Here is a 113,953-nt window from a genome sequence, read left to right on the forward strand (position 1 = left end):
GGAAGGCGGCCGAGAGGCTCGGCGCCGTCGTGGTGATGAAGGGAGCAGAGACCTGGATCGTCGATCCGGCCGGCGACACCTGGCACTATTCCGGCGGCGGCGCCGGCCTCGCCACCTCGGGCTCGGGCGACGTGCTCGCCGGGATCATCGTCGGGCTGCTCGCCCGCGGCACGAGGCCCGCCGAGGCCGCGGCCTGGGGCGTCTTTCTCCACGGCGAGGCGGGGCGGCGGCTGGCGCGGACCTGCGGGCCGATCGGTTTCCTCGCCCGCGAGTTGCCCGGCGAGGTGCCGGGCTTGATGCGGGACGTGGCGGAGGGCGCGATCTGACCCTGCGGCAGGAGCGCTCCACCGCCGTCATCGGATCGCCGCGGTCAGGCGGCCCGTACCGTGGCGAGGAAGCGGCGCACCTCGGATGACAGGTGCTCGGATTGCCGCGACAGCTCGGACGACGAGGCGAGGACCTGGCTCGCGGCCGCGCCCGTCTCCTCGGAGGCCTGGGCCACGCCCGCGATGGTGTGGGTCACCGCGCTCGCGCCGGTCGCGGCCTCGGCGACGTTGCGCACGATCTCCCGCGTCGCTCCGCCCTGCTGCTCGACCGCGCTCGCGATGCCCGCCGTCACCGCGTCGATTTCCCGGATGCGCGCGGTGATCGCGCCGATCGCCGCGACGGCCTGATCGGTCACGCCCTGGATCTCGCCGATCTGTCCGGAGATCTCCTCGGTGGCCCGGCTGGTCTGGTTGGCGAGTTCCTTGACCTCGGCGGCGACGACCGCGAAGCCGCGGCCCGCCTCGCCGGCCCGCGCCGCCTCGATGGTGGCGTTGAGCGCCAGAAGGTTGGTCTGGCTGGCAATGGTCGAGATCATGCCGACCATCTCGCCGATCCGCCCCGACGCGGTCTTCATCACCTGGACGAGATGCGCGGTCTGGTCGGCCTCGGCGACGGCGTGCCGGGCGAGCCCGGCCGAGTCCTGGACCTGCCGGCCGATCTCGCCGACCGATGCGCCGAGTTCCTCGGTCGCCGCCGCCACCGTGTTCACGTTCGCCGCCGCCTCCTCCGCCGCCGCGGCGACCGTGCCCGAGCGCGCGGCGGTGTCGGCCGCGGTCGCGGTCATCTGCTCGGCCGTGGCCTGCAGTTCCGTCGCCGCCGACGACACCAGGGTGACGATGCCGCCGACCGCCGATTCGAACCCCTCGGCCATCTGGCGCATGCCGGCCTTGCGCTGCTCCTCGGCGGAGGCCCGCGCGAGAGCGGTCTCCTCCTCGAGCTGACGGGTCCGGATCACGTTCTCCCGGGAGGCATCGACCGCGGCCGCGATCGCGCCGATCTCGTCGGTGCGGCCGAGATAGGGCACCGGGGCGACGACGTCGCCGGAGGCCAGGCCGTGCATCCGCCGGACCAGGCGCTCGATCGGCCGCGCTACGGCGGCCACGACGTAGACGATGCCGGCCAAGCCGACGGCCAACGCGACGGCGCAGAGCAGTCCGGTCAGCCAGAGCGCGTTGGAATAGGTGCCGATCGCCGTCGATCGCGCCTGATCGCTGCCAGCAACGTTCAACGCCGTGTCGCGGTCGAGCACTTCCATCGCCGCATCGAATGGACGGCGGGAGGCCTGGAACAGGTCGTTGACGGCGGCGGCATTCTTCTCCTGCGCCGCGATCATGATCTTGCCGTGCAGGGCCAGGTACTCCGCCCAATGCCCCTGGAACGCGGTCCAGAGCGCCTGCTCCTCAGGGCTCGTGATCACCGTCTCGTAGCGCCGCGCCACCGTCTCCGTATCCTTGAGGCGGCGGTCCGAGAGGGTGTCGAGCTCGGTCACGGGCTCCGTCGCCATGACGTATCGGGCATCGACGAGGCGCAGGCGCGTCACCTTGTACTTGAACTCGCCGAGTTCACGCACGCTCGGCAACCAGTTGTCGGAGATATCGAGCGCATTGGCGTTGACGCTGCGCAGCTGCGTCACGCTCAGGGTTCCTTGCATGAGAAGGCCGACTGCGAGCAGGGCGATCAGTCCGCCCAGCACGTGAGATAAATTGATCTTCATGTGTCGGCCCCACCAGATGGGCTCGAATGTGCCAATCCTTGATGAATTACTAGTTAAGATGGATATGATCTGAATGAAATACAAGATCTAACGAAAGGGAATGTTTTCTTACGGGGGGCGAGGCCGATCGGCGATGGGGGGCGGTGACGCGACGGCTCGCGCGTCCGCCCGCCCGGTACCCCGACGCTCGAACGCGCCTCCTGCTCGGATTCGTCGTCGGTCGGCCCCGGACTCCACGTGGTGCCGCGCGCCCGGGCGAAGAGATAGTGCCTCCAGTCGGTTGCGGTCGGCCGAACCCGGGCGGGCTTCGGATGTTGACGGCCGACAGATTCCGCCAGGACAGTCCGATGACCAGACTTCCCCTTGCCCTCGCCCTCACGCTGGCCGTCGCGGGCGCCGCCGAGGCCCAGACCGCCCGGGTCCCCCCGCCGAGCGACGCCGTCGGCGCGCCGGGACCCGGCACCGGCATGAAGCCGCCCGCATCCCACCCGACCACCAACCTGCCGGGCAATCCGAGCAGCACGTCCGTGCCCGGTACCAATCCGGGCGTATGGATCGGCGGCAGCCCGACCGCGGGCCCGCCCGGGAGCGGCGGCACCGCGGGTGGGCCGGCAGCGGGGAACCGCTGAGCGTCTCGCCTCGACGCGACGAGTTCGTCAAGGCCATGCCGACCTGACGCCTCACGCGTCCAGCCACTCCCGTAGCAGCGCGCTCGTCTCGTCCGGCCGTTCCAGCGGCGGCAGGTGTCCGCAGGCGGGCAGGACGTGCAGGCGCGAGCCGGCGATGCCGTCATGGATCTCCCGGGCTGAGGCCGGCGGGGTCAGCGTGTCGTCCTCGCCCACCGCCACCAGGGTCGGCACCCGGATCGTCGCCAGAAGCGGGCGGCTGTCGGGCCGGTCGAGGATCGCCCGCTGCTGGCGCAGGAAGGCCGCGCCGCCGACCCGCTCGGCCATCGCCTTCACGGCCTCGCCCACCGGCCCGTGCACGTGCGCGGCGTGGACGAGCTTCGGCAGCAGCCGCGTCGTGACCCCGGCGAAGCGCCCGACCTTGAGCTGGTCCATGCCCTGGCGCCGCGCGGCGGCGCGCGCGTCGGTCTCCGGGGCCGCGGCGGTGTCGAACAAGGCGAGCCGCGTCACCCGCTCGGGCGCCTGGCGCAGGATCTCGAAGGCGACGTAGCCGCCCATCGACAGGGCGACGAGGCCGAAGCGTGGCGGCGCCACCGCGAGCGCCCGCCGCGCCATCGCCTGCACATTGTCGTCGAGGGTCAGGTCCGCCACCGAGGCGGCGGCCCGGTCGGCGAGCGCGTCGATCGGAGCGCGCCACAGGACGGCATCGTTGAGGAGCCCGGGCAGGAACAGGAGCGGGACGAGATCGGCGGTCATGACCGCCCCTATGGCCGGATCGGCTCACCGGCACCAGGGGCGGCCTCGATCCGTCAGTAGGAGCGCGGCATGCCGAGCACGTGCTCGGCGATGTAGGACAGGATCAGGTTGGTGGAGATCGGCGCCACCTGGTAGAGCCGCGTCTCGCGGAACTTGCGCTCGACGTCGTATTCCTCGGCAAAGCCGAAGCCGCCGAAGGTCTGGATGCAGGCATTGGCCGCCTCGAACGAGGCGTCGGCGGCGAGCATCTTGGCCATGTTGGCCTCGGCGCCCGGATTGGCCCCGGCCTCGTAGAGGCGCAAGCCCTCCTGCACCATCAGCTCGGCGGCGCGCATGTTGGCGTAGGCCTTGGCGATCGGGAACTGGATGCCCTGGTTCTGGCCGATCGGCCGGCCGAAGACCTGGCGCTCGCGGGCGTAAGCGGAAGCCTTGGCGATGAACCACTTGGCGTCGCCGACGCATTCGGCGGCGATCAGGAGCCGCTCGGCATTCATGCCCGACAGGATGTAGCGAAAGCCCTTGCCCTCCTCGCCGACCAGGTTCTCGGCCGGCACCTCCATGTTGTCGAAGAAGACCTCGCAGGAATTGTGGTTCATCATCGTGCGGATCGGCCGGATGGTCAGGCCGCGGCCGAGTACGCTGCGCATGTCGACGATGAAGGTGGAGAGCCCGTCGGTCTTCTTCGCCACCTGGTCGCGGGGCGTGGTGCGGGCGAGGAGCAGCATCAGGTCGGAATGCTCGGCCCGGCTGGTCCAGATCTTCTGGCCGTTGACGATGAACTTGTCGCCCTCGCGGCGCGCGGTGGTGCGCAAAGCCGTGGTGTCGGTACCGCTCGTCGGCTCGGTGACGCCGAAGGCCTGGAGCCGCAGGCGGCCTGCGGCGATCTCCGGCAGGTAGCGCTCCTTCTGGGCCTGCGTGCCGTGCCGCAGCACCGTGCCCATCGTGTACATCTGGGCGTGGCAGGCCGCGCCGTTGCAGCCCGAGCGCTGCACTTCTTCCAGGATCGCCGCGGCCGCCGAGAGCGGCAGGCCCGAGCCGCCGTACTCTTCCGGGATCAGCACCGAGAGGTAGCCGGATTCGGTGAGCGCGTTCACGAAGTCGGTCGGATAGGCGCGGTCGGTATCGAGGCGGCGCCAGTACTCGTCGGGGAAGCGGGCGCAGAGCTTGGCGACCTCCTCGCGGATCTCCGGGTGCCGCAGGGCGTCGGTCTCGGTCATTCGGGCGTCTCCTCTGACGGCGGCGATGCGGGCACCGCGGCTCGGTTCGTTTCCGGCACGCTACAGCGTTCGCGCCCTCCGAGGCCAGGGCACGGGATCGTCATGCGGGGGGGGCGTCATGCCGGCGATCGTCATGGGTGTCATGCCGTCCGGGCCTTCCTGCCACCACAGGTTCGCACCGTCGGCCTTGCCTTCGCGTTGCGCATGGCTTGTATGTTCCGCGACCGTCTCGTGTCGTCGCGAATTTGCCACCCCGGATCGTCCACAGCGGATCGCGGGCTTGAGAACCGAGGCGCCATGCGTGCGGCCGACCTGTCCTTCGCTCCCGCCGATTTCCTCCGGCTGACCGAGACTGCCGGGCTGACGGGCAACTGGGCCTGGGTCTTCGCCTCCGACCGGCAGACATGGTCACCCGGCCTGCATCGCCTGCTCGGGCTCGATCCGCTCCAGGTGCCGCCGAGCTACGCCCTGCTCGTCGACCTCGTCCATCCCGACGACCGGCTCCATCTGGCCAGCGCCGCCGACCTGATGCAGGGCTACGCCCTGCCCGAGCGCGAGGTCCGGGTGGTGCGGCCGGACGGGACCTTGCGCCTGCTCACGATGCGTACCGAACTGCACATGTCCCCGGAGGGCCGGCCGCTCGCCGCGGCCGGCCTCGTCCTCGACGTGACCGATTCGGCCGCCCTGCTGCGGCTGCGCCGGGCCGACCTGCGCCGGCAGAGCGCCTGGTTCGCGGCGGCCCGCATGCTGTTCGTTCCCGTCGGCCTGGACGGACGCTTCCGCTTTCCGCCCGAGACGGCGCGCTTCGCCGGACGCCCGATCGAGGAGATCAATGCCGATCCCTTCGCCGACGTGGTGCCGTGGGAACGTGCGGCGTTCCGCGACAGCATCGCGCGGCGTGATGTCGGCGGTGTGTTCCAGGCGGCTCCGCTGATCCATCACCGGAACCGGGACCCCGAGCGTTACCGGGTACTGTCGGTTCCGGTCCGTGACGAGCGCGGGTGCCTGGTCGAGCGCAACGGCCTCGTCTATCCGGCCGCGCTCGCCGTCCCCGTGGCGGTGGCCGGCTTGCGGGCGGGCCTGGAGCAGGCGGTGGAGGGGCACCACCTGCGCGCCGCCCGGGCATTGCTCGACTGGTCGATGACCAATCTGGCGGAGGCCAGCGGATTGTCGCTCTCGACGGTGCGGCGCCTCGAGGAGAATGCCGAGGGGCAGGGCGCCCGCTCCCGCCACAAGGCGATCGCGGCCCTGCGCCAGGCCGGCATCCGCTTCGTCCTGCTCGACGATGGCGAGGTCGCCGTCGCCCGCGCCTGACCATGGTGGTCAGGGGATCGCCGCGGCGGATCGGGGTCTTGGTCCATCGCAGACTCCTGTCGCGAAACCGGCGACCGCTTTTGCGAAATCCGCTTCGGGGCGAACAGGCCGGCTTCGAGGACGCGCTCCACCGCCAGCGCCCTGCCGGCCGAGGAGAAGCGGCCGGCATCGGCGTCGAGGAAGGTCTCGCCGCGGGTGAAGGGGCAGGTCTCGCCCGCGCACAGGGCGGCGGCGGGATCGAAGAAGGGCGCGCCCGCCGGCAAGGCCGCCCGCAGGGCGTCCGCGCTGCGCCCCCAGCGGGCCGCCAGCACACGTCGCGGATCCCGAGCCGGCGGATCGGCGCCGGGGCGTCGTCGTTGAAGGCCCCGCCATGCGCCAGGACGGGCGAGGCTTTGCCCGGCACCGGCCGGCAGCCCGCCGCCGTGTCCTGGACGAGGCGGCCGGGCAGCCCGTCGGCATGCCGGATCAGGCCGGGCACGTCATGCGCCGCGACGCTGTCGCCCCGGAGCAGGACGAGCCCGTCCTTGGTCCGGGTGCGGATGCAGCGCTCCGGATCCCGGGCCTGCCGGCTCTGGTCGGCGAACAGGAAGCCGGTGCGGTGGTTCCAGGTCTCGCTGCCGGAGACCGGCCGCAGGCGGAAGTCGGGGAAGCGTCCGGGCAGGCCGCCGCTCGTGACGCCGGCCCAGCCGAGGCCCGCCATCGCCAGCGTGGCGATGAGGCCGCCGGCGAAGACGGGGCGCATCCCCCGCGAGGCCGGGGCCGGATACCGGAACGGACGCGGCGCCGACCCGGCGATCCGCGTGGCCCGTCACACGCTTTCCGATTGATCGCTTCGCGATGCGGAAAGCGGTTTGGCTCAGGCGCCGCGCGGGCTGGCGAGACGAGATCCGGAAGTGATCGTCCGGCGACTGTATTGCCGGTCAAGGGCCAATCGGCAGTGCCGCGCTTGGTTTTAGCCGTATGGGGGTCAGATCGTTCACCGGCGCGAGCGCGTCAAGGCGGGCGCTGCGCGCCCTCGCGCTTCGCGCGACAAGGCCTTGACCCGCTCCCACCGGCGAACGCCAAGCTCGGCGAGAGGAGCGATGAAGACATCGCTCCTCTCGCTCGTCACGGATCGGATCCCGCAGGGGACGCGGCGTTCTCCTCCCCCCGACCGGCCTCTCCCTGCTGCAACTTGCTCGCCTCGAACGTCGTGTCGTCGCGCACCAGGGCGTTGGCCAGCACCACCAGGCGTCGGCCCGACGCCACGATCGCCACCTTGGCCGGCTTACCCGCCGTTCGCATCGCCCGGTACGGCTCGCGGAAGGCCGGACAGCTGCGCGCCGCCACCATCCCGGCCATGTAGAAGGCCGTGCGCAGGCAGGGACGCCCACCGGCAATCGCGTGGCGGCCCGGGTGAGCCCCGCTCTGGGTCGGATGAGGCGCCATCCCGGCCAGACTGGCCGCCGCCTTGCGGTCGAGCGTGCCGAGTTCGGGCATGTCGGTGATCACCACGCTGGCGATGCGCGAACCGATCCCGGGGATCGAGGTCAGGATCGCGCGCTTGCGCGCCAGGCCAGGCTCGGCGGCGATGCGTGCCTCGAGAGCGGCCTCGACCTCGGTGCAGGCAGCCGTCAGGGCCTTGATCACCGCCCTGTGGCTGTCGGCGATGGCCGGGTCGAGGGCCTGGGCCAGGCGGGTCTTCTCCATGGCGATCAGCTCGGTGAGCTGGCGGCGCCGGGTCGAGAGAGCCTTGAGGGTGATCTGGTCGGGGGTCGGGGCGGGGCGCAGGTGCTCGCTCATGCGCTGAGCAAAGCGGGCGATGAGGGCGGCGTCCAGCCGGTCTGTCTTGGCGATCAGCCCTTCGGCGGAGCGGAACGCCTTGACCTGGCGCGGGTCGGCCAGGGCGACATCGAGCTCAGCTTTACGCAGGGCGGCGATGAGGGGATAGGCGTAGGGGCCGATCGCCTCCAGGGCGACCGTGCGGATCCCGCGCTGCTTGAGCGTCGAGATCAGCTTGGCGATGCCGGTCTCCGTATTGTCCTGACGCACCGGCTTGGCCGCCGGGAAGAAGCCGAGATCGAGGAAGTGCTTGCCGACATCGATGCCGGCCACGGTGGGGATGGTGGCGCTGTGTGACATGGGTGATCCTGTCCTGTACGCGGGCGCCTGCACGAGGCAGGGCCCGATCGACTGTCCGGAGCAGCCATCAGGACATCCGGGATCAGGCCGGAAGGCGATCGTGCGGCCATCGCCGTTGAGCGACAGGGGACGCAGACCGGGAAACCGTGAGACCGCCGGATGCCCTCGCCGTAGCAGCCTACGGCCACACATCAGGTACAGGATTCCGTATCACATCGCCGAGGCGGCGACGTGCGGCGCCTTCTTCTCGGCCGACTTGATCGCCTTCCAGGCATTGGGCTGGGATACGAAGGCGCGGAGCGCCGCCACGTTCTGCGCGGCTTGCGCCGGGCCGAGATCGCGGGTCAGCACCTGCTCGGCCTCGCCGAAGCGGCCCTGCAGGCCCAGCACCAGGGCGAGGTTCTGGCGCACCCGCCCGTCGGCGCGGGGATCGTTGCTCGCCTGGCGGAGCGTGGATTCCGCCTCGGGCAGGCGCTTGGCCAGCGCGTAGGACAGGCCGAGATTCGACATCACCGCCGGCTCGCCGGGCACGATCTTGAGCGCCGCCTCGTAGTAGCGCTGGGCCTGGGCGTGGTCGCCCATCTGGTCGGCCACGGCGCCTTGCGCCGAGAGCACGCGCCAATCCGGATTGGCCGGCGAATGGGCGTTGCGCAGGACCTCCGCCGCCTCGCCGTAGCGGCCGATCTCGGCCAGGCTCTTGCCGTAGGCGGCGAGCACCGCCGGGTTCTTCGGGTTGCGCAGGGCCGTCTGCTGCAGGACCGCCGTGGCCTGGGAGCCCTGGTCGGTCGCCCGCAGGGCCTGGGCATAGGCCATGGCGGTGCCGATATCGGCCGGGTCCTTGTCGTAGCGCGCGGCGAGGCGCCCGATGTCGCGCCGGGCGGTGTCCGCCGGGGCGCTGACATCGATCGAGCCGGTGGTGAGGGGCTGGCGCGACCAGCAGCCCGACGCCATCACGGCCACCACGCCGACGAGGGCGAGCCGCCGCAAGGTGTTCGAGCGGCAGGGACGGGTCTCGACGGTCGCGGGCATCGGCCACTCCAGGGGCGGGCCCGGGAGATGTGGCAACCCCGCTCCCGCGGCCCTCGTGACCCTGGTGCTAAATCATTAACCCTAACCGCTCGTTAACGCTGCGGCGGGTCGCCTTCGGGGCGGCACGGGCTCCCGGGGGCGGGCCGGCCCGGCATTGACAACCGTCCCGTCTTGGCTCCCCCTCCGGCCTTTCCCGTTGCGTTGAAGGAAGGGATGCCCCGCGTGACCACGCTCCTGCCCGCGACCGAGGACGCCATCCCGATCCGCTGCGTCGACGCCGCCGGCTGGCCGGCCGTGGCCGCTGAGCTGCCGCCGCTCGCCGCTGCCTTCGCGCGGGCCTCGGGGTTCGAGGCCAAGCCCGGAAAGATCGCCCTGCTGCCGGGACCGGACGGGGCGCTGGCGAATGTCCTGTTCGGGGTCGAGGCCGGGAGCCGGGCCGATCCGTTCGCGGTCGGGCGCCTGCCCGATGCCCTGCCCGAGGGGACGTACCGCCTGGAGAACCTTCCGGGTGATGCGGCCCTGGCGGCGCTCGCCTGGCGGCTCTCCGGCTATCGCTTCGGCCGCTACCGCGAGAAGCCGGCCCCCAAGGCGCGGCTGGTCGCGCCCGAGGGGGTCGACGGTGCCGAGATCGACCGCATCGCCGATGCGGTGGCGGCCGGCCGCGACCTGGTGAACACCCCGGCGAACGACCTCGGCCCGGCCGAGATCGAGGCGGCGTCCCGGGCGCTCGCCGCGCGCTTCGGCGCTGCCGTCACGGTCGTCGCCGGCGAGGCGCTGGAACAGGGTTTCCCGCTCATCGCCGCGGTCGGCCGGGCCTCGCCGCGGGCGCCGCGCCTGATCGACATGACCTGGGGCGATCCGGGCGCGCCGCGCGTGACCCTGGTCGGCAAGGGGGTGGTGTTCGATACCGGCGGCCTCGACATCAAGCCCTCGGCGGCGATGCTGCTGATGAAGAAGGACATGGCCGGCGCCGCAGTCGCCCTCGCCGCCGCCGAGATGGTGATGGGAGCCGGTCTCCCGATCCGCCTGCGGGTGCTGGTCCCGACGGTCGAGAACGCGATTGCCGGCGATGCCTTCCGTCCCGGCGACGTGCTGGCGAGCCGAAAAGGGCTCACCGTCGAGATCGGCAACACCGACGCGGAAGGCCGGCTGATCCTGGCCGATGCGCTCGCGCTCGCCGACGAGGAGGCGCCGGAGCTGCTCTTCGACTTCGCGACGCTCACGGGTGCCGCCCGGGTGGCGCTCGGCCCCGACCTGCCGGCCCTGTTCACCGAGGACGACGCGCTCGCGGCGGACCTCGCCGCCACGGGCCTCGCCGTGCACGATCCGGTCTGGCGCATGCCGCTCTGGGGGCCCTATGCCTCGCTGCTCGAGTCGAAGATCGCCGACCTCAACAACGTCTCGGGCGGCCCCTTCGCCGGGGCGGTGACGGCGGCCCTGTTCCTGCGCCGCTTCGCGCCGGCGGCGAAGGCCCATGTCCATCTCGATCTCTACGGCTGGAATCCGGGCACGAAGCCTGGCCGGCCGGAGGGCGGCGAGGTGCAGACCGCGCGCCTCGTCTACGCCCTCCTGAAGCGCCGCTACGCGGTGCCGAGCGCGGCGCGTTCCGCCTCGTAGGCCTCCCGCACCAGAGACTTGCCGTAGCGGCGCTCCAGCCGCCGCACGGTGAAGTGGCCGCGGGCGACGGCCTGGAAATGGTCCATGAAGGCGGTGTTGACGGCCGCGCCCCCCAGGGCGCCGAGCACCGGCACCGCCTGGGCGGCGAGCTTCTGCGACACCACGCCCCCGAACCGGGCGCCGACCTGGCCGGCAAAGCGCATCAGGGCCGGGGCGCTCTCGTCGACGAGGCCGCGTCCGGCGGCGTAGCGCGCCGCCTCCGACATCGCCTTGGCGAGCGCGCCGCGGACCGCGAAATAGCCGCTCTCGGCGGCGGTCCCGGCGGCGCCGTCGGCTTGCGTGGAGCCGCGACCGCCCAGCGCGAAGACCTGCATGCAGGCCAAAGCCGCTTCCGGATCGGCGAGATCCTCGCCCTCGCGCTGGGCGATCTCGGCGATCGAGCGCAGCATCAGGGTGGTGGAGACGGGCAGCTCGACCGCGAGCGTGGAGAGGCCGAAGGCGCCCCCGATGGCGCCCGAGACCGCCGCCAGCGCCTTGTGGCCGCGGTCGCCGGGCGGGAAGCGCTCCAGCAGCTCCATCGCGCGGGTGCGCCAGGACGGCGACAAATCGGGGCCGAGCGGCGCGAGCGCATTCGCCTCCGACCTCGGCTCGGACGACACGTCCGCCCCCTTCGGCAGGGTCGCGAGCGCGACGTGCAGGGCGCCCCGCATCGCCGTCTCGGTGGCGTGGCCGACCGCATCGACCACGGGGGTCGGCAGGGCGCGGGTGATCATGTCGAGGGGGGCGCCGGCCATGGCGGAGAGCCGGCCGGCGAGGCTCGGGCGCTCCAGGGCAGCGACCGCCCGGCGCAACGCCGCGCGGTCCTCGGCGCTCAACGGCTCCGGCGCCCCGACCGGGACGGGGGACGGGGCGGGCTCGACGGCGACGATCTCGGACACGTGCGCTCCCTCGCGGACAACAGGGTCGGGATTAAAGCTGGTGCGCCGGGGCAGGGTTCCGCAAGGGTCTGTCCTCTCGCGTGCGCCGCCCCTCAAGCTCCCATCAGGCCCGCGCCGGCAGTTCCTCCGCCGGGGCCGGCTCGGTCTCGCCGGGCAGGAGGCGCAGGCCGAGGCAGAGCAGGGTCACCGGGATGCCGACGGCGGAGGTCATCACGAAGAAGGCCGGATAGCCCATCGACTCGACGGCAAAGCCCGACAACCCGCCGACGAACTTGCCCGGCAGGGCGTAGAGCGAGGAGAGCAGCGCGTATTGCGTCGCCGCGAAGGCCGGCGAGGTCAGGCTCGACATGTAGGCGATGAGCGCCGTCCCCGCGAAGGCGCCGGCGAAGTTGTCGATGCTGATGCTGGCCACCAGGAGCGGCAGGTCGTGGCCGGCGAGCGCCAGCCAGGCGAACATCAGGTTCGAGGCCGAGGCCGCGATGCCGCCGATCAGGAGCGCCGGGTAGAGGCCGAGCCGGCTCACCGCGATGCCGCCCGCGAAGGCCCCGGCGATGCCGACCCAGACGCCGTAGACCTTCGATACAGTGGCGATCTCCGAGAGGGAGAACTTCATGTCGATGTAGAGCGGGTTCGCCATGATGCCCGAGACGATGTCGGGCAGGCGGTAGACGGTGATCAGCGCCAGGATCAGCACCAGCCCCGTGCCCTTGCGGGCGACGAGGTCGGCGAAGGGATCGACCACCGCCTCGCGCAGGGCATGGCGCCAGCCGCGCCGGGGGCCCGGATCGCGCGCCTGGACCTTCGGCGCCGCCAGGGTGCCGGCGATGGCGAGCCCCATCAGGAGCGCCATGCTGGCATAGGCCGGGGCCCAGCCATAGGCATCGGCGACGAAGAGCGCGCCGGCCCCGGCGCAGATGCGGGCGAGGGAGTAGCCGAGCTGGTAGGAGGCCAGCATCATGCCCTGGCGCTCGGTCGGGGCGGAATCGATGCGCCAGCCGTCGACCACGATGTCCTGGGTCGCCGAGGCGAAGGCGATGACGAGCGCACAGACCACGGTGTAGCCGAGCGCGCTCGCCGGATCGGCCTGGCTCATTGCGACGAGGCCCGCCGCCACGGCGAGTTGCGCCGCGAGCATCCAGGCCCGGCGCCGGCCGAGGAGCCGCGACAGGACAGGCAGGTCGAGCCGGTCGATGACCGGGGCCCAGAGGAACTTCAGCGTGTAGGCGAGGGAGACGTAGCTGAGGAGCCCGATGCTCGACCGCTCGATGCCGGCGCTGCGCAGCCAGGCCGACAGGGTGGCGAAGACGAGCAGGATCGGCAGCCCGGCGCCGAAGCCGAGCACCAGCATCAGCGCCATCTGCCGGTCCGCCATCACGTCCCGCAGGGTGGCGCGGGTGCGGGCGAGCCAGCCCGTGCCCTCTCTCCCGACCGTCTTCGTCATCGTGATCGCCGTCTCCCGAGCAGGTTTCGCGAAAGGGGTGGCCGGTGGTGCAACGCAAATCCGCAACCCGGCAAGAACCCGGGCGGACGACGCATCGTCCTGCCGATGCGTCGTCCGGTCCGGGCACGAGATGCCGCGCCCGGCAACCGCCGCGCAGTCGACCCCAGCATGTGGGCGGGATCATGATGGACGAAGAATTAACATCGTATCCACCGCAGCTTACCTGACCGGCGGGAACCCCGCCCGCGGCGGCGGGTTCGCTGTGGTGGATGGGACTGCGATCCCGCTCCGCCAGGGATCGTCCGGGCGGGGTCGGCCGCGGACAGGCGGGTTGCGGATGATCGGTTTGGACGCTGCGAGACAGACCGGAACGAGGAGCGCGCGCAGGGCGGAGGCACCGTCCGCGGCTGCGCCCTTTGACGCGCCGTTCTCCGATGCGCCGTTCTCCGATGCGCCGTTCCTGGCCGCCTTCCGCGGGAGCGAGGCGCCGATGGTGATGACCGACACGGCCCGGGACGACAACCCGGTCGTGTTCGTCAACGACGCGTTCTGCCGGCTCACCGGCTACGCGCCCGAGGAGGTGCTCGGCCGCAACTGCCGTTTCCTGCAAGGGCCCGACACCGACCCCGCCGACATCGCCCGGGTGCGGACGGCCCTGGCACAGGGCGAGCCCCTGCGGGTCGATCTCCTGAACTACCGCAAGGACGGCCAACCGTTCTGGAACGCCATGACGCTCACCCCGGTGCGGGACGAGGCCGGCAGGTTACGCTCCTACTTCGCGGTGCTCACCGACGTGACCCAGACCCGCCAGGCCGAACGGGCGCTGGTGCGGGAGAAGGATGCCCTCGCCCAGGACCTCGAGGCACGCAACCGGGCGCTCCAGGCCGCCCTCGACCAGCAGACCGCCCTGCTGCACGAGGTCGACCACCGGGTGAAGAACAACCTCCAGGTCATCTCCTCCCTGGTGCTGCTCAAGGCCCGGCGCGCCCGGGACGCCGCCTGCCGCGACGTGCTGCGCAGCATGGCCGACCGGATCGGGGCGCTCGCCACCGCCCACCGCCTGCTCTACGCGATGAGCGACGTCGCCCGGTTCGACCTGCGCGACTTCGCCGCCGATTTCGCCGCCGACCTCGAAGCCGGCATCGACACGGACCGGATCGCCCTCTCGGTCGATGTCGAGGCCGTGGCCGTGCCGGCCTCGATGGCAGCACCCCTGGCGCTCCTGGTGCACGAACTCGCCGTCAACGCGGTCCGGCACGCCTTCCCGGACGAGCGGCACGGCCGCGTCGCGATCACCGCCCGGGCCGATGACGGGCGCCTGATCCTCGACATCCGCGACGACGGCATCGGCCTCTCCGCGCAATCCGACAATCCCGAAGGCTTCGGCCGCGACCTCGTCGGCATGCTGGTGCGCCAGTTGCGCGGCAGCCTGACCTTCGAGGACCTGAACCCCGGCACCCGCGCCCATGTCGTGCTGCCGCTGGGACCGGGTCACTCGGGAACCGGTCCTTGAGCGGGGGAGGCCTGCGGGTCCTGATCGTCGAGGACGAGGCGTTCATCGCCCTCGAACTCGAATGCCTGCTCGAGGAGGCCGGATACGTCCCGGTCGGCGTCGCGATCCGCTCGGGCGACGCGATCGCGCTCGCCCACGACCTCTCCCCCGACATCGCCCTCGTCGACATCCACCTCGCCGACGGCCCGACCGGCGTCGCGGTGGCGCAGGCGCTGAGCGCTCGGGCGGGGATCACGGTGCTGTTCACGACCGCCAACGCCAAGCGCGTCCCCCCGGATTTTGCGGGAGCGGTCGGGATCATCGCCAAGCCGTATTCGGAGCGGGTGATCCGGGCAGCCTTGGCCTACGTGGCCGGGCGGTATCACGGCGGGGCGCCGGCAGAGCCGCCGGATGAGGTGATGCTGGCGCCGGACGGAAGCGGGGACGACGCGCCTCGCCCGGACCTGCCGGCCTGATCGGTACAGCGACGAGCCATCGGCCCTCCTCCGCGCCGCGTCGTCGCGATTTGCCCCCGGCGCGACGACGCAGCGTCTCAGCCCTCCATGCCCGGGCTGCCGCTTTCACACCGGGCGACGGCACGCCAGGAAAAGGCACGCTCGGTAACCTGCAATCGCAGGAGAGGCCGAGCGGATGCGGGTGGGTGGGCCCCTGCGAGCCCGTTCGTTGCTGGGCCGCCGACATGTCTCGCGGCGGCGCGGAACATCGTCAGGCGCCGAAGCCGCCGTCGATCGTGTGCATCGCTCCGGTCACGAAGCTCGCCTCCGGGCCGGCCAGCCAGGCCACCATCCCGGCCACGTCCTCCGGCCGGCCGTGGCGCTTAAGGGCCATGACGGCGTGCATGACGTCCTTCATCGGCCCGTCCGCCGGGTTCATGTCGGTGTCGATCGGGCCGGGCTGCACGACGTTGACGGTGATCCCGCGCGGTCCGAAATCGCGTGCCAGCCCCCGCGCCATGCCCTGCAGGGCCGACTTGCTCATCGCATAGGCGGACAGGCCGGGAAACGGGATCCGGTCGCCGTTGACGGAGCCGATCACGATGATCCGTCCGCCCTCCGGCATGCGCCGGGCGGCCTCCACGGCGGCGTGGTAGGGGGCGGTCACGTTGATCCGCACCATCCGGTCGATCTCGTCCGGGTCCTGGTCCAGCGGATCGCCGAACGCGCCCACGCCCGCATTCACCACCAGGACGTCCAGGGGACCGCTCTCGCGCACCCGGGCGATCACCGCGTCCCGGTCGGCGCTGTCGGTCTTCGCGGCGGTCGCGCCGGTCTCCGCCGCCAGCTTGTCCGCCGCGTCCCGCGAGCCCGCATAGGTGAAGGTCACGGCGGCGCCCTCGGCGGCGAGGCGCCGGACGATCGCCGCCCCGATTCCCCGGCTCCCGCCGAGCACGAGAACGGATTTGCCCTGAAAATAGGTGTCGCGGGTCGTGGCCATCGGAGGCTCCTTGAGGCTTAAGTTAGTATCCACTACATAAATTGCCCGAACCTCCGGTCAAGCCGTTTTTGTATCGATGCCTACAAAATCATCGCGCCCCCGCGGCCGCCCCCGCCGCTTCGATCCCGACCAGGCCGTCACGGTGGCGCAGCGCCTCTTCCATGCCCGCGGCTACGACGCCGTCAGCGTCGCCGATCTTACCGAGGCGCTCGGCATCAATCCGCCCAGCTTCTACGCCGCGTTCGGCAGCAAGGCCGGCCTGTATGCCCGCACCCTCGGCCATTACTCGCAGACCGAGGGAATTCCGCTGGCCGAGATCCTGCGCCCGGGCCGCCCCGTGGCCGAGGCCCTCGCCGCCTTGCTGGAGGAGGCGGCGCGCCGCTACGGGGCGGATCCCGAGGCCGCCGGGTGCCTCGCGATCGAGGGGACGCGCTGCCTCGACCCTGCGGCACGGGACGCCGCCCGCGCCCTGACCGGGGCAGGCGGCGAGACCATCCGGTGCTTCGTCGCGGCCAGCCACCCGGCATCGGCCGAAGGCCTGTCCGACTACGTCGTGACCATGATGGTCGGCCTCTCCGCGATGGCCCGCGAGGGCCACGGCCCGGACCGCCTCCTCGCCACCGCCCGGTTCGCCGGCCGGGTCCTCGCACAGGCACTCGCCGCCGACGCGCCGCGGTGAGCGGGGCATCGGCGGCGCCACGCCGTCATGCGGCTCCCGTGCATGCGCGGCCCATCGGGAGAGCGGGCGAGGTTCGGTCCTACCCCTCCGCCCGTGCCGCCTTGAGCCTGTAGAGCGCGTCCAGCGCCTCGCGCGGGCTCAAAGCGTCCGGGTCGATCCCGTCGAGGAGCACGCCGACCGGGTCGGGCTTCTCCAAAGGCGCAGGCGGCGGGGGCGGGGAGGGCGGCATCGCGGCGAAGAGCGGCAGCTCGGCGGGCGCTTTCCGCCGTCCAGAACCGCCCTCTCCCTTCTCCAATTCGGCGAGCAGCGCCTTGGCGCGGGCGATCACCGGGGCGGGCAGGCCGGCCAGCCGCGCGACCTGGAGGCCGTAGGAGCGGTCGGCCGCACCCGGCACCACCTCGTGCAGGAACACCACGTCGCCCTTCCACTCCGTCACCTTGAGGGTGGCGTTGGACAGGCGGTCCAGGCGCTGGGCGAGCCCGGTCAGCTCGTGGAAATGGGTGGCGAAGAGCGCCCGGCAGCCATTGGTGCCGTGCAGGTGCTCCAGGCAGGCCCAGGCGATCGAGAGACCGTCGAAGGTCGCGGTGCCCCGCCCGATCTCGTCGAGCACGACGAGGGAGCGCTTCGTCGCCTGGTTGAGGATCGCCGCGGTCTCGACCATCTCGACCATGAAGGTCGAGTGGCCGCGCGCCAGGTCGTCGGCGGCTCCCACCCGGGAGAACAGCCGGTCGACGAGGCCGAGATGGGCGGCGGCTGCCGGCACGAAGGCGCCCATCTGGGCCAGCACCGCGATGAGCGCGTTCTGGCGCAGGAAGGTCGACTTGCCGCCCATGTTCGGGCCGGTGACGAGGAGGATCTGGCCCGCTTCGGTGCCCGAGAGGTCGCAGGCATTGGCGATGAAGGCCTCGCCCGCCCTGGTCAGCGCCGCCTCGACGACCGGATGGCGCCCGCCCTCGATCCGGAAGGCGAGGCCGTCATCGACGACCGGCCGGGTCCAGTTCAGCTCGACGGCGAGTTCCGCGTGCGAGGCCGCGACGTCCAAAGCCGCGAGCGCGCTCGCCGCCGCCACGATCGAATCGGATTCGGCCATCACGGCCTTCGACAGGGCCTCGAAGATCTCGAGTTCGAGGGCGAGCCCGCGGCCGGCGGCATTGGCGATCCTGGTTTCCAGTTCGCCCAGTTCGACGCTGGTGAAGCGCATCGCGTCCACCATGGTCTGGCGGTGGACGAAGGTGGCGCGCCAGGGATCCTTCAGCAGGGTCTCGCCGAAGGCCTGCGGCACCTCGATGAAGTAGCCGAGCAGGTTGTTGTGCTTGATCCGCAGCGTCCGGCAGCCGGTCTCCGAGGCGTAGCGGGCCTGGAGCCCAGCGACGACCTGGCGCGAATCGCGCTGGAGCGTGCGGGTCTCGTCGAGCTCCGCCCGGTAGCCCTCGCGCACGAAGTTGCCGTCGCGGCGCTGCAACGGCAGGTCGTCGGCGAGCGCGGCGGCGAGGTCGTCGGCGAGCGCCTCGTCGAGCCCGGCGAGGATGCGGGCGGCCTTGCCGATCTCGCCCGGCAGCGCGCCGGCCCCGGCGAGCGCCGTGGCGATGCCGCGGGCGGCGAGGAGCCCGTCGCGGAGCGCGGCGAGGTCGCGGGGCCCGGCCCGGCCGAGGCCGATCCGGGTGAGCGCCCGAGCCATGTCGGGGGCCCGCGCCAGCTCGGCCCGCAGTTCCGCCCGCAGAGCCCCCTCGGCCACCAGGAACTCGACCGCGTCGTGCCGGCGCCGGATCAGCGCGAGATCGGTCGAGGGGCCGGCCAGCCGCTCGGCAAGCAGGCGCGCGCCGGCACCGCCGACCGTCCGGTCGATGGCGGCGAGCAGGCTGCCCGGGCGCTCGCCCGAGAGCGTGCGGGTGAGTTCGAGATTCTGGCGCGTCGCCGCGTCGATCATCAGGCTCGCACCCGCCGCCTGGCGGGTCGGCGGGCTCAGGGTCACCTTGGCGCCGAGCTGGGTGCGGGCGATGTAGTGCAGGACGGCGCCGGCCGCCGCGATCTCGACCCGGCTGAAGGCGCCGAACCCGTCGAGGGTCTGGACGCCGAACTGCTCCTTGATCGCCCGCTCGGCCGAGGCCGGATCGACGTCGCCGCGGCCAACCGGCGTGACGGCGGCCCGCGTGTCGCGCCACAGCCGGGCGACCTCGGGGTCCTGGTGGATCGCGTCGCCCATCACGATCTCGCGCGGGTCGAGCCGGGCGATCTCGGCGGCGAGCCCGGTCCCCTCGACCTCGCCGAGCGAGAAGCGCCCGGTCGAGATGTCGACGGCGGCCAGCCCGTACATCCAGGCCGAGTCCGAGGCGCGGCGGCGGGCGAGCGCCAGCAGCACGTTGGCCCGGCCGGGATCGAGCAGGCGGTCCTCGGTGATGGTGCCGGGGGTGACGAGGCGCACCACCTCGCGCCGCACCACCGACTTCGAGCCGCGCTTCTTGGCCTCCGCCGGATCCTCGGTCTGCTCGCAGACCGCGACCCGGTGGCCGAGCCCGATCAGCCGCTGGAGGTAATCGTCCGAGCGCTCGACCGGTACGCCGCACATCGGGATGTCGGCACCCGCATGCTTGCCGCGGCGGGTGAGCACGATGCCGAGCGCCCGCGAGGCGGTCTCGGCATCCTCGAAGAACAGTTCGTAGAAATCCCCCATGCGGTAGAACAGCAGCGAATCGGGATTCGCCGCCTTGATCTCGATGTACTGTGCCATCATCGGCGAGACCTTGGCCTCGTCGTCGGGCGCGGCGGAACGCCGGCCGCGGGCGGGCGGCGGCGGCGCCTCGTCGGCGGGCTCGTACGCCTCGTTGCGAAGCAGGCGGCCGGTGTCGCTGTCCATCGTCATGAGATCGGGGGGCTGTCGGGTCCGCGGCATCGTGGTCTGGCAGACTAACAGAAGCTCAGGCCCGCGCTCCAGACCGGGACTCCGGGGATGATGGGGATGATCGTCCCCGGCTGAAATGTCCCGCCCGGGTGTGTTAGCGCCGCAGCGCCGCTTGAGCCGGCCGGATCATGGCCCTAAGGGACCTTTCCCCGATCGTCTGATCCTGGTCGCACGAGAAGAGCCTGGCATGAGCGAGTCCCGCCCCGTCACCCGCGGCAAGCGCCCGACCTTCACCGACCAGGAGGCGCTGCAATTCCACCAGCAGGGCCGGCCCGGCAAGCTGGAGGTGGTGGCGACGAAGCCGATGGCGACGCAGCGCGACCTGTCGCTCGCCTACTCGCCCGGCGTCGCGGTGCCGGTGCTCGCCATCGCCGATGACCCGGCGCTGGCCTACGACTACACCGCCAAGGGCAACCTCGTGGCGGTGATCTCGAACGGCACGGCGATCCTCGGCCTCGGCAACCGTGGCGCGCTCGCCTCGAAGCCCGTGATGGAGGGCAAGGCGGTCCTGTTCAAGCGCTTCGCCGACATCGATTCCTTCGACCTCGAAGTCGGCACCGAGGACCCGGACGCGTTCATCAACTGCGTGCGCTATCTCGGGCCGACCTTCGGCGGCATCAACCTGGAGGACATCAAAGCCCCCGAGTGCTTCATCATCGAGGAGCGCCTGCGGGAATTGATGGACATCCCGGTCTTCCATGACGACCAGCACGGCACCGCGATCATCTCGGCGGCGGGCATCATCAACGCCCTGCACCTGACCGGCCGCGACATCTCGGAAGCCAGGCTCGTCGTCAACGGCGCGGGCGCGGCGGGCATCGCCTGCATCGAGCTCGTCAAGGCGCTGGGCTTCCGCTCCGAGAACGTGATCCTTTGCGACACCAAGGGCGTGGTGTTCCAGGGCCGCACCGAGGGCATGAACCAGTGGAAGTCGGCCCACGCGGTCGCGACCTCGAAGCGGACCCTCGAAGAGGCGATGGAGGGCGCCGACATCGCGTTCGGCCTCTCGGTCAAGGGCGCGTTCACGCCCGAGATGGTCGCCTCGATGGCGCCGCAGCCGATCATCTTCGCGATGGCGAACCCCAACCCCGAGATCACCCCCGAGGAGGTGGCGCAGGTCCGCGACGACGCGATCGTGGCGACCGGGCGTTCGGACTATCCGAACCAGGTCAACAACGTGCTGGGCTTCCCCTACATCTTCCGCGGGGCGCTGGACGTGCACGCGACCACGATCAACATGGAGATGAAGATCGCGGCGGCGCAGGCGCTCGCGGCGCTCGCCCGCGAGGACGTGCCGGACGAGGTGGCGGCGGCCTACCAGGGCACCCGGCCGCGCTTCGGGCGCGAATACATCATCCCGGTGCCGTTCGATCCGCGCCTGATCCACACCATCCCGACGGCCGTGGCCAAGGCCGCCATGGAGACCGGCGTCGCCCGCAAGCCCATCGACAACATGGACCGCTACCGGGCCCAGCTCTCGGCAAGGCGCGATCCCGTCGCCGGCACGCTGAACCGGGTGTTCGAGCGGGTGCGCAAGTATCCCAAGCGCGTCGTCTTCGCCGAGGGCGAGGAGGAGGTGGTGATCCGCGCCGCGATCTCCTTCGTCAACCAGGGCCTCGGCACCGCGATCCTGGTCGGCCGCGAGGACCGGGTGATGGCCAATGCCGAGGCCGCCGGCATCGATCTCTCGGGCCGCGACAACATCGAGATCCACAACGCCGCGAAGTCCGACCGCAACGGCGTCTACGCGCAGTTCCTCTACGCGCGGATGCAGCGCAAGGGCTACCTGTTCCGCGACTGCCAGCGCCTGATCAACCAGGACCGCAACCACTTCGCCGCCTCGATGGTGGCGCTCGGCGACGCCGACGCGATGGTGACGGGAACCACCCGCAACTACTCGATCGCGCTCGAGGACGTGCGCCGGGTCATCGACCACAAGCCCGGCCACCGGGTGATCGGCGTCTCGCTCTGCCTCGCCCGCGGCCGGGTGGTGCTGGTGGCCGACACCGCGATCCACGAGATGCCGAGCGCCGAGGAGATCGCCGGCATCGCCATCGAGGCGGCGGGCGTGGCGCGGCGCCTCGGCTACGAGCCGCGGGTGGCGCTCCTGTCGTTCTCGACCTTCGGCTTCCCCAAGGCCGAGCGCGCCGAGAAGGTGCAGGAGGCGGTGCGCATCCTCGACGGGATGCGGGTCGATTTCGAGTATGACGGCGAGATGGCCGCCGACGTGGCGCTGAACAAGGACCTGCTCGCCCAATACCCGTTCAGCCGGCTCAAGCAGCCGGCCAACGTGCTGGTAATGCCGGCCTTCCACTCGGCGGCGATCTCCACCAAGATGCTGCAGGAACTCGGCGGCGCCCAGGTGCTCGGGCCGCTGATCGTCGGCCTCGACAAGGCGGTGCAGATCGTCCCGCTCGGCGCGACCGATTCCGACATCGTCAACATGGCGGCGCTGGCGGCCTACAACATTGGCGGCTGAGGGAAGCCTGGGAGCCGTTCGGCTCCCTTCCATCCCATCCTCAACCTCATCCTGAGGTGTCGGTCCATCATCGATGGACCGACCTCGAAGGAGGGCTCCGGGGATCCCAGCGACATCTGGAGCCCTCCTTCGAGGCTGCTGCAAGCAGCAGCACCTCAGGATGAGGTCGCGGGTGGAATCACTGCTTCCGTCGATCCGTCGCGATCCCTCGTCGCAGCCTCCTCCCGGGCCCGGTCCCGCACCAGCTCCTCCGGCACCAGAGTCGCCGCATCCTGGCGGGCCGCCAGGGCCGCCAGCCGCACCGGCCGGTACTCCCAGGCATCGACCCCGACATCGCAGGAGCGGGTGGTGTCCGGCAGCGTGCCGTGGGTGTGGCCGTAGAGGTGGCGGGTGCCGCGCCACAGGCCGGGCCAGGCCCGGTGGGCGTAATGCGCCAGGAACAGCCGCCACTCGCGGCCCTCCTCCCGCAGAGTGACCCGCGCGCTCTCCACCGGCGGATCGGCCCAGGGCAGGTCGAGGACGCGGTTGCTGTCGTGGTTGCCGCGCACCAGGCGCTTGATGCCGTTCAACCGTGAGAAGATCGCCGCGCAATGCGCGCGCTCGGCATGGGCGGCGAAGTCGCCGACATGCCAGACCTCGTCCTCGGGCCCGACGACGGCGTTCCAATGAGCCACCAGGGTTTCGTCGTGATGGTCGATGGAGGTGAACAGGCGGCCGCGCTGGCGCAGGATGTGGCTGTCGCCGAAATGCGTGTCGGCGGTGAAGAAGACGGCCATGCCCACCCGGTGCGCCAGCGTGACGGATGCGGACAAGATGGGGCGGCCGGCGCCGCCGGCACGGGACGGATCGCCGCGTCGGCTTTTCGCGAAGCCGGCGGGAATACCCCGCCGGACAGGATTCTCGTCGCTTTCCGATCGGTCGCTTTGCGATGCCGAACGCGTATCAGTAGTTCCGGCCCGCGCCGTAGCCGTAGCCGTCGCGCGGGCGCACCCGGGCGCCGTAATCGACGTCGCGCTGGGCGTTTCGCTTGGCCAGCGCCCGGCCGGCAAGGCAGCCCGCCACGGCGCCGACGACCCCGCGCTCGGCCAGGTAATGCCCGGCGATGCCGCCGATGATCGCTCCCTTGATGCAGCCCTTCGCCTCCGCCGCGCCGACGCCCACCAGCGTCACGACCGCCACCAAAGCCGCCCTCGCCACATTGCGCATGATGCCTCCTCGCAGTCTCGCGACCTATTCAACGGCCAGGCTCGGCCACCGTTCCGTGGCGGCAGGTTCCGGAAGGGAGCGGCGGCGGGTGCCGCCCCGGCCGGCAGAGGCGTGGCAGGCTTGACCTTTCCCGGCTTGACCCAGACGGTGGTCAACGATTCTTTACCGGCGGCCGTTATGACAGCACGGCTGACCCGCCGAGGTGACATGTCAGAACCAGGCAGCCAGGAACCGGGCTCCGACATGCCGCGCCGTGGCGACGGTCCGGACCTGCGCGCCTCGATCCGGCGCGACCAGCTCGAGGCGGTGCGCCGCAGCGTGCAGCAGGCCATGCCGGTCAACGCGCTGCTCGGCGCCACCGGGGCGCTGGTCGCCGCCCAGGCCGGCCACGGGCGTGCGGGCCTCGCCTGGTTCGCGGTGTCGTCGCTCGTCAACCTCACCCGGTTCGGCCTGTGCCGGGCGCCCTGCCTCGGCCTTGCCGCCCCCGAGGGCTCGCCGCCGGACCAGGCCCGGGCCGCCGCCGGCGCGGTCGACCGGCACCTGCAGCTCGCCACCCTGGCGGCGTTCCTGTCGGGCCTCGTCTGGTCCCTGGTGGCGCTCCTGTGCGACGGCTACACCGCGCCCCAGACCCTGTTCTACCTCGTCGTCGTCTGCGGCATCACCGCCGGGGCCGTCACCCACGGCATGGCCTACGCGGCGATTCCCGCGAGCTTCATCACGCCGCCGCTCCTGACGGTGGCCGGCTGCCTCGCCTGGACCGGCGGCTTCGACCGGACCTGCCTCGCCCTCACGGTGCTGCTCTACCTCGCGGCGCTCCTGCGCAGCGCCATCGAGACCGAGCGGGGCTTTCGCCGGACCTCCCGGCTGAAGAACGAGGCCACGGCGCTCGCCCGCGCCCGCCACGAGGCGCATGCGGCGGCAAGCAGCCTCGCCGACGAGATGCGCCGGCGCGCCACCCACGATGCCCTCACCGGGCTGATGAACCGGGCCGGCTTCGCGCAAGCGGCGGAAGCGCGGATCCGCCGGCCCGGACCGGCGCCCTGCCTGATGCTGCTCGACCTCGACGGCTTCAAGTCGGTCAACGACGTCTACGGCCACTCGACCGGCGACCGGGTGCTGGCCGAGGTGGCGCAGCGCCTGCGCCGGACCCTGCCGCCGGAGGCGCTGGCGGCCCGTTTCGGCGGCGACGAGTTCGCGGTGCTGTACGACCCCTGCGCCGGATGGCCGCCCGCCGACCTGGCGGCGGCCCTGATCGGGGCGGTGGTCGAGCCGTTCGAGAGCTTCGATGCCGGCCGCCTCGGCGTCAGCATCGGCCTGTGCCACGCCCACGGGCCCAGCCTGACCCAGATGCTGAGCTGCGCCGACGACGCGCTCTACGCCGCCAAGGCCGCCGGGCGGAACCGCTTCCGGATCTTCGACGAGGGCCTGCGCCGTCGCCTGGAGATGCGGCGCGACAGCGAGCGCGACCTCTCGCACGCCCTCGCCGAGACCGGCCTCGCGGTCTGGTTCCAACCGATCTTCGGCGAGGGCGGTACCCGCATCGCCGGGCTCGAAGCGTTGGTGCGCTGGAACCACCCGGTCCATGGCTGGATCCCGCCCGGCGAGATCGTCGCCGCCGCCGCCCGGTCCGGCCTGACCGAATCGCTCCTGCGCTTCATCCTGGAGCAGGTCTGCGGCGCGATGCAGGCCTTGCGCGCCGCCGGCATCCGCGACGTCCGGGTGGCGATGAACGTCTCGCCGCGGGAGATGGCGCAGATCCCGGTCGACGAGATCGTGCTCGACCGCCTGCGGGCGCTGGGCTTGGCACCGTTGCTCCTCGAGATCGAGATCACCGAGGAGACCGCCCTCGATATCGAGGCGGTGCAGGACAAGCTCCTCGCCCTGTCCCGCGCCGGCATCCGGGTGGCCCTCGACGATTTCGGCGTCGGCTATTCGTCGCTCGCCTCCCTGCGCCAGCTGCGGGCGGGCCGGGTCAAGATCGACCGCAGCCTCGTCACCGGCCTGTCGGCCTCCGACGACAAGCGCGGGCTGGTCCAGACGGTGCTCGGCCTCGGCCGGACGCTCGGCCTCGAAGTGGTGGCCGAGGGCGTCGAGACGGCGGACGACCTCGCCACCCTGCGCGCCCTCGGCTGCCCGTTCCTCCAGGGCTACCATCTCGGCCGGCCGGTCCCGGCCGACCAGGCGCTCCGCCAGGTCCTGGCCCACCGCACGGATGCGGCCTGACCCTTTCGGATATCCTCCGCGCGGAGATCATGCGCGCGACTGGCCGCCGGGCTAGTCTTCCCGAGCCTCCGACTTCGTCCGCTCGCCAAACGACAGGCCGCTCATGTTCCCGAAGCCCCACGCCGCGCTCACGCCGAACACCTTCGCGTTCGAGAGCCTGCCGCTCGTCGCGCCCACGGGGTTTCGCGAGTACGATGCCCGCTGGCTGTTTCCGAAGGACCTCAACCTGATGGGGGTCCAGGCGCTGGGCCTCGGCCTCGGCACGCTCGTCCACGAGCTCGGCGTGCGCCCCGACATCGTCACCGGCCACGATTTCCGCGCCTACTCGGCATCGATCAAGCTGGCACTCATCGCCGGCATGCAGGCCGCGGGCCTGCGGGTGCAGGATATCGGCCTCTGCCTCTCGCCGATGGCCTATTTCGGCCAGTTCGCCCTCGATTGCCCCTGCGTGGCGATGGTCACCGCCTCGCACAACGACAACGGCTGGACCGGCGTGAAGATGGGCGCCGAGCGCCCGATGACCTTCGGCCCGGCCGAGATGGGCCGCCTCAAGGAGATCGTGCTCTCGGGCGAGTTCCGGTACCGCGACGGTGGCGGCTATCGCTTCGTGCCCGATTTTTCGAAGACCTATCTCGACGACCTGATGTCCCGGGCGCGCCCGCTGACCCGCAAGCTCAAGGTCGTGGCCGCCTGCGGCAACGGCACGGCGGGCGCCTTCGCGCCCGGGCTGCTGGAGCGCCTCGGCTGCGAGGTGGTGCCGCTGGATGTGGAAGCCGACGCCACCTTCCCGCGCTACAACCCGAACCCCGAGGACATGGCGATGCTGCACGCCATCGCCGACACCGTGAAGGCCACCGGCGCCGATGTGGGTCTCGGCTTCGACGGCGACGGCGACCGCTGCGGCGTGGTCGACGAGAAGGGCCACGAGATCTTCGCCGACAAGGTCGGGGTGATGCTCGCCCGCGACCTCTCGCTTCAATATCCCGATGCCCGCTTCGTCGTCGACGTGAAGTCGACGGGCCTCTTCGCTTCCGATCCGGAGCTGAAGGCGCGCGGCGTCGAGACCGACTATTGGAAGACGGGCCATTCCTACATCAAGCGCCGGGTCAACGAGCTGAACGCGCTGGCCGGGTTCGAGAAATCGGGCCACTTCTTCTTCAACGCGCCGGTGGGCCGCGGCTACGACGACGGGCTCCTCACGGCGATCGCCGTGATCGAGATGCTCGACCGCAACCCGGACAGGAGCCTGTCGCAGCTCTACGCTGCGCTCCCCACCACCTTCGGCTCGCCGACGATGTCGCCGCATTGCGCCGACGAGGAGAAGTACGGCGTGGTCGAGCGGGTGACGGCGCGCTTCCGGGAGATGCACGAGCGCGGTGAGACGCTCGGCGGTGCGGCGATCACCGGTCTCGTCACGGTGAACGGGGTGCGGGTCTCCACCGCGGACGGCACCTGGGGCCTGGTACGGGCCTCCTCGAACAAGCCGGAGCTGGTCGTGGTGGTCGAGAGTCCGGTCTCGCGGGCGCGGCTGGAGGAGATGTTCCGGGCGGTGGACGGCGTGCTGCGCGAGAACCCGCAGGTCGGCACCTACAACCAGACGATCTGACGGCGTCCGCGCTTCCCCGCCGCAACCGATGGGCTTAGGTCTCTCCTCGTACCGCGCACCCGCCGAACGGGCGCCGGCCGGGAGGAGACCCACCGATGCAACCGATTCTCGACGCCTACGACGCCCGCGCCATCCTGCCGGAGGATGGCTGCGCCGGAGCGCTGGCCGGCCGGATCTGGCGGCCGGAGCTGAACGGGCCGAGCGTCGTGGCGGTGCGGCCGGGCGCCGGCGGCGCACCGGACCTCGTCGACATCACCCGGGCCTTCCCGACCATCCGCGACCTGTGCGAGACGCCCGATCCGGCGGGCGCCCTGCGGGGAGCCGCGGGCGAGACGGTCGGGGCCCTCGACGCGGTTCTGGCCAACACGCCCCCCGACACCCGCGACCCGTCGAAGCCCTGGCTGCTTGCCCCCATCGACCTCCAGGCGGTCAAGGCCGCCGGCGTGACCTTCGCGGTCTCGATGCTGGAGCGGGTGATCGAGGAGCGGGCCCGGGGCAACCCGGACGCCGCGGCGGCGATCCGCCAGGAGGTCGGGCGGCTCGTCGGCGACGACCTGCGCCGGCTTAAGCCCGGCTCGCCCGAGGCGATGGCGCTGAAGGCCGTGCTGGTGGCGCAAGGCGCCTGGAGCCAGTATCTCGAGGTCGGCATCGGCCCCGACGCCGAGATCTTCACCAAGGCCCAGCCGCTCTCCTCCGTCGGCTGCGGCCAGGAGGCGGGGCTGCATCCGGGCTCGCAATGGAACAACCCGGAGCCCGAGGTCGCCCTGGTGGTGGCCTCCGACCAGCGCATCGTCGGGGCGACGCTCGGCAACGACGTCAACCTGCGCGATTTCGAGGGCCGCTCGGCCCTGCTCTTGGGCAAGGCCAAGGACAACGCCGCCTCCTGCGCGCTGGGCCCGTTCCTGCGCCTGTTCGACGACGGCTTCTCCCTCGACCATGTCCGCCGCACGGTGGTGAGCCTGGAGGTGACGGGCGACGACGGATTCAAGCTCGCGGGCACCTCGGCCCTGTCGGAGATCAGCCGCGACCCGGCCGACCTCGTCGACGCGATGATGGGCGGGACCCACCAGTATCCGGACGGCGCGGTCCTGTTCCTCGGCACGATGTTCGCGCCGGTCGAGGACCGGGGCGCACCGGGCCAGGGCTTCACCCACAAGGTCGGCGACCGGGTGGTGATCCGCAGCCCGGCGCTGGGGGCGCTGGTCAACCGCATGCGCCATTGCCAGGATTGCGAGCCCTGGACCCTCGGCGCGGCGGCGCTGATGCGCAACCTCGCCGCCCGCGGGCTGCTGCACGGCTGAGAATCCGGTCGCAGGCCTTCACGCCGTGACATTACCGTCACGGAAACCGTAGACCCCTGTCCCGGGCAAGCGTGGCCGGTTGCCAGGAATATAGCAATGGCTATACCTGGCTGCCGGACCAGGACGGGGAAGCGGCGATGCGGTGCGTGGGCGGAGCGGGATTCGGGGTGGCGTTGGGGCTCTGCGCCGGCATGGCGGCGGCGGCCGACCTGCGACCGCCCGCCCCCGCTCTTGCGCCTGCCCCCGCCGACGGGCCGGCCTTCGTCGACTGGTCCGGCCCCTATCTGGGGATCGAGGGCAGTGCCGGAGCCTCGTTCGGCAATTACCGCTTCGGGCCGAGCACCGTCGGCGGCCGGACGATCCCGGCCTTCCAGAGCGGCGATTCGACGAGGCGCTCGGATACCGGCCGCACCGCCACGACGGCGGTCGGCGGCCTGTTCGGCGGCTACAACTGGCAGACCGGCCCCTACCTCTACGGAATCGAGGCCGACCTCTACGGCGCCAACCTCAAGCGTCCGGTCCCCTCGACCGCGCTGGGCTTCGGCTACGAGGACGTCGATCCGGCCTTCAGCGTGATCCGGGGCAAGACCGATCTCTACGGGGCCGTGCGCGCCCGCCTCGGCTATTCGTTCGAGAGCTACCTCGTCTACGCCACCTTCGGGCTCGCGGGCGCCGATGCGCGGGTGCTCGCGACCTACCCGGATGCCGCCGGGACGATGGCGACGGCGCGCAAGGACCTGTCCTTCCTCGGCTTCACCCTCGGGGCCGGCGTGCAATACGCCATTACCCCGAACCTCGCGCTCGGCCTCGACTACCGCTACATCGATCTCGGCCGCTCCGGCCGGTTCGATCTCGGCACCGTGCCGGGCCTCGGGCCGGTCTCGACCCAGGCCGCGTTCTCGTCGCACCAGATGATGGCGCGGCTGTCCTGGTATCCCTACGGCCTCAAGCTGCCGGCGGAAGTGGCCGAGGACGCCCCGGCCAGCCGCGACACCGGCCGCTACTCGTTCCACGGCCAGACCACCTTCGTCAGCCAAGGCGTGCCGGGCTTCCGCGCGCCCTATCGCGGCGAGAACAGCCTGGTGCCGAACCAGGTCCAGTCCACCACCACCGCGACCCTGTTCCTCGGCGTGAAGCTGACCGACAGCACCGAACTCTACTACAACCCGGAATTCTCCCAAGGCTTCGGCCTGTCGCGCACGCTCGGCGTCGCCGGCTTCGTCAACGGCGAGGCCCAGAAGGCCGGCGCGCCGTTCCCGAAGCTGCGCTCCAACCGCTACTTCATCCGCCAGACCTTCGGGCTGGGCGGCGCCACCGAGGACGTGCCGGACGGCGTCAACCAGGTGGCGATGACCCGCGACGTCGAGCGGATCTCGGTCGTGGCCGGCAAGTTCGCGCTCGGCGACTTCTTCGACGGCAACGTCTACGCCCACGACCCGCGGGTCGACTTCATGAACTGGTCGATCTGGGGCTCCTCGGCCTGGGACTTCCCGGCGAACCTCCCCGGCTTCACGCAAGGGCTGATGGTCGAGTACAACCGGCCGGACTTCGCCATCCGGGCCGCCTACACCCAGGTGCCGAAGGAGCCGTCGAACGACGTGCTCGACCCGCGGGTCTTCCAGCGCGCCGGCACCAACATCGAGTTCGAGGAGCGCCACGTCCTGCCGGGCCTCGACCAGCCGGGCAAGCTGCGCATCGGCCTGTTCAGCAATGTCGGCAACACCGCCAATTACCGCCAGGTGGTCGACCTGACGCGGAGCGGGATCTACGACGACATCAACGACGCAGCCGCCGCGACCCGCCGGCCCCGGCGCAAGACCGGCGCCTACATCAACCTGGAGCAGGCCCTGACGCCGGATCTCGGCCTGTTCGCCCGGGCGAGCCTCTCGGACGGGCGCAACGAGAGCCTCTCCTTCACCGATGTCGATCGCTCGATTTCTGGCGGGCTCTCGCTCAAGGGCACCGCCTGGGAACGGCCGAGCGACACGGTCGGCATCGGCGGAGCGATCAACGGCCTGTCGCCGTCGCACCGGGCCTTCTTCGCCAATGGAGGCCTCGGCCTGCTCATCGGCGACGGGCGGCTCAACTACGGCACCGAGCGCGCCTTCGAGACCTACTATGCCATGAGCCTCACCAAGGCGGTCACGGTGTCGTTCAACTACCAGCTGGTCGTGAACCCCGCCTATAACCGCGACCGCGGCCCGGCCAACTTCTTCGGCACCCGCCTGCACGCCGATTTCTGAGGGCCTGTTTGACCAGATTCATCTGCTGAAAACTGAGAGTGAGCACGAAATATCCTGCCCACTCACCTCATCCTGAGGTGTCGGCGATCGGAGGTCGCACATCAGGTTGAGGTCGTGAAAAGGGGATGATGCACTCGTCTAGCGAAGCCGCTCCCGCTCCCGCCCGGCCTCGATGATCGAGCGGATCCGGGCGGCCATCGTCTCGATGGAGAAGGGTTTGGTCAGCACCGCCATGCCGGGGCTCAAGGTCCCGCTGCCGAGGATGGCGGTCTCGGCGTAGCCGGTGATGAGCAGCACCTTGAGGTTCGGCCGGGTCTCCCGGGCCGCCTCGGCCATCTGGCGGCCGTTCATCCCGCCGGGAAGGCCGATATCGGTGACGAGGAGATCGATCCGCACGTCGGAGCGCAGCACGCGCAGGCCCGCCGCGCTGTCGCCGGCCTCGATCGCCGTGTAGCCGAGGTCTTCCAGGATGTCGGTGACGAGCATCCGCACGGTCGGCTCGTCGTCGACCACCAGCACGGTCTCGCCGCCCGCGGAGCGCGGCAGCGGCGCGGTCGTCCCGGTCTCGTCCTCGCCCGGCACCGCGCCGGCGTGTCGCGGCAGGTAGAGGCTGACGGCGGTGCCCTCGCCGATCCGCGAGGCGATGCGCACCTGCCCGCCGGATTGCTGCGCGAAGCCGTAGATCATCGACAGGCCCAAGCCCGTGCCCTCGCCGATCGGCTTGGTGGTGTAGAACGGCTCGAACACCCGGGCGATCACCTCCGGGCTCATGCCGGTCCCGGTATCGGTCACGCGCAGGCGCACGTATTCGCCTTGCGGCATGTCGTGCCGGCGGGCGGTGGGGGCGTCGATCGTCCGGTTGGCGGTCTCGACGGTGATGCGCCCGCCGTCGGGCATCGCGTCGCGGGCGTTGATGCAGAGGTTGAGGAGCGCGTTCTCGAGCTGGGACGGATCGACCAGGGCCGGCCAGGCGTCGGGCGCCTCGGCCACCTCGAGGGCGATGCCGGGCCCCACCGTCCGTTGGATCAACTCCTGCATCCCTCGCGCCAGCCGGCCGACATCGGTGGGACGCGGGTCGAGGGTCTGGCGGCGCGAGAAGGCGAGGAGCCGGTGCGTCAGCGCCGCGGCGCGCTTGGCGGCGCCCTGCGCGGCCGCCATGTAGCGCTCCACGTCGGTGAAGCGCCCCTGCGCGAGCCGCGTCTGCATCAGCTCCAGCGAGCCCGAGATGCCGGCGAGCAGGTTGTTGAAGTCGTGGGCGAGGCCCCCGGTGAGCTGGCCCACCGCCTCCATCTTCTGCGACTGGCGCAGGGCCTCCTGCGTCGCCGCCAGCTCGGTCTCGGCCCGCAGCCGGTCGGAGATGTCCTTGGCGAAGTGGAACGCGCCGATCACCCGGCCCTCGCCGTCGCGCAACGGCGAGTAGGACACCTCCCAGGCGGGCTTCGCCAGGTCCGGATCGCCGAATTCCTCGGTCACCGTGTAGCTTTCGCCGGTGAGCGCCCGGGCCATGAAGCCGCGCATCACCGGGGCCTGGTCCGGCGGGAAGAGATCGGGAAACACCTCGCCGATCCGCACCCGGTGGCCGAAGATCCGGTAGAATTCCTCGCTATGGGCCTGGTTGAAGGCGATCAGCCGGTACGCGGTGTCGAAGGCGCAGATCGGGTCGGCGCTCGACTGGACGATGTCGCCGTAGAGGCGCAGCTCCGCCGTGCGGTCGGCGACCTGCCGGCCGAGCGAGAGGGTGAGGTCGCGCGAGGCGGCCTCGGCCTCCTTGCGTTCGGTGATGTCGGTGGCGGCGCCGTACCATTCGGTGATCCGGCCGTGCTCGTCGAGCACCGGCACCGCCCGGGAGGAGGCCCAGCCGACCGCGCCGTCGGCGAGGTAGACCCGGTGCTCGAGGCTGTAGGAGGTCTTGGTGCGGATCGCGCGCTCGGCCTCGGCCCGTACGGCCGGGCGGTCCTCCGGCGGGATGTAGGTCTCGATCCAGTCGGTGCTGGCCGACGTCGTGTCGGCCAGGAAGTCGCCGCCGGAGAGCTGGTACAGCCGGCTCCAGTCGGCGCTGATCCGGTAGCGCACCTCGGACGAGGAGCGCACCAGGGCGTCCAGCATCTGCTCGCGCCGGCGCAGGGCCTCGCCGAGGTCGCGCAGCCGCTCGCGCTCCAGCGTCACGTCGAATTGCGAGGCGAAGAAGTAAGTGAGCGTGCCGTCCTCGTCGAAGACCGGCGAGATCAGCAGCCGGTTCCAGAACCGCTCGCCGTTCTTCTTGTGGTTGAGGAGGTCGATCTCGATCGCCACGCGGCGCTCGATCGCGTCGCGGATTTTTTCCACGTCGGCGCGGTCGGTCTCTGGCCCCTGCAGGAAGCGGCAATTCTGCCCCAGCACCTCGGCGCGAGTGTAACCGGTCAGTTTGGTGAAGGCGGCGTTGGCGAAGACGATCGGATTGTCGGGCCGGTGCGGATCGGTGATCAGCATCGGCATCCGCGTCGCCCGCACGGCGGCGGCGAACGGGTCGTGGCTCGGGGTCGAGCGACCGATCTCGGCGTCGATACGGTCGGTTTCGCGGCGATCCGTCACTGAATTCCCGTCGTCCCCTCGCGACCTCCGGCGGTCCCCGACCACCCGGAGCGGGGCCTAGCACAGCCGGGCCCGGCGGGGCATGGATTCTCTTTGCACCGCGGCAAAGCGCGCGGGGTGTCGCAGGGCGTCACCCCGATGCGGCGCTCGGCTCGCAGGCGTGCCGACAAGTCCGGATCGTCGGCACTTCCCACCCACGACCTCATCCTGAGGTGTGAGCGAAACGAGCCTCGAAGGAGGGCTCCAGAGATCGCCAAGACACTGGAGCCCTCCTTCGAGATCAGTCGATCTTCGATGGTGTGCGATCTCCGATCGCCGACACCTCAGGATGAGGTGAGAGGGTGGGATACCTCGATTCTGCCGAAATATATGAGTGAAGATATTGCTCGCGCGAGGTCTCACGCCACGTCGAGGCCGAGATCGACGATCGGGGCGCTGTGGGTGATCCAGCCGGTCGAGATCAGGTCGACCCCGGAGGACGCCACGGCGCCGACCGTCTCGCGGGAGATCCGGCCGGACGCCTCGCTGACCGCCCGCCCGTCGATCATCGCCACCGCGCGGCGCAGGGTGTCGGGCGTCATGTTGTCGAGGAGCACGGCGTCGGCGCCGACCGCCAGGGCCTCGTCGAGCTGCGCCAGGGTATCGACCTCGACCTCGATCTTCACGAGATGCCCGACGCCCGCCCGCGCCCGCCGGATCGCCGGTCCGACGCCGCCCGCCACCGCGACGTGGTTGTCCTTGATCAGCACCGCGTCGTCGAGGCCGAAGCGGTGGTTCGCCCCGCCGCCGGCGCGCACCGCGTGCTTCTCCAGGCTGCGCAGGCCCGGCGTGGTCTTGCGGGTGCAGACGATGCGCGCCTTGCCGTGCGGGCGGGCCGCCTCGACCAGCGAGGCGGTGGCGGTCGCCACCCCGGAGAGCCGGCAGAGCAGGTTGAGGGCGACGCGCTCGGCCGAGAGGATCGCCCGGGCCGGCCCGTCGAGGGCGATCACCGCCTCGCCCGGGGCGATCGGGCTGCCGTCCGGCCGCAGCACCCGGACCCGGATTGCCGGGTCGAGGAGCTCGAAGGCGAGCAGGGCGGTCAGCGTGCCCGCCACGATGCCGGACTGGCGGGCGACGATGGCGCCGGAGAACCGCGCCTCGGCCGGGACGATGCTGTCGGTGGTGAGGTCGCCGGCCCGGCCGAGATCCTCCAGGAGGGCGGACCGGACGATCGGCTCGACCATCAGGCGCGGCAGGGGCGGAACAAGGGTGGCGTCGGTCATGGGACGTCCTGGAGAAGGGCGGGTCGGGGAGCCGCGTCCGCGACGGACAGGGCCTGGGACAGGGTGATCTCGGTGTGCCGCGGGACGCGCTGTTCCGGATGGTCGGCCCGCCAATGGGCGCCGCGGCTCTCCCGGCGCTCGAGGGCGGCGGCGGCGACGAGAAGGCCGGCCACCGCCTCGGCCGATCCGGCCTGGGCCAGGGCGGCGAGGCGCCGGACCGCCCGGGCGAGCCCCGCCTCGTGGCGCACCAGCCCGACCTCAGCCTCCATCAGGGTGCGGATCTCCGGCAGGGCGTCCGGCCTGGAGCAGGGGAGCGGTCCGGAGACCCGCCCGATGCCGGCGGGGGCCGTGGCCTGGATGTCCGCCGCGATTCCGGGCGCGAAGGCCATCGCCTCGAGGAGCGAGTTGCTGGCGAGGCGGTTCGCCCCGTGCAGGCCCGTCGCGGCGACCTCGCCGCAGGCCCAGAGGCCCGGAAGCGAGGACCGGCCCCGCCCGTCCACCCGGACGCCGCCCATGTGGTAATGGGCCGCCGGCCGCACCGGGATCGGCTGCACGGCCGGGTCGAGGCCGGCCGCCCGGCACAAGGCCGCCACCGTCGGGAAACGCCGCGCCACGTCGAGGCGGCGGGCGTCGAGGAAGACCGCCTCGCCGCGGGAGGTGCGCGTCGCGATCGCCCGGGCGACCACGTCCCGCGGCGCCAGCTCGGCCCCGGCGATGCCCGCCATCACGCGGCCCCCCGCGGCATCGATCAGGACCGCGCCCTCGCCGCGCAGGGCCTCGGTGGCGAGCGGCAGGGGGCCCTCGCTCCGGGTCGCGATCGCCGTCGGGTGGAACTGCACGAACTCGACGTCGCGCAGGACCGCCCCCGCCCGGGCCGCCAGGGCGAGGCCGGAGCCGACGGCGCCGGCCGGGTTGGTGGTCGTCCGATACAGCCCGCCGAGCCCGCCCGTCGCCAGCACCACGGCGCGGGCCGGCAGGGGGAGGGGGCCGGTGGCGGTCTTTGCGACGAGGCCGGTCACCCGGCCCGCCGCGTCCTGCATCAGGGCGGAGGCCCGCCCGACCACGACGGTGATCGACGGACACGCCAGTGCCGCCCGGGCGAGCACCGCCAAGACCGCCGCGCCGGTGGCGTCGCCCCCCGCCTTGACGATCCGGCGCCGGCCATGCGCCGCCTCGAGACCGAGCGCCAGCCCGCCATCGGCCCCGCGGTCGAAGGCGAGGCCGAGACCGGTGAGCCAGTCCACCAGCCCGGGCCCGGCCTCGGCGACGCCCCGCGCCACCTCCGGATCGCTGAGGCCCGCCCCCGCCGCCAGGGTGTCGGCGGCGTGCAGGGCTGGATCGTCGTCACGGCCGATCGCCGCCGCGATCCCGCCCTGCGCCCAGGCCGTCGCGGTCTCCTCGCCCAAAGGCGCGGCGCTGAGCAGCGTAACGGGGAGGGGCGCGAGCCGCAGGGCCGTGGCGAGGCCGGCGACGCCGGCCCCCACCACGACGACGCGATCCCGGCTCACGCCCGCACTGCCAGCATGCGCTCGACCGCCCGGCGGGCCGGCGCGATCAGGTCGTCCGGCACCGTGACCTCGTGGGTCATCGTCTCCAGGCTGCGCCGGATCTTGCCTAAGCTCATCCGTTTCATATGCGGGCAGAGATTGCACGGCTTGACGAAGGCCACGTCCGGATTGCGGACGGCCAGGTTGTCGGCCATCGCGCATTCGGTGATCATCACCACCTGCGCCGGCCGGCGGGTCTCGACGTAATCCTGCATCGCCGCGGTCGAGCCGGAGAAATCGGCCTCCGCCACCACGGCGGGCGGGCATTCCGGGTGGGCGAGCACGGTCACGCCCGGATAAGCCTCGCGCGCCTCGCGGATATCCTGCGCGGTGAAGCGCTCGTGCACCTCGCAATGGCCGGCCCAGGTCAGGATCTCGATGTGGGGCAACTCGGCCTGGACGTTCTGCGCCAGGTACTCGTCGGGGATCATCAGCACCCGGTCGACGCCGAGGGATTCGACCACGGCTCGGGCATTGCCGGAGGTGCAGCAGAGGTCGGATTCCGCCTTCACGGCGGCGGAGGTGTTGACGTAGGTCACCACCGGCACGCCGGGATAGCGCCGCCGCAAGGCGCGGACATCCGCCGCCGTGATCGACTCCGCCAGGGAGCAGCCGGCCGCCGGATCCGGGATCAGCACGGTCTTGCCCGGGTTCAGGATCTTGGCCGTCTCGGCCATGAAGTGCACGCCGGCGAGCACGATCACGTCGGCATCGGTGCGCGCGGCCTCGCGGGCGAGTGCCAGGCTGTCGCCGACGATGTCCGCCACGGTGTGGAAGATCTCCGGCGCCTGGTAATTGTGGGCCAGCACCACGGCGTTGCGCTCGCGCTTGAGCGCCCGGATCGCCGCCACGTCGCCGGCGAGCGCCGGCCACTCGATCGCCGGCACGTGGTGGCGCACCCGCGCATAGAGCTCCGCTTCCGGCAGTGCGGCTGCCCCTCCGGTCATCGCGTTCATTCCGGCCTCCCAGGATATGCTCATAATGAGCATTTACCCGGCTAGGCTATTTCGGCGCTTCGGTCCTGTCCAGATATGCTTCATGTGAGCATAAGTGCGGCATGCCGCCACGCTTTGCGGTCCAGGCGCTCCGTTCAGGCGAGGCGACCGGCCGACAGGCGCAGGCCCGGGGCGGGGCGTTCCAGCAGCACCTCCCGGCGGAACCGCATCAGCCGGGCGGGCCGCCCGCCGGTCTCGGCGGTGATCGCGTCGGTCTCCTCGACGAGGCCCTGCTGGGCGACGAGGCGACGAAAGTTCTGCTTGTGCAGGAGGATGCCCGATAGGGCCTCGACCACGCGCTGGAGCTGGCCGAGGGTGAAGGCGGGCGGCATCACCTCGAACACCACCGGCCGGTACTTGATCTTGCCGCGCAGGCGCCCGAGCGCCGTGGCGAGCATGCGGCGGTGATCGAGGGCCATGGCCCGGCCGGCGAGGGCATCGGCGGCGCCGGCCTCCGGCACGAGGCCGGCCTCGAACAGCAATTCGTAGCGCTCCAGCACCCGCTCCTCGTTCCAGCCGCTCCCGGCGCTCCCGAAGGTCAGGCCGATCCGGTCGAGGCGGCGGCGCTGCTCCTCCGGGTCGGGCGTGGCGGCGGCCCAGGCTTCCAGCCGGGTCTGGAGCGCGTCGAGGGCGGGCGGACGCCCGGCGCGCCAGTCCTCGTAGGGGAAGTAGCGGTACCAGCATTGCCAGGCCGAATCGGCCGCGGGCCGCGCCTCGCGCACCAGGGCCAGGTAGGCGACCGAGAGGGCGTGCCGGCCGCCATCGCCCGTCCCCGGCCGGCGGTTGCGGTCGCCGAAGGTGTAGAGCTGCTCGACATAGCCGAGGGTCTGGCCGGTCTGGCGCTCGACCCAGGCGCGCAGGCCCCGCTCCAGCGTCGGGTGGGCCGGTTCCAGCGGGCCGGCGGGGAGGCCTTCTTCCCGGCCCTCGGGCTGGCCGGCCACCGGCACGGTAAGCACCCGCGGCTCGTCGAGCGTCGCCGCCAGGATCACGGCGGCAAGGCCCACCAGGGGGAACGCCATGCCCGGCTCCGCCTCGGTCATCTCCGGTCATCCCCTGCGATCCGCCGGGGCCTTAGCATGGCTTGCCGCGGATGCCAGACCGGTTGTCAGCGCTCTGCGTTCGGATGTCCGCCGCCGGCGACCCTCGCCACGCCCTCGGCGCAGGTCCGCATCGCCCGTAAAACCGTCTCGGCCGGCAGGGACTCGAACCGGTAGCGCGGCAGGCTGACGCTGATGCAGCCGAGCACCCTGCCCCCGGCACCCCGCAGGGCCCGGCCGTAGCAGCAGATGTCGAGCTCGTTCTCCTGCAGGTCGAGGGAATGGCCGCGCTCCCGCGTCTCGGCGATGGCGCGGCGCAGACGCTCGCGGTCGGTGAGGCTGTGGGGCGTGCGCGCCGGCAGGGCGAGCCGGTCCAGCACGGAGGCGAGTTCGGCTTCGGGCAGGGTGGCGAGCCAGGCCTTGCCGACGGCACTCGTATGCAGCGACACCCGGGTGCCGATGCGCGAGGCCATGCGCACGGTGCGGTGGCTCTCGAGCTTGTCGATATAGACCATCTCGCCGAAATCCGGCACCGCGAGATGCACCGTCTCGTCGAGGTCGTCGCGCAGGCGGGCGAGCGGCTCCCGCGCCGCTTGGCGCAGGAGCGAGCCGTCGAAGGCGCGGAAGGCCAGGCTGACGAGGCGCGGGCCGAGGCGCAACGCCCCGTCCTCGTCGGTCAGCAGGCCTTCCGCCACCAGGGCGGCGGCGATGCGGTGCACCGTCGGCCGTGGCAAAGCCGTGTCCCGGGTCAGGCGGGCCACCGTCGCGTCGTCGGGAGCGTCCGCCACCGCCTGGAGCACCCGCATGAACTTGCCGAAGGCGGCAGTGCCCGGCACGTCGGGGCGAAGGAGCGCCCGGGCGTCGTCGTCGGAACCCATGCGGGACTGGATCCTCTCCCGTGACCTCAAGCGACGAGGTAGCCGCCATCGACCGGCAGCACCACCCCGGTCATGAAGGCGGCGGCCGGGCTCGCCAGGAAGGTCACCGCTGCCGCGACATCGGCGGGCGTGCCCCAGCGGCCGAGCGGCGTGCGCGACAGGATCGGCCCCGCCCGGGCCGGATCGTCCTGGAGCGCCTGCGTCAGGGGCGTGGCGATCCAGCCCGGGGCCACCGCGTTCACCCGGATGCGATCCGGCGCGTACGCGATGGCGAGGGACTTCGTCAGCTGCGCCACGCCGCCCTTGCTGGCGCTGTAGGCCGGCACCAGCCCGCCGCCGAAGAACGACAGCATCGAGGCGGTGTTGACGATTGCACCGCCGGTCTCCGCCAGCTTCGGGCGCGCGGCGGTGCAGACCCGCATCGTGCCGGTGAGGTTCACCGCCAGCACTTCCTCGAACACCTCCGGCCGGTGCTCGTCGCCGCGCCGGATGATGCCGGCGCAATTGACCACGATGTCGAGCCGGGAGCACGCCCCGACCAGGGCGGCGACGGCCTCGCCGTCGGTGACGTCGAGCTCGTGCGCCGTGAGCGCGAGGTCTTTGGGGATCGCGTAGGCCGCGGCACCGATCCCGGCGGCGTGGACCCGGGCGCCGAGGCGTGCGAGCGCCTCGGCGATGCCGGCGCCGATGCCCGAGGTGGCGCCGGTGACGAGGGCGGTGCGGCCCTGAAGCAGGTCGGGAAGGAAGGTCATGCCGTACGCTCGCTGCGGATCAGGGTCTCGCCGCCTTCGAGGGGTTTCCGCACCAGGACGATGTAGGCGACAGCCGCCAGCACCGCGACCGCGGCGGCGGCGAGCAGCGCGTTGACGTAGGAGCCGGTGCCCTGGACGATGTAGCCGGTGATCACCGGCGCGAACGACCCGGCGAAGTAGCCGCCGAAATTCTGGATGCTGCCGAGCGAGGCGACCTGGCGCTTGGGCACCGCGACGCTCACCATCATCCAGGCGGCCCCGCTCGCCATGTTGATGAAGAACATCGCCAGGCAGATATAGACTACGGCCATCGTCACGCTCGGGGTATAGGCCGCCGGCACCGTGAAGGCGCCGCCGCCGAGCAACCCGACGCAGACCGGCCATTTGCGGCTGGCGACGATGCCGGCGCCGCGGGCGAGCAGCCGGTCGGCGGCCTGGCCGGCACAGAGCATGCCCAGCGTGCCGAACACGTAGGGAATCGCCACCACCCAGCCGGTGCGGGCGACGCTCAGGCCCCGCTCGTGCTCGAGATAGGAGGGCAGCCAGGTCAGGTAGAGCCAGACCATGTAGATGACGCCCATGAAGCCCAGGATCATGCCCCAGGTGGTGGCGTGCGCAAACAGCCCCCGCCACTCCGAGAAGGTCATCTGCCGGGCCGGCGGCTCGGGGGCCGCCCCTTCGTCGAGATGGGCATTCTCCTGCGGCGTCAGCGCCACCTCGGCCCTGTTGCGGTAGACGAGGTACCAGCCGACCGCCACCACGATGCCGACGAGACCGGTGACGACGAACATCCAGCGCCAGCCGAGCCCCAGCATCATCGCGGTCAGGAGCGGCGGGGCGATGCAGGGCCCGATGCAGGACGAGGCGACGAAGATGCCGGTCGGCGTGCCGCGCTCGCGAACTGAGAACCATTCGCTCACCGTCTTGGCGCCGGCGGGAAATTGCGGTGCCTCGCCCAGGCCCAGCACGGCGCGCGCCAGCACGAATTGCTGGAAATTGGCGACGAAGCCGGAGACGAGCTGCGCCAGCGACCAGAAGAACATGCCGGCCCCCAGCATGATCCGCGAGCCGATCCGGTCGAGCAGCGCGCCGACCGGCAATTGCGAGAAGGCATAGGCCAGCGAGAAGGCCGAGAGCAGCCAGCCCATCTCGGCGGGGGAAAGGGCCATCTCGTCGCGGATCGCCGTGTTGGCGATCGAAAGCGCCGAGCGGTCGACGTAGTTGATGATGCCAGCGGCGGTCAGGAACGCGACGGCGATCCACTGGATGCGGCGCAGGCGCGGTGATTTGATGTATGTTGCAGTGCCGGACGACATCGCGTGCCGGTCCTCCCGGTAATCTTGATTTCAGTGTGTGGACCGCTTCACGATCGCGTTGCAATCGCGAAGCTCTCCAAGTCTTTGTTTGATCGTATTTTCTTCGACGAACCGGTGTCCACTTCGTCGGAAAATGCTCTGGCCGACCGCTCTGGCTTCAGCCCGCGACCTCATCCTGAGGTGCCGGCGATCGAAGATCGCGACTGAAAGGAGCCTCGAAGGAGGCCTCCAGGGATCGCGAGACGTCGGGAGCCCTCCTTCGAGGCCAGTCGATTTTCAATCGACCGACACCGCAGGATGCGGTCATGGGCGGGATGGCCAGCTCCGGTCGGAACGCGGACAGCCGCTTCAGCGGATGAACCGATCGACGTAATCCGCCCCCAGCCCCACCGCCTCGTAATGCGCCCGGCACAGGTCGATCTTGGTGAAGACGTCCTCGTAGCCGGTATGCCGGCCCCACGGATCGACGTAGTACATGCAGCCGTTGACCTGGAAATAGGTGATCATCTCCTCGACGCCCTCGTCGACCACGAGGGTGTGGGTCTCGCCCGGCGGCTCGAAGGCGTAGGCGCCCTCGCTCGCGACCCAGTCGTGCTCCAGGTAGCGCCAGCTGCCCTTGAGCACGAAGGCGTGGACCGGGCCGGGATGGCGGTGGCGACTGAGGATGCCGGCCTTGCGGACCTTGAGCAGGTTCATCCAGTAGCCGGCCGAGACGTTCAGGCAGAGCGGCCGGAACCACACGCTCTCGGCCTGCGGCACCCAGATCCGGTCGTCCTCGGGAATGGCCGGCGCCACCACGAGGTCGGGCCGGATCTCCGCCGGCTGCGGATTCTGGTAGGGCATTCGCCGCAGGGCCGCGGCGTCGAGCCCGGCGGCGGGATCGGCCGCCGGTAGGGCAGCACTCATGGCATCCTCCCGATATCCATATCGTGGACATTTTGTCCGTGATGTGGATGGTCGAGGAGGTGAGCCGCCCTGTCAAACCTTGGCCGCTGCATGGCAGCGTTGCAGTGATACGCAATCCGGAAGATCACTTCCGGATTTCGTATCACCAGCCCGCGCGGCGCGTGAGCGAAGCCGATTTCCGCATCGCGAAGCGATCAGTCGGAAATCGTATGAGACGCAGTCCGCCGCGCCCGATCGGTTGGCGCGGGAGGTGTGCCATCGTGATCGGTATGTCAGGCTCGAGCGTTCCGCCCGAGCCCGGCGGTCATACCGACGGTCGTTGAAAACGATCGTTGGTTCCGTTCTCGAATTTTCGCCAAGCCCGAGGTCCCGGACTTCCGGGCTTGGTGTCGAAAATTCGAGATGGGTCGACGGCCCCGTCGATCTCGGGCTTGGCCGAGATCGAATCGATGCGTCGGCGTCTTGGGCCGTTGGTATCAGTCGTGCGCCCGGGTCGGATCGACCGCCACGATGGCGCCGTTCTCGGCGTAGATCGCCCCGAGCACGGAGCGGAAATGGTTCCGGACCTTGCCGTAGCACTCGCAGGCGGCGTGCTCGGCCTGGGCCCGGTCCAGGATCGTGATCTGGCCGCGGCGCACCGAGATCAGGCCCCGGCGCTGCAACGATCCGATCACGCCGGTGAGGTAGGTGCGGCGCACGCCGAGCATCTCGGCGAGCATCTCCTGCGTCACCGGCAAGACCGGGGTGCCGAGCCGGTCCTGGAAGGTCAGGAGCCAGCGCAGGCACCGCTCCTCGATCGGGTGGACGGCGTTGCAGGCCACCGATTGCAGCACCTGGGCGAGCAGGCAATCGGCGTAGCGCACGAACAGGTCGCGCAAGGACGGGGAGGCAGCCCGGGCCCGGGTCAGCCGCTCGGCGTCGAGGCGCAGCACCTCGCCGGCGACCTGCACCACCGCCTCGCTGAAGGCCGGCAGGTAGCCGTGGCTGACGACGCCGCCGACCGCGCCCTCGTGCCCCACCGTCGCGGTCTCGACCATCCGTCCGTCGCGCATGCGCGAGACCAGTGTCACGGTGGTCTGGTTCAGCGGGAACGTCACGTGCGACACGTCCTCGCCGGCGCGAAACAGCACCGTGCCGCGGCTCCGCTGCGCCCGCTCGAGATAAGGCGCCAGAAGGGCGCGGTCGCCCGCATCGAGGGCTTCGAGCAGGAGGTTGCCCTCGAAAAGACCGGTCTCGGGGGACCGCGACTCGTCCGGCGCATTCAACGTCGTCGTCTCCGGAAAATTCGGCGGCCCGCTGTGGAATCGGGCCGAGGGCGGCAATGCCCGAAATTGGCAAAAGCTGCGCGAGCCGGCGCAGTGCGCAGACTCGCGGCGGGGACGAGCCTGCCTTTGGTCTAACGGTGCGTCACCCCCGTGTCTGTCGTATTTCTGACATTGCGGGTGCGATTCCGGCTTATGCCGATCAGCCAAACGGTGATCTCGCACCGCCAAATATACTGTCCCGCACTATAATCGGAGACGTGTTCGAGAGACGCGACGCTTCCGCGACAAGCCTGGATTTAACCCATGTATCAAGTTTTTGCAATCATTTTCTTTATTAGCGCAGGGATGATCTCTTAGTCAACTCACAGTTTGTCACTAATTTTTTCCAGTCAACCTAAAGTCATTGTATTCAAGCAATCGGGACAATGCAGGAAGGTATGGTGTGCAAATATATGGAGCGCAATGCGATCGATCTGTTTCGCCCGTGGGGGCGCAAGCGAGCGGCCGCGGAATTGTCGAAGCATTTCATCGGCCTGCGCGGCAAATTCCGGTTTCGATGCGACGCTGCGGCAGGGGGGGGCGGGCTTTCGGCTGCGGCGAGGTGACGGGCATCGTCTGCGCGGATCGGCAGGGCTTCGATACGTTCGCCGTTCGTCCCGCAGGCGGAGACAGGGGCTGTCGCGCCTGCTGTCCTGAGATCGTCGCGAGCGATCGTCGTCGGGGCACCACCCATGGGACGGCTCATTGCGTCATGCGGGGCTGCATGCACGGCGCGTGATCCGATGTCCGGACCCCGGATCACCAACCAGCGTGGTGAAGCGGTCAGCTTCACACGCCTGAGCGAAGCCGATTTCCCGCGTCGCGACCGTGAATGCGCGGCAATTGCCGCGCGATCACCGGAGAATTGTATGAGACGAACGGATGAACGATGCCCGCTCGCCCGGCGGCCCCGTGCGGGATCGCCCGATCGCGATCGCATTCCCCAAGGGGCACTCTCGCGACAAGCGCGGCCCGCCGCGCGGCCTCGATCGAGAGCCCGGACGTCCTCGCGGGTCGAGCCCGTCAACCGTCGAGCGCGACCGCGCCGGCATGCCCCATCGCCGAGCGGGTCAGCCGGTCGGCCCCGAGCTCACCGCCGGAATAGCCGAGGAGTTCCGCCAGCTTGTCGCGGGCGCGGCAGACCCGGCTCTTCACCGTGCCGACCTTGCACTGCATCAACTCGGCGGCGTCCTCGTAGGACAGGTCGCCGACCGCGACCAGCATCAGAGCCTCGCGCTGCTCGGCCACCAGCTTGTTGAGCGCGGCCTGGAGATCCTGCACGTCGAGGCGGTCGCCCTGGTTGGGGGCGGAGGTCAGGCGAGCCGAGTACACGCCCTCGCCATCCTCGACCTCGCGGGAGCGCTTGCGGTGCTCCGAGTAGAAGGCGTTGCGCATGATCGTGAACAGCCAGGCGCTGAGATTGGTGCCGGACTCGAACCGGTCGCGGTTCTGCCAGGCCTTCAGCATCGTGTCCTGCACCAGATCGTCGGCCCGGGCCGGGTTGGCGGTCAGGGTCAGGGCGAAGCGGCGGAGCGCCGGCGCCGCCGCGAGCAGGTCCTCCCGGAACCGGTCTTCCTTCGGTGCCCCGAGCGCCGCGAGCGCCAGGTCCAGCCGCGAGAGCAGGTCCGCGAAGGCGGCGGGCGCCGCCTCGTCCTCGACCGCCGCGTAATGGGCGCGAAGCCGCTCGCCCAGGTGCTCCTGCACCGAGTGGGGCAGGGCCGGGGCGGTCTTCGGAAGGCCGGGGGGCTGGCTCTGGGTCATCGGGTCGTTCGGCTCGCACTGGATCGTGCCCAAGCTAGACCATAAGCAACCCGGAGGCGAGGCCGAACCCGACCCGGCATCGATGCAGCGCAACAAAGAGGCCGCCGCGTGGCCGCGGCGGCACTCCGGAGCCGCTCCCTAGCGGCGGCCCTTCAGCAGCCAGCCGGCGACGAAGGCGAGGCCGGCTACGGCAACCAGCGTCTCGGTCGGGTGCGACTCGGCCCGGCGCAGGGCGGCACGGCCGCGGTGGCGCGCCTCGCCGTAGATCTCGCGCCCGCGCTCGTAGGCGTCGCGGCCGCGCGTCTCGATCTCGCGGGCGAGGGCCGCACCGTCATGCGACAGGTCCTCGGCGACCTCCCGGCCGCGGCCATAGGCGTATTGGGCGCCGCCGATCACCTGGTTCAGGGCGCCTTCCGCCTGCGGCCGGGCGCGGCCGGCGACGGCGCCGAGCGCGGTCTGGCCGCGGCCCTTCAGGTGGCGCAATCCACCCTCGATCTGGTCCCTGTTCATCGCGGTCTCCTTTTCCGAAAAGACAGGACAAGCACTCCAAAAAACAAAGGGCCGGCCCCTCGCGCATCTCGCGAGAAACCGGCCCGATCGTTCGCAGGGTCGGGCCGGCTCCAGCCCGCCCGCCCGACGATCAAATCCTGGATCAGAGCTTGCTCTTCACCGTGTCGGCGGCATTCTTGATGCCGTCCTTGACGTCGCCGGTGGTCTTCTGGGCCTCGCCCTTCAGCTCCTGGGCCTTGCCCTCGGCCTGCAGCTTGTCGTTGCCGGTGGCGCTGCCGATGCCCTGCTTGATGTTGCCGACGGCCTCGTTGGCGAGACCCTTGATCTTGTCGGTGGTGCTGCTCATGGGAAGCTCCTCGTCTCGTGCAGTTCAGCGACTGCTCAGGTCTGAAGAACCGCCGAGGCGGCGCCTTGTTCCGCAGCGACAGACGCCGAATCCGCCCGCGGGCTGGACCGGGGCGGCGGAACCCGCTAGGTCGCGCGCCCTCCCTTGAGCTCCGGCAGAGATTCGGCATGGCGGCCTGCGGCCTCGATTTCGGCACTTCGAACACAACCCTCGGCCTGATCGGGGCCGGCGGGCTCGCGCTGGCGCCGCTGGAGGGCGAGGCGGTCACGATCCCGAGCGCGATCTTCTTCCCGCCGGCCGGCGACGAGGCGATCGGCCGGGCCGCCATGGCGGCCTATGTCGAGGGCGATCCCGGGCGGCTGATGCGCAGCCTCAAATCGGTGCTCGGCTCCTCGCTCCTCGACGAGACCACCCCGGTCGGGCGGCGGCGGCTGTCGTTCCGGGCGGTCATCGCCCGCTACCTCGCCGCCGTGAAGGCGCGGGCGGAGAGCCAAGCCGGCGAGGCGCTGACCCAGGTGGTCCACGGCCGCCCGGTCCACTTCGTCGACGGCGATCCCGACGGCGACCGCCGGGCCGAGGAGGCGCTCGCCGGCATCGCCCGGGAGGTCGGCTTCACTCAGGTGTCGTTCCAGTACGAGCCGATCGCCGCGGCGCTCGACTACGAGCGCGGGCTCGACCGCGAGGAGGTGGCGCTGATCGCCGATATCGGCGGCGGCACCTCGGATTTCTCGGTGGTGCGTCTGAGCCCCGAGCGCCACCGGGCGGTGGAGCGGGCCGGCGACATCCTGGCCAATGACGGCGTGCGGATCGGCGGCACCGATTTCGACCGCACGCTCAGCGTCGGCGAGGTGATGCCGCTTCTCGGCCTCGGCAGCCCGATGCGGCGGCCTGGTCTCGACGTACCGTCATCCTATTACCACGACCTCGCCACCTGGTCGCAGATCAACCGGCTCTACGACGGCAAGACCCTGCGCGAGCTGCGCTCGCTCCGCCGCGACGTGGCGCGTCCCGAACTGATCGACCGCCTCGCCGCGGTGATCGAGGCCGAGCGCGGCCACACCCTGGCGATGGAGGTCGAGGAGGCCAAGATCGCCCTGTCGGAGGTCGAGCGGGTCGGCCTGCCGCTCGCTTGGGTCGAGCCGGGCCTCACGGCCGAGATCGACCGCCCCGACCTCGCCCGCCATTCCGCCGACCTCGCCCGGCGCATCGGCGCCTGCATCGCGCGCTGCCTGCGCGACGCCGCCGTGAAGCCCTCGGAGATCGACGCCCTGTTCCTCACCGGCGGCTCGACCCGCCTCGCCCCGGTCCGCGAGGCGATCCTGGCGGCGGCCCCCGAGGCACGGGTGGTCGAGGGCGACACCTTCGGCTCGGTCGGCCTCGGGCTGACGGTGGAGGCGGCGCGGCGCTACGGGTGACCCTTACTGCGTCGCCGCCGCCGCGCCGGCCCGGGTCGCCGCGTTGAACGAGGCGTCGAACACGCCGGGCGCCGCGAGCGGCCGCGGGATCAGCCCGGCGCGGTGATAGAGGTCGGCGACGCGCTGCTCGTCGGCGATCACGCTCGCGTCGATCGGCACCGGGCGGATGTCGGCCCGGCGGAACCAGGCGAGCGGCACCGCCTCGGGCAGGCCGATCAGCGCCGACCAGCGTTTGGCGAAGGCCTCCGGGTTCGCCGTGCCCCAGACCCGTGCCCGGGCGAGCCGCCGCACGAAGTCCTCGAGCGCTGCGCGCTTCGAGGCGATGGCATCGTCGCGGGCGACCTGGAAGGTCAGGCCCGGGGTGAGCCCAGCTCCATCGGCGACGATGCGGGCCCGGCCCGAGGTCTCGAGTTGCGAGGTGTAGGGCTCCCAGGTCGCCCAGGCCTCGACCGCGCCGGAGGTGAGCGCCATCTGGGCATCGGCCGGCGGCAGAAACGACAAAGCGAGATCGCCCTTGCTCCAGCCGGCACGCTCAGCTTGTGCCAGGACGAGCATGTGGCCGATCGAGCCGCGCCCGGTGGCGATACGCTTGTCCTTCAGGTCGGCGAAGCGCGTCACCGCCGAATCCGGCCGCACCAGCACGGCGAGGCCGGCCTGGTTCTGGCGGATGGCGAAGATCGCCTTGATCGGCGCCCCCGCGGCCGCCGCGAAGGTGAAGGGAGCGTCCCCGGCGATGCCGGTGTCGATCGCCCCGGCATTGAGCGCTTCGAGCAGCGGCGCGGCGGCGGCGAATTCGCGCCAGTCGATCCGGTAGGGCAGGCCGTCGAGGACGCCCGCCGCCTCCATCAGGGCGCGCGAGCCGCCCTTCTGGTCGCCGACCCGCAGGACGGTCTCGGCATGGAGGGGGAGGGCGGTGAGGACGAGGGCGAGAAGAGCCAGAATCTTGCGCATGATCGGCATCACGCGGCGGCCGGGCGGCGGGACGGCGCGCCGGCGAGATGCCGGAAGGCCGGGATCAGCTCGCGCCCGTACTGCACCGCATCCTCCAGCGGATCGAAGCCGCGGATCAGGAAGGTCGTCACCCCGAGAGCATGGTATTCGTGCAGGGCCTCCGCCACCTGCTCGGGCGTGCCGACGAGCGCCGTGGAATTGCCCTGCGCCCCGGTCTCGGCGGCGATCGCCGTGTAGAGCCGTCCTTCGGGCCGGTCTCCTTGAGCCGCGGCGGCGAGCAGCCGGCGCGAGCCCTCGTTCTGCGGGACCGCCGCGGGCCCGAGGCCGCGGGCGGCGCGCAAGGCCCTGGTGTGCTTCAGGATGTCCTCCGCCCGGGCCCAGGCGGCCGCTTCCGTGGCCGCCAGGATCGGCCGGAACGACAGGCTGAAGCGGATTTTTTCCTCGCGCCCATGCGCCCGGGCGGCGGCGCGCACCCGGGCGATCGTCTCGCGCACCTGCGCCTTCGTCTCGCCCCAGAGGGCGTAGGTGTCGGCGTGCCGGCCGGCGACCGCGATGGCCGCGTCCGACGAGCCGCCGAAATAGACCGGCAGGTGCGGCTGCCGCACCGGCTTCACCGCCGAGAACGCCTTGGCGACGCGGTAGTATCGCCCGTCGTAGTCGAACGGCTCGGGGCTGGTCCAGGACGCCTTGACGATGTCGAGATATTCCCGGGTCCGGTCGTAGCGCTCGTCCTTGGTGAGGGCATCGCCGTCCTGCGCCAGCTCGGCGTCGTTGCCGCCGGTGATGATGTGGACGGCCGCGCGTCCGTCGGTGATCTGGTCGAGGGTGGCGAGCTGGCGCGCCGCCACGGTCGGCGCCTGGAAGCCCGGGCGGTGCGCGATCATCAGGCCGATCCGCTCGGTCACCGAGGCGACGTACTGCGCCAGCGCGAAACTGTCCGGTGCGGTCGAGTGGAAGGCGATCAGCACCCGGTCGAATCCGCCATGCTCGTGCGCCTGCGCCGCCGCCCGGAGATAGGCCCGGTCGACGACCGGCCCGGTGGGCGCATGGATCTCCGACCCGTATTGGGCTCCGACGAAGCCGATGAAGTTCACGTCCGGCATGGACACATCTCCTCTCAGCCCAGGACCGCGCGCCCGGCCGCCAGCCGGACCGCGTCGCCCTGGGGGGTATGGATGCGCGCGCACAGCACGTCGCGCAGGTGGCGTTCGAGTGGGTTCCTTCGCGACAATCCGGGATTGCCCACGAGCGCGACCGCGCCCTGCACCACCCCGATCGCGTTCTCGGTGACGGTGAGCTTGATCAGCCCGCTCTCCGTGGCGGAGGGCGGCGCGCCCGCGTCGGTCTCGGCGGCGGCGCTGCGCAGGAGCCGGCGGTTGACGGACAGCAGGCGCTCGTTCTCGCCGAAAGCCTCCTGGAACCTGGCCAAGCTCGCCAGGGGCGCGCCGAGATTGGCCGGGGCCCGCTCGGCGAGGTGGGCGCACAGCCAGCCCTGCGCCGCCCGGGCGACGCCGTCGTAGAGGCTGGCGAGCAAGGTGGTGTTCCAGGCGAGCGTGATCGCGTCGGGCGTAGGCCCGGCGGCGGGCGGGCGCCAGTCGACGGCGTGGTCCTCCGGCACCAGGACCCCATCGAGCACCACGTCGTGGCTGCCGCTCGCCCGCAGGCCGAGATGGTCCCAGGTCTCCTCGATCCGCACGCCGGGTGCCGCCATCGGCACGACGACGAACCCGACCCGCGGCTCGGCCTCGTCGGTGCGGGCCCAGACCAGCCCGAAGGCGAGGATCGGCGCCCCCGTCGAGTAGATCTTGCGCCCCGTGACCCGCCAGCCCTCCGGCACCCGCCGCGCCACCGTCTCCGGCAGGCCGCCGCGGGCCGGCGAGCCGAGGGCCGGCTCGACCCGCAGCGCGTTGACGAAGGCCCCTTCACGCAAGGCCGCCTGCTGCAGCCGCGCGGCGAGGTCCGCCGGCCAGTCCGCCCGGGCGATGGTCGCGTGGTGGACGTATTGCATCGCCAGGACGAGGCTCGCCGCCGGGTCGGCCTCGGCGAGGGTCCCGATGACGGCGCCGGCGACCGAAAGCCCGGCGCCGGGGCCGCCGCGGACCTCCGGCACCGTCAGGGCGGCAAGCCCCGCCTCGCGGATCGCCGCGAGGCTCTCATGCGCGAAGCGCCCCTCGCGATCCGCGGCGGCGGCGAGCGGCGCGAGGACGGGGACGAGGGCCCGCGCGGCGGCGATCGGATCGCAGTCTGCCGGGACGAGGCCGCGCAGCGGGGCCGTCATGCCCGAGGAGAGCCGGACCGGATCCATCGAAACGGGATCATCGTCGCACTCCTTCCTGTGCCGGGCACGCCTTCGAATCGGAAATGTCGGCTTGGGGATGCAAGCATGCCGACACGAACTGAAATTTGATCTGAGATGACATGAACGTCAATCGGAATGATATTCCGCATTTTACGTGAATATGAGGAGCATTTTTTCTTAGATGTGCGAAATCAAGTGACGGAATTTCTGCCAGGCGATCGACCGTGATGGCGTCTTACTTCTGAATGGGACGGATGTCGGGCAGCAGGATCTCGCCGTGCCCGGATCCTCGGGCCGAGCCGCCGGAAGGGCCGCTCCGGCGGCCATGACGTCCGGGACCCGCAGTGCCGGAGGCGAGGCCGGCCTCACCCGGCCGGCGGGTCGAGCAGCACCCAGAGGCGCACGATCCTGCCGTCGGCGATCTCGGCCACGTCGGTTCCGGTGACCGCGACGGGTCCGCCCTCCGGACCGGCTTGCCATCGCAGGGCAGCCAGTCCGTGGTGCCCGACCGCCGCGCCGATCGGCGTGAACCGGAAGGTGGGCCCGAACTGATCCAGGAGCTTGCCGGCCACCGCAGCGATGGCGGCACGCCCCCGCACGATATCCGCCGGCTCGAACATGACCGGCTCGGCCACGAAGAGGTCGTCCATGGCCGCCGCCCGCCTGCCGGCGTCGCGCTCGTTGAAGACGCGCTCCAGGTTGGCGCGCAGCAGCCGGTCGTGGTCCGGCTCCCCCGCCGGTCGGGTCTCGATGGGATCGGGCATCGTTCGTCTCCGTCGGTCGCCGGCGTCGCGCCGGCCGTGTCGGTTCGCGGGCTGCATGGTCCGTGAGCAGAGCATTCGCAAGGTCGCGACGCGCGACAGGCGAGATATCCGCCATCCGCGGTCGAGGCGGCGCCCGTGACGAAGCCGGCCTCCGGCCCGCTCAGGAAGGCTGCGAGCACGGCGATCCCGGTGTCCTGGCCCCTACGTCCGAGCGCGATCGGCAGCCGGCCGCCATCCCGCCCGCCGGGCGGGGCGTGAAGGGGCTCTGCCGGTCAGACGAGACGGGCGCCGCCGTCGACGTGCAGGGTCTCGCCGGTCATGAAGCCGTTGCTCATCAGGAAGACCACCGCCGCACCCGCCTCCTCGGCCGTGCCGAGACGGCGCTGCGGCAGCCTTTCGGTGAGCGCGGCGACGTACGCGTCGCGGTTCGCGCCGAGCGTGCGGGCCAGGAGCGGGGTGTCGGTGGTGCCCGGCGACAGGGTGTTCACCCGCACCGGCGCCAGTTCGAGGGCGAGGCCGCGGGCGAGGGCCTCCATCGCGGCCGAGGCGGCGGCCAGCACGGCGGTGCCGTGGGCGTTGGGGCGGTCGGCCAGGGCCCCGGAGACGAGGGTGACGGAGCCGTCCCGGGCCAGCCGGTCGCCGAGAGCGCGCAGGGCGTGCACCGCGGCCCAGATCCGCTCGTCGAAGGCACGCTTCAGGTGATCGACCTCGGCCTCCAGGATCTTGCCGGCGACGAAGGTGCCGGCGAGCAGCACGAGATGATCGACCCGGCGGAGATCCGCGAGCCCTGCCGCGATGGTCTCGGGCCGGGTCACGTCCGCGGCGCGCCAGCCGGCAAAGCCGTTCTCCGCCGCGACGCGCTCGGCGCCCTCGGCATGGGAGCCGACCACGACGACCTTCGCGCCCGCCGCCATGGCCTGCCGGGCCGCCGCGAGACCGATGCCGGAGGTGCCGCCGAAGACGACGATGGTGCGGTCCTGAAGGGTGCTGCTCACGTCGACGGTCCATCCCGACGGCGCCGGTGTCGCGCCGATGGAAGGAGAATGGCTATGCGCCCGCATCTTGATAATCGAGCCGACAATCGCTTCAGTCATGCCGTCATGGAACAGATCGGCCTCGACCGTCTCACCGGCCTCGTCGCCTTCGCGCGGGCCGCCTCGCTCGGCAGCTTCACGGCGGCGGCGCGCTCGCTCGGGATCTCGCCCTCCGCGGTCAGCAAGAGCGTGCAGCGGCTGGAGGAGCGGCTGGGCGTGAGCCTGTTCACCAGGACCACGCGCTCGCTGACGCTGACGCCCGAAGGCCGCGACCTGCACGAGCGGGCGCTGCGGCTCCTGCGCGAGGCCGAGGCGATCGAGCAGGCTGCCGCGGCGGCGCGCTCCGAGCCGGCCGGGACCCTGAAGGTGACGGCGCCGCTCCCGGTGGGCGTGCACCTTCTCGCGCCCGCGCTGCCGCGGTTCCGCGAGCGCTACCCGAGGCTGTCGATCGACCTGCGCCTGGGCGACCGTTTCGCGGACCTGATCGAGGAGGGCATCGACGTCGCGATCCGGGTGGGCGAACTGTCCGATTCCCGCCTGATCTCGCGCCGCCTCGCGCCGCACCGGGTCTGCGCGTTCGCGTCGCCGGGCTACCTGGCACGGCGCGGCGTCCCCGAGCATCCGGACGACCTCGTCCGCCACGAGTGCGTGACCTTCCGCTTCCAGAGTACCGGCCAGGAACTGCGCTGGCCCTTCCGCATCGGCGGCCGCACGGTCGAAGTCACGCCGAGGGCCGGCATCGTCACGGATTTCAGCGATGCCGTCGCGGCGATCCTGGTGGCGGGCGGCGGCATCGGGATCTCGCCGACCTACATCGCCGCGCCCCATGTCGAGCGGGGAGAGCTGGTGCCCGTCCTGCGGGCCTTCGCGGTCGAGCGGTCCGTCTTCGCCGCTTTGTGGCCGGAAAGCCGGCGTGCCAACCCGAACGTGAGGGCGTTCCTGGGCTTTCTCGACGAGATTTTTCCGGCACCGGCGCCGTGGGACGGGATGCTCGCCCCGCCCGTCGCGAAAGGCGAGGCCGACCCGGACTGATGCCGGCTCTCGTCACGAACGGTCCTCGGTCGTACGCCACCCCCTCACACCCCGACCGCCGGGACCGCCGCGATTCCCGCCCCAGCCGCCCAGGCGCCGAGATCCTGCTTGCGGATCGCCGCCGCCATCATGTCGGGAAACAGGTCCGGCGTGCAGGCGAAGGAGGGCACGCCGAGGGCGGCGAGGCGGGCCGCGAGCGCGCGGTCGTAAGCAGGGGCCCCCTCGTCGGAGAGGGCCAGCAGGGCCACCACCTGCACGCCGGCCGCGACCAGGCGTTGCGCCTGGGCGAGCAGCCCGGCCTCGACCCCGCCCTCGTAGAGGTCGGAGATCAGCACCAGCACCGTATCCTCGGGCCGGGTGATGCGCGACGCGCAATAGCCGACCGCCCGGTTGATGTCGGTGCCGCCGCCGAGCTGGACCGAGAACAAGATCTCGACCGGATCGTCGAGATCTTCGGTGAGATCGACGACTTGCGTGTCGAACACCACGAGCCGCGTCGAGACCGCCGGGAGCGAGGCCATCACCGCCCCGAAGATGCTCGAATAGACGACCGAATTCGCCATCGAGCCGGATTGGTCGATGCACAGGATCACGTCCTTGAGCGAACCGCGGCTCCTGCGGCCGTGGCCGAGGCGGGTTTCCGGGATGATGGTGCGGTACTCGGCCTGGTAGTGGCGCAGGTTCGCCCGGATGGTGCGGTGCCAGTCGATCTCGGCGTGGCGCGGCCGCCGGTTGAGGCTGGCGCGGTCGATCGCGCCGGCGACCGCTTGGCGGACCGGCTCCTCCAGCCGCTTCATCAACTCATCCACGACCTTGCGCACCACGAGGCGGGCGGTCTCCCTGGTGCGCCCGCCGAGCAGGCCCCGCATCGAGATCAGGGTCGAGACCAGGTTCACGTCGGGCTGGAGCGCGTCCAGCATCTCCGGCTCGGTCAGCATCCGCTTGAGATCGAGCCGCTCGAAGGCGTCGCGCTGCATCACCTGCACGACGGAAGCCGGAAAGTAGTCGCGGATGTCGCCGAGCCAGCGCGGCACGGAGGGGGCGGAGGCGCCGAGGCCCCCCTTGCGGTCGGAATCGTACAGGGCGCCGAGCGCCCGGTCGAGGCGCTGGTCGCGCTCCCCGAGGGCGCAGCCGGTCCCCTCCGCGGCCCCGCCGCCGAGGACGAGGCGCCAGCGGCGCAGGCGTTCGGTCTCGCTCATGCGGCGTCTCCGGTGGTCGTCGGCGCGAGCAGCAGTCGCAGGATCGGCAGCACGCTCGCGGCGCGGCGCGCATCGAAGCCCTCCGCGCCGGGGGCTGCGCCCCCGGGCCGGGCCAGGGTCTCGCCGATCGCCCGGCGCTCGGCCGGGGCCAGCGTCGCGAAGGTGCGGCGCACCAGCGGCAGCAGCTCGGTGAACAGGGCCTCGTCGAGGCCGGCGAGCCAGTCGTCGACGATGCCGAGCAGGCCCTGGCCGTGGATCAGGACCGGGCCGCTCTCCTCCAGGAAACCCTCGATCCAGGCGGCGGCCGGAACGGCGCCCGTGGCCCGCGACAAAGCCAGGCGCAGGCGGGTGCCGGCCTCCTCGGCATCGATGGCGCGGTCGTCGAACAGCAGCCGGACGGCCCGGCCGACGACGCGGCCATGGACGTGCTCCTGGTCGGCAAGCGACCGCAAGGCGTCCTGCCAGGTCGCCTTCAGCTCCGGGTCTTCCAGGAGGGCGACCGCCCCCGAGACCGCGACGATGCGTGTCTTCGCGGCTTGCGCGGCATCGTCGTCGAGGCTCTGGCAGGCGGCGACGAGGCCGGCGGCGGCCCGGGGCACCAGGCCCCGCACGAGAGCCAGGACCGGTTCGGTGTCGGAGGAGCGGACCGAGCCGTAGCGGGCGAGCTCGGCCAGAGCCGGCAGCGCCTCCATCAGGTCGAACACGTCGGCCGAGACCGCGGCGCGGTCGTCGAGCGCCCGGACCACCTGCGCCGTCGCCTCGGGCAGGTCGGCATCGAGCAGCGTCCCGACGAGGTGAGAGAGGTCGGCGACGCGCTGCGCCCCCCGCGCCCGGGTCTTCACCCGGGAGGCGGCGGCCTCCGCCACGGTGCCGCCCTCGGCCGAGGCGGCCACCAGCTCCACCACCCAGTCCGGCTGCCAGGCGAGGAACCACGCCTCCTTGAAGGTGCCGCGCCCGCGCGCCTCGCGCCGCGTGCCCCAGGGCACGCCGATCAGCGCCAGCCGGTTGAGGAAGTGGCTGCGGGCGAGATCGGTCTCCTTGCGCAGGTCGAGGACGAGGTCGCCGGCGGCAGCGCCGGGCTTGAGGCGCAGGCGCTTGCACTGCGCCTCGAAATCCGTCTCCACCGGCGTGCCGGGGCTGTCGGGCGGGGTGGCGCCCAGGCGCTCGCCGATGACGAGCTTGCGCCGGATCAGCCCCATCGGCGCCGGATCGGCAAAGCACAGGGTCGCCTGCGTCGCCTCGTCGAGATCGTCGAGGGAGGGGCGGGAGCGCCCGCGGAACGCCGCCAGGGCCTCGGCGAGGCGCGCCGCCTCGATCACCGAGGCCGGCGAGGCGTCGAGATCTTCCTCGCGCAGGAGCGCGGCGGCTCGGGCGAGCCAACGGGCGGCGACCCGGCCCTCGTGGTACCACAGCGTGTCGTACCATTCCGGCGACAGCACCCCGGCGCGGTAGCCGGAGGCGGTCGCCAGCCGCTCGTAGGACCACGGTGCCCAGGCGGCCGCGACCTTGGTCTTCGGCAGACCCTTGAGCACGGCGGTCTCGGCGGAGGCCTGACCCTTGGCGTCGTGGCGCGCGAGCGCCGGCACGTGCCAGGCGCCGCACACCACCGCGATCCGCGAAAACTCCTCCTTGGCGGCCTTGCGGATCGCCGCCCGCATATGCGCCTCGCGGGCCTCCTCGCGGATGCCGTCCTCCGGATCGGGTCCGGCGCCCTCGCGCAGGGCGCCCATCGCCTCGGCGATCGCCGCGAACACGTCGCCGTCGGCGCCGGCCCGGCTCTCCACCAGGGCGTCCCACCAGCGTTCGCCGTCCGGGTAGCCGGCGGCGGCGGCGAGTTCGCCGAGGGGATCGCGGCGGATCGCGGCCGGGGCCGGCACGAGCGATGATTCCTGGCCCGGCTCCTCCGCCGCGTCAGTGACCGGCTCGGCCTCGATCGGCGCGGCTTCGCCCTCCGGCGGGGCGCCGAACCCGTCGGCGAGCTGGATGGCGTGCGGCAGGTCGATGAAGCGGATCGCGGCGCCTGCCGCCAGCCCGTGGCGCATCGCCACCCATTCGGGCGAGAAGGCCGCGAACGGGAAGAACGCGCAATCGCGCGGGCGGTCGGGCCGGTAGACGAGGAGCGCCACCGGCGGCGCCATCGCCTCGTGGGCGGCGAGGGGGATCAGCGCATCGGCATCCGGCGGCCCCTCGATCAGCAGGCAATCGGGCGCGAAGTCGGTGAGCGCCGCCCGGAGCGAGCGGGCCGAGCCGGGGCCGTGGTGGCGGATGCCGAAGAGGCGGATGTCGGGCATCGTCGCGGGGAGCCTGTTTGACCGATTGTGCGGATCATCCCAGCCAGAACCTCATCCTGAGGTGTTGGCGATCGAAGATCGCATTCGACCGCAGGGAGCCTCGAGGGAGGGCTCCAGATGCCGCTGCGATCCCTGGAGCCCTCCTTCGAGGTCAGTCCATCTCTGATGGACTGACACCTCAGGATGAGGTCGTGGGTGGGAGAGATAGGCGAGGCCGCCGGCTCGACGGATATCGATCGGATAGCCTGCGGGATCACGCGCTGGCGCGGGCGGCCTTGTAAAAATCCTTCCAGCCCTCGCGCTCCTTGACCACGGTCTCGAGATATTCGCGCCAGACGATCGCGTCCTGGACCGGGTCCTTCACCACCGCGCCGGAGATGCCGGAGACGAGGTCGTGCGCCGAGAGGCGACCGTCGCCGAAATGCGCGGCGAGCGCCAGCCCGCTGCCGACGACGCTGATGGCTTCCGCGGTCGAGAGCGTGCCGGAGGGCTGCTTGACCTTGCTCTTGCCGTCCACCGTCACGCCCTCGCGCAACTCTCGAAAGATCGTGACGACGCGGCGGATCTGGTCGGCGCCCGGCGGCTCGGCCGGGATCTCGAAGGCGCGCCCGAGCGACGCCACCCGGGTCTCGACGATGGCGATCTCCGCCTCGATCGTCGCCGGGGGCGGTAGCACCACGGTGTTGAAGCGGCGCTTCAGCGCGCTCGACAATTCGTTGACGCCGCGGTCGCGGTTGTTCGCCGTCGCGATGAGGTTGAAGCCCTTCTGCGCCGGCACCTCCTCGTTCAGCTCGGGGATCGGCAAGGTTTTTTCCGACAGGATGGTGATGAAGCTGTCCTGCGTCTCCGACGGGATGCGGGTCAGCTCCTCGACCCGGGCGATCCGGCCCTCGTTCATCGCCCGCATGATCGGCGAGCCGACCACCGCCTCGCGGCTCGGCCCCTTGGCGAGCAGCAGCGCGTAGTTCCAGCCGTAGCGGATCGCCTCCTCGCTGGTGCCGGCGGTGCCCTGGACGATCAGCCGCGAGGTGCCGCAGATGGCAGCCGCCAGGTGCTCGCTGACCCAGCTCTTGGCCGTGCCGGGCACGCCGAGGAGCAGCAGCGCCCGGTCGGTGGCGAGCGTCGCCACCGCCACCTCCATCAGGCGCCGGTCGCCGATGTATTTCGGCGTGACCGCGAAGCCGGAGGCGAGCTTGCCGCCGAGCAGGTAGGTGACGACCGCTTGCGGCGACATCTGCCAGTTCGGCGGGCGCGGCCGGTCGTCGGCCTGCCGCAGGGCGGCGATCTCCTCGGCGAAGGCGTCCTCGGCGGCCTGGCGAAGCTGGGAGGCTTGGCGAAGCTGGGCAGCTTTGGTCGTCATCCTGGGGCTGTCTCCCTGCGTGTCACTGTTGGAATTCGCGCCGGATCGCGACGCGCACATCCAGCGTCTCGGTCAGGCTGGCGACCTGCTGGCGCAGGCGGTCGTGCCCCTCGTCCTCCGGCAGCCGCGCGGCGAGGGCGCCGGCCGTCGCCGCGATGTCCTCGCCCGGCCACAGCCGCTCGCCGAGGCGGGCGATCACGTAAGGCTTGGCGAGGTCGCGCCGCAGGGCCTCGGAGCCGCGGAGGACGAAGGCGAGCCAGTCGATCAAGGCGGCGCTGAACCGCTCGGAGAAGGCGTCCGGGCCCTTCCCCAGCATCGCCAGCACCACCTCGATCTTGCGGGCGCGGATCAGCTCGGTCACCCGCGCCTCCCATTCGGGGGCAGGCAGCATGTCGAGGGCCTGCACCCACCGGGCGAGGAGTTCGTTGGTGCGCCGGATGCCGGAGAGCTTGCCCTCGTAGGCCTCCGCCAGGAGGTCGGCGAAGTCCGTCGTCCAGGTAGGATCGCCCTCGCGCGCCACCGCCGAGAACAGCCCCTGGACGATCGGATCGGCCCATTCGCTGCGCAGGGCCAGTTCGAGCCAGCGCCGCGGTGGATGGCTCGCGAAGGCGTGGAGCGGCGCGCGCGCCAGGATGTCCCGCAGCAGGCCCGCCCGTGTGCCGCCGCCGCGCTGCTCCCAGGGGTTGGGCGTGACGCCGTCGCGGGCGAGCGTGGGGGATTCCGTCGGCAGGGTGACCACCAGCTCGTGCGTCGCGCTCCGAAGAAGGCGGGTCTTGCTCTCGATGACGAGCGCGGCGGTCGCCCGCACCGCCATGCGCGAGGCGTAGAGCGAGCGGGGTAGCCGCGGCAGCAGACGCTGCGCGGCCTCGCGCACGCCCCCGGCCCGGTCGTCGAGGCAGGTTTCGAGGAACGGCGCGTCGTCCGGGGAAAGCCCGGTCCATAGGGCGCCGACCAGGGCCTCGCGGGCATCGGCCTTCTCCTTGCGGAAGACCGCCTCCAAGGCCGTCCGCGCTCCTTCCGGATCGCGGGCGCGAAAGCCCAAGAAGGCGGCGCGGCGTTCCGCGAGTCTGCCCTCGGTCCAGTCGGCCGGCGCTTCGGCCGCCGGACCATCCCGATTCTCGCCGCAGGCTTCCGCGAGCCAGGCGAGTTCGTGGCCGACGACGGCGCCGGCCGTCTCCGGCAGGTTGCCCGCCTGGAGCATCAGGGCCTGGTGCAGCCAGGCGGGCGGGCGCACCTGCGCGGCCGCCGCGAGGTCGAACCACTCGCGCAGGCGCTCACGCGCGGCGTGGCCGCCGGTAAGGAGAGCGTAAAGGCGTATCGCGGCGGCCGGTGGGCATTCGGGACCGGCCGTCTCGCGGGTTTCCACCGGCTCCATCGCCTCGGGCGCGAGGTCGAGCCCGGCGAGATGGTGGATGCCGTGGAGCGCCAGCCGCGCCAGCAGGGCGTTGCCGGAATCGGGTTCCGTCACCAGCTCCGCCAGGGAACCGGGCAGGCCAGGCGGCGCGCGCTCGGCGCCGAGGAGGGCGGCGGCCAGGATCGGCTCCCAGCCGTCCGCGACGAGGTCGGTCGTGTCGGTCATGGTCGGGCCGCCCGTCTCACGCCACTTCGCCTCACGCCACTTGGCCTCAGGCCACTTGCAGCAGCACGGCCTGCGAGGCCTGCGCGGGCATCGCGTAGAGGCGGCCTCCGGTGGCGAGCGCCAGCGGGCTCAGGCCGTGGCCGTCATGCAGGCCGAACAGGTCGACCGGGCGCCCGCCCGCGACCGCGAGCAGGCTCGGCAGGCGCGGATCGGCCCGCAGGGGCAGGCAGCCGGTTGCGTCTCCGGCCGCGAAGGCGACCGCACCGCCCGAAGCCGGCAGCCGGCCGAGCCGCACTCCGGCGAGCCGTGCCGGCCAGCGTTCGATCCAGGGCGCGCGGGCCAGCACCTCCGCGAAGGCGTCCCGTGCCGCCGCGACGCTGCCGCCGCCGGGCAGGCCGGGCGCCGCCGCCGGGCCGGCGCGGCCGTCGCGAAACACCGCGCGCAGGGGCGGGTCGCCGGGCTGGAAGGCGAGGCTCCCTGAAAAATCCTGGCCGGCGGCGGGGGCCGGGGGCAGGGGCGAGCCGGCGGTGCCGTAATCGAGCACCTGCGCCACGGCGCCGGTGCGGCGGCCGACGAGCCAGACCGAGCGGGCGGTGAGCCGGTCCTCCTCCTCGATCGCGTGGGCCAGCACCGCCCAGTCGTCGGCCTGGTCGGAACGGGCCGCCATCTCCTCGGCGGTGACGGGGTAGCCCAAAGCCGCCCGCAACCCCGCCGCCTGGTCCGGCGTAAGCGCATCGAGCCGGCGCGCGGCGCGCACCAGGAGGGCGATGCGCCCCAGCGCCAGGCCCAGGGCCGCCTCCGGCCGGGCCGCGCCGGCTTGCGGCGCCGCCGCGACCAGCCCCGGCAGGGCGCGCACCCGGCGGGCGAGGCCGGGGGCCTGGCCGTCGACGAGGCGCCCGGCCATGCGGTCCCAGAAGGCGTAGGGCTCGGCGCGGGCAGCGGCCAGGCCGCGGCGCATCAGGTCGCGCAGCCAGAGATCCAGTTCGTCGAGGGCACCCGCGACCTTCTCCTCGCGGGCCTGGCGGCGCCGGACTTGCGCCTTCTCGTCGACGGGCTTGGCCGGCTCGCTCGCGCGGGTTTCGGCCGCGGCGGCGCGGCTCTCGCGGCCCTTGATCCAGGCCGCGACCCAGTCCGGCGGCTCGGCTTCCCCGAGGGGCCCGGCGGCATCGACCAGCATCAGGCCGAGGCCGTGCTTGCAGGGGAACTTCCGGCTCGGGCAGGTGCATTTCGAGGTCGGCCCGGCGAGGTCCGCGACGGTGCGGTAGGGGCTGGCGCCGCTGCCTTTGATCTCGCCCCAGATCACCGATCCGGCCCGGCCGAGGCCGCTCCATTTCGCGGGCTTGGCCTGGTCCTGCCCGGCCTTGCGGCTCGCGGGATCGGGAGCGAGGTCGAGGATCTGCGCAGTCGTCAGGCTCATGCGGCGGTCGGCTGTCTGTCCATGCACCATGTCTGGCGTGCGGCGCAGTCTGCACGAAACGATGTCGCAGGCAAGCGCGACCTGCCGCGCAAGATCAGAGGTCGATGCACTTTAAATCAATTCCAAGGGTGATCTTGTGGTCCGGATGCCCAGCCGTTTGCCGGCTCGGCTGCATGGATCGTGAGCCGGCGATCGTCTTGCGCACGTCTCATGACGACGCTCCGTCGTGGCGTCGTCGTCATTGCGTCGCCATGCGGTCGCAGGGCCGCGCGCCGACCGCCGCAGCCTCGCCCCTTCGGCTCCGCGCGTCCGAAGCACCCGGGTGAGCCGACCCCGCGGACGGGTGGCCCTTGGGAGGAGTGGCAGCGAGTTCCTTGGGCCGAATGCCTGTGACACCCGGCGCGGCCCGGTCGGAGCGGAAGGAATGTCGTCCGCGGCCATTGCCGTGCCCTCCGTCCGTCCCACCTGTCGTCACATGGCGCCGTCGTCGGGCGCGTCCTCCGGACGCCTCCCGGCACGGCCTCCTCCGTCAAGGGAGAGACAGATGGTCGACACCGATCGCATCACCGGCGCGGCGCGCGAGCTCGGCGGCAAGGCGCAGGCCGCCCTCGGGGACCTGGCGGGCGACCGCCGCGCGCAGGTCGAGGGCCGGTTCCGCGAGGCGCAAGGCCAGGCCGAGAACCTGGCCGGCCAGGCCCGCGCCGGCCTGCGGGACGCCGCCGATACCGCCATCGACTATGCCGAGGACGCCTACGAGCGCGGGCGCCACGCGGCGCGGCACGGCGCCCGCACGGTGACCCACGCCGTCGAGGAGACCCCGCTCGTCGCCCTGCTGCTCGCCGGGGCCGTGGGCTACGGCCTCGCGCTCCTGGTGCACGGACGCCGTTAGAGCATTTTCCGACGAAGCGGATGCCGGTTCGTCGGAAAATGCGGTGTGATCGAAGGCCTGAGCAGATTTCGCAAAAGTGGCTGCCGGGTTTGCTGAAAAATCTGCGATAAAACAAGGAGCTAAGCGGACGAAGCGTTGGCCTGCCAACGCAAGTCCGCTCAGAGAGCTTCGCGATTGCAACGCGATCGTGAAGCTCTCTGGGCGCGGGTCGATCACCGCGCCGCGGGAAGCGGCGGCAACGGCGGCGGCTGGCGCGGCAGGCCGCCGTCGCCGAGTTGCAGGCAGGTCAGCAGGGCGACGTAGGACGGCGCCCCGCCGATCGCGTTCATCGCGCGGCAGTTCCGCCGGTCCGCGATCGGAAACCGCGTCCATCCGCGCCGCAGGGTCCGCCGCGCCGCGCGCTCGTCGGACAGGCAGCCGCGATAGCTCGCGGGGCCGACATGGGCTCCGGATCGGGCCCCGGAGCCGCGCTCCAGCCCGCAGGCCCCGCGCGGCGTGAAGGTGGGAAATTCGGCCCCGTGCGCCGAAGCGGGCCCGCACAGGGCCAGCCCGATCAGAACGGGAAGCACTCTCCACGCCACGCTCACGGCGAACTCCTGATGACCGGTTCCGGACGGGGAGGGCCCGGGACGGACGGGCCGCCCCGGGTTCTCATGGCGGTTCGACGCTCCGACGGGATGCCGCAAAAGGCTTACTTGGTCGCCTTGCCCTCCGAGGCCGTGGCCGGGTGCTGGCTGGCGGGCTTGGCGGTGCTGCCCGTCACGCTGGCCTTCTGCGGCATGCCGATCGCGTCGATCACGTCGAAGCGCATCCCGTCCTCGGCGGTCTTCAGCACCGCGTTCGCCTCGTAGTACTTGCCCTGGTTGATCAGCGTGGCCGCCTGGCTCACGTCGGTGGTGGTCTTGTCGAGGGGCAGCACCGCCATGACGAAGTTCACGTCGACATGGGCGAGCCGCAGCTTCTCGATGGCGCCCTTCTGGTCGCCCTTGGCGAGGCTCTTGTTCGCCTCGGTCACGGCCGAGGCCTTCTCGGGCGTCGCGATGAAATCTTCGCCGAGCGTCATCTGAGCGTCGACTGGCACCCAGGCGACCTTGTCCTTGGAGACCGGCGTCGCATCGGCGGTCTTGGCATCGGCGGTCTTGGCATCAGAGGCCTTGGCATCCGCCGTCTTGTCGGCCTTCGCCGCCTTGGCCGCCGCGAGGTCGGCCGGCGTCTTCAGCTCGGACTCGGCCTTGAGGAACACGGCATCGTCGGTCTTGGCCTTGGTGAGGGCGGACTGCGCCTTGGCGATCAGGCTCTTGGCCTGGGACGGGTCGGCGTCGAAGATGGCGATGCGGGCCAGATGCATGTCGCGGAACGCCTGGGCCCCGTCCTTCGAGAGCTTGCCGACATCCTGGTCGACCGCCCGCTGGGCGGCGCTCTCCTGCGTCACCACCGGCTTGGTCGCCTGCTCGGTCGCATAGGCGGCGCCGCCGAGGACGGTGGTGGCGACGAGGGCGACGGCGAGAGATTTCCGGTAGAACATGACTATGCCTCCTCTTGAAATCGATGCCGGTGTTCCTTGCGGCATCAGCGCGTTCGCTACATTCTGATAATACACGGATGCAGGACGGGTTGCCGGTCTATTTCATTAAAAGCTCGTAACGCAGAGGAAAGGCATCGAACACGAAACGCGCGGACCGGCTGTCGGCAAGCGCCGCGGGCCGGGTCGAGGAGGCGCCCGCCCGGCCGCGTGAGGCGATGCTCACCGGGACCTTTCCGCCGGTCCATCGAATCGTGCGGGTCGCATCAACGCGTCGCTCATCCTGATCGATGAATGATCCGGCCGCCTCAAGTCCGATTAAGACTTGCACCGCTCGTCCCATCGTAGCCTTCGCCGAGATCACAGCAGCGCAGGTCGCAGACGATGTCCCTGGCAAGTCCATTCCTGGCCGCTCCGCTCCCGCGCGAGCGCGACAGCGCGAACGCCATCCCCGGGCGTGACGAGGGCCCGCTGGTGCCCCTCGTCGTCGACCTCGACGGCACGCTCCTGCGCACCGACCTGCTGCTCGAGGGCGTCGTGGCGATCCTGCGCCGCAACGTCCTGATGCTGTTTGCGATGCTGGCCTGGCTGCCGCGCGGCCGGGCCACTTTCAAGCGCCGGGTCGCCGAGCACGCCGCCCTCGACTTCGCCACCCTGCCGGCGAACGAGGAGTTGCTCGCCTATATCGAGCTCCAGAAGACCCTCGGGCGCGAGATCGTGCTCGCGACCGCGGCCGACGAGCTGATGGCCCGCGGGATCGTCGAGCGCTTCCCGCTCTTCGACCGCGCGGTGTCGAGCGACGGGCTCGTCAACCTGAAGGGCGAGGTCAAGGCGAAGCGCCTCGCCGCCCTGTTCCCGCGCGGCTTCGACTATGCGGGCAACGCCGCGGTCGACCTGCCGATCTGGGCCCTCGCGCAGCGGGTGATCCTGGTCGAGACCCCGGCGAGCGTCGCCCGTGCCGCCCGGGCCGGCGGCCGCCCGTCCGAGGAATTCGCCGCCGCCCCGCGCCTGCGTGCCCTCGCCAAGGGCTTGCGGCTGCACCAATGGGCCAAGAACGGCCTCGTCTTCGTGCCGATGATGCTCGGCGGCCTCGCCGGCAGCGCCGGGGCCTGGGCCGAGGCGTTCCTCGCCTTCGTGGCGCTCGGTCTCGTCGCGTCGGCGAGCTACCTCCTCAACGATCTCTGGGACCTGCCGCACGACCGGGCGCACTGGTCGAAGCGCCACCGGCCGCTCGCGAGCGGGCGGCTGCCCCTGGCGACCGGCCTCGCCGCGACCGTCGGTGGCCTCGGCCTCGGCCTCGCCCTCGCCGCCGCCGGGGGACCGGCCCTGTTCGCCGCCATCGCGGCCTACCTCGCCGTGACGCTGGCCTATTCGTTCTCGCTGAAGCGCGTGCCGATGCTCGACGCGCTGGTCCTCGGCAGCCTGTTCACCCTGCGGCTCGTCATCGGCGTCGCGGCGGTGGGCGTGGCCTGGTCGCCCTGGCTCCTCACCTTCTCGATGTTCCTGTTCACCTCGCTCTCCTTCGCCAAGCGCCACACCGAGCTGCGCGGGGCGGTCAGGCGCGGGCGCACCGGCCAGCTCTCGGGCCGCGGCTACCGCCCGGCCGACGAGCCGGTGGTGCTCGCCTTCGGGGTCGCGGCGGGGCTCGCCAGCATCGTGATCTTCATCCTCTACCTCGCCAACGAGGCGTTCCGGCACGCGGTCCTGTCGGCGCCGCTGGCACTCTGGATCTTCCCGATGGTGCTGGTGCTGTTCATGGGCCGGATCTGGCTGCTCGCCGGCCGCGACGAGCTCAACGACGATCCCGTCGCCTTCGCGGTCAAGGATCGGCCGTCCCTGGGCCTCGCCGGCATCGCCGCCCTGTCCTTCGCGGTCGCGGCCTTCGGCCTGCCCGGTTGGGGGTGGTGATGTCGCCCGAGGTCGCCCGCTTCCTGATCGCCGGCGGCTCGGCCGCCGCGATCAACTGGCTTGCCCGCATCGCCCTGTCGTGGGTGATGCCGTACGTCGCCTCGATGCTGGTCGCCTACGGGATCGGCATGGCGGCGGGGTTCTGGCTCTACCGCACCTTCGTGTTCCGGGGCGCCGCGACCGGCCGTCTCCCCCGCCAGGTGGCCGTCTTCGTCGCCGTCAACGCGGTCGGGGCCGGCGTGGTGCTGGGGGTGAGCGCGGCCCTGGTCGCCGCGCTCGCCGGGTTGGTGCCGGCGGTACCGCTGCCGGTGGCGGAGGCGCTCGGCCACGGCGCCGGCATCGCGGCCGGCGCGGTGTCGAACTATTTCGGCCACCAGATCCTGACCTTCGGCGCGCGCCGCGGCCCGGTCGAAGCCTGAAGGCTCAGATCTTGTAGAGGCTGGTCAGCAGGGTCACCGCCGCGTTGGCGAGGATGCCCCATGTGACGAGGAGCGGCAGGGCCGCGAAGGCCCGGGGCCGCTCGCCGCGCACCAACAGCACGATCAGGATCGGCAGCCAGTCGAGGGTGTAGCGCTGGGTGGCGGTCTGGTCGGCGCCGTTCGAGTGGTAGAGCAGGGTGATGCCGGCGATGACCGCGATCACCACGGCGCCCGCCGCGAAGACCCGGTCGAGGCGGGCGTAGAACGCGAGCAGCAGCCACGGGCACATCACCAGCAGGGCCGAGCCCGAGCGGTCGATGCCGGTGAGCTGGGTCAGGTACGGCCCGCCGAACTCGAAATGGATGCCCTGGAGGAACAGGTAGAGGGTGTTGAACAGGAGGTAGTCGCGCGAGAACAGCCCGACTTCGGTGATGCGCCGCCAGATGAAGCCGGCGCTGCCGGGATTGTGGATGAACGCGTAGCCGGTCTCGGTCGGACTGCCGAAGCGGGCGTAATTGTAGGCGAAGTAGGCGACGAGGGCGGCCGCGACCGGGATTCCGGCGAGCAGCACCGGGCGCACCAGATTCCGCGCGGTCTCGCGCCACTCCCCGCGCCAGCCCTCGTGCCGCGGCAGCGCCAGCACGAGCAGGAACACGGGATAGAAGATCGCCATCTGCCGGCACAGGAAGGCGAGCGCCACGAACAGCCCGGCGAGCGGCAGCGAGCGCCGGCAGATCACCGCCCACAGGCTGAGGGTTGTCATCAGGAAGCCGACCGACTGGGCGTAGAACCACACTCCCTCCGAGCGCAGGGTGACCTGGAACAGCGGGCTGGCAAAGGCGATGGCCGCGATGAGCCAGAGCGCGTCCGGATCCTCGACGTCGAGGGCGCGCAAGATGCGGTGCCAGGCCCACAGGCTCAAGGCCGCGAGGGCGAGCGCCAGCAGCACGAAGCCCTTGAAGCCGGGAAACCCGAACACGGCCACGAAGGGCAGGGCGACCAGGGCCGGCAGCGGCGGGAAGATCACGTAGGTGCGGCCCTGGAACAGGGCGCAATCGATCTCCGGGCAGCTCTCGATCCAGAGCCGACCGTGCAGGAACGCGTCGGCGAGGGCCCCGTGCGAGTTGAGGCCGGGATCGCGAAACACCCCCCGCAGGATCAGGAGGCCGAGCAGCGCCAGGCCGCCGAGCCCGGCGAGGACGGCGAGCGCCCGGTTGCGGTTGTCCTCGGAACTGCGCTGCATGGGGGCCTGGGAGCTTGAGGGGGCGAGCGGTGCCGTGGCCGGCGATCCTTTCTTCACCCTCAAGCTTAATCGGGACTTTCGCGGCGGAGGCTTTTCCGGTGCGGGGTCCCGGCCGGCGCCGATCCTGCGGGAGAGCCGGAAGCCCCGGCTCCCCCGCCGTTCAGGCCCTCACTGCGCCGTCCAGCCGCCATCCACCGTGAGGTTGCTGCCGGTGATCTGGCTCGCCGCGTCCGAGCACAGGAACGTCGCGACGGCCGCGACCTGCTCCACGGTGACGAATTCCTTGGTCGGCTGGGCCTTCAGCAGCACCTCGTCGATCACCTGGTCCTTGGTCAGGCCGCGGGCCTTCATGGTGTCGGGGATCTGCGCCTCGACCAGCGGCGTCCAGACGTAGCCGGGCGAGATGCAGTTGACGGTGATCTTGTGAGTCGCGAGTTCGAGCGCCGCGGTCTTGGTCAGGCCGGCGATGCCGTGCTTGGCCGCCACATAGGCCGACTTGAAGGGCGAGGCGACGAGGGAATGCGCCGAGGCGGTGTTGATGATCCGGCCCCAGCCCCGCTGCTTCATGCCGGGAATCGCCGCCCGCATGGTGTGGAAGGCCGAGGACAGGTTGATCGCGATGATCTGGTCCCACTTCTCGACCGGGAATTCCTCGATCGCCGAGACGTACTGGATGCCCGCGTTGTTGACCAGGATGTCGACCGCGCCGAATTCTTTTTCGGCCTCGGCCACCATGGCGGCGATCTCGTCGCCCTTGCTCATGTCGGCGCCGGAATAGACCGCGCGGACGCCGAACTCGGCTTCGATGCCGGCCCGCTCCTTCTCGATCGCCTCCGGCTTGCCGAAGCCGTTGATCATCACGTTGGCGCCCTGTTGCGCCAGACCCCGCGCGATGGCGAGGCCGATGCCGCTCGTCGAGCCGGTGACGAGGGCGGTCTTGGTTTTCAGCGACATGACGAGGTCTCCTCAGGCCAAATAGTCGTGCAGCACGTGGCCGTACGGCAGGGTGAAATCGACGATCTGGTGGCGGGCGCGCACGATCTTGCGCACCGGCAGGTCGGCGACGCGGCAATTGACGTGCGGGATCAGGTGCAGCCGGGCCTCGCCCTCCCAGGCGCCGTGGACATGGATGTCCTGGAGGCGGTAGCCGACGAGTTGGGCCACCTTCACCCCGCCATCGACGTCCGGGATCAACTTCAGGTTGACGTTGAGCTGGCCGATGCCGTCACGGACCTTGTCGAGCTGGTCCTCCAGGCTGCGGTGCTTGTAGGTCATCGTGCCCATCGCCACCCGCTCCTCGTCGTAATGAAGGGTGCCGGTCAGCGTGTCCTTCATCACCTTGAGCCGGGGCACGCCGTACTTCTTGGGAAAACCCCAGATCTCGCGGCCGGCGGTGATCGGCGGCTCGTCGTCGAGATACATCTGGACCGAGTAGTTGCACGGCTCGCCCTTGTAAGTCGCGACGATGGCCGAACCGCTCTCCTCGTAATCGCCGAAGCCGGAGGAATCCGGCATCTTCATCCACTCGTAATAGGCGAGGTTGCCGGGCGCCGGCTCGAGCGGCTCGGGCAGCGCGGCCCGCAGCGCGTCCGGGTCGGTCTCGTAGGTGATGATCAGGTATTCGCGCCGCAGGAAGCGGTACGGCCCGTGCGGATAGCTCGGGCTGAAGGACGGCATCGAGGGGGCTTTCAGGATCTCGTCGCGGGTCATGCGTCGTTCCTCGTCCAGGGTCAGTCCCGCGCGTCGCGGGTGAGGTCGAACACGGTCACGCCGAGATCGGGCCGGCAGCGCTCGATCCAGTGGCGGTGGCGCAGGGACCGGCGCACGTCGTTGCGGCCGGCCTTCCAGTGCTCCAGCATCGTGGTGCGCGAGAACTCGTAGTCCTTGGCGTCGCTCTCGTAGTTCTTGGCGCGGTAGATCAGCTGCAGGATCGTCACCGCATTCTGGTGGCTCACCTCCGACAGGAAGGCGACGTCGGGATCCTGGCGCAGTTCGGGCGGCAGCTTGTCGAGCAGGCGGCGGAGCGCGGTCTTGGCCTTGTGGATCTCGATCTGGTCGTTGGTGTTGAGCCGGGTGCGGCTGGAGAAGCGGATGTCCTTCTCGCGCTCGGCCGCCTCCGACAGGGTGCGGGGGAGCGGCCCCCGGGCGCTGAACAGGTCGACCTGGAACACCGCGAGGTCGCGGAATCGCTCCTCGTCCAGCACGTATTGCAATGGCGTGTTCGAGACGATGCCGCCGTCCCAGTAGAGTTCGCCGTCGATCTCCACCGGCGGGAAGCCCGGCGGCAGGGCGCCCGAAGCCATGATGTGCTCAGGCCCGATCCGCTCGCGGGAATTGTCGAAATAGACGAAGTTGCCGGTGCGGATGTTGACCGCGCCGACGCTGAGCCGCGTCTCGCATGCGTTGATCCGCTCGAAGTCGATCAGCTCCGCGAGCGTCTGCCGCAAGGGGGTGGTGTCGTAGTAGCTCAGCGCCTGGGGGGCGCCGGCCGGGTAGAGCGGGGCGGGGGGAAAGCGCGGCGCGAAGAAGCCCGGCACCCCGACCGTCGCCCCGAAGGCGGCGCTCCAGGCGTTGAACACCTCGCGGGCCTGCTCGCCGGGAAACCACGGCGAGACGGTGATGCCCGACGACACCTTGTCCCAGAACGCCCTCAGCCGCTCGACCCGGCGCCCGGGCGGGTTCCCGGCGATGAGCGCGGCGTTGATCGCTCCGATCGAGATGCCGGCGACCCAGTCGGGTGAGAGCGCGGCGTCCTGCATCGCCTCGGCGACGCCGGCCTGATAGGAGCCTAAAGCCCCGCCGCCCTGCAGCACCAGCACCCGGCACTCGTCGTCGTCTCGCCGGCTGTCCGGTTTCCGCACCGCCCGATCCCGCTCGTCCATAAGGCCTCCGCTGGCCGCCGCGCGAATCTCGGCGGTTAGATGATGCTGCACTGCCGCATGACAAGCCCGGCGCCGGTTCCCGTCGCGCCGCGCAGCGGATCTCGCGGGATCGCCGATCGGAGCGGGAGCCGGCCTTGCTCCGGATTCGCGACCCCGCCCCTGAATCCGGCCCGCCGCTAAGGCCCGTGTAACCATCGCGGCCGTAGCGTGCCGCAAGGTTCGTGACAGGATTTTCGCCCGATGGCGTCGGCCGCGGCTTCCCGACCCGAGACACTTCGCCGACCCGAGAGATTTCGCCGGCCCGAGAGACTTCGCCAACCCGCGAGCGTCCCGCCGGCGGTGTCGCTCTCCGACCTCGTCGAGGCGGCCGAGCGGGTCTCGGACGCGGGGCGGGCCCTCGACGGCGTGGCCGATCTCCTGGTGGCCCGGTCCGGCGGGCTCTCGGTCCTTGAGGTCGGCGCCTTCGACGAGGTGATGACGGTGCTCGCCGATGGCGCCGGCACCGGATCGCGCGGGCGGCTCGCCCGCCAGGTCGTCGCGCTCCCCCGGCCGCCGCGCAAGCTGGCGCGGCGGCTCGCCTGCGATCCCGAGGCGAGCGTCGCGGTGCCGGTGCTCGCGCGCTGCGCCGCCCTTTCCGACGAGGTGCTGCTGCACGTCGCCCGCAGCCGCGGGCCGGTGCATCTCGCGGCGATCGCCCGGCGCGAGACGGTCGCCGCCCGTGTGGCGGATACGCTCGCCGAACGGGGCGACCAGGCGGTGATGACCACGCTCATCGCCAATCGCGGGGCGCGGCTCTCGCTCCTCGCCCTCACGCTCCTGTCCGAGCGGATGGAGGACCGGGACCGCCTCGCGGCCGGGCTGGAGTCCCGCGGCGGCCTGCTGCCGCGCCAGCGCGACGCGCTCCTGCGGCCCGCCGCCCGCCCCGGTCCGGCCCGGCGCGCCGCCGAGGCGGTCGCCCTGCGGGTCCGGCTCGGTCTCGACGAGGCCGACCTGCGCCTCTGGCTCGCGGAGGACCGGACGGAAGAGGCGCTGATCGGCCTTGCCCACCTCGCCGGCACTTCCCCCGAACGGATGCGGGCAGCCCACCGCGCGACCGGCCTCAACGCCCTGGCGCTGATCGTGCGGGCGGCGGACCTGCGGCTCGCGACGCTCGGCGCCTATCTGCGCGCCCGCCCCGGCCCCGCCCCGACGGCGGAGGCGGCGGGTGCCGCGGTGCAGGCCTACCGGGCCGTCACGGTGGCGCGGGCGCGGGAACTGGTGGCGGAGCAATCCTGACCTGATTATATACCGCGTCTCGGAAGAAATCCCGATCTTCGACGGCTCGGCTGGGCCGCTGGCCAAGCCGGATTTCCTCCGTACCGCGCTATACCAACGGTCGTTGAAAACGACCTTTGGTTCCGTTCTCGAATTTTCGCCAAGCCCAAGGTTCCGGACATCTGGGCTTGGTGTCGAAAATTCGAGATGGCTCAACGGCCCCGTCGATCTCGGGCCTGCCCGAGATCGAATCGATGCGTCAGCATCTTAGGCGTTGGTATTAGTCCCGGAATGAGGTTGCGCGTGGGATCGCGTGCCCGAGGCCGTCGATTCCGATCCAACAGATCACATAGAGGTCGCGGCCGGCAAAGCCCCGCACCACGGGCTCTGTGCCACTCTCGGTGATGTCCGGCGCCGGTCGGACCGATCGGAATCTCCGTTCGTCCGTAACTCTGTTCTGTCTGATCTATCCTGAAGGAGGGCAGTCCAGAGGCTAGGCTTTTCGGCCTATCTCCCGACAATCCTGGTCGTCGTCTCTCGCAGGAAACCGTTAGATTGACTGATCTCTGGACATGACCGCGAGACCTTCAGACCTCGTTAACCGGTTTCGGAAACAGATGGTCACGATCCTCAACTCCCGGTCGTGATCCATGACGCTCCTCGGCAACACCCGCATCCTTCTCAAGGCTGCCTTGCCCCTCCTGATCGTCGCGGCCGTCGCGGGCGGGCTGGTTCTGTATGCGCGGACCAACCTCCACGACCTCGCCGTGCAGACGCGCCAGATCGTCCAGGTGCAGGTGGTGCGTCTCCAGAACATCCTGACCGTCCGCCTCACCGTGAACGAGGCCGCGGTCCAGAGCCGCAACATGGCGATGGAGACCCGCCGGGAGCAGATGGCCGGCTACAAGGAGCGCTACGACGCCGCCGAGAAGGCCGCCCTCGCCAGCGCCGATACGCTGATCGCCCTGTCCGACACGGCCGAGCGGAAGGCCGCCAACCAGGGCCTGCGCGCGACCCTGGTCGAGTTCTTCGCGGTCTCCGCCCGGGGCAATGCCCTGGGTCTGGCGAACGACAACGACGCAGCCGCCAAGGTCCTGCTCGTCGAGGCCGCGCCGATCCGCGCGAAGGTCCGCGACGTGGTGCAGCCGCGCATCGATCTGCTGACGGCGGAGCTCAAGCGGGCGAGCGAGGCTGCCGACCAGGCCGCGGCCCAGGCCGGCACGGTGCTGGTCGGCGCGGCGGTGGTGGGTCTGCTCGCCGCCCTGGCTCTGGCGGTCCTCATCGTGATCGTCGGCATCACCCGTCCGCTCGGCGGCCTCGTCGCGGTGCTCCAGCGCATGGCGCAGGGCGAGGCGGGCGTGACGATCAAGGAGGCGGCGCGCGGCGACGAGATCGGCGCCGTCGGCCGCGCGGTCGAGGGCATCCGCGAGATGGTCGCCCGCAAGGCGGCCGAGCAGGCGGAGGTCAAGCGTGTGGCCGATGCGGCGGCGGCCACCGAGCGCAAGCGGACGATGGCCGAGATGGCGGACGGGTTCGAGCGCGCCGTCGGCGGGATCGTCGGCCTCGTCTCCTCCTCGGCGACGGAACTCCAGGCCACCGCCGGCACGATGACCGCCACCGCGACGCAGACCGCGTCGCAATCCACCACCGTCGCCGCCGCCGCCGAGGAGGCCGCGTCCAATGTCGGCACGGTGGCGGCGGCGGCCGAGGAGCTGGGGGCCTCGGTCCAGGAGATCGGCCGCCAGGTCCAGGGCTCGGCCAACCTCGCCCAGGCCGCGGTCGGCGAGGCGGACCAGACCGGCCAGCTCGTCCAGGCGCTGAAGACCACCTCGGGCCGGATCGGCGACATGGTCGGGCTGATCTCGAACATTGCCGCGCAGACCAACCTGCTGGCGCTGAACGCCACGATCGAGGCGGCCCGGGCCGGCGAGGCGGGGCGCGGCTTCGCGGTCGTCGCTGCCGAGGTCAAGCAACTCGCTTCCCAGACCGCGAAGGCCACCGAGGAGATCGCCGGCCAGATCGGCGAGATCCAGGGCGTGACCGACCAGGCTGTCGCGGCGATCGACGGCATCACCGGGCGCATCCGCGAGATCAGCTCGGTCGCGGTCTCGATCGCCTCGGCGGTGGAGCAGCAGGGCGCGGCGACGCAGGAGATCGTCCGCAACGTCTCCCAGGCCGCCACCGGCACCGGCGAGGTCACCAGCAACATCGCGGGCGTGGCGCAAGCCTCCGAGGAGACCGGCGCGGCGGCGAGCCAGGTGCTGGCGGCGGCGTCCGAATTGTCGCGCCAGTCCGAGCACCTCTCGGCCGAGGTGATGCGCTTCCTCGACACGGTGCGGGCGGCCTGAGGGTGACCGCGGAAAGGGGGCTGCCGGGAAGCGGTCCCCTTTCCGAATCTCACGGCTTCTTCGCTGCCGTCCCGAGATGCTTGTCGAGGAAGCCGGCGATCTCGGTGAAGACCTCGCGGGTCTCCGGCGCATCGGGATCGAACAGGTACTGGGCGTGGCTCATGCCCTCGAACACCTGGAGCGAGGCCTCGACCCCGGCCTGGCGCAGCTTGCGGTGGGTGCGCACGGTGTTCGACAGGAACAGGTCGCGGGTGCCGGTGGTCAGGATGGTGGGCGGCAGGCCGCGCAGGTCGCCGTAGATCGGCGAGAGCTGGGGGTCGCGCAGGTCGTGGCCGGCGGCGTAGAGCCGGGCCGCCCGGGTCAGCATGCCGTCATAGGAGACCAGCACGTTGTCCAGCCACTCGTTGGCCTTGTAGCTGTCGCCGGTCTCGGTCAGGTCGGACCAGGGCGTGCCGGGTGCGATGGCCGCGGGGAGCGGCACGCCTTCGCGCCTGGCCCGCAGCATGAGCGCCAGCGTCATGCCGCCGCCGGTCGAGGTGCCGAACACCGCCATGTTCTCGGCCGGCTGCAGGGTCAGCGCCGCCTTCCACACCGCCATGGCGTCGTCCATCGCCGCCGGGTAGGGCGCGTCCGGCGGCATGCGGTAATCGAACGAGACCACGGTAAAGCTGCCGAAGGCCGCCATCAGCACCGCCTCGAGCGTGCCGGCCTCGCCCGGGTTGTAGACGTAGCCGCCGCCATGGATGTGGACCAGCAGCCGGTGGCGGTTGCGCTCGGGCACCACCTTCGGGGCGATGATCCAGGCCTTGACGCCGCCGATCACCTCCGGGGTCGAGACGACGCCCAGGCGCTCGCGCAGGGCCGGCAAGGGTGCTGCGGTCTGGGCGGCGAGCTTGGCCACCAGCGCCTTCCATTCCGCCGCGCTGCCCGGATCGGCGTTCCAGGCCGGCACCCGGTAGGGCGCCGCGATCGCCGCCTGGAATTCCGGGCTCACCGTGCCGGGCACCGGGATGCGCCGGCCCGGGACGGTGCGCGGGCCCGGCGCGGCGTTGGCGGCGTTCTGGGCCGCCTCCAGCCGGGCGAAATCCGACGCATCGGCGTTCGGGGGCGCCGGCGGTTGCTGCGCGAGGAGTGTCGTCGGCAGCGCGACGGCCAAGGACGGCGCGACGGCCAGGAACAGGGCGGCGAGGCGGCGCGGGCCGGACAAGGGGCGTGAGATCCTGTGAGCGTGGAATCGCCCGCACGAGTCGCACGCCGGGGTTCATCCGGCAAGATGGGCCCGGTCTACGGCACCCCACGCCGCAGGGGCGAGCTCGCATAGCCGTCGAGCAGGTCCTGCGGGTCACGGTAGATCGCGATGCAGCCCGCCTCGGAGAGCTGCGCCTCCGGGAAGCCGCCGCACAGGACGCCGATCACCGGCAGCCCGGCTTTCACGGCAGCCTCGGCGTCGTAGGGCGAATCGCCGATCACGATCGCCTGGCCCCGGGACGGGTGGCCGAGCCGGGCGAGCGCCGCCTCGAAGATGTCCGGATGCGGCTTCGAGCGCTCGGCCTCGTCGGAATTGGTCGCCACGTCGACGAGGTCGCGGATGCCGGCGATCTCCTGGTAGCGCTCCACCTCCTCGGCCTTGCCGGAGGAGGCGAGCGCCAGGACGTGGCCCTCCGCCTTCAGCCGCTCGAACAACGCCGGCACGCCGGGAAACGGCCGGACCTTGTGCAGGTACTTCTCCTTGAACAGCGCCGAGCGGAATTTTTCGATTGTCTCGCCCTCGCGCTCCAGGCGCTCCTCGGGGACGAAGACCGGCATGAGCTGGTCGCCGCCCTTGCCGATCTGGCTGCGGACCGACTCCGGCGCGACGTCGATGCCGAAGTGTCGAAAGGCCTCCGACCACGCGTCGGCGTGCAGGTCCACGCTGTCGAGCAGGGTCCCGTCGATGTCGAAGATCAGGTTGCGGATCATGGCGGGACTCATTGGTGGGACTCGTCGTCTGTGGCAGCCGAGCACGAAAGCCCGGCAAAGCACCGGGGTTCCACCCCGGAGCGGGCGGCGTGGCTGGCGTTCGGGCGCCTCGGCCGTTAGAGGTTCGTCAACGCCGTTCCCCGTTCTCCGGCGGGCGGCCCCTCAGGAACCCGGAAAGTTGCCGATGTCCGTCCTGTCCAGAGCCTGCCTCGTCGTGGCCGTGGCCGCGCTCGCGGGCGGCTGCATCCAAAATCCCCTCGGCCAGGTCGGCGGCGTGCTGCCGGCGGGCGATGTCGGCCCGCCGCCCTCCTTGCGCGGCGACGTGAAGCTGCCGGCCCGCAGCAGCGGCGACCTCGCCCAGGCCGCGACCGAGCCGACCCGCCGCCTCAACGTCCCGAGCAGCACCCGCGGCGGCGATACCCTGACCGCCCAGCCTCGGCGCATCCGCCGCGAGGACATCGAGGGCGAGGGCGGCCCGAGCGGCAGCAACGGCGGCAGCCTGTCGCCGACGATGGGCTCGGGCGGCTCGGTCGGGCTCGGCGGCAAGTTCTAAAAGCCAAGGTCTGGAGCATTTTCCGACGAAGCGGATGCCGGTTCGTCGCAGAAAATGCGGTAAAATCGAAGATCGAGAGAGCTTCGCGATCGCAATGCGATCGTGAAGCGCTCTAGCGGGGCTCGCGGCTCTCCGTCGCCGCCTCGGCCCGCCGCTTGCGAGTCTCCTGCGCCCGTGCGGTCTCGCGCAGGCGCCGCAGGCGCTCCTCCAGGCCGGCGCGGGTCGCCGGCCACCAGCCGCGGCCGGGCGCATCCGGTGCGGCCGCCTGCACCGTCTCGGCGATCTCACTGAGGGTCGGAATTCGCCACCAGCCCCAGACCAGGGGGCCCGGCACGGTGATCGCCGGGTAGTGGGCCAGCGCCTCGGTCTCCGTGATGGGAGCATCGTCGAGGGCCTCGAACACCACGACGCCCTCCGCCACCTCCACCGCCGCGCCGAGCGGCGGTGCATCGCCCCGCGGCACCGGGTGGCGGCGTCGCCGCCGCTCCGCCTCGGCGGCGGGGTTGCGGGCGGCCTCGCGCCGGGCGCGCCGCGCCGCCGGCTCGCTCTCGATGGCCGCCGCCTCGATCACCGGCCACGCCTCCTTCAGCGCCTCGTAGGAGCGCCAGGGCACCCGCCAGGCCCGGATCTCCGGCGCCCAGGCGGCGAACGGGATGGTGCGCAGGGTATCCACCACCGCCCGCGAATAGGGGGTGCGGACGAGCAGCGCCGCGGGCTCCGCCGTCAGGTAGGGGCTCTCCAGCGGCTCGAAGGCGTAGGCGTCGCGGCCCTTGTCGTCGCCGTAGGCGTCGAGGGCGGAGATCTCGCGGGCGATCCAGGCATCCGCCCGCTGCTCGGCGGTGGTGCCGGGCACGAACCAGCGCCGCAGCTTGCGCCGCCAGCGGGCGGTCGGAAACGTCTCCTTGAAGCGGGCCAGCAGGGCGCGGTCGAACGGCATCGCCACCAGCACGCCGGGGCGCTTGACCGTGCCCGGCGCCACCGCGAAACCCGCTCCGCGGGCGACCTCGCCGGGCGGCGGGTCTTGTCCCTGCTGTCCCGCGTCGCTCACGGTCGCCTCAGATCGTCGGCGCGCGGCCGCCATAGTAATCGTCGAGGCGCCCGCCATAGGAGGGATCGGTGAACGGGTCCTCGCCCGGCCCGTGGCGCGGCGCGCCGGCCAGGGTGTCGGCGTCGATATCGATGACGTAGCCGCCGAGGCGCACGTCGTAGGTCAGGGCCTTCCAGGGCACCGGGTGGTGGCTCTCGCCGAAGCCGAGGAAGCCGCCGAAGGACAGCACGGCGTAGGCGACCTGGCCGGTCACCTTGTCGACCATGAAGTTGTAGACGCTGCCGAGATGCTCGCCCTTGCGATCGTAGACGGCGGTGCCCTCGACCTTGTTCGAGGCGATCAGCCGGCGGGTCTCGTCGAGGGCGATGCCGTCGCCGGACGGGTCGAGCTCCATCGTGCCGGGCGCACGGAGGGAGCGCTCGTTGGGGAGTTCGGTCGGCATGGCGGGCTCCGGGGTTGGGGGAAAGGGTTCCTCGGGGGAACCGACCTCGCCCGCGCCGGTTCCGCGCTGTCAGCGCACGCGCTCTTCCTCCTCGTCCTCCTGCTGCTGCTTGGCGACCTCGGTGCGCACGGTGCGGCTCGCCAGCATCATCTCGACCGCGAAGGCGGCGAGCGAGGCGAGCGTGCAGACGATCGCGGCGCCGAACAGGGAGAACAGCACGCTCGCCACCGCGGCGTCCCGCAGGGTGCCGACGAACAAGGTCAGCACCGCGCCGCAGATCGCGACGCCGCCGAGCGCCGCGATCACCACCGCCACGTCGAGGGCGAGGCTGCGCCGGCGCAGGTCCCGGAGCCGGGCCTGGTCGCCGGGTCGCTCGCTCGCCCGGTCGGAGAGTTTTTCCACCTGATCGGCGACGCGGGCGTGGCGGGTCGAGAAGACGTTGAGCAGCGTCGCGATGCCGGAGAGCAGAAAGACCGGCGTCAGGGCGACCTGGATGATGTGGGCGGTCGAATCGACCTGGGATGGATCGGTGGTGGGGATCATGCGGGATCGGGGGAGGGGGGAGGGGGCGGATCCGCCCCGTGTGAAACCGGGCTCGGCGGTCCCGGCGGGGTGTCGCGGCTCATCCGATATAGGGTGCCGCAGCGGAACGGCAGTGCGGCGGGATCAGCCCGCCGCGATCGCGAGCTGCGCCCCGTGGGTGAGTCGCAGGTCGAGATCGCCCCCATCCCGGTCGGCCCAGAATACCGCCGCCACCGGGCCCTCGCCCCGCGCCGCCAGGGCCTCGGATAACGCGCCGCCGGTCCCCGTCGGGCTCGCCAGCGTGACCGTGGTGGCGGGCCCGAGCGGCAGGGTGACGGCGCGGGCCGGCCCGCCGAGGATCTCCGCCTCGACGATCGGCGCGCCGGCCCCGGTGCCGAGGAGGGCAGCGTAGCGGGCGCGGGACGCCGCGACGTCGCGGACCGCCACCGTGAGCGAGCGGATTCCGGTGACGCCGTTGGCGTGGCGGCGCACGTCGCCCTCCTGCACGCGCAAGCCCCTGGGCGTGACGTCGCCGCACAGGAACGGCACGTCCGAGCCCGGCGCCCGGGCGGTCTTCCAGTCGAGGCGGGCGCCGTCCGGCCGGAAGCGGCCGCCGGGCACCGGGTCCTCGATGTCGAGCCCGCGCTCTTGCGCGGCCGCCACGTCGGCCTCGATGTCGCCGGGGAGCAGCGCGTGATCGAGAAAGCCCTCGCCGGCCCGGTGATAGACGTCGGACCAGCGATTGCCGGGCTCCGGCTTGCGGAACGCGATCAGCTCGAGATAGGCGCCGTCCTCCAGCACCACCAGCACGTTGTGGGTGATCCCGTTCTGGTGCTCGCCGCCGCGGATCACCGTGAAGCCGAGGCTCGCGTAATCCGCAAACGCCGCGTCGAGATCGGCGACGGCGATGACGAGATGGTCGAGGGTGAGCATGGGCGATCCTCTTCGGGCGGGTCCCCGGGTCGAGCACAGCTATAGGCGCCCTGCGGGCCGGCGGCGACCTCGGGCATCGGGTCGCGCGAGGAAACATCGGGCGCAACCTGACGTTCTGGCCTCGACCTCGATCCACGCTCACGAGAGGAACCCCCGATGCCGATTCCCGCCCGTACTGCTGCGGCCGCCGCCTTGCTCACCGTCGCCCTTTCGGGCGGGGCGCGCGCCGCCAACGACCTGCCGCCGCCGAAGACCGACGCGATGCCGCCGGTCGAGGTGACGATCACCGCCGAGAACGGCGTACCCACATGCGCCCCGGCCGAGCTGCGCCTGCCCGCCCAGACCAATGTCGACCTGCACGTGACCAACCAGTCGACCCTGCAGGTGTCGCTCACCGCGCCGCAGATCTTCCAGAACAAGAACGTGCTCCACCACGACGGCGACGTGGTCCACGTGGCGAGCAACGACGCTTATCTGGTCAAGGCCAACGGCAAGGGCGCGATCCGCCTGCGCACCATCGCGCCGGGCGAGTACACCTATGGCTGCACGGCGACGACGAAGCAGGATCAGCCGTTCACCGGCAAGCTGACGCTGGTCGATCCGGCGAAGTGAGGGGCGGGGAGGACGGCATTCTCTCGCCGGGCCTGCCATCCTCCGCGTCATCCCGGGGCCGCGCAGCGGAGCCCGGGATCCAGAACCGCTGATGGTCCAGAACAAGACGGGCAGCGTTCCGCTCTATCCTGTCTCAACCGAGTGTCTGGATTCCGGGCTCCGCTGCGCGGCCCCGGAATGACGCGGAGGGTATCAGATTCCGTCGCGGAGAGATTGCGTCCATCCGCCAACGACCCTCACCGAAACGTCTTCCTCGGGTCGAACGCATCCCGCACCGCCTCGCCTGCGAAGATCAGCAGGCTCAACGTCACGGCGATCACCGCAAAGCCCGTCAGCCCGAGCCAGGGCGCCTGCAGGTTGGCCTTGCCCTGGGCCAGCATCTCGCCGAGCGAGGGCGAGCCCGGGGGGAGACCGAAGCCGAGGAAGTCGAGGGAGGTGAGCGTGGTGATCGAGCCGTTCAGCACGAAGGGCAGGAAGGTCAGCGTCGCCACCATGGCGTTGGGCAGGAGGTGGCGGAACATGATGCGGGCGTTGGAGAGCCCGAGCGCGCGGGCCGCCCGCACGTATTCGAAGTTGCGCGCCCGCAGGAACTCCGCCCGCACCACCCCGACCAGCGACACCCACGAGAACAGCAGCAGGATTCCGAGCAGCACGAAGAAGCTCGGCGTGATGATCGACGAGATGATGATGAGCAGGTAGAGCGACGGGATCGCGGTCCAGATCTCGATCACCCGCTGGAACACCAGATCGACCCAGCCGCCGAAATAGCCCTGCACCGCGCCGGCCAAGACCCCGATCACCGAGGAGACCAGCGCCAGGGTGAGCCCGAACAGCACCGAGAGGCGGAAGCCGTAGATCAGCCGGGCGACCACGTCGCGGCCCTGGTCGTCGGTGCCGAGCCAGTTCCACTCGATGTCGCGGCAGGTCGTGCCGCCGGTCTTCTCGGCCACCGCCTTGCACTGCGCGTCGGTGAGCATCCAGGTCGGCGGGGCCGGGGCCGGGACCGGCAGGTCGAGGTTGTGGGTGTCGTAGGAGAAGCGGATCGGCGGCCAGATCGCCCAGCCATGTGCGGCGATCTCCTTGGCGTTCACCGGGTCGCGATAATCGGTGCGGGCGAGGAAGCCGCCGAACTTCTCCTCCGGGTAATCGACCACGATCGGAAAAAGAATCTCGCCCTTGTAGGAGGCGACGATCGGCCGGTCGTTGGCGATGAACTCGGCAAAGAGGCTGGTGACGAACATCAGGCAGAACAGCACGAACGACCAGGTGCCGCGCCGGTTCGCCTTGAAGTTCGCGAGCCGCCGCCGGTTGAGCGGCGACAGACGTCCGGTGCCGGTGGGTCCCGGCAGCGGCAGGCTGACCGGGCCCGCCGCCGGGGAGGTGACGGGGATCGCGTCGAGTTCGGGCACGGGAGGACGCTGGTTCATGCGGCGTCCCCCGGCCGGGCGGTCACGGTCAGTCGAGGCGCGTGGCCGTCACGTCGATCACGCTGGGCTTCAGCCCGCCGCTGCGCTCCAGATGCCGGCGCAGCAACTGCACGTTGCGGCGGTTGGCCTTGAAGGCGGCGTCGAACAGGTCGCCGATCAGCGGCACCGCCCCGACCACGCCGTCGATCGCCACGTTCGCCGCCATGCGGGCGATCAGCCAGCGCGGCGCGCCGAGGCGACGCGCCTCCCAGACGATGTAGGACGAGATCATCGTGGTGATCGCGTCGCCGATCACCGGGATCAGGCCGACGATCGCGTCGAGGCCGATGCGCCGGTTGCCCGGCAGCAGGATCGCCGTGTCGAGGATGTGGGCCAGCAGCTCCAGCCGCGCCATGACCTGCTCGGGCGTCGAGCCTTCCAGGGCCTTGCCGGCCTTGGCCCGCAGGCCGAACGGGTCGTCCTGCGGGAAGCGCCCGTTCGTGGGGCCGCCCGACTGGAACTCGGCTCCGGTGCCGAAGGAACCTGTGCCGAAGGAGCCCGCCCCGAAGGGCGGAACGCGGCCGGCCGTCTGCGAAGAGGTCATCCCGGGGCTCCGGAGCGGGTGCGTGGTGCTCATGAGCCGGGATGTGGCCCCGGCGCCCCCGTTCAACAAGGAGGCCCCGCATCAGGCCGCGCGTCCCGGTGCGAGGCCGCGCAGGCGCTCCAACGCGCGGTCGAGGGTGTCGTCGTGCTTGGCGAAGCAGAACCGCACGATGGTGCGCACCGGCCGGTGGGCGTAGAAGGCGCTGACGGGGATCGCCGCGACGCCGTGTCGCCGCACCAGCCGCTCGCAGAAGGCGACGTCGTCGCTCTCCCCCAAGGGAGCGATGTCGAGGTTGAGGAAGTAGGTGCCGGCGGACGGCAGCACGCTGAAGCCGAGATCCGTCAGGCCGCCGGCGAACCGGTCCCGGGCCCGGGCGAAGTCCGCGCGCATGCCCTCGAAATAGGCGTCGTCCTTGGAAAGCCCGTAGGCCACCGCCGCCTGGAGATTCGGCGGCGTGGTGAAGGTGAGGAACTGGTGCGCCTTGGCGAGCCCCCGCATCAGCCCGGGCGCGGCCATCACGAAGCCGACCTTCCAGCCGGTCAGCGAAAAGATCTTGCCCGCCGAGCCGATCTTCACCGTGCGCTCGCGCATGCCCGGAAACGCCATCAGCGGTCGATGGCGCCGCCCGTCGAACACCACGTGCTCCCAGACCTCGTCGCAGAGGGCGATCGTGTCGTGGCGCTGGCAGAAGCCGGCAAGCAATTCCAGGTCCTCGTCCGGAAAGACCGTGGCCGCGGGGTTGAGCGGGTTGTTGAGGAGCACGACCTTGGTGCGCGGCGAGAAGGCGGCCGCCAGCGCCTCTTCGGTCAGCCGGAAATGCGGCGGCGTCAGGGTGACGAAGCGCGGCACGCCGCCGGCCCGGCGCACCAGCGGCAGGTAGGCGTCGTACATCGGCTCGAACAGCACCACCTCGTCGCCGGGCTCGATCAAGGCCATCAGGGCGCCGGCCAGGGCCTCGGTGGCGCCGGAGGTCACCATCACCTCGGTGTCGGGATCGAGGTCGAGCCCCTGCCAGCGGGCATAGTGCTGGGCGATCCCCCGGCGCAGCTCGAGCAGCCCCATCATCGGCGGGTACTGGTTCCAGCCCTCCACCACCGCCTCGGCGGCCTTGGCGCGCACATCCGCCGGGCCCGGATCGTCCGGAAACCCCTGGCCGAGATTCACGGCGCCGGTCTCGCGGGCGAGCGCCGACATCACCTCGAACACGGTGGTCGGCAGGTCGGCGAAGATGGGATTCATGCAGGGACGGGCTTGCGTTCGAGGATGGACATGGCCTCGCTACCATGCCGGGGGGCCGGACGGAACCGAGCCGGCCGGGCGGCCGCGTCGCGGTCCGACGCATGCCGGCCGGTTGGTCTGCCCGGGCCGGCGGACGATCCGGATCGCATCGCGCACGGAGGACGTCGGTCGCACTTGCCCGAGATGGCGGCGAGAGGGTAGGGCAGTCCGGAACAGACGAGCCGACCATGGACGATCGCATCGACATCGACTTGTCGGCGGCGCAGGCGCTTGCCGAAAACCTCAGAAACACGCTCGTGGCGCTGCGCGGGCGCTACGACCTCGAACGCTACGAATATACCAGGACGATCAGGATCGTTCCGACCGGGCAGGCCTACAGCCATCCGGTCCTGACGCTGAACACGAGCGTCCGCGGCGAGAACCCGATCCTCTGCACCTATCTGCACGAGCAGATGCACTGGTACCTGACATGGTACTCGCACGCGAACACGCCCGGTTGGCAGGAGATCTGGCGTGGCCTCCGGCAGACCTACCCATCGATGCCGGTCGGATTCCCGCAAGGAGCGCAGGACGAGCACTCCTCCTATCTCCACCTCATCGTGAACTACCTGGAGATCGCGGCGGCCGGCGACCTGCTCGGCCCGGACGTCGCCCGCGACATTGCCGCCAAGACCTTCTTCTATCGCGGCATCTACGAGGCCGTGCTCCGCGATTGGGACGCGCTGACGGTCCTGTATCGGAGCCACGGCCTGATTCCGATCCGCTCGGCGGGCGGGATGTCGGAACGGGACCTGCAACTGGCGGCCCTCATGGACGAGGCGCCCGTCGGTTGACGCCGGCCCGGCCCGGCCTCGCTCGCCCCGGGAGCATGGACGCCGCCCCCGCCGCGCCGTACTCCCGTCCTGCGGGCCGCACTGACGACCTGCGACCGCCTGGATGGTGCGAGACGTGCAGCTGCGGGCCCTGATCTACTTCAACGAACTCGCCCGGCACGGGTCGATGCGGCGGGCGGCGGAAAAGCTCGGCATCGCGCCCACCGCGATCAGCCGGCAGATCGAGAATCTCGAATACCATTTCGGCGCGCCGCTGGTGGAGCGCGACCCGACCGGGATCCGGCTCACCGCCGCCGGCGAGCTGCTCGCCGCCCGCTCGGCCCGCTCCTTGCGCGAGCTCGACCACGTCCGCACCCTGATCGACGACCTCAAGGGTCTGCGGGCCGGGCGGGTGACGGTCTATGCCAGCGGGGCGGCGGCCTCGGGCCTGCTGGTGCCGGCGCTGGCGGAGTTCTCCGCGACCTACCCGGACGTGCGCTTCGAGGTCGTGGTCGCGAGCGTCGGGCGCAGCATGCAGGCCCTCGCCGACGGGGAGGCGGATCTTGCCGTCACCCTGTTCACGCCGCCGCAGACCGAGACCTTCGTGCGCTTCCGCGTGCCGGTCGACCATGCCGCCGTGATGGCGCCCGACCATCCGCTGGCCGACCGCCTGCAGGTCGGCCCGCGCGACCTCCTGGCCCATCCGGTGGCGGTGCCGGACGCCGCCTTCGGGGTGCGCCAGGCGCTCGACGCGCAGATGCGCGAGGCGGGCCTGCCCGCCCTCGATCCGGTCTTCACCACCAGCGCCCTCGAGGTGCAGCTGGAACTGGCCCGACGCGGCCGGGCCGTGCTGGTCCTGCCGCCCTTCAGCGTGCGGCGCGACGCGGCGGCCGGGACATTGGTGGCGCGGCCGTTCCGGGAGCTGCGCATCCGCACCCATCTCGACCTGTCGCACCTGCGCGACCGGCCGCTCTCCTTCGCCGCCGCCAAGCTGGTGGGGGTTCTGGAGCATCACATGCCGGATTTCTGTGCAGGGGCCGAGGTGTAGCGGTTTCGGCTACGGGGTGCGCACCAGATCGCTGTTGCGGCCACACCAAAAATCCTGATCTCCTAGCGGCAGCATCGAGCCGCACGACATAAGACGGCCGGGTCAACGCCAAACCGAGGGGTTCCATGGTCCTGTTCACGCGCTCCTCAGTCTCCCGTCGGTTGGCCGGCAGCCTCGTGGCAGGCGCCTTCCTGGCGGCCCTCGCCCTGCCGGGCTTCGCCCAGGCCGCGCCGCGCACCGACCTCGTGCTCGGCATGCCGGTGGAGCCCCCGGGCCTCGACCCGACCAGCGCCGCCCCGACGGTGATCGGCCAGGTCGTGTGGCAGAACGTGTTCCAGGGCCTGACCCGGATCGACCGCGACGGCAAGGTGCAGCCGCAGCTCGCCAAGAGCTGGACGATCTCGCCCGACGGCCTGACCTACACCTTCGCCCTCCAGCAAGGCGTCAAGTTCCACAACGGCGAGGCGTTCGACGCCAACACGGCGAAATTCGCCCTCGACGCGATCCGGGCGCCGGGCTCGGTCAACCCGCAGAAGGCGCTCTACGCGGTCATCGCCGAGGTGACGGCGCCCGATCCGCAGACCCTGGTCCTCACCCTGTCGAAATCCTCCGGCAACCTGCTGTTCTGGCTCGGCCAGCCGGCGGCGGTGATGGTGGAACCGAAATCGCGCGACGGGCTGAAGAGCAATCCGGTCGGCACCGGGCCGTTCCGCTTCGCCGCCTGGCGCAAGGGCGACCGGGTCGAGCTGACGCGCAGCCCCGATTATTGGGACAAGGCCCGCCCGGTCCATCTCGACAAGGTGACGTTCCGCTTCATCGGCGATCCCCAGGCCGCCGCGGCGGCGCTCCGGGCCGGCGACGTCGACGCCTATCCGCTGCTGCCGGCGCCGGAACTCTACGGGGCGTTCCAGAAGGACAAGGCCTTCACCGCCGAGCCGGGCCTGACCGAGATGAAGGTCGTGGCCGGCATGAACAACGCCGAGAAGCCCTTCAGCGACAAGCGCGTGCGCCAGGCGCTGATGATGGCGGTGGATCGCAAGCTCCTGATCGAGGGGGCCTATTCGGGTTACGGCGCTCCGATCGGCAGCCACTACACGCCCAACGACCCGGGCTACAGGGACCTGACGGGGGTCTACCCCTACGACCCCAAGAAGGCGAAGGCGCTGCTGGCCGAGGCCGGCTACGCCAAGGGCCTGACCTTCAGCTTCAAGTCGCCGCAGATGGCCTACGCCACCCGCACGGCGGAAATCCTCCAGGCGATGTTTGCCGAGGTCGGGGTCACGATGACCATCGTCCCGACCGAGTTTCCGGCGAAATGGGTGCAGGAGGTGATGCGCGACCGCAAGTTCGACATGACGGTCATCGCGCATGCCGAGCCGATGGACATCGCGATCTACGCCAACGACCCCTATTACTTCGGCTACAAGAACCCGGCCTTCAACGACGTGGTGGCGAAGGCCGCCGCCTCCACCGACGAGGCGACCCGGCTGAAGCTGTACGGCGAGGCACAAGAGATCCTCGCCGAGGACGTGCCGGCCCTGTTCCTGTTCGTGCTGCCGAAGCTCAGCGTGTGGCGGGCCAAGCTCACGGGCTTCTGGAAGAACGAGCCGGTTCCGTCGAACGACCTGACCGAGGTGCGCTGGACGGAGTAGGGCGGGCCTCGCCTCTCCTGTGTAGGGGACGGGATTCTACCGTGACGTAAGAGTCTATTTCTCTTGCTTCACATGGTTCGTCCCACCCCCGACCTCATCCTGAGGTGCGAACGAAGTGAGCCTCGAAGGAGGGCTCCAGAACTCTCCGAGATATCTGGAGCCCTCCTTCGAGGTCAGCCGATCTACGATCGGCTAACACCTCAGGATGAGGTCATGGGTGGGATGACGCCGATACGGACGATGTATCCCTTGTTGATAGAGCCGGCTTCGAGACTCCCATCATGCTGAGGTACCTTCTCCGCCGCGCCGCCGGCTTCGCCGCCACCTTCCTGCTGATCTCCATCCTGGTGTTCTGCATGATGGAGATCGTGCCGGGGGATCCGGCCTCGGCGATGCTCGGCACCTCGGCGACGCCCGAGACGCTGGCGGCCCTGCGTGCCCAGATGGGGCTCGATGCCCCGGCGGTCCTGCGCTACCTGCGCTGGCTCGGCGGGCTCGTCACCGGCGACATGGGGGTGTCCTACACCTACGGCGTGCCGGTGGGCGGGCTGATCCTTGAGCGGCTGGCGGTGACGCTGCCCCTCACCGGGCTCGCGGTGCTGCTCGCCGTCGGCATCGCCCTGCCGCTCGGGGTCACCGCGGCGGCCCGTCCCGGCGGCGTGGCGGATGGCGCCGCCACCCTCTATGCGCAGGCCGGCATCGCTGTGCCGAATTTCTGGATCGGGCTCCTGCTCATCATGGTGGTGGCGCTCGGCCTCGGCTGGCTGCCGGCCGGGGGTTTTCCGGGCTGGGGCGTGCCCGGCGCAGGCCTGCGCGCCCTGCTGCTGCCGGCGCTCGCCCTCGCCATCCCGCAATCGGCCGTGCTGACCCGGGTGACCCGGGCCTCCGTGGTCGAGGTGATGAACGAGGATTTCGTCCGCACCGCCCGGGCCAAGGGCGCCTCGGTCTCCCGCGCCCTGTGGCGCCACGCGGTCCCGAACGCGCTGGTGCCGGTCATCACCATGCTGGGCCTTCAGATCTCGTTCCTGATCGGCGGCGCGGTGCTGGTCGAGAACGTGTTCACCCTGCCCGGCATGGGCCGGCTCGCCTGGCAGGCCATGGCGCAGCGCGACCTGATCGTGATCCAGAACGTCGTGATGGTCTTCGCCACCATCGTCATCGTGGTCAATCTCGGGGTCGACCTGCTCTACACGATCGTCGATCCCCGCCTGAGGAGGCGCGCATGACGGCCCTGGCCGTGAGGCTCCGCCGCGGCTGGCGTCCCGGCAGCCGCGCACTCCTCGTCGGCGGCATCCTGACCGCCTGCCTCGTCGGGATCGCGATCCTGTCCCTGGTCTGGACCCCCGAGGACCCGGCCCGGATGCACATTCTCCGGAAGCTGAAAGGGCCCCTGGTCTCGGGGCTGCTCGGCACCGACCATCTCGGGCGCGATGTCGCCTCGATGCTGATGCGCGGCGCCTTCAACTCGCTCACCACCGCGTTTGCGGCGGTGGCGGTCGGGGCGGTACTCGGCACGCTGGCCGGGGTCGCGGCGGCGGCGAACCACACGCTCGACGCGGTCCTGATGCGGATCTGCGACGCGCTCTTCGCCCTGCCGCCGATCCTGTCGGCGATCATGCTCGGCGCGCTGCTCGGCCCCGGCGCGCTCACCGCCATCGTCGCCATCGGGGTGTTCATGATCCCGGTCTTCGCCCGGGTGACCCGCGGCGCGGCGATGCAGATCTGGGCGCGCGAGTACATCATGGCCGCCCGGATGGCCGGCAAGGGCACGGCGCGGATCACCCTCGAGCACGTCCTGCCGAACATCTCGGCCCAGGTCATCGTCCAGGTCACGATCCAGCTCGCCATGGCGATCCTGACCGAGGCGGGCCTGAGCTTCCTCGGGCTCGGCCTGCCGCCGCCGGCCCCGACCTGGGGGCGGATGCTGGCCGAGTCGCAGACCTACCTGCTCCAGGCGCCGCATCTCGCGCTCGCCCCCGGCCTCGCCATCGCGGCAGCCGTGCTCGGCCTCAACCTCCTGGGCGACGGGCTCGCCGCCCGCCTCGATCCGCGCCGCCGGCAAGCCTCCTGATGCAAGTCTCCTGATGCTCGCGATCCGCAACCTCTCCATCGCCTTTCCGGGTCGTGACGGCCCGGTCCGGGTCGTCGACGACGTCTCGGTCGCGGTCGCCCGCGGCGAAAGCCTCGGCATCGTCGGCGAATCGGGCTCCGGCAAGTCGATGCTGTCGCTCGCCACCATCGGGCTCCTGCCGAAGAGCGCCCGCACCTCCGGCGAGATCCTGCTCGATGGCAAGAACATTCTCGCCATGGGTGAGAAGGACCTGTGCTCCCTGCGCGGACGGCGCATCGGCATGATCTTCCAGGAGCCGATGACGGCGCTCAACCCCGCCATGACGGCGGGCCAGCAGATCGCCGAAGGTATCCGCCTGCACCGCGGCACCGGCCGCACCGAGGCACGGGCCGAGTCCTTACGCCTCCTCGACCGGGTGCGGATCCCCGATCCCGCGCGTCGTATCGACAGCTACCCGCACGAGATGTCCGGTGGCCAGCGCCAGCGCGTCGGCATCGCGATCGCCCTAGCGTTGAAGCCCGATCTCCTGATCGCCGACGAGCCGACCACGGCGCTGGACGTGACGGTGCAGAAGGAGATCCTGGACATCCTCGACGAGCTGGTGGCCGATCTCGGCCTGTCCCTGATCCTGATCAGCCACGACCTCGGGGTGATCGCCCGCAGCACCGACCGGACCCTCGTGATGTGCCGCGGCCGCGCGGTGGAGGAGGGGCCGACCGAGGCTGTCCTGCGCCACCCGAGCGCGCAGTACACGAGCGACCTGATCGCGGCCCTGCCGCGCCGGGCCCGGGCGGGGCTCGCCGAGGAATCCCCGCTCGCCGCGGGAGGCGCCCGATGACCGGCCCGCTCCTGTCGATCGAGAACCTGACCCGCGACTATGCCCTCCGGGGCAAGGGCGGCACCACGCGGACCTTGCGGGCGGTCGACGGCGTCAGCCTCGCCGTCGCGCCCGGCAGCATCGTCGCGGTGGTCGGCGAATCGGGCTGCGGCAAGTCCACGCTCGCCCGCATCGTCATGGCCCTCGACCGGCCGACCGGCGGCACCGTGCGGCTCGGCGGCGACGACCTGTTCGCCCTGTCGCCGAAGGCGCTCGCGCGCAAGCGCCGCGACTTCCAGATGGTCTTCCAGGACCCCTACGGTTCGCTCAACCCCCGTCATTCGGTCGGCCGCATCGTCGCCGAGCCGCTGCACCTCATCGACGACGCCCCTCGGGGCCGCGACCGGGCCGCCCTGGTCGCCCGGGCGCTCGAGGATGTCGGGCTGCCGGCACAAGCCGCCGAGCGCTATCCGCACGAATTCTCCGGCGGCCAGCGCCAGCGCATCGCCATCGCCCGGGCGCTGATCACCAACCCCAAGCTCGTCGTCGCCGACGAGGCGGTCTCGGCCCTCGACCTGTCGATCCAGGCCCAGATCCTGCGCCTGATCCTGTCGTTGCGCGACCGGCACGGCCTGACGGTCCTGTTCATCACCCACAATATCGGCGTCGTCGACGAGATCGCCGACCGGGTCGGGGTGATGCAGGCCGGGCGCCTCGTCGAGACCGGGCCGGTGCGGGAGGTGCTCGACCATCCCCGCGAGGATTATACCCGCACGTTGCTCGCCGCGGAGCCGACCCTCGCGGTGCTGGGGCAGCGCAAGCGGAGGGCCTGACGGTACAGTTCCCGCTGCGTCATGTGACGGGCGCATGGCCGCCCCCCCATCCACCCGCTTGCTCGCCGCGACGCCGTATGTGAAAACGATTTCATGCACCGCGGCGATGGCGTCGCGGCGGTGTTGCCCTTCTTGGGCGTTTCCTCCCTAGACTTCGGGCCGCCTCGCAAGGGCGGCCTTTTTTCTGCGCGATGACCGCTCTGCGGATCGGAGTGAGGAGGAGCCGGGAGCCCGGCTTTCCGTTGCACCCGGGCGGATCCCGCGTATCGTGGCTGCACCCTGTCCGGCAGCGACGGGCCCATGGATCCTCCCAAAGAACCCTCCGACAATCCCGAGGCAGTGAGCGTTGCGCAGCGCGATCGTTCTGGGCGCCGGCATGGCCGGCATCGGCACCGCCCTCCACCTGCAGCAGCGCGGCTGGTCGGTCGCCCTCGTCGATCGGGGCGAGCCGGGGCGGGAGACGAGCTACGGCAATGCCGGCATCATCCAGAGCGAGGCGGTCGAGCCCTACGCCATGCCCCGCGACCGGGCGAGCTTGTGGGCGATCGCCACCGGGCGCAGCAACGACGTCCATTACGAGTTGCGCCATCTTCCCCGCCATCTCGGGCCGCTCCTGCGCTACTGGTGGCATTCGTCCCCCCGCCGCCACGCGGCGGCCTCGTGCGCCTACGCGACGCTGATCGCAAAGGCCGCCCCCGAGCACGCGGCGCTGATCGAGGCGGCGGGCGCCGCGGACCTCGTCCGCGCGACCGGCTTTCGCATCCTCCATCGCGGGCAGCGGGCGATGGACGCGGCGGTCGTGGAGGCCGAGCGGCTGGGGGCGCGCCACGGCCTGCGCGTACGGGCGCTCTCGCCGACCGATCTCGCCGCGGCCGAGCCGGCGCTGAAGCAGACGGGCGCGGGCGCGATCCACTGGGAGGATCCGTGGTCGGTCCGGGATCCCGGTGCGCTCGTCTCGGCCTATGCCGCCCTGTTCGCCCGACGCGGCGGGTCGCTGATGCGGGGCGAGGCGGACAGCCTCGCGCCGACCGCGCGGGGCTGGAGCGTCCGGACATCGGACGGGACGGTCGAGGCGGAGGCCGCCGTGGTGGCGCTCGGCCCCTGGTCGCCGGTCGTCCTGCGCCGGTTCGGCTACCGGATCGCCATGGTGGAGAAGCGCGGCTACCACCGGCACTGGCGTGCCGCCCGGACGCTGGACGTGCCGCTGCTCGATGCCGAGAACGGCTACGTCATGGCCCCGATGGCGGCGGGACTGCGCATCACCACCGGTGCCGAGCTGGCCTCCTCCGAGGCCGCGGCCAGCCCGGTCCAGCTCGCCCGCGCCGAGGCCGCGGCGCGCGACCTCGTCGATCTCGGGTCCCCGCGCGAGAACGCGCCCTGGTCCGGCATCCGCCCCTGCATGCCCGACATGCTGCCGGTCGTCGGGCCGGCGCCGCGCCATCCGGGCTTGTGGTTCCAGTTCGGGCACGGCCACCAGGGCTTCACCCTCGGGCCGGCGAGCGGCCGCCTCCTGGCCGAGGCGATGTCGGGCGAGACCCCGTTCGTACCGGACGCTCCGTTCGGCCCGGCCCGCCTCGCGGCGGCCTAAGGTTGATTCTACCTGACCTCTACTTGGACAAGGCCCGGATAGCCTCGCGGTAGACCGTGGCGGAACGCAGGATATGCCGGGCCAGGATCTCCAGCAGCCCATCCGCCTCGCCCGCCTCGAAATGCCCGATCATCGCCGCATGCTCGGAGAACGAGGTCTCCTGCTCGTGGCTGCGCGGCACCGAGAGCTGGGCGCGCAGAGCCGCCACCTGCCAGGCGATCGATTCGTAGGCCTTGGCGAGGTAGCCGTTGCCGCATTCCTTGAAGAAGCTGGCGTGGAACGCCGTATCGGCGCGGGCATAGGCGCGGGCATCGCCGGATCGCCTCGCCTCGAGCATCGCCGCGTGGGCCGTCCGCAAGCCGGCGAGTGCCGCCGCGGGCGCGCCAGCGAGGCTGAGGCGGACGGCCTCGCTCTCGAGCATCAGCCGGAAGCCTGCGAGCTGGTCGACGTCGTCGGGGGAGGGGTCGAACACGAACGTGCCCTTCTTCGGCACGATCACCACCAGACCCTGGGCCTGGAGGCGGGTCAGGGCCTCGCGCATCGGCGTCCGGCTCACCCCCATGGCGAGGCCGACCCCGTCCTCCGGCAGGGCCTGGCCGAAGGCGAGTTCGGCATTCACGATGGCGTCGCGGATCCGCTCCTCGACGGCGGCGGAGAGCGATTTCGGGACCGCGAGGTCGAGCTGGATCGGCATGGCACCTTATCGCACGGCCGCGCCTGCTCCGCGACTCGATCGTACTCTGTATCCAAGGTACAAGGTACTTGATCGGTGCCGGTGACTGCTGCATGAATCGCGGGCGAGAGCCGGACAGGCCGGGGAGGGGACGATCATGGAAGGAAGCATCGCGGCCCGCCCGCTCCGGGCCGGCCTGCCGGACGCGCTGGTCCGCACCCTGGCGGACCTGCTCGGCGAGCGCTTCACCCGCAGCCTGGCCGAGCGCGAGCATCACGGGCGCGGCGAATCCTACCACCCGACCGAGCCGCCCGACGCGGTCTGCTACGCCGTCTCGACGCAGGAGGTCGCGGACATCGTGCGCGCCTGCGCCGCCCACCGGGTTCCGGTGATCCCGTTCGGCGGCGGCACCTCGCTGGAGGGGCACGTCGCGGCGCTCCAGGGCGGCGTCTGCCTCGATCTGAGCCGCATGACCCGCATCGTCGCGGTGCGGTCCGACGATCTCGACGCGACCGTGGAGGCCGGCGTCACGCGCCACCAGCTCAACGCGCATCTGCGCGATACCGGCCTGTTCTTCCCCGTCGATCCGGGCGGCGAGAGCACGCTCGGCGGCATGGCGGCGACCCGGGCCTCCGGCACCAACGCGGTGCGCTACGGCACGATGAAGGACAACGTCGTGTCGCTCACCGCCGTGATGGCGGACGGCACGGTGATCCGCACCGGCTCGCGGGCGCGCAAGTCCTCGGCCGGTTACGACCTGACCCGGCTTCTCGTCGGCTCGGAGGGCACGCTCGGCATCGTCACCGAGCTGACGGTGCGGCTCCACGGCATCCCGGAGGCGGTCGCGGCCTCCGTCTGCGCCTTTCCGAGCGTCGAGGCGGCGGTCGCCACGGTGGTCGAGATCGTCCAGTGCGGCGTGCCGATCGCCCGGGTCGAGCTCCTCGATCCCGTCACCATCGCGGCGGTGAACCGCCATTCCGGCACGGCCCTGCCCGAGGCCCCGACCCTGTTCATGGAGTTCCACGGCACGCCGGCCGGCACTGCCGAGCAGATGGCCGTGGTGGGGGCGCTGGCCGAGGGCAACGGCGCGCTCGGCTTCGAGACGGCGGCCGATGCCGAGGCGAGGGCGCGTCTCTGGCGCGCGCGCCACGACGTCCACTACGCGGTCCAGGCCTTGCGCCCGAACGGTCGCGTCTGGAGCACCGACGTCTGCGTGCCGATCGCCAGCCTGCCGCGCTGCCTCGCCGAGACCCGGGCCGACATCGCCGGCGCCTCGTTCCCGATCACCACGGTCGGCCATGTCGGCGACGGCAACTTCCACCTCGGCCTGATCGTCGATCCGTCGAGCGAGGCGGAGCTGGCGGAGGCCGCTGGGATCAACGACCGGCTGGTGCGACGCGCCATCGCGCTCGACGGCACCTGCACCGGCGAGCACGGCATCGGCTCGGGCAAGGTCAAGTTCATGGACCTCGAGCACGGGGCGGCGATCGGGGTGATGCGGGCGATCAAGCAGGCGCTCGACCCCCTCGGCATCCTCAATCCCGGCAAGGTGCTGCCGGCCCCCGACAGGAGCGACGCGCGATGAGCGCCCGGCAAGCGATGCCTCAGGCCTCCATGACCGACGCGGTCGTCCTCGTCACCGGCGGCGCCTCCGGCATCGGCCGCGCCATCGTCGACGCGGTCGTCGCCGCCGGCGGCCGGGCGATCGTCTGGGACGTGGACGCGGCCGGCCTCTCGACCTGCGCCGGCGCGCACGGCGCTCGCGTGACCCTCGCGCGGGTCGACGTCGCCGATGCCGGCGCGGTCGCGGCCGCGATGGCCGATTTGACCCCGGACTGGGCGCCGACCCACCTCGTCAACAATGCCGGCATCATCGGCCGCCGGATGCGGCTCTCCGAGATGGACCCGGCGGAGATCGACCGGGTGCTCGCCGTCAACCTCAAGAGCGTGCTCTACGGCACCCGGGCCTTCCTGGAGCGGCGCCGGCCGCATCCGGGCGCGGCCATCGTCAACCTGTCGTCGATCGCCGCCCGCACCGGCGGCATGCCGGGCAACGCGCTCTACGCCACCACCAAGGGCGCCGTCGCCTCGCTGACGATCGCCGCCGCCAAGGAACTGGCCCCGGAGGTGCGGGTCAACGCCCTGGCGCCCGGGGTCATCGACACGCCGATCCAGGACGACGTGTTCGGCGGCGACCGCGGCCGGGTGGCGGAGATCGCCCGCGCGATCCCGCTGCAGCGGCCCGGCACCGCGGCGGAGGTGGCCGAGGCCGCCCTCTGGCTGCTCTCGCCGGCCGCGGCCTACGTCACCGGCACGGTGCTCGACATCGCCGGCGGGCGCTGACGCGCCGGCCGGCACCGACGCATCGCCCGTCGAAACGGTCACCGGCCCGGCGAAGGCCACGATGCGACGGTCGGGAAACGCGCGGACCTGCGCCCTGCGGGTCCGCTCGGAACGGTCTCACGACAACAAACGAAGGGGAACGCTCATGACATCCGCCACCGCCTCACCGCCCTCGGAGACCGACGCCGCCGTCGCCACCGCCCGGCGCCGCCTGGTGCCGTTCCTGGTGCTGATGTACCTGCTCGCCTATCTCGACCGCGCCAACGTGGCCTATGCCAAGCAGGCGCTCCAGCTCTCGACCGGGATCACGGAGGCGGCCTTCGCTTTCGCGGCCGGTATCTTCTTCGTCGGCTACGCGGTGTTCGAACTGCCCAGCAACCTGATCCTGCACCGGGTCGGCGCGCGGGTCTGGCTGTCGCGCATCATGGTGACCTGGGGGCTGCTCGCCGCCGCGATGGCCCTCGTGCAGGGCGACACCTCGTTCGCGGTCCTGCGGGTGCTGCTCGGCATCGCCGAGGCGGGCTTCTTCCCCGGCGTGCTGCTCTACCTGACCTACTGGTTTCCGGCGAAGGAACGGGCCCAGATCCTCGGCCTGTTCTACCTGAGCCAGCCGCTCTGCTTCATCCTCGGCGGGCCGATCTCAGGGCTCCTCATCGACATGCACGGCGCCTTCGGCCTGCACGGCTGGCAGCTGATGTTCGTCGTCGAGGGCCTGGCCGCCTCGCTCGTCGGCGTGTGGGCGTACGTCTACCTCACCGACCGCCCGCGCGACGCCGCCTGGATGCCGGTCCGCCAGCAGGCCGCGCTGGAGGCGGCGCTCGCCACCGAGAACGCCGCCAAGTCGGCCCACGGCGCGGTGAAGCTCGGCGCGATCTTCCGCAACCCGCTGCTGGCGCATTTCGCGCTCACCTATTTCTCGATCGCGATCTGCGGCTACGGCATCGCCTTCTACCTGCCGGCGCAGGTGAGCGCGCTCCTCGGCACCAAGATCGGCCTCACCGTGACGCTCGTCACCAGCATCCCGTGGCTCTGCGCCTTCGCGGTCAGCGCGTTCTGGCCCGGCCTCGCCCAGCGCACCGGCCGGCGGCGGCTGTTCGCGGTGGCGTCGCTCCTCGGCGCCGGCCTCGGCATGATCGCGTCCGGCTACCTCCCGCCCCTCGTCGCCGTGATGGCGCTCTGCGTCTCCGTCGCCGGGCTGATCAGCGCCCAGCCGATCTTCTGGACCTTCCCGATGGGCTATTTCGGCGGCGCCGCGGCGGCCGGCGGCATCGCGATCATCAACGCCATCGGCAATCTCGGCGGCTTCGTGGCGCCGAACCTCAAGGTCGCCGCGGAAGGCTGGGCCGGCACGAGCCTCGCCGGGCTGTGGGTGATCGGCGGCGGCGCGCTCCTCGCCGCGCTCCTCGTGGCGCTGATCCCGGCCCGGGCGGAGCTCAAGGAGGAGGCCCGCTCCGGCGCGGTCGCCTCGAAGGGAGCGCTGGCATGACGGCGCGCGTGAGCCCCGCCGCCCGGCTGCGCGCCGGGATGGCGGAGGGCATCGTCATGGCGCCCGGCGCGGCCGACGCGCTGACGGCCCGCCTCGTCGAGCGGGCCGGCTTCCCGGCGGTCTACATGACAGGGTTCGGGGCCACGGCATCCCGGCTCGGCCTGCCCGATCTCGGCCTGATGTCGCAGACCGAGATGACCGAGCAGGCCCGGATCATGACCCGGGCGGTGACGATCCCGGTCGTCGCCGATGCCGATACCGGCTATGGCGGGCCGGCCAACATCCACCGTACGGTGCGCGAATACGTCCAGGCCGGGGTCGCGGCGATCCACCTCGAGGACCAGGTGGCGCCGAAGCGTTGCGGCCAGCTCGCCGGGATCCGCCTCGTCGATGCCGAGGAGAATGCCCGGCGTCTCGCCTGCGCCCTCGAGGCGCGGGGCGACGACGACCTCCTGGTCATCGGCCGCACCGACGCGCTGCCGGCCATCGGCCTCGACGAGGCGGTCCGCCGGGCCGCCCTCTACGCGCAAGCGGGCGTCGACCTCGTCTTCGTCGACGGCGTCAAGCGCATCGCGGAGATCGAGGCGATCGCCCGCGCCGTGCCGGGGCCGAAGGTCGTGTCGATCGTCGACGGCACCGAGGCGGTGGCGCTGACCGCCGCCGATCTCCAGGCGATGGGCTTCGGCCTCGCCTTCTACGCGCTCAGCGCCCTGTTCTCCGCCGTGCGGGCGATGGAGGAGACCCTTGCCGTCCTCAAGCGCGACGGCACGCCGCGCGCCCGCGCCGACACCATGACGACCTACGGCGATTTCGCCGATCTGGTGGACCTTGCCGGGCATCAGGCCCGGGCAGACCGGTTCGGCGGTTGATCCCGCCGATCCCGCGCGCGGCTCCCACGCCGCGCGCGTCTTTGCGCGTTCGGCCGAGCCGCCGTCGAACCGGCCTCGCATGGGCACCGGACAGCTGCAAGACCTGAGGATTTCCGTTGACTCTGCCAGCCGGTATCCACGCCGACGGCCATGACGCCGAACGCGTCAGAAATTGTTTGAAATCAAGATTTTGGAAGAGTGTTTGGCGGAGACGGAGGGAGTGTCCCCAGTGTGCTGTTACTCGTGTATTTTCAATGGCTTACTGGACGGCTCGGAAGCCGTTGTGTACCACCTTCGTGGACCCTCGTCCAGGATCCCGGTACCGGCATTTCGGTCGTAGTCGAACGGTGTCCCGGCGGGTGAGTATGGGCTGTGCTGCATGCACACTGTACGAGCGCCTTAAGGCGTTCGGCGAGATTGAAGCCGGTCGCTCGGGCATCTGGAGTTTTCTCTTCCTGCAGATGGTAGCGCGAAGTCCATTCGCCGCGACCATCCCTTTGCTGGAAGCTGAGCTGTGGTCCGCCGATACGGGCAAGGTAAGCTTATTCCTCAGCATTTTCACGAATCTCGGCCGCCTGCCTGACTGAGCGGCGACCGCGATATTGCTTAAGGCGTCCTTCCACCCTGACCGTTCGGTGCGCGCAACAGCTGCGTTGTTGTCGGCTAAGAGGCGCACGAGGATGGCCCTCGCGGCTTTGAAGGAGCGCCTCGCCGCCGATACGGACCCGGTCATCGGCGTTCTTCTAGGAGACGCCATCGTGGCCTCAGGCGCCGCGTCGGTTGCCGACCTTAGTGGTGCGTCATCCGAATCGGCGCACCTCTTGTTGTGACGGTGCGTTCTAGCCGCGCGCACGCGCGATGCCTCCTTCGCACCTCAGCTCGCCCTGCTCGCCAACGATCCCATCCGAGTCTGCTCACCTAACGAGGTTACAGAAATCTTGTAGTAATTTTGCTCGCTGGCCAGTCGACTCGCAGGCTGTTTTCGACGCACGCTTCCAGCGTTTTGTGTAGCGCCAAGCTTCCTAGTACTGCGAAATCGGGCATCTGATGGCTGGACTAGCTGCAGCGGCTGGGCAGGATGAGGGTTGCTGATTGAGCTGTACACATAGGCTAGGAGGGAGCTTGTTCATTTGGTCACACCTGGAGTAGTTACGTTTAAGGGTGTCCCGGTCTTGGAGGTGGCCAGATGGTGTTTAGAAGCAAGATTCGGGATAGTGTAATAAACGGGCTGCTTGAGAAAGCCGCGAATAGAAAATACGGACACTACTTGTCAAAGGTTGTCATGAAAAGGGTTCGTGGGTTTGCAGACGAGCCGATAGCTTTCGACTTCCCTGTGACCGCTCTTATTGGCCCGAACGGAGGGGGTAAGACAACTATATTAGGCGCTGCCGCCTGTGCCTACAAAGATGTCTCTCCCCGCAGGTATTTCGCAAAAAGTGGCAAGTATGATGAGACCATGCAGGATTGGTCTATAGAGTACGAGTTGATAGACAAGAGGCTTAGCCCGCGTGACATAGTGCGGAGAACGGCGAGCTTCCGAAATGCTCGATGGAATCGCGATGCTGTCGAACGGCCTGTGCTTGTATTTGCTGTATCTCGCACCGTACCAGCCAACGAACGGAGCGAATTACTTAGATGCGCTTCCGGTTCGTTCGCTGTACCTGACTTAGATGTATCGCATTTTTCTGAGGCTTTGCAGCGCGCTGTGGCCCGCATATTAGGGAAAGACATCAGCGGATTTCGCCAGTTGAATATCGATAGGTCTGGAAGGGTGACCTTACTCACCGGCGCCACCCGTACCGGGACAAGTTATTCTGAGTTTCATTTCGGCGCCGGAGAGTCTAGCATCATAAGGATGGTCTCAAAAATTGAGAGTGCCCCTGACCAGACCTTGGTGTTAATTGAGGAAATCGAGAATGGCCTTCATCCGGTAGCTACAGTCAGACTTGTGGAGTATCTCATCGACGCTGCAGACCGAAAAAATCTTCAGGTAATATTTACTACGCACTCGAATGAGGCATTGTTGCCGTTGCCAACGAAGGCAGTGTGGGTAGCCACGCAAGACAAAATATTTCAGGGCAAGCTGGACGTTGGTTCTCTACGCGCCATTACAGGCCAAATCGAAACGAAGGCTGTGGTATTCGTAGAGGATAGTTTTGCCAAGATTTGGGTAGAGGCTATCCTGCGGCAGAGCCTGAATTTCCCGCTTGATCATGTTCAGGTGCATGCGATGACGGGTGATGGGACGGCAGTTGCAATGAATAAATACCACAACGCCAACCCAGCAGTTTCGACTAGATCGGTTTGTATTATCGACGGCGACTCTCAGCAGGTAGAGAGTGAGGAAGCGCTTGTGTTCCGCCTTCCAGGGAAGGCGCCAGAATCATACGTATTTGACTCTGTCATTGAGGAATGGGATAAAATTGGAGGAAAGTTGGCCGTGGCTGTGCTGGACAGATTTGAGAATTATAGCAGAGTCTTGCAGATATGCCAGCAGGTGCGACGGCAGAACATGGACCCTCATTTGCTCTACTCTCAAGTTGGCGAGCAGCTTGGCCTGGTGCCGGAGGCCATTGTCAGCGCGGCGTTTGCTAACCTTTGGGCTCAGATCTATACGCAGAAAGCCGCCCCTATCGCTCATGCCGTTATGAGGATTGTTGACGATCTCAAAGATCGTCGATCTGCGGCTTCCGATGATGTCAAATGTAATTTGATCGCAGCTTCGGATAACTGAGTTTTCCAGGCGAGTGGATGAAGCTGCGGAAGGCCGGTCTGGGTCAATTTCCGAGGTTCACGAACAGCCTAAATTTTTACGTAGGATGTTCGTACTTAGAAAACAGCAGGTCGGCCCAGCCACGTGGATGAAGAAACGGAGCGGCCTTTAGAGTGCGCGATGCAAGTAAATGATATTGCGATGCTATTTAAGGTGACGAGGAGCGGCCGCGGACTGCGTCTCCCCGCTCCCATCCGCGAACGCTAAAGCTCAGCAGTCAAGATCGGGGACCACCTTCGCATATCCTCGTTTGGTCGTCGCGAGCAGCTGGCGATAGCCGTAGCCCGCTGTTCGATGGAGGGCCCGAAAGGGGGATGACGTAAGCCCCCAAACCGCAGGCATGACGGGTCGGCAGTGAGAGCCGGACGCCAGGTGGGGAGAGAGGCTCGTCGTCCAAGGAGCCTCCCACGGCGTCGCTTGTGAAGCGAGCGTCAAACGATGATCCTCCCGGCAGCTTGTGCTGCAGCGGCGTAGGCGGAGAGGGAGCGATCGGCCCGGAAGTGTAGATCCCGCTCAACGGGTAGACGAAGGCGGCCCCGAAGGGCCGCGAGTTCGAGCAGGCAGACGTATCCCAGCTCGGGGGAACCGAGACCAGGATCGCACAAGCCGAAGGCCCGGGTCGGCTCAGCAGGGTCGAGTTCCGTCAGGAGCCAAGTGCCGGCGCCGTCCGGCATGAAAAGCTTCACGACCGGTAAAGGGTCGATGTCTTCGCCTCGGGCGGTACGGCCGCCGTTGGCGAGAAGCTGCTGACGGAGGGCAGCGGTGAGAAGGGCAGGCATCAACGCATTGTCCCGGTAGCAGGGGAGATTGGCGACGATGTGGCTGGCTTCGTCTTGGTAGGTCGGACGGATTTTCGCGGGCGCGGCGCGGACGAAGGCCCCGGGGTAGAAGTGGGTGATGCGGCGGGGGAGGGCCGTCTCGCCCGGCGGGTTGATGCCGCCGAGGCTGTAGAAGGCTTCGCCGCGGCGTCGGTGGCCGGCGAGAGGGGAGGCGGCAGGGCGCACAAAGGGCCGGCAGCCGGCGGCGGCTCGTCACCATGAAGGGCGAGGCGGGCGACCCGGGCGTGATCGCAGTACCGAGCCCAGAGTTGGCGAGCCAAGTCGGAGGCGCCGGCCTGGGCAGTCGCGGCAATGACGGCTTCCAGCGTGAGATTGACGAAGGCGACCCCGCTGGCGTCGCCCATACCCGCGGGATCGACAAGTTCGGCCCGGTAGCGGGCTGCGACAGCCTGCGCTCGACGGTTGAGCTGGGGTGCGATGAGGACGAAGCAGCCCCGCGAGGCCAGCCCGTGGCGCAGCATGAGGTCCGTCAGGACGTGCTCGCGGCGCAACTGCTCGAAGCCGGGGCGGGAGAGGATGGCGCCCGCGGCGTCGCGGTAGAGACCGCTCGCCTGCGCTGCTTCGACGTAGCGGGCTCGCGGTGTGGCAGCCGGACCCGAGAGACCCTCGACGAACTTCAGCTCGACGGTGACGACCGCAGCTTCACCGTCGGGGGTGATGGCTTCGATGAGGGCGTCCAAGGCGGTGCCGTCGCCGAAGTAGGCGTCGTCGAACCGGCCCGGGCTGTGCTCGAAGCGGAGAGCGGTGACGTCCTGGATGAAGCCCGGCAGGAGGTGGCGCCAGACCCGCGTGGCGAGGTCGAGGTCAGTAGCCAGCGGGGCGAGGAGGTTGAGGGTCAGCGCCTGAGAGGAGAAGGTTGGCCCAGAGCCGATCCTCATTCCACAACGCCCCGGGCTCACGAAAGAGCAGTGCCTGGCGGGCGTGGTCGCGGATGGCGGGGGTGAGGAAGGTAGCTCCGGCCTGCGCAGCATCGCGATGAAGCAGCCAATTGGCGGGACCACGGCGTGGCGAGCGCAAGGTGGTGGTCCTCGCAGCCGACGCCGGGGGTAGCTGCTGGTCCTGTCGCCAGAGGTGGGCGAGCAGACGCGCGGAAGCGGCGAAGCGGCTGTCGTTGGCAACGAAGGTGTGGTGCTGCCGACGAATGGCCTCGCTGAGGAAGGGAGCGTAGGCGAGGGGTTGGATGAAGGCAGGATCGACGGGGAGGGGAGTGATGTAGTTCATGGAGCTGACCTCGAGCTGGAGGGGTCAGCCAGGTATTCACTTCGAGAGAGCAGAACTTGCGGGAGGCAGATAGGAAGAGGTTGGCTGGATTGCGGGGCCGCTCCCTCGGTAGAGGCCTAGCAAGGTTGCCTACTCTGGTGCTGTAGAGCGCTTCTGCTGGATAGGGGCATCGCAGCATCACTTGCCTCTCTCGGCACTCACCTCCCTGGTCATTCTCTCTTTCTCTGGGGCTATATAATATACATTTCCGCACGTTCTACGCATCTGCATATGGACATAAACCCCTAGCGTTGTGCATTGCATAGCAAGTGAAGTGCCGGGTCGAAGCTGAGCAGTCATGGTTTTGCTCAAGCGCGGACGTGCCGGAAAGCCGAAAATGACCGATTTTGTTGAAAAACTCGGAGATGGCGCCTGCGGCCTCGTTTCACGCCCCATCTAGGAGAAAATCCATCTTCAATCGCAGCGGCAACTACGCGTTTATACCCGGAAGAGCTGTATCATAAAAAAATTCATTCTACGTGGCGCTTTGTGCAAGGTGCTACTTCAGCTGGCGTTGGAGTTTTTCAACACAATCGACCCTTTGCAGACTTTCGAGCCGACCTAGCCAGAGGTCCGCTCATTGCCTAAAATCCGACACTCTGAATTCTACGGCCAAAACCAAATAAGCTCTACCGTTCGAAGGACCGCTGAACGGGCGGGGAGCAGACCCCTCTCCGCTAACCCGAAGCGCATCTTCCGCATCCGATCCATGTTAACCGTCAGGGACAGCTATCGAAGCCTACCCACATCAGCCATTCGTCAGCCGCTCAGCAAGTTGGTCCGTAGCACAGGACAACGCTGTGATCAGGAGTGGAACAAGGGTTCATCCGCACTTTCGGTGCTGATGGAGGGGATCGGGCGCCGATGCGCATGGCAGCCCTAGGGCAACACGACGCCGATCTCGAACCCGTCCATGCCGTCGGTCCCGGACGGCCTTCACGTCGATGCACTGACGCTGGACACAGCCGGGTTGCTCATTACCGCCCACACTACCGCGGCCCAGGCAACCTGTTCGAGTTGCGGACAATCCTCGACGCGCGTTCACAGCGCGTACTGGCGAACCCTCAAGGACCTGCCGTGGCAAGATCGGACTGTGACGTGGCACCTGCGCGTGCGCCGCTTCCGCTGCGGCCAGTACCCGGGGCGGATCTTCGCCGAACCCGTAGCGGGGCTGGGTTCACGCAAAGCGCGTCGAAGCGAACGATGGGCTGAGACGCAGACCGACATCGGCATGGTGCTCGGCGGCGAGCCCGGTGCTCGTTTGTCGCGACGACTGGCGATGCCGGTCAGCGGCGACACGGTTCTGCGCCTGATCCGTCGGCGCGGCATCGCCTCTTCGCCGGCGCCGCGCGTGGTCGGCATCGATGATTGGGCGTGGCGACGCGGTCAGTCCTACGGCACCATCGTCTGCGACCTGGAACGGCGGAGCGTCATCGACCTGCTGCCCGTTCGCTCCGCGACACCGGTGCGGGACTGGCTTGCCGCCCATCCGAGCGTCGCCGTCGTCAGCAGTGGCGCCGGACCCTACGCCGAGGCTGCGCGCACAAGCGCTCCGGCGGCGATGTAGGTTGCGGATCGCTGGCGTGCGACCTGAGTGTCGCCCAAGAATCGCGCCTTCACCAAGGCACTGTGCAAGGCGGCTCCGCGCTTGAAGCGGACGGCCGAGGATGTACGCGCCTTCACCGATCTCCTACACCAGAACGATCCCGCCGGACTGACGCCTTGGCTGGAGGCTGCCGCTGCCACCGAACTCGGCGGGTTCGTCACCGGGCTTCGGCAGAATGAGGAGGCCGTGCGCGGCGATCGCCGAGCCCGGGAGCAACGGCCAGGTAGAAGGGCAGGTTGACCGCCTCAAACTGATCAAACGCAGCATGTATGGTCGAGACAAGTTCGACCTGCTCCGCCAGCGAGTGCCGCACGCCGCGTGAACCGAGCCCACAGAGCTTGGCTTGACAAACACCTGTCAGCATCAAAAGTGCGAATTAGCCCATATTTTACGCCTAATTATATCTAGCCAGGGCAGATGATCTTCCAATTTGCTTTGGCGGGAGCGGAACACATGCACTGTCAGACCGCACACCACGTTGCGGACGAGCTTGCGGCCATGGCCGGTCTTGCGAGCAATCACCTTGATCGGCACGCCTTGCCGCGAGAGGACCAGGATCGCGTCGCCCGTCACTTCCCGACGCAGTTAATCTGCGTACCGCAGGCGCTTGGCACGGATCAGCTGCTCGGCATCGACCGGCGCACGGCGTCGAGGAAGGCGGCGTCGGCGTTCTCCATCAGGTGTCAGCGATCGGCGGTCTGGACGGCATCGGGCAGAGCCCGCGTGGTGGCCTCTCCGTAACCGCCTCCACGACCGCGCGCGATGACCGTGATCTCGGGATGAGTCGACAGCCAGGCCTCCACCGTACCGCTCTCGCGATCCGGCAGCAGGGCGAGGGGGCGCCGCCGCTCCAGATCGACGATGATGGTGCCGTAGCGCCGCCCACGACGGAACGCCCGGTCGTAGATGCCGATCACGCGCGGTGCCTCCACCGGTCACGCGGCCGAGGTGATGCACGATGTTCTCGAGCCGGGCAGTACGCCTGGCATGGGGGCCGGCGAGATCCGGACCCAGCCGTTCGGCGAAGATCCTGGTCGGGCAGCTACTTGCGGCATAGTGGAAGCGGCGGACGCCGACCTCGATGACGGCCCGCATGCCAGCGACGGGCAAGTCCGCCAGGGTTCGAGTGTAGCGGCTGTGGACGCGGGAGAAGGGCTGATCGCAGCCAGGACAGCGGGCCGACGCGGCCATGGGCTGAGCGATGATGGTGATGCGGTCGGCCAGCTCCACTTAATCGACCAGGAGGCCGGTCGGGATAATCACATCGGGTTGCAGGCTGCGAGCCATGGTAGGATCTCCAACAGCCAAAGCCACGATCCATCAACCCACATGTACCGAGAGCGCGTCAGACCCCTTATTCCACGCCTAATCACACCACAGACGATCCTGCGGATCAGGGGCGCCACCGTACCATCCTAATGACCTTCAGCATCCCGCTCGCAATGCGGGGCCAGCTGGCAAGCCCTGAAGGAAAAATCGCTTTCCACCGAGCGTCTAATCGGAGCAGGGATCGAGCCGTCAGTCGGCAACGTCGGCGACAGCTACGACAACGCCTTGACGGAGACGATCCCATGGCCTGTTTAAGGCGGAGGTCATCCATCGACGCGGACCGTGGCGCTCCTTCGAGGCGGTCGAGTACGCCACCCTGGGGTGGGTCGCCTGATACAACCTCCGCCGCCTGCTCGCGTCAATCGGCAACGTCCCTACCGATGAAGCCGAAACTGCCGCCGACAAACCTGGAGCGGTTCAGCAAGAGCAGGCCAGCTTTTTCGCCAATCCGTCAGACGCCTCGAAGCCAGCAGCCGGATGATGGACGCAGGTTTGCCTCAAAAACCTGGTGCAGATCGAAGCCAGGATGTATGGCAATCCTGAGAAGGTTTTTGCTTTTTGCTTGGAACCAAAACCTTTGTCTCCTATTAGCCCACCACGTACGCAAGCTGGATTAAATGCAATCCTGGAGCGTGGCTTTACCATTCTCCGGGAGGACTCATGAGGTCTGCCAACTTTTTCTTCCAGGGCAGAGAGGATGCAGCGGCAAAGCCTGTAATCTCCGGCGTCGCCAGGGGCTTGTTGGAGACCCTTTCTCTTCCCAACGAGTATGCATTACCGGATCGGCTTCAGGAACTCGCAAACCTGTTGATCGAGCGAGACGCTTTAGGCAACGCAAAGAGCCGCGAGGTGAATGTAGCTCCCACCAAGCTTGTGCTCGTAGTTGAGGACGATCCTGCGATACGCGATCTCGCCATAGCGCTCCTAGAGGAGACGGTCTTGGACGTGATTGCCTGTGAGAGCGGTGATGAGGCTGTGGAAATGCTTAAGGCGCAGGGCGGGAATATCGCCATGGTCTTTACGGATGTGCGGCTTGAGGGGTGGATGGATGGGGTGGACCTCGCACGGGCCGTACGTAGCCTCTGGCCCGGTGTCCACCTTGTCGTGACCTCCGGCCAGGGTGGCGGCCGGGTGGGCGATATGCCGACTGATGTGGTCTTCCTCCCGAAGCCCTGGCGTGCATTGGACGTATTAGTCCAGGTGGATCACGCGGTACGACGATTAGAACTCCCAGTCGGACAGACATCGCAGGCCAAGCTCTCAAATTCATCCGCGATGTTTATGAAAAATATAGATTGAACCTCGTGCTATCACCCGCGTTGGTTCTCTAGAACACGCAACGGAGACTGACATGCACTCGATAAATTTAGGCCTTACCTCGGTTCTGGCTTTTGCTGGCGCGGCTGCTGCCCAGACCCCCGCCACTCCTGCCGCTCCAATAGCTCCGGGAGTGACCGGCACCGTAGCGCCGTCCCCGGGCAACACTGGGTCCAATCCCAACATTACAGTCGCTCCCGGAGGCACGGGGGCCTCGACCATCCAGACCGACTCTGCGGCGGGTGGGAACGCGGGCCAGCCGTCCCGAGCTGTCCCTCAGGGCAGCAGCAATAGCGGTGGTGGCAGCAGCCAGTAGTCTGGCGACCATTCCGGGCACGGCTGATAGCTTGCGTTCTGTCAGGCACCGCCCGCCAATGTCTTACCCCTCAGACGGGCGTCCTGCCGTTTGAGGAGGGCGAGCTACCACTACCGGGCTTAGTGCGCCCTCGCACATCCCGTAGGCCCCGCCCGAAGCTAAACCTCCGGCCCGCTCACAGGCCCCTTCGGCCTGTCCCGGCTCGGCGGCAGCCTAGTGCCCGCGTTCCGCCCCCTCACGGGTGCTGGGCTGCCGCCTCTTTCTCTTTCCAGCGTGGCAAAAACGGCCAGGACCGATAAGAAGGCTGGACGCGCGGGTGACTTGCCCCTCGCCCCAGCCGAAGCCGATGCGAATCAGGTTGCCTGACCCGTTTCTCGTTTCCGACTCAGAGCGCCTCGCGGCTCTGGATGCATTCGACGTCCTCGATAGCCCGACCGAGCTGGGTTTCGACGATGTCGTGCGCCTCGCAATGCGTCTTTGTGCGGCGCCTGTCGCTCTCGTCAGCCTCGTTGCCGCCGACCGCCAGTGGTTCAAGGCTAACGTCGGATTTCCGCAGTGCGAAACTGACCTTGAGAGTTCGGTTTGCAAGTTCGCGCTTGCCGAGCCTGACCTCCTTATCATTTCGGACCTCGCCGCTGATCCGCGCACGGCATCAAACCCCCTTGTCACGGGGGAGCCGCACATTCGCTTCTACGCCGGAGCACCTTTGCGCCTGACGGGCGGCGCGGTCGTGGGCTCGCTGTGTGTCATCGATACCGTCCCCCGACCTGCAGGGTTGACCCTGGAGCAGAGCGATGACCTGCGTGCCTTGGGTCGTCAGGTGGTCCTCCTGCTTGAGGCGCGCCGATCTATGGCCCGCGACAGGGCCGAAGCTCTCGAGAAGGGGGAGGCACAGGCCTCCGCACTCGCGCGCGCTGCAGTAAGCGAGGCGCAGAACGTCTCCCTGCGCATCAGCGACCAACGCTCGCGGTTCGCCCAGGAGGCCGGGGGCGTCGGCACCTACGAACTCGCCGTCGCCTCCAGCATGATGCAGGTGTCAGCAGAATTCTGCCGCCTCTACGGTGTGCCGGTCGCGCCCCTCTACTCAGCCGCGACCTTCGAGGCGCTGGTGCTGCCCGAGGACGCGGGCGTGCGCTCCAGCGACGAGAGCCGCGAGGATGGCAGCGCGGTACTGGACATCGAATACCGCATCCGCCGAGCGGATGATGGGGAGCTTCGCTGGATCGCGCGGCGAGCAACCTTCACGCGCGATGAGAGTGGAGCTGTCGTCGCCATGTTCGGTACCGTGCGCGACGTGACCGAGCGCCGTGCGGTGCAGGATGCCCTACGCGCCAGTGAGGCGTTGGCACAGGAGAACATCCAGCGGGTCCAGCTAGCGCTCGCAGCCGGGGCGATCATCGGCACCTGGAACTGGGACATCCCCTCGGACTGCTTCACCATCGACGAGGCCTTCGCCCAGACTTTTGGGCTCGATCCGGTTCTAGGCCGCGAGGGCATCCCACTCGCTCAGATCGTCGCGACCGTGCATCCCGACGACCAGGCCGGGCTATCGGCCGCCATCACCACCGCGATTTTGCGGGGCGGCGCCTACGCCCACCAGTACCGGGTGCGCCGCGCAGACGGGCGGTACTACTGGATCGAGGCCAACGGCCGGGTCGACAGGGCGGAGGATGGCACACCGCTGAGCTTCCCCGGCGTCCTGCTCGACATCGAGGAGCGACGCGCTGCCCAGGCCGCGCTGACCGCGAGCGAGAGCCGATTGAGAGCGCTCGTGACCGCCGGCGCACAGTCGGTCTACCGGATGAGCCCGGACTGGCAGGAGATGCGCCAGCTCGACGGGCATGGCTTCCTTGCCGACACGGTAGCGCCGAGCATGCGCTGGCTCGACTCCTACATCGATCCCGCCGACCGCCCGGAAGTGATGGCAGCGATTGAGGATGCGATCCAGCGCAAGGGCACGTTCGAGCTTGAGCATCGGGTACGGCGGGCCGATGGAAGCTTTGGCTGGACGCTCTCGCGCGCCGTGCCTCTCTTCGAAGAGCATGGCGAGATTGCCGAGTGGTTCGGGGTGGCGAGCGATGTGACCCCCCGTCGAACCGCCGAGGCACGGCAGGCGGCCCTGGTCACGGTGGGCGACCAGTTGCGCGACCTCGGTAGCATACCCGACATTGTCCACGCGGCGGCCGGGATCGTCGCACAGGTGCTCGGCGCGACGCGCGCCGGTTACGGACTGGTTGATGCCGCGCGCGCGAGTGTCGACGTTCCAACCGACTGGTGCGCACCGGGGATCGCCTCTGTCGCTGGCCAGCACGACTTTCGCGACTACGGCTCCTACATCGAGGATCTACGGCACGGTGCAGCCGTCCTGATCGAGGATGTAGAACGCGACCCCCGCACTCGAGAGAGCGCCGCGACACTGCTCGCGATCGGTGTTCGGGCACTGATCAACGTGCCCGTGATGGAACGCGGGCGTCTCGTTGGGATCGGCTTCATCCACTCCGATCGTTCCCGCGCCTTCTCAACCGAGGAGCTGGCCTTCGTGAGGGCTGTGGCCGACAGGGTTCAGGTCGCCGTCGCACGGGTGCAGGCAGAGGCGCAGCAGGCGCTGCTGAACGGCGAACTGTCCCACCGGCTCAAGAACACCTTGTCGATGGTGCAGGGCATCGCCGGCCAGACGCTGCGCAGTGTCCCGGATCAGACCCCGGTGCAGGCGTTCACGCAGCGTCTCATCGCATTATCGCGGGCACATGACGTGCTCCTGCAGGACAGCTGGGCGGCTGCGCCGATCCGCAGCGTTGTCGAGCGTGTGCTATCCCTACAGTCCCCCCTGGAACGCTTCCGGATCGTGGGGCCGAACCTAGCGCTCTCCCCGCAGGCGACACTGTCGCTGTCTCTGCTATTGCATGAGTTGACGACCAATGCAGTCAAGTACGGTGCGCTCTCCAACGAGGCGGGAGCGGTCAGCGTGGCGTGGTGGGTCGAGGATGATGACGAGCGAACGGTCGTTCTCACCTGGCAGGAGCGCGGTGGCCCACCGGCGCAGGCACCGACGCGACACGGCTTCGGAGCGCGGCTGATCCAGATCGGGCTGGTGGGAACCCGCGAAGCGCAGCTGAGTTATACTGTCTTGGGCTTTGACGCTGAGTTTCGCGCTCCTAGCTCGCAGGTGGTTGCGTCGTGATCCGGGCGGTGACGGGTTCTCTCTGGGGGGAATCCATGACATTCGAAGGCAACGAGCGCCGGCCACTTGTGCTTCTAATTGAAGACGAGCCGATCCTGATGATGGCCCTGTCGGACCTCATCGAGGAAGCGGGCTGCGCGGTCGTCGAGGCGACGACGACCGTCAAGGCGATCCGCATCCTGGAGGCCCGCATGGACATCCGCGTGGTGGTGGCGGATCTGGACATGCGCGGGTCGGCAATGGGACTGAAGCTGGCTGCCTTGATTCGGGACCGGTGGCCGCCGATGGAACTCATCCTGACGGGGGCCGTGAAGCCGGAACTGGCGAACATTCCGGCTCGAGGTGTGTTTCACGACAAGCCGTTCAACCATGCCGGCATCGTCGAAAGCATCCGCACTTTCACTTCAAACGGGCAGTAGTCGTAGACCGCTTTGTCGTGACGCTGGGTGATACGACACATGCTGGCATATCATTTGATTTCATTATATACAATATTGATATGACTAAGAGCCCCTGACAGAATTCGCTCTTGCACCTGCTCAGTGTCTGAAATTACAGGAGCGAAGAGGGTTCAGATAGGTGCTCTGAGTCCTGTTTTGCGATAAAGCCTTGAGCCCGCCTATAGGCCATCCGGGTCATGCATGCGTGCCACGGATCGCTCGCATCTAGATCGTCCCAGGTAGGGAAGCACTCGATGCGCCGGCGGGTATGCTCGTGTAGCTTGCGGGCAATAACATCAAGTTGCATAGAATGGGCAGGAGGGCGGGTTGTCGACGCCCCCGTAGGGCAAATCCGTCGGACTCGGATGCGCCGAGCCATCTGCTTTAGGCCTTGTACCGCGCCCGTCACGCAAGCCAGCACCAGAGGGGATATGGAAGCGGGGTAGGCGGTGCGAGTCATAGCGCCTCCAGGCCTCTCCCAGATTTTCCCGACGCTACCTGATCGGCGGCTCGTTGGCCCAACGCCAGTTCACTTTTGAGCAGCTTGTATGTCATTGCCCAGATTGCGCCTGGCTACGAAGCTCTCAACGAACTGGTGCGGTGATGCCTCTCTTTCAATGGCAGGAATCGCCAGTCATATAATGTAGGAAATACGACATTATATGTCAGAAACAGACTAAATATTCTCAAAATAGATTGAATCGCTACTTTTTAGGTTGTGATTTTTGATTTATATGTTGACAACCAACGGGTATGGGGTGTGCATGCTCGCGGGCGACTTATTTGGATCGTGCGATGCCTACATTTTTCTTCGACATCCATGATGGAAAGTGGATTTACGATGACGTAGGGGTTGAATGTGAAAATATCGCGGAGGCTGGTCGACACGCGAAGCGCACTCTGCCTGCGATAGCGCTTGACAATATATCGCAAGACGATGAGCATCACGCGATCACAGTGATCGTCACCGATAACGATCGTCGTCCGGTCTATACCGCTAGTCTCATAATTATTGGAATGATGATAAGCTGATGATATTGCATTACAATATTGAATTAATATTTACACGGCCGCTTGATCTCGCCCCACTTTAAACGAAGGGCTTGCACGAACTTCCCAGAGAGAGTGCCAGCGTGTCCAACCTGTGAGCAGAAGCACCAACAGGATGACGATCAGGATGCCGACGAAGCTCAAGCCACCTGTACGTGGTACCCACCAGCGTATAAAATGAGTCGCTTCGGGCCTTTCCGAGGCTGTTTGATTAAATAAATTCACGATCATGCCGCAATCGTGAAGCTATCCAGTTCTATTATTTTACCTCAACTCTAATACGGCCGATATTTATTTTGTTGGAAAATGCTCTAGATGCGTCGAGAAAGGTGCAGGTACCCAGGATTGAAGCTGCAAAAATTTCGTAGACGAGCCAAGTTTGGAACTTTCAAGTGTCTGTGCTTTAGATCGACCAGACCTAAGAAGCGCAAATGTTGTAGCGTACGGTTGGCGTGCACAATCGAGAAGCCTAGGATGTCGGCCAGATGGACTTGTGTCAGAGGTAGAAAACAACCCGTTTCTCCCGCCAATCCAACGACCTGCAAACGCAGCAGAAGCTCACAGAAGAGATGAGCCATCCGCTGATCCGCCCCACGTTGCCCGAGGTTCGTCAACCACTCGCGCAGGATTCCTTGTTCCACCAGCGTCGCCCAGCAGAGCGCCTGCGCAATGCGGGGATGGTTGCTGGTCAGATCGACAATCGTGCTCCGCGGAATCTCCACGATCTCACAGGCTGTCAGGGCAGCGATGGAGTGGTCCATGCGGTTCAGGATGGCGACGTGCAGGTCGCACGTGTCTCCCGGTACGAGCAGGCCGAGGATGTGGCGCTGACCGTCGACCAGGATCTTGTAGCGGCAGGCGAAGCCCCGGGTCACGAGAAACACGCTCTCGGGGCGATCGCCTTCTCGGATCAAGTCGACCTGGGAGGAAACCCACCTCCTCTGGCTCATCACCCCCATCAGCGTCCCTCGATCTGCATCCGTCAAACCGACGCTGCGTTCGAGCTTGGCGATCAAGGCATGGGAGTCGGGCGGCAGGACGTCCGCGGCGTCCGTTGGGACCGGCCGCTGCGATGGTTCGGTCACGCAGAACTCCCTGTTTGCGGCGGTGCCGTCCGGCTCATCGTTTCAACCGTTGCCGGAGCCATCGGGCCGCTGCCTCCGGCGTGTCGAAGGTGGGGGCACGTAGGCCTGCCAGGCGGCCGAAGCCGGCCTCGAGGAACCAACCGCGGAGCTGTTGGTGACCGGGCGTATCGAGGCGCACGAGCACGCCGACCAGCAACCCGTTGGCCATCACGAGCAACCCGTGACGATCATCGCTGTCCGTGTCGACGCCGATCGGCTGAAGCACAACGAGCGTCTCGACGTTGTGCGGCGGCTTCATCATGAGCTTCTTCGGCCGGTGCTCGGCCATGGAATGCTGCGGCGCACACCCCACCGCGTGTTCTTCAGGTGCAAGTAATTCTGGTTGTAGCCGCACAGGGCTTTCAACCGCGGCACGTCCAGAATGGTCAGGGTCCGGCGCTTAAGCGCGATCAAGCCGAGCGCGCGGAGGTCGCGCAGCGTGCGGTGCACATGCACGTTCGATAGGCCCATGGTGTCGGCGATGTCGATCTGGGTGAACGGGAAGCTGAAGCTGTTGTCCGTCACGCGGCCCACGGCCTCCAACCGCAACAGGAGCTCGCAGATGAGATGGGCGATCCGCAGGTTGGCCGGGCGGCCTCCGACATTGACGAGCCATTCCCGCAGAACGGCCTCGTCGACGAGGGCGCACCACATCAATGCCTGCGTGACCCGAGGATGGTCGTTCGTGATCTCGACGATGGCCCGTCTCGGGATATCCACGACTTGGCAGGCCGTGATCGTGCCGATATTATGATCCATCTGATCGAGAATGAAGACGTTCAGGTCGCAGAAGTCGCCGGGCACGAGATAGGCCATGATCTGGCGCTGCCCGTCCGGCAGAACCTTGTAGCGGCATGCGTAGCCATCGAGGATCAGATGAACGCTGTTCGGCGGATCGCCCTCGCTGATCAGGTCGGTGCGCGCGGGCACTCTGCGAATGCGGAGCGTCAAGGCACTCAATGCCTTGCGATCCGCCTCGGTCAGTTCCTCGAAGCTCTCAAGCTTTCGGATCAGTGCGTCCTGCATCAGCTACATCGGTCAGAAAGATGCGACAATGTATGTCGTAAATCTGACCTCCGCACAGTCCTATGATTGTTTTCTTGCGGCTGAAGACGATTAAGATCATACAGTGCGCCGTCGCTTGCACATGCAACCCGGCGCAAGCGGTGAGGATTGTTGGCTCCCGCCCCCAACGAGGTCGGGATCGTGTCCGTCCAGAGAGCGTGCCACAACCGTCTGCTTGCGGCACTTCCGCCAGCGGATTTTGCCCGGCTTCAACCCCACCTGATGACGGTGCCGCTCCGGATCGGGGAGGTGCTCATGGCGCCCGGCACGCCGATCCGGCACGTCCTCTTCGTGGAGGATGGCATCCTCTCGGTGATCGCGACGGCGTCGGACGACCGGCAGATCGAGCTGGCGCTGATCGGCCGGGAAGGCCTCGTCGGCCTGCCGGTCCTCATGGGCACGGACCGGAGCGCGCATGAGGGACGGGTGCAGGCGAGCGGCTACGCCTGGTGCCTGAAGGCGGACGCCA

General features: G+C 69.9%; 94 protein-coding genes and 4 pseudogenes (2 of these 98 running past the window's edge). 42 read left to right on the forward strand and 56 right to left on the reverse strand.

What is annotated here, in order from left to right:
* Window positions 1-326, forward strand: the 3' end of a protein-coding gene (locus HBB12_RS03080; protein ID WP_236988014.1) for an NAD(P)H-hydrate dehydratase. Its footprint begins 565 nt before the window's first position; only the last 326 of its 891 coding nucleotides appear in the window; its start codon lies off the left edge, out of view; it ends in the stop codon at window positions 324-326.
* Window positions 327-370: 44 nt separating this feature from the next.
* Here HBB12_RS03080 and HBB12_RS03085 read toward each other — a convergent pair whose 3' ends face one another.
* The gene (locus HBB12_RS03085; protein WP_236988015.1) at window positions 371-2,041 is read right to left on the reverse strand and encodes a methyl-accepting chemotaxis protein; all 1,671 of its coding nucleotides are present in this window, start codon (window positions 2,039-2,041) and stop codon (window positions 371-373) included.
* Between the two features lie 347 nt (window positions 2,042-2,388).
* On the opposite strand from HBB12_RS03085, the gene HBB12_RS03090 reads away from it, so the two are divergent.
* Complete coding sequence (locus HBB12_RS03090) at window positions 2,389-2,670, forward strand: hypothetical protein (protein WP_236988016.1); 282 nt, start codon at window positions 2,389-2,391, stop codon at window positions 2,668-2,670.
* Between the two features lie 51 nt (window positions 2,671-2,721).
* On the opposite strand, the gene HBB12_RS03095 is transcribed toward HBB12_RS03090, so the two are convergent.
* Both HBB12_RS03095 and HBB12_RS03100 read right to left on the reverse strand, forming a co-directional pair.
* Complete coding sequence (locus HBB12_RS03095) at window positions 2,722-3,423, reverse strand: alpha/beta fold hydrolase (protein ID WP_236988017.1); 702 nt, start codon at window positions 3,421-3,423, stop codon at window positions 2,722-2,724.
* 53 nt (window positions 3,424-3,476) lie between these two features.
* Window positions 3,477-4,640, reverse strand: a complete 1,164-nt coding sequence (locus HBB12_RS03100; protein WP_236988018.1) for an acyl-CoA dehydrogenase family protein — start codon at window positions 4,638-4,640, stop codon at window positions 3,477-3,479.
* Between the two features lie 297 nt (window positions 4,641-4,937).
* Between HBB12_RS03100 and HBB12_RS03105 the strand changes: the two genes are divergently transcribed.
* Window positions 4,938-5,954: a PAS domain-containing protein gene (locus tag HBB12_RS03105; protein WP_236988019.1), complete on the forward strand. Its 1,017-nt coding sequence runs from the start codon at window positions 4,938-4,940 to the stop codon at window positions 5,952-5,954.
* 1,107 nt (window positions 5,955-7,061) lie between these two features.
* On the opposite strand, the gene HBB12_RS03110 is transcribed toward HBB12_RS03105, so the two are convergent.
* Together HBB12_RS03110 and HBB12_RS03115 are read right to left on the reverse strand one after the other, a co-directional pair.
* On the reverse strand, window positions 7,062-8,075 hold the full coding sequence (locus HBB12_RS03110; RefSeq protein ID WP_236988020.1) for an IS110 family RNA-guided transposase: 1,014 nt from the start codon (window positions 8,073-8,075) through the stop codon (window positions 7,062-7,064).
* 210 nt (window positions 8,076-8,285) lie between these two features.
* Window positions 8,286-9,104: a tetratricopeptide repeat protein gene (locus HBB12_RS03115; protein ID WP_236988021.1), complete on the reverse strand. Its 819-nt coding sequence runs from the start codon at window positions 9,102-9,104 to the stop codon at window positions 8,286-8,288.
* A 213-nt stretch (window positions 9,105-9,317) separates the two neighbouring features.
* Here HBB12_RS03115 and HBB12_RS03120 point away from each other — a divergent pair, with 213 nt between their 5' ends.
* Window positions 9,318-10,721: a leucyl aminopeptidase family protein gene (locus HBB12_RS03120; RefSeq protein ID WP_442919217.1), complete on the forward strand. Its 1,404-nt coding sequence runs from the start codon at window positions 9,318-9,320 to the stop codon at window positions 10,719-10,721.
* Here the strand turns inward: HBB12_RS03120 and HBB12_RS03125 are convergent.
* Both HBB12_RS03125 and HBB12_RS03130 read right to left on the reverse strand, forming a co-directional pair.
* The gene (locus tag HBB12_RS03125; protein WP_236988023.1) at window positions 10,685-11,659 is read right to left on the reverse strand and encodes an EcsC family protein; all 975 of its coding nucleotides are present in this window, start codon (window positions 11,657-11,659) and stop codon (window positions 10,685-10,687) included. The two genes, HBB12_RS03120 and HBB12_RS03125, sit on opposite strands and share 37 nt — an antisense overlap.
* Before the next feature lie 103 nt (window positions 11,660-11,762).
* Window positions 11,763-13,100 (reverse strand): AmpG family muropeptide MFS transporter, encoded by a 1,338-nt coding sequence (locus tag HBB12_RS03130; RefSeq protein ID WP_236988024.1) that lies wholly within the window; start codon window positions 13,098-13,100, stop codon window positions 11,763-11,765.
* A 460-nt stretch (window positions 13,101-13,560) separates the two neighbouring features.
* Here HBB12_RS03130 and HBB12_RS03135 point away from each other — a divergent pair, with 460 nt between their 5' ends.
* A complete protein-coding gene (locus HBB12_RS03135) occupies window positions 13,561-14,613 on the forward strand; it encodes a PAS domain-containing protein (RefSeq protein ID WP_272913313.1) in 1,053 nt (350 codons plus the stop codon).
* On the forward strand, window positions 14,610-15,068 hold the full coding sequence (locus HBB12_RS03140; protein ID WP_236988026.1) for a response regulator: 459 nt from the start codon (window positions 14,610-14,612) through the stop codon (window positions 15,066-15,068). Before HBB12_RS03135 ends, HBB12_RS03140 begins: the two co-directional genes overlap by 4 nt.
* 250 nt (window positions 15,069-15,318) lie before the next feature.
* On the opposite strand, the gene bdcA is transcribed toward HBB12_RS03140, so the two are convergent.
* On the reverse strand, window positions 15,319-16,047 hold the full coding sequence (bdcA, locus tag HBB12_RS03145; RefSeq protein WP_236988027.1) for an SDR family oxidoreductase: 729 nt from the start codon (window positions 16,045-16,047) through the stop codon (window positions 15,319-15,321).
* A 76-nt stretch (window positions 16,048-16,123) separates the two neighbouring features.
* Between bdcA and HBB12_RS03150 the strand changes: the two genes are divergently transcribed.
* Window positions 16,124-16,726, forward strand: a complete 603-nt coding sequence (locus tag HBB12_RS03150) for a TetR/AcrR family transcriptional regulator (protein ID WP_236988028.1) — start codon at window positions 16,124-16,126, stop codon at window positions 16,724-16,726.
* A gap of 79 nt (window positions 16,727-16,805) precedes the next feature.
* On the opposite strand, the gene mutS is transcribed toward HBB12_RS03150, so the two are convergent.
* The gene (gene mutS, locus HBB12_RS03155) at window positions 16,806-19,586 is read right to left on the reverse strand and encodes a DNA mismatch repair protein MutS (RefSeq protein WP_442919218.1); all 2,781 of its coding nucleotides are present in this window, start codon (window positions 19,584-19,586) and stop codon (window positions 16,806-16,808) included.
* A gap of 226 nt (window positions 19,587-19,812) precedes the next feature.
* On the opposite strand from mutS, the gene HBB12_RS03160 reads away from it, so the two are divergent.
* A complete protein-coding gene (locus tag HBB12_RS03160; RefSeq protein WP_236988029.1) occupies window positions 19,813-22,104 on the forward strand; it encodes an NADP-dependent malic enzyme in 2,292 nt (763 codons plus the stop codon).
* Window positions 22,105-22,259: 155 nt separating this feature from the next.
* On the opposite strand, the gene HBB12_RS03165 is transcribed toward HBB12_RS03160, so the two are convergent.
* A complete protein-coding gene (locus HBB12_RS03165) occupies window positions 22,260-22,880 on the reverse strand; it encodes a metallophosphoesterase family protein (RefSeq protein ID WP_236992644.1) in 621 nt (206 codons plus the stop codon).
* A gap of 166 nt (window positions 22,881-23,046) precedes the next feature.
* Window positions 23,047-23,310, reverse strand: a complete 264-nt coding sequence (locus tag HBB12_RS03170; RefSeq protein ID WP_236988030.1) for a hypothetical protein — start codon at window positions 23,308-23,310, stop codon at window positions 23,047-23,049.
* A gap of 243 nt (window positions 23,311-23,553) precedes the next feature.
* Here HBB12_RS03170 and HBB12_RS03175 point away from each other — a divergent pair, with 243 nt between their 5' ends.
* The 4 genes from HBB12_RS03175 to HBB12_RS03190 all read left to right on the forward strand — a co-directional run bounded on the left by HBB12_RS03175 (window position 23,554) and on the right by HBB12_RS03190 (window position 30,683).
* Window positions 23,554-25,533 (forward strand): putative bifunctional diguanylate cyclase/phosphodiesterase, encoded by a 1,980-nt coding sequence (locus HBB12_RS03175; protein ID WP_236988031.1) that lies wholly within the window; start codon window positions 23,554-23,556, stop codon window positions 25,531-25,533.
* A 103-nt stretch (window positions 25,534-25,636) separates the two neighbouring features.
* Window positions 25,637-27,139 carry a phosphomannomutase/phosphoglucomutase gene (locus HBB12_RS03180; RefSeq protein WP_236988032.1) on the forward strand — a complete coding sequence of 501 codons (1,503 nt, stop codon included), beginning with the start codon at window positions 25,637-25,639 and terminating at the stop codon, window positions 27,137-27,139.
* Between the two features lie 95 nt (window positions 27,140-27,234).
* On the forward strand, window positions 27,235-28,440 hold the full coding sequence (locus HBB12_RS03185; protein WP_236988033.1) for a fumarylacetoacetate hydrolase family protein: 1,206 nt from the start codon (window positions 27,235-27,237) through the stop codon (window positions 28,438-28,440).
* Window positions 28,441-28,577: 137 nt separating this feature from the next.
* Window positions 28,578-30,683 (forward strand): carbohydrate porin, encoded by a 2,106-nt coding sequence (locus HBB12_RS03190; RefSeq protein WP_442919219.1) that lies wholly within the window; start codon window positions 28,578-28,580, stop codon window positions 30,681-30,683.
* Window positions 30,684-30,821: 138 nt separating this feature from the next.
* On the opposite strand, the gene HBB12_RS03195 is transcribed toward HBB12_RS03190, so the two are convergent.
* The 8 genes from HBB12_RS03195 to HBB12_RS03230 form a co-directional block, all read right to left on the reverse strand.
* Window positions 30,822-33,254, reverse strand: a complete 2,433-nt coding sequence (locus tag HBB12_RS03195; protein ID WP_236988034.1) for a PAS domain S-box protein — start codon at window positions 33,252-33,254, stop codon at window positions 30,822-30,824.
* A 398-nt stretch (window positions 33,255-33,652) separates the two neighbouring features.
* Window positions 33,653-34,516: a carboxylating nicotinate-nucleotide diphosphorylase gene (nadC, locus tag HBB12_RS03200; protein WP_236988035.1), complete on the reverse strand. Its 864-nt coding sequence runs from the start codon at window positions 34,514-34,516 to the stop codon at window positions 33,653-33,655.
* A complete protein-coding gene (locus tag HBB12_RS03205) occupies window positions 34,513-36,024 on the reverse strand; it encodes an L-aspartate oxidase (protein ID WP_236988036.1) in 1,512 nt (503 codons plus the stop codon). The genes nadC and HBB12_RS03205 overlap by 4 nt, the downstream gene beginning before the upstream one ends.
* Complete coding sequence (nadA, locus tag HBB12_RS03210; RefSeq protein ID WP_236988037.1) at window positions 36,021-37,019, reverse strand: quinolinate synthase NadA; 999 nt, start codon at window positions 37,017-37,019, stop codon at window positions 36,021-36,023. The genes HBB12_RS03205 and nadA overlap by 4 nt, the downstream gene beginning before the upstream one ends.
* Window positions 37,020-37,153: 134 nt before the next feature.
* Window positions 37,154-38,098, reverse strand: a complete 945-nt coding sequence (locus HBB12_RS03215) for an NUDIX hydrolase (RefSeq protein WP_236988038.1) — start codon at window positions 38,096-38,098, stop codon at window positions 37,154-37,156.
* Window positions 38,099-38,163: 65 nt separating this feature from the next.
* Complete coding sequence (locus tag HBB12_RS03220; RefSeq protein WP_236988039.1) at window positions 38,164-38,973, reverse strand: IclR family transcriptional regulator; 810 nt, start codon at window positions 38,971-38,973, stop codon at window positions 38,164-38,166.
* Between the two features lie 26 nt (window positions 38,974-38,999).
* Window positions 39,000-39,725 (reverse strand): SDR family NAD(P)-dependent oxidoreductase, encoded by a 726-nt coding sequence (locus tag HBB12_RS03225; RefSeq protein WP_236988040.1) that lies wholly within the window; start codon window positions 39,723-39,725, stop codon window positions 39,000-39,002.
* Window positions 39,722-41,041 (reverse strand): MFS transporter, encoded by a 1,320-nt coding sequence (locus HBB12_RS03230; protein ID WP_236988041.1) that lies wholly within the window; start codon window positions 41,039-41,041, stop codon window positions 39,722-39,724. The genes HBB12_RS03225 and HBB12_RS03230 overlap by 4 nt, the downstream gene beginning before the upstream one ends.
* A gap of 3 nt (window positions 41,042-41,044) precedes the next feature.
* Here HBB12_RS03230 and HBB12_RS03235 point away from each other — a divergent pair, with 3 nt between their 5' ends.
* The gene (locus tag HBB12_RS03235) at window positions 41,045-41,248 is read left to right on the forward strand and encodes a hypothetical protein (RefSeq protein WP_236988042.1); all 204 of its coding nucleotides are present in this window, start codon (window positions 41,045-41,047) and stop codon (window positions 41,246-41,248) included.
* 141 nt (window positions 41,249-41,389) lie between these two features.
* Here HBB12_RS03235 and HBB12_RS03240 read toward each other — a convergent pair whose 3' ends face one another.
* The 5 genes from HBB12_RS03240 to HBB12_RS03260 all read right to left on the reverse strand — a co-directional run bounded on the left by HBB12_RS03240 (window position 41,390) and on the right by HBB12_RS03260 (window position 45,868).
* Window positions 41,390-41,947, reverse strand: a complete 558-nt coding sequence (locus HBB12_RS03240; protein ID WP_236988043.1) for a 2,4'-dihydroxyacetophenone dioxygenase family protein — start codon at window positions 41,945-41,947, stop codon at window positions 41,390-41,392.
* Between the two features lie 476 nt (window positions 41,948-42,423).
* Window positions 42,424-43,212: a Crp/Fnr family transcriptional regulator gene (locus HBB12_RS03245; protein WP_236988044.1), complete on the reverse strand. Its 789-nt coding sequence runs from the start codon at window positions 43,210-43,212 to the stop codon at window positions 42,424-42,426.
* Between the two features lie 1,062 nt (window positions 43,213-44,274).
* The gene (locus HBB12_RS03250) at window positions 44,275-45,012 is read right to left on the reverse strand and encodes a NepR family anti-sigma factor (protein WP_236988045.1); all 738 of its coding nucleotides are present in this window, start codon (window positions 45,010-45,012) and stop codon (window positions 44,275-44,277) included.
* A 138-nt stretch (window positions 45,013-45,150) separates the two neighbouring features.
* Window positions 45,151-45,522: a CsbD family protein gene (locus HBB12_RS03255; protein WP_236988046.1), complete on the reverse strand. Its 372-nt coding sequence runs from the start codon at window positions 45,520-45,522 to the stop codon at window positions 45,151-45,153.
* A gap of 142 nt (window positions 45,523-45,664) precedes the next feature.
* Window positions 45,665-45,868, reverse strand: a complete 204-nt coding sequence (locus HBB12_RS03260; protein ID WP_048430992.1) for a CsbD family protein — start codon at window positions 45,866-45,868, stop codon at window positions 45,665-45,667.
* A gap of 167 nt (window positions 45,869-46,035) precedes the next feature.
* Between HBB12_RS03260 and HBB12_RS03265 the strand changes: the two genes are divergently transcribed.
* A complete protein-coding gene (locus tag HBB12_RS03265) occupies window positions 46,036-47,283 on the forward strand; it encodes an Hsp70 family protein (RefSeq protein WP_236988047.1) in 1,248 nt (415 codons plus the stop codon).
* A gap of 3 nt (window positions 47,284-47,286) precedes the next feature.
* Here HBB12_RS03265 and HBB12_RS03270 read toward each other — a convergent pair whose 3' ends face one another.
* The 5 genes from HBB12_RS03270 to HBB12_RS03295 form a co-directional block, all read right to left on the reverse strand.
* Window positions 47,287-48,234 (reverse strand): ABC transporter substrate-binding protein, encoded by a 948-nt coding sequence (locus tag HBB12_RS03270; RefSeq protein ID WP_236988048.1) that lies wholly within the window; start codon window positions 48,232-48,234, stop codon window positions 47,287-47,289.
* An 8-nt stretch (window positions 48,235-48,242) separates the two neighbouring features.
* Complete coding sequence (locus HBB12_RS03275; RefSeq protein ID WP_442919220.1) at window positions 48,243-49,337, reverse strand: LLM class flavin-dependent oxidoreductase; 1,095 nt, start codon at window positions 49,335-49,337, stop codon at window positions 48,243-48,245.
* 14 nt (window positions 49,338-49,351) lie between these two features.
* Window positions 49,352-50,512: an acyl-CoA dehydrogenase family protein gene (locus tag HBB12_RS03280; RefSeq protein ID WP_442919341.1), complete on the reverse strand. Its 1,161-nt coding sequence runs from the start codon at window positions 50,510-50,512 to the stop codon at window positions 49,352-49,354.
* A gap of 386 nt (window positions 50,513-50,898) precedes the next feature.
* The gene (locus tag HBB12_RS03285) at window positions 50,899-51,297 is read right to left on the reverse strand and encodes a nuclear transport factor 2 family protein (protein ID WP_236988051.1); all 399 of its coding nucleotides are present in this window, start codon (window positions 51,295-51,297) and stop codon (window positions 50,899-50,901) included.
* 272 nt (window positions 51,298-51,569) lie between these two features.
* On the reverse strand, window positions 51,570-52,292 hold the full coding sequence (locus HBB12_RS03295; RefSeq protein WP_236988052.1) for an SDR family oxidoreductase: 723 nt from the start codon (window positions 52,290-52,292) through the stop codon (window positions 51,570-51,572).
* 105 nt (window positions 52,293-52,397) lie between these two features.
* Between HBB12_RS03295 and HBB12_RS03300 the strand changes: the two genes are divergently transcribed.
* Window positions 52,398-53,363, forward strand: a complete 966-nt coding sequence (locus HBB12_RS03300) for a LysR family transcriptional regulator (protein WP_236988053.1) — start codon at window positions 52,398-52,400, stop codon at window positions 53,361-53,363.
* A gap of 44 nt (window positions 53,364-53,407) precedes the next feature.
* Here HBB12_RS03300 and HBB12_RS03305 read toward each other — a convergent pair whose 3' ends face one another.
* From HBB12_RS03305 to HBB12_RS03325, 5 genes are all read right to left on the reverse strand, one after another.
* A complete protein-coding gene (locus HBB12_RS03305; RefSeq protein ID WP_236988054.1) occupies window positions 53,408-54,562 on the reverse strand; it encodes a vWA domain-containing protein in 1,155 nt (384 codons plus the stop codon).
* A complete protein-coding gene (locus tag HBB12_RS03310) occupies window positions 54,559-56,853 on the reverse strand; it encodes a DUF5682 family protein (protein ID WP_236988055.1) in 2,295 nt (764 codons plus the stop codon). Before HBB12_RS03310 ends, HBB12_RS03305 begins: the two co-directional genes overlap by 4 nt.
* A gap of 253 nt (window positions 56,854-57,106) precedes the next feature.
* Window positions 57,107-58,213, reverse strand: a complete 1,107-nt coding sequence (locus tag HBB12_RS03315; protein WP_236988056.1) for an ATP-binding protein — start codon at window positions 58,211-58,213, stop codon at window positions 57,107-57,109.
* A 22-nt stretch (window positions 58,214-58,235) separates the two neighbouring features.
* A complete protein-coding gene (locus HBB12_RS03320; RefSeq protein WP_236988057.1) occupies window positions 58,236-59,792 on the reverse strand; it encodes a DUF5691 domain-containing protein in 1,557 nt (518 codons plus the stop codon).
* 46 nt (window positions 59,793-59,838) lie between these two features.
* Window positions 59,839-61,209: an SWIM zinc finger family protein gene (locus HBB12_RS03325; RefSeq protein ID WP_236988058.1), complete on the reverse strand. Its 1,371-nt coding sequence runs from the start codon at window positions 61,207-61,209 to the stop codon at window positions 59,839-59,841.
* A gap of 544 nt (window positions 61,210-61,753) precedes the next feature.
* Here HBB12_RS03325 and HBB12_RS03330 point away from each other — a divergent pair.
* On the forward strand, window positions 61,754-62,098 hold the full coding sequence (locus HBB12_RS03330) for a CsbD family protein (protein ID WP_236988059.1): 345 nt from the start codon (window positions 61,754-61,756) through the stop codon (window positions 62,096-62,098).
* Between the two features lie 212 nt (window positions 62,099-62,310).
* On the opposite strand, the gene HBB12_RS03335 is transcribed toward HBB12_RS03330, so the two are convergent.
* Both HBB12_RS03335 and HBB12_RS03340 read right to left on the reverse strand, forming a co-directional pair.
* Entirely contained in the window at window positions 62,311-62,679 is a 369-nt protein-coding gene (locus HBB12_RS03335) for a hypothetical protein (protein WP_236988060.1), read from the reverse strand.
* Window positions 62,680-62,789: 110 nt separating this feature from the next.
* Window positions 62,790-63,623 carry a YfdX family protein gene (locus tag HBB12_RS03340; RefSeq protein WP_236988061.1) on the reverse strand — a complete coding sequence of 278 codons (834 nt, stop codon included), beginning with the start codon at window positions 63,621-63,623 and terminating at the stop codon, window positions 62,790-62,792.
* A 381-nt stretch (window positions 63,624-64,004) separates the two neighbouring features.
* On the opposite strand from HBB12_RS03340, the gene HBB12_RS03345 reads away from it, so the two are divergent.
* Together HBB12_RS03345 and HBB12_RS03350 are read left to right on the forward strand one after the other, a co-directional pair.
* A complete protein-coding gene (locus HBB12_RS03345; protein WP_236988062.1) occupies window positions 64,005-65,528 on the forward strand; it encodes a UbiA family prenyltransferase in 1,524 nt (507 codons plus the stop codon).
* Window positions 65,528-65,947: a GtrA family protein gene (locus HBB12_RS03350; RefSeq protein WP_236988063.1), complete on the forward strand. Its 420-nt coding sequence runs from the start codon at window positions 65,528-65,530 to the stop codon at window positions 65,945-65,947. Before HBB12_RS03345 ends, HBB12_RS03350 begins: the two co-directional genes overlap by 1 nt.
* A gap of 4 nt (window positions 65,948-65,951) precedes the next feature.
* Here HBB12_RS03350 and HBB12_RS03355 read toward each other — a convergent pair whose 3' ends face one another.
* The 4 genes from HBB12_RS03355 to HBB12_RS03370 all read right to left on the reverse strand — a co-directional run bounded on the left by HBB12_RS03355 (window position 65,952) and on the right by HBB12_RS03370 (window position 70,072).
* Window positions 65,952-67,190, reverse strand: coding sequence for a hypothetical protein (locus HBB12_RS03355; RefSeq protein WP_236988064.1), 1,239 nt, complete (start codon window positions 67,188-67,190; stop codon window positions 65,952-65,954).
* A 168-nt stretch (window positions 67,191-67,358) separates the two neighbouring features.
* Window positions 67,359-68,144, reverse strand: a complete 786-nt coding sequence (locus tag HBB12_RS03360) for a 3-hydroxybutyrate dehydrogenase (protein WP_236988065.1) — start codon at window positions 68,142-68,144, stop codon at window positions 67,359-67,361.
* A gap of 12 nt (window positions 68,145-68,156) precedes the next feature.
* Entirely contained in the window at window positions 68,157-68,900 is a 744-nt protein-coding gene (locus HBB12_RS03365) for an acetoacetate decarboxylase (RefSeq protein WP_236988066.1), read from the reverse strand.
* Window positions 68,901-68,920: 20 nt separating this feature from the next.
* Window positions 68,921-70,072, reverse strand: a complete 1,152-nt coding sequence (locus HBB12_RS03370) for a patatin-like phospholipase family protein (RefSeq protein ID WP_236988067.1) — start codon at window positions 70,070-70,072, stop codon at window positions 68,921-68,923.
* A 339-nt stretch (window positions 70,073-70,411) separates the two neighbouring features.
* Here HBB12_RS03370 and HBB12_RS03375 point away from each other — a divergent pair, with 339 nt between their 5' ends.
* Together HBB12_RS03375 and HBB12_RS03380 are read left to right on the forward strand one after the other, a co-directional pair.
* Window positions 70,412-71,347, forward strand: coding sequence for a DUF2336 domain-containing protein (locus HBB12_RS03375; protein ID WP_236988068.1), 936 nt, complete (start codon window positions 70,412-70,414; stop codon window positions 71,345-71,347).
* Window positions 71,348-71,976: 629 nt separating this feature from the next.
* Window positions 71,977-73,674: a methyl-accepting chemotaxis protein gene (locus HBB12_RS03380; RefSeq protein ID WP_236988069.1), complete on the forward strand. Its 1,698-nt coding sequence runs from the start codon at window positions 71,977-71,979 to the stop codon at window positions 73,672-73,674.
* Between the two features lie 49 nt (window positions 73,675-73,723).
* Here HBB12_RS03380 and HBB12_RS03385 read toward each other — a convergent pair whose 3' ends face one another.
* Both HBB12_RS03385 and HBB12_RS03390 read right to left on the reverse strand, forming a co-directional pair.
* Window positions 73,724-74,818, reverse strand: a complete 1,095-nt coding sequence (locus HBB12_RS03385) for an alpha/beta hydrolase (RefSeq protein ID WP_236992646.1) — start codon at window positions 74,816-74,818, stop codon at window positions 73,724-73,726.
* Between the two features lie 140 nt (window positions 74,819-74,958).
* Window positions 74,959-75,645, reverse strand: a complete 687-nt coding sequence (locus tag HBB12_RS03390) for an HAD family hydrolase (protein WP_236988070.1) — start codon at window positions 75,643-75,645, stop codon at window positions 74,959-74,961.
* Between the two features lie 172 nt (window positions 75,646-75,817).
* Here HBB12_RS03390 and HBB12_RS03395 point away from each other — a divergent pair, with 172 nt between their 5' ends.
* A complete protein-coding gene (locus HBB12_RS03395) occupies window positions 75,818-76,186 on the forward strand; it encodes a hypothetical protein (protein WP_236988071.1) in 369 nt (122 codons plus the stop codon).
* Window positions 76,187-76,298: 112 nt separating this feature from the next.
* Here the strand turns inward: HBB12_RS03395 and HBB12_RS03400 are convergent, their stop codons facing one another.
* The 4 genes from HBB12_RS03400 to HBB12_RS03415 form a co-directional block, all read right to left on the reverse strand.
* Entirely contained in the window at window positions 76,299-77,234 is a 936-nt protein-coding gene (locus HBB12_RS03400; RefSeq protein WP_236988072.1) for a hypothetical protein, read from the reverse strand.
* Between the two features lie 7 nt (window positions 77,235-77,241).
* Window positions 77,242-77,676: a PRC-barrel domain-containing protein gene (locus tag HBB12_RS03405; RefSeq protein WP_236988073.1), complete on the reverse strand. Its 435-nt coding sequence runs from the start codon at window positions 77,674-77,676 to the stop codon at window positions 77,242-77,244.
* A 69-nt stretch (window positions 77,677-77,745) separates the two neighbouring features.
* Window positions 77,746-78,219, reverse strand: a complete 474-nt coding sequence (locus HBB12_RS03410; RefSeq protein WP_236988074.1) for a DUF2721 domain-containing protein — start codon at window positions 78,217-78,219, stop codon at window positions 77,746-77,748.
* 123 nt (window positions 78,220-78,342) lie between these two features.
* Window positions 78,343-79,131 (reverse strand): VOC family protein, encoded by a 789-nt coding sequence (locus HBB12_RS03415; protein WP_236988075.1) that lies wholly within the window; start codon window positions 79,129-79,131, stop codon window positions 78,343-78,345.
* A 156-nt stretch (window positions 79,132-79,287) separates the two neighbouring features.
* On the opposite strand from HBB12_RS03415, the gene HBB12_RS03420 reads away from it, so the two are divergent.
* On the forward strand, window positions 79,288-79,743 hold the full coding sequence (locus tag HBB12_RS03420) for a cupredoxin domain-containing protein (RefSeq protein ID WP_236988076.1): 456 nt from the start codon (window positions 79,288-79,290) through the stop codon (window positions 79,741-79,743).
* A 236-nt stretch (window positions 79,744-79,979) separates the two neighbouring features.
* Here the strand turns inward: HBB12_RS03420 and HBB12_RS03425 are convergent, their stop codons facing one another.
* From HBB12_RS03425 to HBB12_RS03435, 3 genes are all read right to left on the reverse strand, one after another.
* Entirely contained in the window at window positions 79,980-81,170 is a 1,191-nt protein-coding gene (locus HBB12_RS03425) for an ABC transporter permease (RefSeq protein WP_236988077.1), read from the reverse strand.
* A 28-nt stretch (window positions 81,171-81,198) separates the two neighbouring features.
* Window positions 81,199-81,753: a DUF4112 domain-containing protein gene (locus HBB12_RS03430; RefSeq protein ID WP_336886924.1), complete on the reverse strand. Its 555-nt coding sequence runs from the start codon at window positions 81,751-81,753 to the stop codon at window positions 81,199-81,201.
* Window positions 81,754-81,834: 81 nt separating this feature from the next.
* A complete protein-coding gene (locus HBB12_RS03435) occupies window positions 81,835-82,992 on the reverse strand; it encodes an aminotransferase (protein ID WP_236988078.1) in 1,158 nt (385 codons plus the stop codon).
* Between the two features lie 227 nt (window positions 82,993-83,219).
* On the opposite strand from HBB12_RS03435, the gene HBB12_RS03440 reads away from it, so the two are divergent.
* The 8 genes from HBB12_RS03440 (at window position 83,220) to HBB12_RS03475 (ending at window position 91,813) form a co-directional block, all read left to right on the forward strand.
* Window positions 83,220-83,825, forward strand: coding sequence for a hypothetical protein (locus HBB12_RS03440; protein WP_236988079.1), 606 nt, complete (start codon window positions 83,220-83,222; stop codon window positions 83,823-83,825).
* Between the two features lie 115 nt (window positions 83,826-83,940).
* Window positions 83,941-84,852 carry a LysR family transcriptional regulator gene (locus tag HBB12_RS03445; RefSeq protein ID WP_236992648.1) on the forward strand — a complete coding sequence of 304 codons (912 nt, stop codon included), beginning with the start codon at window positions 83,941-83,943 and terminating at the stop codon, window positions 84,850-84,852.
* Window positions 84,853-84,977: 125 nt separating this feature from the next.
* Window positions 84,978-86,504 carry an ABC transporter substrate-binding protein gene (locus tag HBB12_RS03450; protein ID WP_236988080.1) on the forward strand — a complete coding sequence of 509 codons (1,527 nt, stop codon included), beginning with the start codon at window positions 84,978-84,980 and terminating at the stop codon, window positions 86,502-86,504.
* A 281-nt stretch (window positions 86,505-86,785) separates the two neighbouring features.
* A complete protein-coding gene (locus HBB12_RS03455) occupies window positions 86,786-87,730 on the forward strand; it encodes an ABC transporter permease (protein ID WP_236988081.1) in 945 nt (314 codons plus the stop codon).
* On the forward strand, window positions 87,727-88,575 hold the full coding sequence (locus HBB12_RS03460) for an ABC transporter permease (protein ID WP_236988082.1): 849 nt from the start codon (window positions 87,727-87,729) through the stop codon (window positions 88,573-88,575). Before HBB12_RS03455 ends, HBB12_RS03460 begins: the two co-directional genes overlap by 4 nt.
* A gap of 13 nt (window positions 88,576-88,588) precedes the next feature.
* Window positions 88,589-89,413: an ATP-binding cassette domain-containing protein gene (locus HBB12_RS03465; protein ID WP_236988083.1), complete on the forward strand. Its 825-nt coding sequence runs from the start codon at window positions 88,589-88,591 to the stop codon at window positions 89,411-89,413.
* A complete protein-coding gene (locus tag HBB12_RS03470; protein WP_236988084.1) occupies window positions 89,410-90,225 on the forward strand; it encodes an ATP-binding cassette domain-containing protein in 816 nt (271 codons plus the stop codon). Before HBB12_RS03465 ends, HBB12_RS03470 begins: the two co-directional genes overlap by 4 nt.
* 346 nt (window positions 90,226-90,571) lie before the next feature.
* Window positions 90,572-91,813, forward strand: a complete 1,242-nt coding sequence (locus HBB12_RS03475) for an NAD(P)/FAD-dependent oxidoreductase (protein ID WP_236988085.1) — start codon at window positions 90,572-90,574, stop codon at window positions 91,811-91,813.
* 19 nt (window positions 91,814-91,832) lie between these two features.
* Here the strand turns inward: HBB12_RS03475 and HBB12_RS03480 are convergent, their stop codons facing one another.
* The gene (locus HBB12_RS03480; protein WP_236988086.1) at window positions 91,833-92,507 is read right to left on the reverse strand and encodes a GntR family transcriptional regulator; all 675 of its coding nucleotides are present in this window, start codon (window positions 92,505-92,507) and stop codon (window positions 91,833-91,835) included.
* 136 nt (window positions 92,508-92,643) lie between these two features.
* On the opposite strand from HBB12_RS03480, the gene HBB12_RS03485 reads away from it, so the two are divergent.
* The 5 genes from HBB12_RS03485 (at window position 92,644) to HBB12_RS03505 (ending at window position 99,918) form a co-directional block, all read left to right on the forward strand.
* Entirely contained in the window at window positions 92,644-94,071 is a 1,428-nt protein-coding gene (locus HBB12_RS03485; protein ID WP_236988087.1) for an FAD-binding oxidoreductase, read from the forward strand.
* Window positions 94,068-94,829, forward strand: a complete 762-nt coding sequence (locus tag HBB12_RS03490) for an SDR family NAD(P)-dependent oxidoreductase (protein ID WP_236988088.1) — start codon at window positions 94,068-94,070, stop codon at window positions 94,827-94,829. The genes HBB12_RS03485 and HBB12_RS03490 overlap by 4 nt, the downstream gene beginning before the upstream one ends.
* Before the next feature lie 145 nt (window positions 94,830-94,974).
* Window positions 94,975-96,315: an MFS transporter gene (locus HBB12_RS03495; RefSeq protein ID WP_236988089.1), complete on the forward strand. Its 1,341-nt coding sequence runs from the start codon at window positions 94,975-94,977 to the stop codon at window positions 96,313-96,315.
* Window positions 96,312-97,184, forward strand: a complete 873-nt coding sequence (locus HBB12_RS03500) for an isocitrate lyase/PEP mutase family protein (RefSeq protein ID WP_236988090.1) — start codon at window positions 96,312-96,314, stop codon at window positions 97,182-97,184. The genes HBB12_RS03495 and HBB12_RS03500 overlap by 4 nt, the downstream gene beginning before the upstream one ends.
* A gap of 1,186 nt (window positions 97,185-98,370) precedes the next feature.
* Window positions 98,371-99,918 carry an ATP-dependent nuclease gene (locus HBB12_RS03505; protein ID WP_236988091.1) on the forward strand — a complete coding sequence of 516 codons (1,548 nt, stop codon included), beginning with the start codon at window positions 98,371-98,373 and terminating at the stop codon, window positions 99,916-99,918.
* Window positions 99,919-100,388: 470 nt separating this feature from the next.
* Here HBB12_RS03505 and HBB12_RS03510 read toward each other — a convergent pair whose 3' ends face one another.
* A complete protein-coding gene (locus HBB12_RS03510) occupies window positions 100,389-100,736 on the reverse strand; it encodes a DUF2958 domain-containing protein (RefSeq protein WP_442919221.1) in 348 nt (115 codons plus the stop codon).
* A pseudogene (locus tag HBB12_RS03515) lies at window positions 100,736-102,017 on the reverse strand (PGN_0703 family putative restriction endonuclease). Before HBB12_RS03515 ends, HBB12_RS03510 begins: the two are co-directional and overlap by 1 nt.
* A 952-nt stretch (window positions 102,018-102,969) precedes the next feature.
* Here HBB12_RS03515 and HBB12_RS34430 point away from each other — a divergent pair.
* A pseudogene (locus HBB12_RS34430) lies at window positions 102,970-103,984 on the forward strand (ISL3 family transposase).
* Window positions 103,985-104,064: 80 nt separating this feature from the next.
* Here HBB12_RS34430 and HBB12_RS03525 read toward each other — a convergent pair.
* Window positions 104,065-104,892, reverse strand: a pseudogene (locus HBB12_RS03525) (transposase); the annotation flags it as partial.
* A gap of 255 nt (window positions 104,893-105,147) precedes the next feature.
* Between HBB12_RS03525 and HBB12_RS03530 the strand changes: the two are divergent.
* From HBB12_RS03530 to HBB12_RS34435, 5 genes and pseudogenes are all read left to right on the forward strand, one after another.
* A pseudogene (locus tag HBB12_RS03530) lies at window positions 105,148-105,472 on the forward strand (integrase core domain-containing protein); the annotation flags it as partial.
* A gap of 179 nt (window positions 105,473-105,651) precedes the next feature.
* Window positions 105,652-106,290: a response regulator gene (locus HBB12_RS03535; protein ID WP_236988095.1), complete on the forward strand. Its 639-nt coding sequence runs from the start codon at window positions 105,652-105,654 to the stop codon at window positions 106,288-106,290.
* 680 nt (window positions 106,291-106,970) lie between these two features.
* Window positions 106,971-109,805 carry a PAS domain-containing protein gene (locus HBB12_RS03545; RefSeq protein WP_236988097.1) on the forward strand — a complete coding sequence of 945 codons (2,835 nt, stop codon included), beginning with the start codon at window positions 106,971-106,973 and terminating at the stop codon, window positions 109,803-109,805.
* Window positions 109,806-109,840: 35 nt separating this feature from the next.
* Window positions 109,841-110,224: a response regulator gene (locus HBB12_RS03550; RefSeq protein WP_236988098.1), complete on the forward strand. Its 384-nt coding sequence runs from the start codon at window positions 109,841-109,843 to the stop codon at window positions 110,222-110,224.
* Between the two features lie 816 nt (window positions 110,225-111,040).
* Window positions 111,041-111,277, forward strand: a complete 237-nt coding sequence (locus tag HBB12_RS34435) for a DUF6894 family protein (RefSeq protein ID WP_442919222.1) — start codon at window positions 111,041-111,043, stop codon at window positions 111,275-111,277.
* 329 nt (window positions 111,278-111,606) lie between these two features.
* Here the strand turns inward: HBB12_RS34435 and HBB12_RS03555 are convergent, their stop codons facing one another.
* From HBB12_RS03555 to HBB12_RS03565, 3 genes are read right to left on the reverse strand one after another with little or no spacing between them, the layout of a single operon-like run.
* Window positions 111,607-112,380, reverse strand: a complete 774-nt coding sequence (locus HBB12_RS03555; protein WP_236988099.1) for a Crp/Fnr family transcriptional regulator — start codon at window positions 112,378-112,380, stop codon at window positions 111,607-111,609.
* A gap of 34 nt (window positions 112,381-112,414) precedes the next feature.
* Window positions 112,415-112,708 carry a hypothetical protein gene (locus tag HBB12_RS03560; RefSeq protein ID WP_236988100.1) on the reverse strand — a complete coding sequence of 98 codons (294 nt, stop codon included), beginning with the start codon at window positions 112,706-112,708 and terminating at the stop codon, window positions 112,415-112,417.
* Window positions 112,678-113,445 (reverse strand): Crp/Fnr family transcriptional regulator, encoded by a 768-nt coding sequence (locus HBB12_RS03565; protein ID WP_236988101.1) that lies wholly within the window; start codon window positions 113,443-113,445, stop codon window positions 112,678-112,680. Before HBB12_RS03565 ends, HBB12_RS03560 begins: the two co-directional genes overlap by 31 nt.
* Window positions 113,446-113,706: 261 nt before the next feature.
* On the opposite strand from HBB12_RS03565, the gene HBB12_RS03570 reads away from it, so the two are divergent.
* A protein-coding gene (locus HBB12_RS03570) for a Crp/Fnr family transcriptional regulator (RefSeq protein WP_236988102.1) crosses the window boundary here: on the forward strand, window positions 113,707-113,953 show its 5' end (the start). It continues 419 nt past the right edge of the window; only the first 247 of its 666 coding nucleotides appear in the window; its start codon is at window positions 113,707-113,709; its stop codon lies off the right edge, out of view.

The organism is Methylobacterium sp. SyP6R (assembly GCF_019216885.1).
GTDB lineage: Bacteria > Pseudomonadota > Alphaproteobacteria > Rhizobiales > Beijerinckiaceae > Methylobacterium.

Excerpts from the sequence above, each read along its gene's own strand:
- HBB12_RS03085 (WP_236988015.1), bottom strand. The coding sequence starts at position 2,041 with ATGAAGATCAATTTATCTCACGTGCTGGGCGGACTGATCGCCCTGCTC.
- HBB12_RS03090 (WP_236988016.1), top strand. The coding sequence starts at position 2,389 with ATGACCAGACTTCCCCTTGCCCTCGCCCTCACGCTGGCCGTCGCGGGC.
- HBB12_RS03095 (WP_236988017.1), bottom strand. The coding sequence starts at position 3,423 with ATGACCGCCGATCTCGTCCCGCTCCTGTTCCTGCCCGGGCTCCTCAAC.
- HBB12_RS03100 (WP_236988018.1), bottom strand. The coding sequence starts at position 4,640 with ATGACCGAGACCGACGCCCTGCGGCACCCGGAGATCCGCGAGGAGGTC.
- HBB12_RS03105 (WP_236988019.1), top strand. The coding sequence starts at position 4,938 with ATGCGTGCGGCCGACCTGTCCTTCGCTCCCGCCGATTTCCTCCGGCTG.
- HBB12_RS03110 (WP_236988020.1), bottom strand. The coding sequence starts at position 8,075 with ATGTCACACAGCGCCACCATCCCCACCGTGGCCGGCATCGATGTCGGC.
- HBB12_RS03115 (WP_236988021.1), bottom strand. The coding sequence starts at position 9,104 with ATGCCCGCGACCGTCGAGACCCGTCCCTGCCGCTCGAACACCTTGCGG.
- HBB12_RS03120 (WP_442919217.1), top strand. The coding sequence starts at position 9,318 with ATGCCCCGCGTGACCACGCTCCTGCCCGCGACCGAGGACGCCATCCCG.
- HBB12_RS03130 (WP_236988024.1), bottom strand. The coding sequence starts at position 13,100 with ATGACGAAGACGGTCGGGAGAGAGGGCACGGGCTGGCTCGCCCGCACC.
- bdcA (WP_236988027.1), bottom strand. The coding sequence starts at position 16,047 with ATGGCCACGACCCGCGACACCTATTTTCAGGGCAAATCCGTTCTCGTG.
- HBB12_RS03150 (WP_236988028.1), top strand. The coding sequence starts at position 16,124 with ATGCCTACAAAATCATCGCGCCCCCGCGGCCGCCCCCGCCGCTTCGAT.
- mutS (WP_442919218.1), bottom strand. The coding sequence starts at position 19,586 with ATGACGATGGACAGCGACACCGGCCGCCTGCTTCGCAACGAGGCGTAC.
- HBB12_RS03160 (WP_236988029.1), top strand. The coding sequence starts at position 19,813 with ATGAGCGAGTCCCGCCCCGTCACCCGCGGCAAGCGCCCGACCTTCACC.
- HBB12_RS03165 (WP_236992644.1), bottom strand. The coding sequence starts at position 22,880 with ATGGCCGTCTTCTTCACCGCCGACACGCATTTCGGCGACAGCCACATC.
- HBB12_RS03170 (WP_236988030.1), bottom strand. The coding sequence starts at position 23,310 with ATGCGCAATGTGGCGAGGGCGGCTTTGGTGGCGGTCGTGACGCTGGTG.
- HBB12_RS03175 (WP_236988031.1), top strand. The coding sequence starts at position 23,554 with ATGCCGCGCCGTGGCGACGGTCCGGACCTGCGCGCCTCGATCCGGCGC.
- HBB12_RS03180 (WP_236988032.1), top strand. The coding sequence starts at position 25,637 with ATGTTCCCGAAGCCCCACGCCGCGCTCACGCCGAACACCTTCGCGTTC.
- HBB12_RS03185 (WP_236988033.1), top strand. The coding sequence starts at position 27,235 with ATGCAACCGATTCTCGACGCCTACGACGCCCGCGCCATCCTGCCGGAG.
- HBB12_RS03190 (WP_442919219.1), top strand. The coding sequence starts at position 28,578 with ATGCGGTGCGTGGGCGGAGCGGGATTCGGGGTGGCGTTGGGGCTCTGC.
- nadC (WP_236988035.1), bottom strand. The coding sequence starts at position 34,516 with ATGACCGACGCCACCCTTGTTCCGCCCCTGCCGCGCCTGATGGTCGAG.
- nadA (WP_236988037.1), bottom strand. The coding sequence starts at position 37,019 with ATGAACGCGATGACCGGAGGGGCAGCCGCACTGCCGGAAGCGGAGCTC.
- HBB12_RS03215 (WP_236988038.1), bottom strand. The coding sequence starts at position 38,098 with ATGACCGAGGCGGAGCCGGGCATGGCGTTCCCCCTGGTGGGCCTTGCC.
- HBB12_RS03220 (WP_236988039.1), bottom strand. The coding sequence starts at position 38,973 with ATGGGTTCCGACGACGACGCCCGGGCGCTCCTTCGCCCCGACGTGCCG.
- HBB12_RS03225 (WP_236988040.1), bottom strand. The coding sequence starts at position 39,725 with ATGACCTTCCTTCCCGACCTGCTTCAGGGCCGCACCGCCCTCGTCACC.
- HBB12_RS03230 (WP_236988041.1), bottom strand. The coding sequence starts at position 41,041 with ATGTCGTCCGGCACTGCAACATACATCAAATCACCGCGCCTGCGCCGC.
- HBB12_RS03240 (WP_236988043.1), bottom strand. The coding sequence starts at position 41,947 with ATGAGTGCTGCCCTACCGGCGGCCGATCCCGCCGCCGGGCTCGACGCC.
- HBB12_RS03250 (WP_236988045.1), bottom strand. The coding sequence starts at position 45,012 with ATGACCCAGAGCCAGCCCCCCGGCCTTCCGAAGACCGCCCCGGCCCTG.
- HBB12_RS03255 (WP_236988046.1), bottom strand. The coding sequence starts at position 45,522 with ATGAACAGGGACCAGATCGAGGGTGGATTGCGCCACCTGAAGGGCCGC.
- HBB12_RS03260 (WP_048430992.1), bottom strand. The coding sequence starts at position 45,868 with ATGAGCAGCACCACCGACAAGATCAAGGGTCTCGCCAACGAGGCCGTC.
- HBB12_RS03265 (WP_236988047.1), top strand. The coding sequence starts at position 46,036 with ATGGCGGCCTGCGGCCTCGATTTCGGCACTTCGAACACAACCCTCGGC.
- HBB12_RS03270 (WP_236988048.1), bottom strand. The coding sequence starts at position 48,234 with ATGCGCAAGATTCTGGCTCTTCTCGCCCTCGTCCTCACCGCCCTCCCC.
- HBB12_RS03275 (WP_442919220.1), bottom strand. The coding sequence starts at position 49,337 with ATGCCGGACGTGAACTTCATCGGCTTCGTCGGAGCCCAATACGGGTCG.
- HBB12_RS03280 (WP_442919341.1), bottom strand. The coding sequence starts at position 50,512 with ATGACGGCCCCGCTGCGCGGCCTCGTCCCGGCAGACTGCGATCCGATC.
- HBB12_RS03285 (WP_236988051.1), bottom strand. The coding sequence starts at position 51,297 with ATGCCCGATCCCATCGAGACCCGACCGGCGGGGGAGCCGGACCACGAC.
- HBB12_RS03300 (WP_236988053.1), top strand. The coding sequence starts at position 52,398 with ATGGAACAGATCGGCCTCGACCGTCTCACCGGCCTCGTCGCCTTCGCG.
- HBB12_RS03305 (WP_236988054.1), bottom strand. The coding sequence starts at position 54,562 with ATGAGCGAGACCGAACGCCTGCGCCGCTGGCGCCTCGTCCTCGGCGGC.
- HBB12_RS03310 (WP_236988055.1), bottom strand. The coding sequence starts at position 56,853 with ATGCCCGACATCCGCCTCTTCGGCATCCGCCACCACGGCCCCGGCTCG.
- HBB12_RS03315 (WP_236988056.1), bottom strand. The coding sequence starts at position 58,213 with ATGACGACCAAAGCTGCCCAGCTTCGCCAAGCCTCCCAGCTTCGCCAG.
- HBB12_RS03320 (WP_236988057.1), bottom strand. The coding sequence starts at position 59,792 with ATGACCGACACGACCGACCTCGTCGCGGACGGCTGGGAGCCGATCCTG.
- HBB12_RS03325 (WP_236988058.1), bottom strand. The coding sequence starts at position 61,209 with ATGAGCCTGACGACTGCGCAGATCCTCGACCTCGCTCCCGATCCCGCG.
- HBB12_RS03330 (WP_236988059.1), top strand. The coding sequence starts at position 61,754 with ATGGTCGACACCGATCGCATCACCGGCGCGGCGCGCGAGCTCGGCGGC.
- HBB12_RS03340 (WP_236988061.1), bottom strand. The coding sequence starts at position 63,623 with ATGTTCTACCGGAAATCTCTCGCCGTCGCCCTCGTCGCCACCACCGTC.
- HBB12_RS03345 (WP_236988062.1), top strand. The coding sequence starts at position 64,005 with ATGTCCCTGGCAAGTCCATTCCTGGCCGCTCCGCTCCCGCGCGAGCGC.
- HBB12_RS03350 (WP_236988063.1), top strand. The coding sequence starts at position 65,528 with ATGTCGCCCGAGGTCGCCCGCTTCCTGATCGCCGGCGGCTCGGCCGCC.
- HBB12_RS03355 (WP_236988064.1), bottom strand. The coding sequence starts at position 67,190 with ATGCAGCGCAGTTCCGAGGACAACCGCAACCGGGCGCTCGCCGTCCTC.
- HBB12_RS03360 (WP_236988065.1), bottom strand. The coding sequence starts at position 68,144 with ATGTCGCTGAAAACCAAGACCGCCCTCGTCACCGGCTCGACGAGCGGC.
- HBB12_RS03365 (WP_236988066.1), bottom strand. The coding sequence starts at position 68,900 with ATGACCCGCGACGAGATCCTGAAAGCCCCCTCGATGCCGTCCTTCAGC.
- HBB12_RS03370 (WP_236988067.1), bottom strand. The coding sequence starts at position 70,072 with ATGGACGAGCGGGATCGGGCGGTGCGGAAACCGGACAGCCGGCGAGAC.
- HBB12_RS03380 (WP_236988069.1), top strand. The coding sequence starts at position 71,977 with ATGACGCTCCTCGGCAACACCCGCATCCTTCTCAAGGCTGCCTTGCCC.
- HBB12_RS03390 (WP_236988070.1), bottom strand. The coding sequence starts at position 75,645 with ATGAGTCCCGCCATGATCCGCAACCTGATCTTCGACATCGACGGGACC.
- HBB12_RS03395 (WP_236988071.1), top strand. The coding sequence starts at position 75,818 with ATGTCCGTCCTGTCCAGAGCCTGCCTCGTCGTGGCCGTGGCCGCGCTC.
- HBB12_RS03405 (WP_236988073.1), bottom strand. The coding sequence starts at position 77,676 with ATGCCGACCGAACTCCCCAACGAGCGCTCCCTCCGTGCGCCCGGCACG.
- HBB12_RS03410 (WP_236988074.1), bottom strand. The coding sequence starts at position 78,219 with ATGATCCCCACCACCGATCCATCCCAGGTCGATTCGACCGCCCACATC.
- HBB12_RS03415 (WP_236988075.1), bottom strand. The coding sequence starts at position 79,131 with ATGCTCACCCTCGACCATCTCGTCATCGCCGTCGCCGATCTCGACGCG.
- HBB12_RS03420 (WP_236988076.1), top strand. The coding sequence starts at position 79,288 with ATGCCGATTCCCGCCCGTACTGCTGCGGCCGCCGCCTTGCTCACCGTC.
- HBB12_RS03425 (WP_236988077.1), bottom strand. The coding sequence starts at position 81,170 with ATGAACCAGCGTCCTCCCGTGCCCGAACTCGACGCGATCCCCGTCACC.
- HBB12_RS03430 (WP_336886924.1), bottom strand. The coding sequence starts at position 81,753 with ATGACCTCTTCGCAGACGGCCGGCCGCGTTCCGCCCTTCGGGGCGGGC.
- HBB12_RS03435 (WP_236988078.1), bottom strand. The coding sequence starts at position 82,992 with ATGAATCCCATCTTCGCCGACCTGCCGACCACCGTGTTCGAGGTGATG.
- HBB12_RS03440 (WP_236988079.1), top strand. The coding sequence starts at position 83,220 with ATGGACGATCGCATCGACATCGACTTGTCGGCGGCGCAGGCGCTTGCC.
- HBB12_RS03450 (WP_236988080.1), top strand. The coding sequence starts at position 84,978 with ATGGTCCTGTTCACGCGCTCCTCAGTCTCCCGTCGGTTGGCCGGCAGC.
- HBB12_RS03455 (WP_236988081.1), top strand. The coding sequence starts at position 86,786 with ATGCTGAGGTACCTTCTCCGCCGCGCCGCCGGCTTCGCCGCCACCTTC.
- HBB12_RS03460 (WP_236988082.1), top strand. The coding sequence starts at position 87,727 with ATGACGGCCCTGGCCGTGAGGCTCCGCCGCGGCTGGCGTCCCGGCAGC.
- HBB12_RS03465 (WP_236988083.1), top strand. The coding sequence starts at position 88,589 with ATGCTCGCGATCCGCAACCTCTCCATCGCCTTTCCGGGTCGTGACGGC.
- HBB12_RS03470 (WP_236988084.1), top strand. The coding sequence starts at position 89,410 with ATGACCGGCCCGCTCCTGTCGATCGAGAACCTGACCCGCGACTATGCC.
- HBB12_RS03480 (WP_236988086.1), bottom strand. The coding sequence starts at position 92,507 with ATGCCGATCCAGCTCGACCTCGCGGTCCCGAAATCGCTCTCCGCCGCC.
- HBB12_RS03485 (WP_236988087.1), top strand. The coding sequence starts at position 92,644 with ATGGAAGGAAGCATCGCGGCCCGCCCGCTCCGGGCCGGCCTGCCGGAC.
- HBB12_RS03490 (WP_236988088.1), top strand. The coding sequence starts at position 94,068 with ATGAGCGCCCGGCAAGCGATGCCTCAGGCCTCCATGACCGACGCGGTC.
- HBB12_RS03495 (WP_236988089.1), top strand. The coding sequence starts at position 94,975 with ATGACATCCGCCACCGCCTCACCGCCCTCGGAGACCGACGCCGCCGTC.
- HBB12_RS03500 (WP_236988090.1), top strand. The coding sequence starts at position 96,312 with ATGACGGCGCGCGTGAGCCCCGCCGCCCGGCTGCGCGCCGGGATGGCG.
- HBB12_RS03505 (WP_236988091.1), top strand. The coding sequence starts at position 98,371 with ATGGTGTTTAGAAGCAAGATTCGGGATAGTGTAATAAACGGGCTGCTT.
- HBB12_RS03510 (WP_442919221.1), bottom strand. The coding sequence starts at position 100,736 with ATGCCTGCCCTTCTCACCGCTGCCCTCCGTCAGCAGCTTCTCGCCAAC.
- HBB12_RS03535 (WP_236988095.1), top strand. The coding sequence starts at position 105,652 with ATGAGGTCTGCCAACTTTTTCTTCCAGGGCAGAGAGGATGCAGCGGCA.
- HBB12_RS03545 (WP_236988097.1), top strand. The coding sequence starts at position 106,971 with ATGCGAATCAGGTTGCCTGACCCGTTTCTCGTTTCCGACTCAGAGCGC.
- HBB12_RS03550 (WP_236988098.1), top strand. The coding sequence starts at position 109,841 with ATGACATTCGAAGGCAACGAGCGCCGGCCACTTGTGCTTCTAATTGAA.
- HBB12_RS34435 (WP_442919222.1), top strand. The coding sequence starts at position 111,041 with ATGCCTACATTTTTCTTCGACATCCATGATGGAAAGTGGATTTACGAT.
- HBB12_RS03560 (WP_236988100.1), bottom strand. The coding sequence starts at position 112,708 with ATGGCCGAGCACCGGCCGAAGAAGCTCATGATGAAGCCGCCGCACAAC.
- HBB12_RS03565 (WP_236988101.1), bottom strand. The coding sequence starts at position 113,445 with ATGCAGGACGCACTGATCCGAAAGCTTGAGAGCTTCGAGGAACTGACC.